Source organism: Lentzea aerocolonigenes (assembly GCF_000974445.1).
In the GTDB taxonomy this organism is placed as follows: domain Bacteria; phylum Actinomycetota; class Actinomycetes; order Mycobacteriales; family Pseudonocardiaceae; genus Lentzea; species Lentzea aerocolonigenes.
In genome coordinates, this window is the sequence record NZ_BBOJ01000001.1 from 732,068 (window position 1) to 822,197 (window position 90,130).

General features: G+C 64.9%; 91 protein-coding genes and 1 tRNA gene (1 of these 92 only partly in view). 60 read left to right on the plus strand and 32 right to left on the minus strand.

From position 1 onward, the window contains the following. From AOM45_RS50525 to AOM45_RS03635, 3 genes are all read left to right on the plus strand, one after another. Positions 1-198, plus strand: the final stretch of a protein-coding gene (locus tag AOM45_RS50525) for a hypothetical protein (RefSeq protein WP_156094006.1). 699 nt of this gene lie to the left of the window's left edge; only the last 198 of its 897 coding nucleotides appear in the window; its start codon lies off the left edge, out of view; the stop codon is at positions 196-198. A 413-nt stretch (positions 199-611) separates the two neighbouring features. Then, on the plus strand, positions 612-1,394 hold the full coding sequence (locus AOM45_RS03630) for a NucA/NucB deoxyribonuclease domain-containing protein (RefSeq protein WP_081902324.1): 783 nt from the start codon (positions 612-614) through the stop codon (positions 1,392-1,394). Continuing rightward, positions 1,382-1,978 carry a DUF6461 domain-containing protein gene (locus AOM45_RS03635; protein ID WP_030469410.1) on the plus strand — a complete coding sequence of 199 codons (597 nt, stop codon included), beginning with the start codon at positions 1,382-1,384 and terminating at the stop codon, positions 1,976-1,978. The genes AOM45_RS03630 and AOM45_RS03635 overlap by 13 nt, the downstream gene beginning before the upstream one ends. Before the next feature lie 361 nt (positions 1,979-2,339). Here the strand turns inward: AOM45_RS03635 and AOM45_RS03640 are convergent, their stop codons facing one another. Then, a complete protein-coding gene (locus AOM45_RS03640; protein ID WP_051783972.1) occupies positions 2,340-2,699 on the minus strand; it encodes a hypothetical protein in 360 nt (119 codons plus the stop codon). A gap of 342 nt (positions 2,700-3,041) precedes the next feature. On the opposite strand from AOM45_RS03640, the gene AOM45_RS03650 reads away from it, so the two are divergent. Together AOM45_RS03650 and AOM45_RS03655 are read left to right on the plus strand one after the other, a co-directional pair. After that, positions 3,042-3,395, plus strand: a complete 354-nt coding sequence (locus AOM45_RS03650; RefSeq protein ID WP_030469407.1) for a histone-like nucleoid-structuring protein Lsr2 — start codon at positions 3,042-3,044, stop codon at positions 3,393-3,395. A 20-nt stretch (positions 3,396-3,415) separates the two neighbouring features. Then, complete coding sequence (locus AOM45_RS03655) at positions 3,416-4,129, plus strand: DUF8453 domain-containing protein (RefSeq protein ID WP_156094004.1); 714 nt, start codon at positions 3,416-3,418, stop codon at positions 4,127-4,129. Here the strand turns inward: AOM45_RS03655 and AOM45_RS03660 are convergent. Then, on the minus strand, positions 4,126-4,395 hold the full coding sequence (locus tag AOM45_RS03660; protein WP_156094002.1) for a hypothetical protein: 270 nt from the start codon (positions 4,393-4,395) through the stop codon (positions 4,126-4,128). The two genes, AOM45_RS03655 and AOM45_RS03660, sit on opposite strands and share 4 nt — an antisense overlap. Before the next feature lie 280 nt (positions 4,396-4,675). Next, positions 4,676-5,617, minus strand: coding sequence for a hypothetical protein (locus AOM45_RS50530; protein WP_156094318.1), 942 nt, complete (start codon positions 5,615-5,617; stop codon positions 4,676-4,678). Between the two features lie 83 nt (positions 5,618-5,700). Here AOM45_RS50530 and AOM45_RS49130 point away from each other — a divergent pair, with 83 nt between their 5' ends. The 13 genes from AOM45_RS49130 to AOM45_RS03710 all read left to right on the plus strand — a co-directional run bounded on the left by AOM45_RS49130 (position 5,701) and on the right by AOM45_RS03710 (position 16,124). Next, positions 5,701-6,201, plus strand: a complete 501-nt coding sequence (locus AOM45_RS49130; RefSeq protein ID WP_081902667.1) for an EndoU domain-containing protein — start codon at positions 5,701-5,703, stop codon at positions 6,199-6,201. A gap of 150 nt (positions 6,202-6,351) precedes the next feature. Beyond that, positions 6,352-6,588 (plus strand): hypothetical protein, encoded by a 237-nt coding sequence (locus AOM45_RS52660; protein WP_236703076.1) that lies wholly within the window; start codon positions 6,352-6,354, stop codon positions 6,586-6,588. 85 nt (positions 6,589-6,673) lie between these two features. Then, the gene (locus tag AOM45_RS03665; protein ID WP_030472546.1) at positions 6,674-6,997 is read left to right on the plus strand and encodes a hypothetical protein; all 324 of its coding nucleotides are present in this window, start codon (positions 6,674-6,676) and stop codon (positions 6,995-6,997) included. Positions 6,998-7,372: 375 nt separating this feature from the next. Beyond that, the gene (locus tag AOM45_RS03670; protein ID WP_156094319.1) at positions 7,373-7,576 is read left to right on the plus strand and encodes a hypothetical protein; all 204 of its coding nucleotides are present in this window, start codon (positions 7,373-7,375) and stop codon (positions 7,574-7,576) included. A 29-nt stretch (positions 7,577-7,605) separates the two neighbouring features. Continuing rightward, positions 7,606-7,734 (plus strand): hypothetical protein, encoded by a 129-nt coding sequence (locus AOM45_RS53410; RefSeq protein ID WP_269083625.1) that lies wholly within the window; start codon positions 7,606-7,608, stop codon positions 7,732-7,734. 31 nt (positions 7,735-7,765) lie between these two features. Further along, positions 7,766-8,020 carry a hypothetical protein gene (locus tag AOM45_RS03675; RefSeq protein WP_030472548.1) on the plus strand — a complete coding sequence of 85 codons (255 nt, stop codon included), beginning with the start codon at positions 7,766-7,768 and terminating at the stop codon, positions 8,018-8,020. Between the two features lie 6 nt (positions 8,021-8,026). Beyond that, complete coding sequence (locus AOM45_RS03680) at positions 8,027-10,180, plus strand: type IV secretion system DNA-binding domain-containing protein (protein ID WP_030472549.1); 2,154 nt, start codon at positions 8,027-8,029, stop codon at positions 10,178-10,180. A 2-nt stretch (positions 10,181-10,182) separates the two neighbouring features. After that, positions 10,183-10,440: a hypothetical protein gene (locus tag AOM45_RS03685; RefSeq protein ID WP_156094321.1), complete on the plus strand. Its 258-nt coding sequence runs from the start codon at positions 10,183-10,185 to the stop codon at positions 10,438-10,440. An 11-nt stretch (positions 10,441-10,451) separates the two neighbouring features. Beyond that, entirely contained in the window at positions 10,452-11,174 is a 723-nt protein-coding gene (locus tag AOM45_RS03690; RefSeq protein WP_162185751.1) for a replication-relaxation family protein, read from the plus strand. A gap of 34 nt (positions 11,175-11,208) precedes the next feature. Then, positions 11,209-13,719, plus strand: coding sequence for a helicase-related protein (locus AOM45_RS49135; protein ID WP_081902668.1), 2,511 nt, complete (start codon positions 11,209-11,211; stop codon positions 13,717-13,719). 692 nt (positions 13,720-14,411) lie between these two features. Continuing rightward, positions 14,412-14,555: a hypothetical protein gene (locus AOM45_RS50540; protein ID WP_156094322.1), complete on the plus strand. Its 144-nt coding sequence runs from the start codon at positions 14,412-14,414 to the stop codon at positions 14,553-14,555. Between the two features lie 34 nt (positions 14,556-14,589). After that, entirely contained in the window at positions 14,590-15,414 is an 825-nt protein-coding gene (locus AOM45_RS03705; RefSeq protein ID WP_156094323.1) for a hypothetical protein, read from the plus strand. Between the two features lie 101 nt (positions 15,415-15,515). Beyond that, the gene (locus AOM45_RS03710) at positions 15,516-16,124 is read left to right on the plus strand and encodes a DUF4145 domain-containing protein (protein WP_162185752.1); all 609 of its coding nucleotides are present in this window, start codon (positions 15,516-15,518) and stop codon (positions 16,122-16,124) included. A gap of 34 nt (positions 16,125-16,158) precedes the next feature. Here AOM45_RS03710 and AOM45_RS03715 read toward each other — a convergent pair whose 3' ends face one another. Next, positions 16,159-16,404: a helix-turn-helix domain-containing protein gene (locus AOM45_RS03715; RefSeq protein ID WP_030472556.1), complete on the minus strand. Its 246-nt coding sequence runs from the start codon at positions 16,402-16,404 to the stop codon at positions 16,159-16,161. A 246-nt stretch (positions 16,405-16,650) separates the two neighbouring features. Here AOM45_RS03715 and AOM45_RS03720 point away from each other — a divergent pair, with 246 nt between their 5' ends. Further along, positions 16,651-17,778 (plus strand): hypothetical protein, encoded by a 1,128-nt coding sequence (locus AOM45_RS03720; protein WP_051784562.1) that lies wholly within the window; start codon positions 16,651-16,653, stop codon positions 17,776-17,778. Between the two features lie 224 nt (positions 17,779-18,002). On the opposite strand, the gene AOM45_RS49140 is transcribed toward AOM45_RS03720, so the two are convergent. Together AOM45_RS49140 and AOM45_RS03725 are read right to left on the minus strand one after the other, a co-directional pair. Next, a complete protein-coding gene (locus tag AOM45_RS49140; RefSeq protein WP_201779878.1) occupies positions 18,003-18,524 on the minus strand; it encodes an ImmA/IrrE family metallo-endopeptidase in 522 nt (173 codons plus the stop codon). A 21-nt stretch (positions 18,525-18,545) separates the two neighbouring features. After that, positions 18,546-18,878 (minus strand): helix-turn-helix domain-containing protein, encoded by a 333-nt coding sequence (locus AOM45_RS03725; RefSeq protein WP_035913292.1) that lies wholly within the window; start codon positions 18,876-18,878, stop codon positions 18,546-18,548. A gap of 342 nt (positions 18,879-19,220) precedes the next feature. Between AOM45_RS03725 and AOM45_RS03730 the strand changes: the two genes are divergently transcribed. Beyond that, complete coding sequence (locus AOM45_RS03730) at positions 19,221-19,502, plus strand: DUF3892 domain-containing protein (protein ID WP_030472559.1); 282 nt, start codon at positions 19,221-19,223, stop codon at positions 19,500-19,502. Between the two features lie 262 nt (positions 19,503-19,764). On the opposite strand, the gene AOM45_RS03735 is transcribed toward AOM45_RS03730, so the two are convergent. Then, the gene (locus AOM45_RS03735; RefSeq protein ID WP_030472560.1) at positions 19,765-20,601 is read right to left on the minus strand and encodes a DUF3846 domain-containing protein; all 837 of its coding nucleotides are present in this window, start codon (positions 20,599-20,601) and stop codon (positions 19,765-19,767) included. Positions 20,602-21,036: 435 nt separating this feature from the next. Here AOM45_RS03735 and AOM45_RS50545 point away from each other — a divergent pair, with 435 nt between their 5' ends. Beyond that, positions 21,037-22,233: a hypothetical protein gene (locus AOM45_RS50545; RefSeq protein ID WP_156094324.1), complete on the plus strand. Its 1,197-nt coding sequence runs from the start codon at positions 21,037-21,039 to the stop codon at positions 22,231-22,233. 64 nt (positions 22,234-22,297) lie between these two features. Here the strand turns inward: AOM45_RS50545 and AOM45_RS49145 are convergent, their stop codons facing one another. After that, positions 22,298-22,732 carry a very short patch repair endonuclease gene (locus tag AOM45_RS49145; protein WP_081902670.1) on the minus strand — a complete coding sequence of 145 codons (435 nt, stop codon included), beginning with the start codon at positions 22,730-22,732 and terminating at the stop codon, positions 22,298-22,300. A 181-nt stretch (positions 22,733-22,913) separates the two neighbouring features. Here AOM45_RS49145 and AOM45_RS03745 point away from each other — a divergent pair, with 181 nt between their 5' ends. The 3 genes from AOM45_RS03745 (at position 22,914) to AOM45_RS03755 (ending at position 27,110) form a co-directional block, all read left to right on the plus strand. Beyond that, on the plus strand, positions 22,914-24,113 hold the full coding sequence (locus AOM45_RS03745; RefSeq protein ID WP_051784564.1) for a DNA cytosine methyltransferase: 1,200 nt from the start codon (positions 22,914-22,916) through the stop codon (positions 24,111-24,113). A gap of 97 nt (positions 24,114-24,210) precedes the next feature. Continuing rightward, positions 24,211-26,268 (plus strand): AAA family ATPase, encoded by a 2,058-nt coding sequence (locus tag AOM45_RS49150; protein WP_081902671.1) that lies wholly within the window; start codon positions 24,211-24,213, stop codon positions 26,266-26,268. Positions 26,269-26,276: 8 nt separating this feature from the next. Further along, entirely contained in the window at positions 26,277-27,110 is an 834-nt protein-coding gene (locus AOM45_RS03755) for a hypothetical protein (RefSeq protein WP_156094326.1), read from the plus strand. Between the two features lie 485 nt (positions 27,111-27,595). Here AOM45_RS03755 and AOM45_RS50550 read toward each other — a convergent pair whose 3' ends face one another. Beyond that, on the minus strand, positions 27,596-27,760 hold the full coding sequence (locus AOM45_RS50550) for a hypothetical protein (RefSeq protein ID WP_156094327.1): 165 nt from the start codon (positions 27,758-27,760) through the stop codon (positions 27,596-27,598). A gap of 791 nt (positions 27,761-28,551) precedes the next feature. Here AOM45_RS50550 and AOM45_RS50555 point away from each other — a divergent pair. Both AOM45_RS50555 and AOM45_RS03760 read left to right on the plus strand, forming a co-directional pair. Beyond that, the gene (locus AOM45_RS50555) at positions 28,552-29,334 is read left to right on the plus strand and encodes a hypothetical protein (RefSeq protein WP_156094328.1); all 783 of its coding nucleotides are present in this window, start codon (positions 28,552-28,554) and stop codon (positions 29,332-29,334) included. Between the two features lie 103 nt (positions 29,335-29,437). Then, on the plus strand, positions 29,438-29,698 hold the full coding sequence (locus AOM45_RS03760; protein ID WP_030472565.1) for a hypothetical protein: 261 nt from the start codon (positions 29,438-29,440) through the stop codon (positions 29,696-29,698). On the opposite strand, the gene AOM45_RS49160 is transcribed toward AOM45_RS03760, so the two are convergent. The 5 genes from AOM45_RS49160 to AOM45_RS03775 form a co-directional block, all read right to left on the minus strand. Further along, entirely contained in the window at positions 29,686-31,095 is a 1,410-nt protein-coding gene (locus tag AOM45_RS49160; RefSeq protein ID WP_236703110.1) for a tyrosine-type recombinase/integrase, read from the minus strand. The two genes, AOM45_RS03760 and AOM45_RS49160, sit on opposite strands and share 13 nt — an antisense overlap. Next, entirely contained in the window at positions 31,095-31,358 is a 264-nt protein-coding gene (locus tag AOM45_RS53625) for a helix-turn-helix domain-containing protein (protein WP_308202597.1), read from the minus strand. The genes AOM45_RS49160 and AOM45_RS53625 overlap by 1 nt, the downstream gene beginning before the upstream one ends. A gap of 53 nt (positions 31,359-31,411) precedes the next feature. Next, a complete protein-coding gene (locus tag AOM45_RS03765; protein WP_051784565.1) occupies positions 31,412-32,257 on the minus strand; it encodes a replication-relaxation family protein in 846 nt (281 codons plus the stop codon). 118 nt (positions 32,258-32,375) lie between these two features. Further along, positions 32,376-34,589, minus strand: a complete 2,214-nt coding sequence (locus tag AOM45_RS03770; protein WP_156094329.1) for a type IV secretion system DNA-binding domain-containing protein — start codon at positions 34,587-34,589, stop codon at positions 32,376-32,378. A 183-nt stretch (positions 34,590-34,772) separates the two neighbouring features. Then, entirely contained in the window at positions 34,773-35,078 is a 306-nt protein-coding gene (locus AOM45_RS03775) for a hypothetical protein (RefSeq protein ID WP_156094330.1), read from the minus strand. Between the two features lie 382 nt (positions 35,079-35,460). Between AOM45_RS03775 and AOM45_RS50560 the strand changes: the two genes are divergently transcribed. Next, a complete protein-coding gene (locus AOM45_RS50560) occupies positions 35,461-36,636 on the plus strand; it encodes a hypothetical protein (protein WP_156094331.1) in 1,176 nt (391 codons plus the stop codon). A gap of 42 nt (positions 36,637-36,678) precedes the next feature. Here the strand turns inward: AOM45_RS50560 and AOM45_RS03780 are convergent, their stop codons facing one another. Together AOM45_RS03780 and AOM45_RS03785 are read right to left on the minus strand one after the other, a co-directional pair. Next, a complete protein-coding gene (locus AOM45_RS03780; RefSeq protein ID WP_156094332.1) occupies positions 36,679-36,984 on the minus strand; it encodes a hypothetical protein in 306 nt (101 codons plus the stop codon). Positions 36,985-37,249: 265 nt separating this feature from the next. After that, positions 37,250-38,845: a recombinase family protein gene (locus AOM45_RS03785; protein ID WP_030472570.1), complete on the minus strand. Its 1,596-nt coding sequence runs from the start codon at positions 38,843-38,845 to the stop codon at positions 37,250-37,252. A gap of 62 nt (positions 38,846-38,907) precedes the next feature. Between AOM45_RS03785 and AOM45_RS49170 the strand changes: the two genes are divergently transcribed. The 4 genes from AOM45_RS49170 to AOM45_RS03800 all read left to right on the plus strand — a co-directional run bounded on the left by AOM45_RS49170 (position 38,908) and on the right by AOM45_RS03800 (position 40,571). Continuing rightward, positions 38,908-39,021 carry a DUF4244 domain-containing protein gene (locus AOM45_RS49170; RefSeq protein ID WP_372497460.1) on the plus strand — a complete coding sequence of 38 codons (114 nt, stop codon included), beginning with the start codon at positions 38,908-38,910 and terminating at the stop codon, positions 39,019-39,021. A 10-nt stretch (positions 39,022-39,031) separates the two neighbouring features. Then, positions 39,032-39,331: a TadE family type IV pilus minor pilin gene (locus AOM45_RS03790; RefSeq protein ID WP_051784567.1), complete on the plus strand. Its 300-nt coding sequence runs from the start codon at positions 39,032-39,034 to the stop codon at positions 39,329-39,331. Beyond that, positions 39,328-39,753, plus strand: coding sequence for an Rv3654c family TadE-like protein (locus tag AOM45_RS48795; protein WP_063757170.1), 426 nt, complete (start codon positions 39,328-39,330; stop codon positions 39,751-39,753). Before AOM45_RS03790 ends, AOM45_RS48795 begins: the two co-directional genes overlap by 4 nt. 197 nt (positions 39,754-39,950) lie before the next feature. Further along, positions 39,951-40,571: a bifunctional DNA primase/polymerase gene (locus AOM45_RS03800; protein WP_030472573.1), complete on the plus strand. Its 621-nt coding sequence runs from the start codon at positions 39,951-39,953 to the stop codon at positions 40,569-40,571. Positions 40,572-41,164: 593 nt separating this feature from the next. Here AOM45_RS03800 and AOM45_RS03805 read toward each other — a convergent pair. Next, positions 41,165-41,935 carry an aminoglycoside adenylyltransferase domain-containing protein gene (locus AOM45_RS03805; RefSeq protein WP_030472574.1) on the minus strand — a complete coding sequence of 257 codons (771 nt, stop codon included), beginning with the start codon at positions 41,933-41,935 and terminating at the stop codon, positions 41,165-41,167. Positions 41,936-42,306: 371 nt separating this feature from the next. After that, positions 42,307-44,622 carry a DEAD/DEAH box helicase gene (locus AOM45_RS03810; RefSeq protein ID WP_035913314.1) on the minus strand — a complete coding sequence of 772 codons (2,316 nt, stop codon included), beginning with the start codon at positions 44,620-44,622 and terminating at the stop codon, positions 42,307-42,309. A 198-nt stretch (positions 44,623-44,820) separates the two neighbouring features. Between AOM45_RS03810 and AOM45_RS03815 the strand changes: the two genes are divergently transcribed. From AOM45_RS03815 to AOM45_RS03860, 9 genes are all read left to right on the plus strand, one after another. Continuing rightward, positions 44,821-47,133, plus strand: a complete 2,313-nt coding sequence (locus AOM45_RS03815; RefSeq protein WP_030472576.1) for a sodium-translocating pyrophosphatase — start codon at positions 44,821-44,823, stop codon at positions 47,131-47,133. Positions 47,134-47,197: 64 nt separating this feature from the next. Continuing rightward, a complete protein-coding gene (locus AOM45_RS03820; protein WP_030472577.1) occupies positions 47,198-47,770 on the plus strand; it encodes a hypothetical protein in 573 nt (190 codons plus the stop codon). Positions 47,771-47,799: 29 nt separating this feature from the next. After that, positions 47,800-48,369, plus strand: coding sequence for a hypothetical protein (locus AOM45_RS03825; protein ID WP_030472578.1), 570 nt, complete (start codon positions 47,800-47,802; stop codon positions 48,367-48,369). Between the two features lie 272 nt (positions 48,370-48,641). Then, a complete protein-coding gene (locus AOM45_RS03830) occupies positions 48,642-49,235 on the plus strand; it encodes a hypothetical protein (RefSeq protein WP_156094333.1) in 594 nt (197 codons plus the stop codon). A 187-nt stretch (positions 49,236-49,422) separates the two neighbouring features. Beyond that, positions 49,423-49,995: a hypothetical protein gene (locus AOM45_RS03835; RefSeq protein WP_112262590.1), complete on the plus strand. Its 573-nt coding sequence runs from the start codon at positions 49,423-49,425 to the stop codon at positions 49,993-49,995. Positions 49,996-50,124: 129 nt separating this feature from the next. Next, positions 50,125-52,884 carry a type I DNA topoisomerase gene (gene topA / locus AOM45_RS03845; protein ID WP_081902675.1) on the plus strand — a complete coding sequence of 920 codons (2,760 nt, stop codon included), beginning with the start codon at positions 50,125-50,127 and terminating at the stop codon, positions 52,882-52,884. A 17-nt stretch (positions 52,885-52,901) separates the two neighbouring features. Continuing rightward, positions 52,902-53,306 carry a hypothetical protein gene (locus tag AOM45_RS03850; protein ID WP_156094334.1) on the plus strand — a complete coding sequence of 135 codons (405 nt, stop codon included), beginning with the start codon at positions 52,902-52,904 and terminating at the stop codon, positions 53,304-53,306. A gap of 73 nt (positions 53,307-53,379) precedes the next feature. Next, on the plus strand, positions 53,380-55,413 hold the full coding sequence (locus AOM45_RS03855; protein ID WP_035913302.1) for a bifunctional MFS transporter/dTMP kinase: 2,034 nt from the start codon (positions 53,380-53,382) through the stop codon (positions 55,411-55,413). 23 nt (positions 55,414-55,436) lie between these two features. Further along, positions 55,437-56,633: a DNA polymerase III subunit delta' gene (locus AOM45_RS03860; RefSeq protein WP_030472584.1), complete on the plus strand. Its 1,197-nt coding sequence runs from the start codon at positions 55,437-55,439 to the stop codon at positions 56,631-56,633. Here AOM45_RS03860 and AOM45_RS03865 read toward each other — a convergent pair. From AOM45_RS03865 to kduI, 3 genes are read right to left on the minus strand one after another with little or no spacing between them, the layout of a single operon-like run. Further along, entirely contained in the window at positions 56,630-57,367 is a 738-nt protein-coding gene (locus AOM45_RS03865; protein ID WP_030472585.1) for an IclR family transcriptional regulator, read from the minus strand. The genes AOM45_RS03860 and AOM45_RS03865 overlap by 4 nt on opposite strands. After that, entirely contained in the window at positions 57,364-58,089 is a 726-nt protein-coding gene (locus AOM45_RS03870; protein WP_030472586.1) for an SDR family oxidoreductase, read from the minus strand. The genes AOM45_RS03865 and AOM45_RS03870 overlap by 4 nt, the downstream gene beginning before the upstream one ends. Next, the gene (gene kduI, locus AOM45_RS03875; protein WP_030472587.1) at positions 58,086-58,913 is read right to left on the minus strand and encodes a 5-dehydro-4-deoxy-D-glucuronate isomerase; all 828 of its coding nucleotides are present in this window, start codon (positions 58,911-58,913) and stop codon (positions 58,086-58,088) included. The genes AOM45_RS03870 and kduI overlap by 4 nt, the downstream gene beginning before the upstream one ends. Before the next feature lie 133 nt (positions 58,914-59,046). Here kduI and AOM45_RS03880 point away from each other — a divergent pair, with 133 nt between their 5' ends. Beyond that, positions 59,047-60,636 (plus strand): L-lactate permease, encoded by a 1,590-nt coding sequence (locus AOM45_RS03880; RefSeq protein WP_030472588.1) that lies wholly within the window; start codon positions 59,047-59,049, stop codon positions 60,634-60,636. Further along, positions 60,633-61,814 carry an AGE family epimerase/isomerase gene (locus tag AOM45_RS03885; protein WP_030472589.1) on the plus strand — a complete coding sequence of 394 codons (1,182 nt, stop codon included), beginning with the start codon at positions 60,633-60,635 and terminating at the stop codon, positions 61,812-61,814. Before AOM45_RS03880 ends, AOM45_RS03885 begins: the two co-directional genes overlap by 4 nt. Here the strand turns inward: AOM45_RS03885 and AOM45_RS03890 are convergent. After that, positions 61,768-63,129, minus strand: a complete 1,362-nt coding sequence (locus AOM45_RS03890) for a hypothetical protein (protein ID WP_030472590.1) — start codon at positions 63,127-63,129, stop codon at positions 61,768-61,770. The genes AOM45_RS03885 and AOM45_RS03890 overlap by 47 nt on opposite strands. A 108-nt stretch (positions 63,130-63,237) precedes the next feature. On the opposite strand from AOM45_RS03890, the gene AOM45_RS03895 reads away from it, so the two are divergent. After that, positions 63,238-63,311 (plus strand) — tRNA-Thr (locus AOM45_RS03895). A gap of 388 nt (positions 63,312-63,699) precedes the next feature. Here AOM45_RS03895 and AOM45_RS03900 read toward each other — a convergent pair. Both AOM45_RS03900 and AOM45_RS03905 read right to left on the minus strand, forming a co-directional pair. Then, complete coding sequence (locus tag AOM45_RS03900; RefSeq protein WP_030472591.1) at positions 63,700-64,569, minus strand: hypothetical protein; 870 nt, start codon at positions 64,567-64,569, stop codon at positions 63,700-63,702. Positions 64,570-64,703: 134 nt separating this feature from the next. Continuing rightward, positions 64,704-65,369, minus strand: coding sequence for an HNH endonuclease family protein (locus AOM45_RS03905; protein ID WP_051784568.1), 666 nt, complete (start codon positions 65,367-65,369; stop codon positions 64,704-64,706). A gap of 65 nt (positions 65,370-65,434) precedes the next feature. On the opposite strand from AOM45_RS03905, the gene AOM45_RS03910 reads away from it, so the two are divergent. Continuing rightward, positions 65,435-66,916 carry a DUF885 domain-containing protein gene (locus AOM45_RS03910; RefSeq protein ID WP_030472593.1) on the plus strand — a complete coding sequence of 494 codons (1,482 nt, stop codon included), beginning with the start codon at positions 65,435-65,437 and terminating at the stop codon, positions 66,914-66,916. On the opposite strand, the gene dctA is transcribed toward AOM45_RS03910, so the two are convergent. Further along, entirely contained in the window at positions 66,806-68,140 is a 1,335-nt protein-coding gene (dctA, locus tag AOM45_RS03915; RefSeq protein ID WP_236703078.1) for a C4-dicarboxylate transporter DctA, read from the minus strand. The genes AOM45_RS03910 and dctA overlap by 111 nt on opposite strands. A gap of 85 nt (positions 68,141-68,225) precedes the next feature. Between dctA and AOM45_RS03920 the strand changes: the two genes are divergently transcribed. Next, positions 68,226-69,047 carry an endo alpha-1,4 polygalactosaminidase gene (locus AOM45_RS03920; RefSeq protein WP_051784570.1) on the plus strand — a complete coding sequence of 274 codons (822 nt, stop codon included), beginning with the start codon at positions 68,226-68,228 and terminating at the stop codon, positions 69,045-69,047. Here AOM45_RS03920 and AOM45_RS03925 read toward each other — a convergent pair. Then, positions 69,037-69,762, minus strand: coding sequence for an SRPBCC family protein (locus AOM45_RS03925; RefSeq protein WP_030472596.1), 726 nt, complete (start codon positions 69,760-69,762; stop codon positions 69,037-69,039). The two genes, AOM45_RS03920 and AOM45_RS03925, sit on opposite strands and share 11 nt — an antisense overlap. After that, positions 69,759-70,355 carry an ArsR/SmtB family transcription factor gene (locus AOM45_RS03930; RefSeq protein WP_030472597.1) on the minus strand — a complete coding sequence of 199 codons (597 nt, stop codon included), beginning with the start codon at positions 70,353-70,355 and terminating at the stop codon, positions 69,759-69,761. Before AOM45_RS03930 ends, AOM45_RS03925 begins: the two co-directional genes overlap by 4 nt. A gap of 144 nt (positions 70,356-70,499) precedes the next feature. Here AOM45_RS03930 and AOM45_RS50565 point away from each other — a divergent pair, with 144 nt between their 5' ends. Further along, on the plus strand, positions 70,500-70,673 hold the full coding sequence (locus AOM45_RS50565; RefSeq protein ID WP_156094336.1) for a hypothetical protein: 174 nt from the start codon (positions 70,500-70,502) through the stop codon (positions 70,671-70,673). Here the strand turns inward: AOM45_RS50565 and AOM45_RS03935 are convergent. From AOM45_RS03935 to AOM45_RS03945, 3 genes are all read right to left on the minus strand, one after another. Beyond that, on the minus strand, positions 70,655-71,617 hold the full coding sequence (locus tag AOM45_RS03935) for a TIGR03617 family F420-dependent LLM class oxidoreductase (RefSeq protein WP_030472598.1): 963 nt from the start codon (positions 71,615-71,617) through the stop codon (positions 70,655-70,657). The two genes, AOM45_RS50565 and AOM45_RS03935, sit on opposite strands and share 19 nt — an antisense overlap. 18 nt (positions 71,618-71,635) lie before the next feature. After that, positions 71,636-72,343, minus strand: a complete 708-nt coding sequence (locus AOM45_RS03940; protein ID WP_081902676.1) for an excalibur calcium-binding domain-containing protein — start codon at positions 72,341-72,343, stop codon at positions 71,636-71,638. Positions 72,344-72,443: 100 nt separating this feature from the next. Beyond that, the gene (locus tag AOM45_RS03945) at positions 72,444-72,896 is read right to left on the minus strand and encodes a DUF4442 domain-containing protein (protein WP_030472600.1); all 453 of its coding nucleotides are present in this window, start codon (positions 72,894-72,896) and stop codon (positions 72,444-72,446) included. 174 nt (positions 72,897-73,070) lie between these two features. Here AOM45_RS03945 and AOM45_RS03950 point away from each other — a divergent pair, with 174 nt between their 5' ends. Together AOM45_RS03950 and AOM45_RS03955 are read left to right on the plus strand one after the other, a co-directional pair. After that, positions 73,071-73,583, plus strand: a complete 513-nt coding sequence (locus AOM45_RS03950; RefSeq protein WP_030472601.1) for a MarR family winged helix-turn-helix transcriptional regulator — start codon at positions 73,071-73,073, stop codon at positions 73,581-73,583. A gap of 2 nt (positions 73,584-73,585) precedes the next feature. Next, a complete protein-coding gene (locus tag AOM45_RS03955) occupies positions 73,586-75,226 on the plus strand; it encodes an MDR family MFS transporter (protein ID WP_030472602.1) in 1,641 nt (546 codons plus the stop codon). A 68-nt stretch (positions 75,227-75,294) separates the two neighbouring features. On the opposite strand, the gene AOM45_RS03960 is transcribed toward AOM45_RS03955, so the two are convergent. After that, the gene (locus AOM45_RS03960; RefSeq protein WP_030472603.1) at positions 75,295-75,801 is read right to left on the minus strand and encodes an inorganic diphosphatase; all 507 of its coding nucleotides are present in this window, start codon (positions 75,799-75,801) and stop codon (positions 75,295-75,297) included. 123 nt (positions 75,802-75,924) lie between these two features. Here AOM45_RS03960 and dacB point away from each other — a divergent pair, with 123 nt between their 5' ends. Genes dacB through hpt form a run of 4 tightly spaced genes read left to right on the plus strand, consistent with a single transcriptional unit; the run spans position 75,925 to position 80,609 of the window. Further along, a complete protein-coding gene (gene dacB / locus AOM45_RS03965) occupies positions 75,925-78,063 on the plus strand; it encodes a D-alanyl-D-alanine carboxypeptidase/D-alanyl-D-alanine endopeptidase (protein ID WP_156094337.1) in 2,139 nt (712 codons plus the stop codon). A gap of 28 nt (positions 78,064-78,091) precedes the next feature. Then, positions 78,092-79,135, plus strand: a complete 1,044-nt coding sequence (locus tag AOM45_RS03970) for a zinc-dependent metalloprotease (RefSeq protein ID WP_030472605.1) — start codon at positions 78,092-78,094, stop codon at positions 79,133-79,135. Then, on the plus strand, positions 79,132-80,043 hold the full coding sequence (gene tilS, locus AOM45_RS03975; protein ID WP_030472606.1) for a tRNA lysidine(34) synthetase TilS: 912 nt from the start codon (positions 79,132-79,134) through the stop codon (positions 80,041-80,043). The genes AOM45_RS03970 and tilS overlap by 4 nt, the downstream gene beginning before the upstream one ends. Positions 80,044-80,060: 17 nt before the next feature. Further along, entirely contained in the window at positions 80,061-80,609 is a 549-nt protein-coding gene (gene hpt, locus AOM45_RS03980; protein ID WP_030472607.1) for a hypoxanthine phosphoribosyltransferase, read from the plus strand. A 155-nt stretch (positions 80,610-80,764) separates the two neighbouring features. Here the strand turns inward: hpt and AOM45_RS03985 are convergent, their stop codons facing one another. Continuing rightward, on the minus strand, positions 80,765-82,465 hold the full coding sequence (locus tag AOM45_RS03985; RefSeq protein WP_030472608.1) for a substrate-binding domain-containing protein: 1,701 nt from the start codon (positions 82,463-82,465) through the stop codon (positions 80,765-80,767). A 327-nt stretch (positions 82,466-82,792) separates the two neighbouring features. On the opposite strand from AOM45_RS03985, the gene ftsH reads away from it, so the two are divergent. The 8 genes from ftsH to AOM45_RS50570 form a co-directional block, all read left to right on the plus strand. Beyond that, complete coding sequence (ftsH, locus tag AOM45_RS03990; RefSeq protein WP_035913308.1) at positions 82,793-84,979, plus strand: ATP-dependent zinc metalloprotease FtsH; 2,187 nt, start codon at positions 82,793-82,795, stop codon at positions 84,977-84,979. Then, positions 84,976-85,623, plus strand: coding sequence for a GTP cyclohydrolase I FolE (gene folE / locus AOM45_RS03995; protein WP_030472610.1), 648 nt, complete (start codon positions 84,976-84,978; stop codon positions 85,621-85,623). Before ftsH ends, folE begins: the two co-directional genes overlap by 4 nt. Next, positions 85,620-86,441, plus strand: a complete 822-nt coding sequence (gene folP, locus AOM45_RS04000; protein ID WP_030472611.1) for a dihydropteroate synthase — start codon at positions 85,620-85,622, stop codon at positions 86,439-86,441. The genes folE and folP overlap by 4 nt, the downstream gene beginning before the upstream one ends. Then, entirely contained in the window at positions 86,434-86,826 is a 393-nt protein-coding gene (folB, locus tag AOM45_RS04005; protein ID WP_030472612.1) for a dihydroneopterin aldolase, read from the plus strand. Before folP ends, folB begins: the two co-directional genes overlap by 8 nt. After that, on the plus strand, positions 86,823-87,317 hold the full coding sequence (gene folK, locus AOM45_RS04010; RefSeq protein ID WP_030472613.1) for a 2-amino-4-hydroxy-6-hydroxymethyldihydropteridine diphosphokinase: 495 nt from the start codon (positions 86,823-86,825) through the stop codon (positions 87,315-87,317). The genes folB and folK overlap by 4 nt, the downstream gene beginning before the upstream one ends. Beyond that, positions 87,314-87,766 (plus strand): DUF3180 domain-containing protein, encoded by a 453-nt coding sequence (locus AOM45_RS04015; RefSeq protein WP_030472614.1) that lies wholly within the window; start codon positions 87,314-87,316, stop codon positions 87,764-87,766. The genes folK and AOM45_RS04015 overlap by 4 nt, the downstream gene beginning before the upstream one ends. A 50-nt stretch (positions 87,767-87,816) precedes the next feature. Beyond that, a complete protein-coding gene (locus AOM45_RS04020) occupies positions 87,817-89,256 on the plus strand; it encodes a DUF6779 domain-containing protein (protein WP_156094338.1) in 1,440 nt (479 codons plus the stop codon). Between the two features lie 65 nt (positions 89,257-89,321). Next, positions 89,322-90,130: IS701 family transposase (locus AOM45_RS50570; RefSeq protein ID WP_169792629.1), on the plus strand; the 809-nt coding region annotated here is incomplete at its 3' end.

Sequence of the window (90,130 nt, forward strand, 5' to 3'; positions counted from 1 at the left end):
GAGCACACAGTTGTGCTTCCTCTAGGCTTTAGTGCCTACTACGACACAGTAGGCTTCGTTGAGCCCGATCCAAGATTTTCGGTGACCGTAGGAGAAGACGACGAAAGTCGTCGAACATTTACCTTCCGCGGTCAGATACTTGTGCCTAAGAAGGACTTCGGGATGCGCCTCGATGTGACGAAGCCCGCATCCCGATGACCCGGGATGCGGGCTTACTTGCTGTCGACTTCTAGTCGTCGCCTTCGGTGCTGCCACCCATTGTGGTGTTTCTCCTATTTAGGGTTGCCACTTCAAGAATACAACCATCGCACGCATGGGTAAATGGGTGTAATCCTGTGTGGCAACGGTATGTAGTTGGTCGTGCGCTAGAACGTCGAACCGACGGGCGCTGCTAGCTCCCTGATCGATCCGTCATGGCGCGCACCTTATGCCACGTGATGGCGATCGCACTGCGCGGCTCGCGGTCCATCGGATGAAGCCTGTATCGGCAGGGATGGGCCAGTGTTACTAGTTGTACATGCTGTAGCTCAAAGCTCACTGTAGGGGTAACCCGCTTGCGGCCAGCTAACCGCACTGCGTGGACTCTCAACCGCTCCACTGCTCTCGACAGGATGAAGCGCGGTATTTGCTCAGCTCAACCGTGTGATGTCCGGTTCCTGCCCGCAAACCGTCCTGTTCACAAGATCGCTGAGCCGAGACTCTGGCGTCTCGGGCTTGAAGCCAAGATCGGGCGCTTCAAGCCACGTGGACAGGTGCGTGAGGGGGCGCTGCAGGTGGCGACGAAGAGCGGCGTTGGGATTGTGCCGATCTTGCTGCTCGTGGTGGCGGCCGTGGTCTTCGGGCCGCAGCTCGTCGACGAGGCCAAAGACAAGTTCGCTGACCTCACCACCGATACCTCGGTGGCTTACCAGGTGGCGCCCGGCGCTAAGCCCAAGACCGACAAGTGCACCGCGGACCAGCTGTTGAAGCAGCGCCAGTGCGACGACTTGAAGGTCGTGCTCATCGACGCCGCCAAGATGCCCTTCATCACCCAGAACATCGCGCTGGCGTGGGCGGAGGGCAAGCCGTTCACTCTGCACAAGGGAGCGCCCGGTTCAGACGCAGGCCGGCGCGCCGCGGTGTGTGGCAACTTCAAAGCGCAGTTCGCGAAGGGCAGCTGCGATGAGTACGCCTTCGCCTCCAGCGTCGAGGGCGGCGTCGCCGCCAACGTGCGCATCATGGAAGTGCCGCTTCGTGAACAGAACTGTCAAGGTGGCACGCTTCGGCAGGAGTACCGCCGGGCTGGCATCGTGGAGGGCACCGCCTTCACCGTCATCATCACCAACCCGGAGAAGATCGCCACCGGGCCATACGCGGGTGTGGACATCGCGAAGGAGCAGTCGTGCGGGAGCTGATCGACCGCTACCAGTGGGTGCAGCAGCTCGATGTGGTGATGACCTTCGCCGTCATCCAGGGGCGCAGCGTGGACGAGGTGGTGCGCATCTACGGCGGGGACCCCGCGCAGAGCCAGCTCATGACCACCATCGAGGCCGAGGATGCTGGGCTCGACGATGGTGACGACTTCTACTTCCAGGTGTTCGAGCATCAGGACGCCGTGGTGGCGCTCGAGAGCAACGGCTGGAGCGGCACTGTCCCGGAGGTCGCTCGGCGCGCGTCTGCTGACGACGGCCACTTCTTCTCGGTGCACTGGAACGCCAACGGGATGTTTCGCATCACCGAGGCCCGCGGCGGCAAGGTGACGGCCTACTTCGAGCCCACATTCGGCGTCGAACCGGCCGCGCCCGAAGACGTCATGCCCGAGTGGGCCGAAGGGCTTGAACTCCAACCCGCCGAGCTCCGGGCGGCGTGCCTTGCGCTCGTGGAGCAGGAGACGGGCGTGGCCTTCGAGGAGGAGTGGCTGGTGAAGAAGCTGCCCACCTTCCGGATCCCTGACCCGGATGAGCTGCTCCGTGACGTTGAGGGCGCGCGAACGCCGTAAGCGCGTGCGCTTGGCTTTTAGCGTCTCGGTGGAACGTTCACCTGGTGCTATTCCCTTTCATCTGGCTCATAGCTACTTCAATTCGCGATTGGCTGCAACAATCCGCAAGCAGCGAGGATGTACTGCTTCGGAGGTAACTGTGTGGTCGAGCATCGGGTTGACCGGCCTGCTCGCAGTGCTGGGTCTCGCGGTGTGCCGCACGGTCATCGTGGCTATCGCGCTGAGGGGCACCACGCCCGCTGAACGGCCAGCGATCATCAGGGCGCTCAACAGTGGACTTCAAGGGGCTGTAGCTCGGCGCCGCGGGAAGTGAACGAGTACGTGAGCCGCGTGCCTTGAAGACGGAGTCAGCTCATGGGATCTACTGCGGCGGAAGCTCCCGCAGGTATGCCTCTACATCGAACCCGACAGCTTGCAGTCGTGTCCGTGCTGTCTCCAGCTCGTGCTCGGCGAAGAGTTCGTCGTAGCGCGGGTTCAACACGAGCGCCTCGATGCTGTGCTGCAGCATGTTCTCTCGACGCAAGCGCTCGAACCCGTCTGAGACGGTCGGTGTGCGAAGCAGTGCGTGAGCGGTAGCTTCACCACCGTCCATCGTGACCATGTGGATGAACGCCTTCGCTTGGTACCTGATGGTCCGCACGAGGTAGCGGTAGCCCTCAAGCGTTGCCTCGTGAAACTCTCGCGACAGCTGTGCACGATCAGGTGCGGCAGCGCTGGTCATCTCGGTTCCTCCTGGCAGTGTGGCTTGGGATGCGTTGGCGGAGTAAGAGCAACGAGCTGGCCACCGCCGTGCAGTTGGTGCCCGCCGCGGTCATCCACCAACTCGCCATCTGAACCGCTACCACCGCGTCGACCAGGGCGACGACGAAGAACACCGCCGCCAGCTGCGTCAGCCGGCGCCGGTCTAAGTCGCGGCCTTCACGGCAGTGCATGCTCGCTGCGTCGTTTTGGTGAACCCTCGTGTTACTGCAGGAGGCTCCGTGTCTGTACGGCAACTCGCAAAAGCGATCTTGCTAAGGTCACTGCCTTAAGACGAAGTACCGCAACCAAATGGAGTATGCCCGTGGCGCAGAAAGTGCTCGTTCAGCTCATTGATGACCTCGATGGCACCGCCGCTGAAGATGTTGAAGCCGTGAGCTTCGGCTTGGACGGCGTCACCTACGACATCGACCTCAAGCCGGACAACGCCGCGAGGCTGCGTGAGGCACTGGCGGACTTCGTGGCGAGCGGTCGTCGGATGGGTGGCCGTGCCAAGAGGGCCACGAGCACCAGCCGCACCATCGTGGCTGAGGCTCGTACCAAGGAGCAGACCAAGGCCATCCGTGAGTGGGCGAAGGCGCAGGGTCACGAGCTTTCCGACCGTGGCCGTATTCCTACCAGCATCATCGAGGAGTTCGAACAGGCGCACCGGGGATGATGCCTCCGCACGTGCGCCGCGTGCGCATCGCGGCCTTCTGGGTCATCGGGCTTGCCGAGTTTGTTCTGGTTCTCGGGCCGGTAGTCGGTCGCGCACTAGTGCGCGCCGTACCAGACGGCCCTGAGCCGATGGTTTGGTACAACCCGTTCACCTGGACGGCTGTGCACTGGAGTGCGGTGGCGCTATGGGCTGCCTTGTTGGCAGCAACGGTTGGTCTGGTTCTCGTATTGGCGCAGGTGCGAGAAGCGCGCAAGCTCCGGCTTGAGCAGGCACAGCCGTTTGTCATGGTCGATTTTGAACGACACTCATCGCTGCCCGACGTCATCATGCTAGTGGTGGAGAACTCGGGGGCGACTGCTGCTTTTGATGTGAAGCTGCGCTTCACGCCTGAACTGCAACTAAGTAGCTTGCAACGTGATGCCAAGCTGCTTGACTCCAGCTTGCTCCGCAATGGGATCCCGACCATGCCGCCGAGCAAGCGCATTGAGACCGTATTCGATCTATTGAGCATGCAGATCGAGGAAAGCTTGCCAACTTCCTATCGAGCCGTGGTTCAGTATCGAGATTCGATGGGGCACGCATACAGCGACATCTACACCCTCGACTTGGCCTGGGTGAGGGGACTTTCGTACATTCCCCGCAAAGACATCCACGACGTTGCTATGCGCCTACAGGAGATTAGGTCAGACCTTAAGGGCTTGAGGCAAGAGCTGCTGCGGCGGCGCGAAGACTAGGTATCGGCTTCAACAGTTATGCGTATCGGCACGTCCCCATAGCTTTGGAAGTGATAAACCAGCTCGTAGTGGTCGTCACGTTCCACTCGGGCGAGGTGCGCTGTGATGGCCTCTGGCCGGTGAGGCTCGAACAGCAGCCGAAACTTCGGCTCCCTCATCGTGCTCTCGTACATGCCGAGGTGGACTGAGCCGAGGTGGCTCGGCTTCACAGTGATCGGACCCCATTTATCTTTTTGGGTGGTTTGTTTTAAGAGTGTGCGTGGCATGGATTTCTCCTGATTACGGTTGATGCTTGATCCACTCACCAAACCGTGGCCACATCGCAAAACTGAGTTCTGTGGGATGACCACCTGCTTAGCGCCACCCCTCCCGACAGAGTTGCGCGGGGGGGGGGGGGGGGGGGGGGGGGGGGGTAACTCCTAAGTCCATTTAGGGCTACCTCCATGCCCAATCGGCGCCTAATGCGGCACCGTACCCAACTGTCATTATACAGCGTCCGTGCTGCGGCATGACTATTTTTTCTCTACCGTCCGCTCTGTGGCGGTATCATCTTCTCCACTCCCAGCTAAAGCCGACGACCGTCTCTTCGATAAAAGGGACAAATTGATGCAGTTCGTGTTTTTCTGTCAGTCGAGCCTCTACTTTCTGAACAATCCTTCCAGATGAGTACGAGTCCCAAACGCACCACCATGCACGGGCAGGCGGGCGCTCAAATATCACCCTCATGTCCACGTTGTCCATCCGCTTCCGCGCTGCCCGGCGAACATCTGTGCACACTTGGGATGCCTTGTTGTGGTGTGTCGAGTATTGAAGAGATGCTTGCTGGCCTTTCCGAAGTGCGCGGTCGAGTCTCAGTTCCACACCGACGAATCCTGGCGAGCTGGGGTGGAAGCCAACAAAAGTTCCACCGGCTACACCTTCCACTGTGTGAGTGGTGTCACGAGGGCTATAGGCGAATGTGTCGACATTGTCCTCCAAGGCCACGACAACGTGACTATTTTCAATCCGCTGAAGCATGAGTTCAGAGTCGATGTAGTAGCGTGAGAAAAGTGTCGTGGTCCGCAACACCTGTGGCTTAATCAAGGGTATAGGCGGACTTGCAAGTGTTTTCGATATTCCTTCCCCGCCAAAGTCGGTCACGCTTCCTCCTGAAAACAAGCTCCACACCTTGTGTGTGTCCGATTCCTGGAAATCAAATGCCTCAATCAGCCAGCCAAGAGTTCGATGGGTTAGCTTCTCGCCCAGTAGGGCCATTCGTACCGTGTCGCGAAGCTGCCGCGGTAGCTCCACATCGGTTTCACGTTTGACGCCTTGCTCCCACAAGTAGAGGGCGAGAACCTGGCTTACGCCGGCGTAGCTGATTCGATCTGGGCGCGTTCGCTGGGAATAGCGCATCCACTTACGCCGGTACTCAGGACGGGACATCAAAAGTTCACGCAACTCTTTTGCAGCAGCGGCTACTCCGTCTGGCGGCACGGTGTTGGCCATCTATGCTCCGGAACTATGTGGTGTAGATAATCTTCACCTACAGTATGCCCTAAACGAGGCTGCGCGGAGATGAGCGAGAAGGCATGAGCGACGATCTTGAGCCCTATGATCCAAAGATGATCTACGGTCATGAAGCAAGCGGCCGTGGGGCTATCAGGGGCAAGTATGGAGATTGGGAAGACGGCGTTGTTGAAAACGAGGATCTTGATATAACGGCGGAAACCAGACATGCAGCCAGCTACATCTCCCCATACCGAATGGATCACATAGCGGAGCTGCACTCCAGTCGTGCAGTCGTCAGGGGAAACACGAAGTCTCTGTTTCCCGCGGAGTGGACCGATGATAAAATATTTGAGGCTGTTCAAGCGGTTATCGGAGACGCTGCCTCACGCTGGACGCGTGGTGATGACGACTGGAGCGGCGAGCCGGGAAGTATGTTCAACCCCTGGCATCCGATGGACGATATCGAATTTGAAATCCCGGCTCGTTTTAGAGTGGACGGATACTTCGAGGACGTGAAGCTGCGTGTGGTGGTCGAGCCTCTCGGTGAAGGGGTCATCACCGCGTACACATTGCAATACTAAACCTAAACGGAATCATTTTGTCTGGAACGACCATCACGAGAATCACATCGGCCCGCAGAGCGTGCCGAGACGGCTGAGGCTACCCCGGCTGAGCTGTACCAAGCATATTTGCTTGAGCTTAAGAACTGGATGTGGCGCTTGGAGCCCTGTGTGCATCCACGCTGCCTAGAATCCACCCGCGAATGGCTCGAAGTCGGGGAGATTACTGAAGCTATTCGAACGTTCACGGGTTCGATCGAGTACACCGGCTGGTCCGACGAGGAGCTTGACCGCTACGCCGGTGAACTAGAAGATATCTGCAGAAGACTTCAGGCTGTTGCGCCGCTCGTCTACTATGGCGAGGCTGTGGCGATGCTGCGCCGTAACGCCCGCCGCCACCGCCAATAACGCTCATCGCCATAGCGTCGCCAAAGGCCTCCTACCGTGCGCTTGAACCAACCCAACAGGGTTGCTCTCGCACGGAGGTTGCACGATGGCCGGTGGGGAACTTCAGCGCCTCTCGGCGCAGGCCGACATGCTGCCGATCATGCGCACGCACGGGGGCCTGATGCCCTCGCGTGAGCTGCGGCAGCTTCAGACGACGCTCCGCCAGGAGATTGCCGACGGCGTCGTGAAGGACGCGCGCATCGAGATCGCTACCCACGTGACGATGAAGGCGATGGATAGCGTCGCGGACGTCGATGCTCACCGCCGCGCCCTCGCGGGTGATGACTCAACACTCAACGCACTCTTGGCTCAGGTTGAGATGAATCATGTCCAGTCCGTTGGCCGCATTCAGCGCGGCACCTTGTTCTAGGGCACCACGGACGTGGTGGGGAACCTGGTGTTCAGGGTGATCGCGTCCGTGCGAAGGGGCAAGTCGATCGAGGGCGTGCCCATGATCGAGCCTTCGCCCGCCGTGACGGAATGTGAACGCGCCGATGGCGAAGTCGCCCTCCGGGTGTTGGTGGATGTCAATCAGTACGGCCGGCGACTTGCTGGTGACGACCCGGTTCTTCGTCATCACCTGGGTGGCCTAACTCTGACGCTGGCTCAGCAGCTCGGCCGTCACGTCCGACGTGCCTCAAGGCACAAGTAGAGGGCGTCCTTCACCCCAAGGACGGTCGCCGATGAGGCGGCCGTTCTCGGCGTTTCAGCCTTCGACCTCATCGACGGAAGCGTGGAGGCGTACATGTTCTGGTTGGTGTTACTAGGCATCGTGCTGCTGGCCGTTGCCATCGGTTTGTACTTGCAGCACCCCGGTGTGCGGGCCACACGAGCCCTGCGCGCCTCGATGAAACAGGGCAACCAGATGCACGACGAGATCCACAGGGCCACTGAGAGCACGAAGGCCGAGATGGATCGGATCGCGCGTGAGTGGAAGGACCGCCAGTGATTCGGCGGCTTCGGGCGTGGTTGGTGACCGTGTTGCTCGTTGCGGTCACCATCCGCGTGCTCTGGTGGGCAGTTGAGCCGATGGTGCCGTACGCCATCACCGGCTTGGTGCTCGTCACGATCCTCGGCTTCATGTGGTACCGCGCGACCAAGTGGTGATCGACTTCTTGTCGATGTCCGTGATGACCCGTTGAGCATCGACATCTCGAACATCTGGGAGTACCCCGTGTTCCTGATCAAACTCTGGCTGAAAGTCCTGGCCACCCTCTGGGCCGCCACCTTTAAAGCCACCAAGGGCTACCAGCTGGGCGTGCCCGAGTGGGTGAGCCGCACCAGCGTGTACACGGCGCTCGCCCCGTACTTGCCGCTGGTTCGGCGGCTTCTTCTTGGTGGTCTCGTGGCGCTGTTCGTCGTGCTCTTCCTCGCGTCGAACTGGAGTAGGTGACCAAAGGTGGACGAGGGCAACTCGTACAAGAGCTACCAGCTGACCTTCCCGGTCGACTTGGATGCCGGGCGCGTCATGGCCTGGCTGCACACGGTGGTTGGCACGCTTCTTGCTGGCAGCGCCGGACTCTTTACTCTGCCGACCATCGTTCTCGAGGTCGTCGCCAGTGAACGAGGGCTTCAACACCAGCTGCGGGTACCCAGGGAGCGGGCCGACGACTTCGTGAGGCCGCTGCGCGCCTTGATGCCGGGCATCACCGTGACGCCCAGCGTCAGCTTGGTCGACCGCTCCTGGACGGAGGCCGTCGAACTCGGTACCCGCTCGCTCGGCACACGCTTGAACGCGCTGTCTTCGGAGCACCTGACGGCCGGGTTGCTGAGCAGCCTTCAAGGCCTGCGCCGCGGGGAAGTAGTTGTGCTCCAGTGGGTACTCGGGCCGGCAAGGGGTCAGAACCCGACGATCAAGGGCAGCGTCGGCGTCGCCGAGACGTTTGGCTTCCACGTCGGCTCCGGCGACCACAAGGTCAAGCAGAGCGTCAAGCCGGAGCCTCCGGATCTTCTTGGTGTTCTTCGGGTAGCTGCCGAGGCTGAATCAGGCTCACGGGCTCGGCAACTTCTCGGCCAGGTGCGCGCGGCCTTGGGCAGCGCGATCAACATGGGCACCCGCATCACGAAGAGGCCCAGTATCTCGAAGGACGCGCTCGGGCGGCGCCTGGTCGAGGGCAGTGGGCTGTTGCTGTTCCCGGCACGCATCTCGATCCCCGAGCTGGTAGGCCTTATCGGCTGGCCGATCGGTTCGCCTCATGTGGCGGGGCTCCAACAGGGACGCACACGCCAACTTGATGCGCCTGCTTCAGTTCCGCGTGAGGGGAGGGTGATCGGCACGTCCAACTTTCCGGGCGCCGAGCGGCCAGTTGCCTTGTCCTACAAGGACGCCACTAAACACCTTCACGTGCTCGGGCCTACCGGGGTCGGCAAGACCACCTTGCTCGCCAACATGGCCGCCCAGGACATGGCGCAGGGCTACGGCGTCATCGTGCTGGAGAGCAAAGGCGACTTGTTCAACGCCTGCATCGACAGAGTGCCGCGCTCACGCTTCAGCGACGTCATCGTCTGCGACTTCGGGGACACGAACTGGCCGGTCGGCATGAACGTCTTGTCCACCGGTCGAGGGGCTGATGAGTTGGCCGCGCTCATCATCGGCATGTACGGCGACAACGGCGTCTACACGCCGATGCTTCTTCACTTCGGCCTGCGCGCGCTCGCTGAGACGCCCGGCATGACCTTCATCGACTTGCCCGCACTGCTCACGCCGCAAGGGCCGGAAGAAGTCGCCTGGCGGGACAGTCTCGTAGCCAATCTCAAGAACCGTGACGTCCGCCAGTTCTGGCAGCGGTACTTGAGCGACAGCCGCAAGGACCAAGACCGCATGACCGCGCCGGTGCATAACCGCATCTGGCAGCTCGCCGTCCGGCCGGAGATCAGGAACATCATCGGGCAGAGCACAAGCAGCTTTACCTTCGAGGAAGTATTGCAGAACAACAAGATCCTGCTGATCAACCTCAACGGCGTGCGGGTAGGGGAGCAGACGGCCGGCCTCGTCGGCACGCTCCTCATGAACGCCCTCTGGTCGGCCGTGCGCACCGTCAAGAAGAAGCGGCCCTCCTTCTTGTACCTGGACGAGTTCCAAGACTTCATCAACCTGCCGGTGCCCGCGGCCGACATGTTGGCGAAGCTCCGCAGCTTTGAGCTCGGCCTTGTTCTTGCCCACCAGGACCTCGACCAGCTCGCCAAGGTGCGCGGGCTCGAACAAGCTGTCCTCGCCAACGCCCGCAGCAAGGTGGTGTTCCAGACCAGCGCGCGAGACGCCCGCACCATGCAGCGCGAGTTCGGTCGCCTGGTGACCGAGGACGACTTCATCAACCTCGGCGGCTTCGAGGCCATCGTGCGTATCGCCACAGATACCGGCGTGAGTTCGCCGTTCACCATCACCACCGCGCCGCCGTCGAGGACCACGAACATCGCGGAAGCCGTTAAGGCTGCCAGCCGAACCAAGTACGGCCGCCCCGTGGCGGAGGTGGAAGTCGAGATCGACGCGCGCCGTCACGCGACGACTGAGAACACCACGAAACCAAAGCTCGGAACGCAGAGGTGGGGCTGACCGTGCACACCACCACGCGGGACATCTTGGGTCGGGCCGCCTACATGCGGCGTACCTGCGAACTGCTGCTCGGGCAGCTCGGCGACCTCGATAGGAGCTTCAGCGGCACGGAGCCGTTGACGTCCTTCCAGGAAGCCGAGATCCAGAAGGCCAGCATGCAGCACGCCGAGCGTGCTTCTGAACATCTCGATCTCGCCAGCCAGTACATCGATGAGTGGAAGAAGGCGTTGAACGAGGCCTTCACACAGGAAGCCCGATGAGCATGGCTTCCATGACCCGAGAGCTGTCGGAACGGGATCGGCTCGTTGTCGAGTACGTCGGTCGCTTCCGTCAGCTCACCGCCGGGCAACTTCGTACGTTCGTCTTCGGGGAGCTGGCCTCGCAAACACCGTGTGATCGCACCCTGAAGCGCTTGGTGGATGGTAAGTACTTGATGCGGCTGCATCGGCTCGTTGGTGGCACACAGGGTGGTTCGGCGCAGTACGTGTACCAGCTCGGCCGCCAAGGTTGGCGGCTTCTGGGACGAGCCGGCGAGTACTGGGCGCCCCGAGCGGTGAACCTGCACGCCCTCGCGATCGCCGATTGCATGGTGAAGCTGAAGACCGCCGAGCGGCAAGAAGTCTTCAAGGTCGTCTCGTTCACCACCGAGCCGGCGTGCCACGTGGCGGTGGGCGGTCTTCTGCTGACGCCGGACGCGTTCGTCGAGCTCAAGCTCAGCGACAGTAGCGAGCGCTTGATCTCGTGGCTTGAGGTCGACCGCGGCACCGAACACCTCAGCACCATCCAAGAGAAGTGCGAGCGGTACTGGAAGGCGTCGATCTCCGGTCAGTGGGATGGCAACTTCCCGTTCGTGCTGTTCGTCGTGCCTGATGAGCAGCGGAAACACGCCATTGAAAGGATTTTTCGGGCCGGGCCCATAGGTGCGAGAGAGCTCTTCAGCGCATGTCCAATGGCACGGTTCCCGCCGGTTGCCACCTCAAGAACGCCTCATTGAAGTAACGCGGCAACCGGCATAGTCGATAAGTGAGATGAACTCAAGAGGCGAACGTGCATTGGTCGGCCAACCTGAGTCTGGAGGCATCGAATTGGCCAATCGAATCCCCTTCTACGAGGCACCGGCCAACCCGAGGATCCCTCTCGCGAAGAAAGTCTCTGTTCACCTAATAGAAGTAGTGAACTTCCTTCGGTTCGTCGTTGAGCGCGATGATCTGCAAGTCGCTAGCTACCTGGGCCAGATGACGCAAGACCCCTTCTTTCTCGTGGCAGCTACGGGACTTGGGAAGACCGTCGCTGTGCCTGTGCATGAACTCATTCGCCAAGCGCAGCACACAGGTAACCTTAGCGTTTCTGAGCCTCGTGTTTGGGTCGTGGAGCCGCGGATTCCGATTGCAACAAGTCAGGCATCCTTCATGAATGGCCTCTGGAAGGATTACCTGAGCGCGAAGAGGCGTAAGTTGCCACCACTCTTCGGTGTAATCACCTCTTCCTCGGGGAACGTAAACCGTGATGCGCCAATAAAGTTCGTCACGACTGGAATCTTCGGGCAACTTGCCAAGAACGGCGAGCTTCATCCAGACCGTGATCGCGTCCTGATCGATGAGGCACATGTCACGATTGAGCAGAACTCGGAAGTGGAGCTCGGCATAGCCCTCGCTCGGAAGGCTGGTGTCACCGTCGACTATATGTCCGCGACGGTGGATACCTCCAACCTTGAAGAGGCTCTTGGAGTAACCAACGTCATCAGGGCCGATAAAGCTCGGTATCCCATTTGGAAGCACAACCTCCTGCTGCCGCTGTCAGACGTTCTCGCTGATCTCTTAAGATCGACTCTGGTCAATCCTGATCCAGCGAGCTCGTACTATCCGCAGTGGGAATTTGCGCAGCACGCCGACGTGCAGAAGGCAGTGTTAGAGGCTGGCCGAGCTCACGGGATGCTGATTGTCGTCAACTCCTTCGCTGGCGATCAAAGTGATACGGAACGGTTAGCTGCACTGATTCGGCGGCACCATCCATCGCTGGCCGTACTGCAACTGGCGAGTGAGGTGATTCGAGATACCCGTCGAGAGCGCGCCTTCTACGCGCAACTGCAGGAGATCGAGCAGCGGAAGCGGAACTACGTGATCCTTGCAACCAGCGTCGTAGAGATGGGCGTGACCTTCTCCTCACTTGACTACGTCGTAACGATGGACTCTGGCTATGACCAGGAGACAGTCGGCGACGTCACGTTTCCGGTAATTGCCCCTCTCGGCGTCAACTCTCTGCTGCAGCGGATGGGTCGAGTTGGACGGCGTCGCCCCGGCATCGCATATATCAGCCGCGAAGTTGGCGCCGACTATGCCGACCTCGAGGACAACGAACTAAACCGCGGCGGTCTCAAGTATGAGCCGATCCGGTTCCCGCTGGTTAATTCCACCCTCATGCCGCTGGCCTACTATCTTTGCAAGGTTGGCTGCGTAGATATCCGCCGTGCCGTTGCGGATCTTGCACTCCCATCGCGATTGCACGAAAATGAAGATCGTATGGAGTATCTGCAAGAACAGTTTGACGAGCTTGAGCAACTTGGGCTCGCTACAAATGGCTCGCTCACGCCTATTGGTGAGCGCATGGAGCAGTGGATCGGTCAGGCGGATCTTGCATACGCTGTTCAGTTGCAGCGGCGCCTTGATGAAGATGCGTCGCTACCAGAAGTGCTGTTTTGGACGGTCGCAACAGCACTTAGTACAACCTCTTTGGTGACGCTCCGTGCTCGGTACGACTACTTCGTTGACTACGGCAACGTCCACTCCGAATTGCCGCATGCTGTGGAGTTGTTTCAAGGTTTCCCTCACGAGGACTTAGCTGCGTTTAACGCGATCTGTTGGCTAGGCGAGATCGCGCCTTGGCTCTTGTGGCCTACGAGCGGTGAATCACGTCCTGTGGAGGAAGAAGACATATTCGAGCTCACCAAGTTCTGCAACGTGAACGGTCTTGATGCGAGGAAGGTACGGCAAGCGGCAAAGGCAATCGCGAACACTTGGAAGCTGCTGGGGCGAATCGATAAGGGCGCTAACCAGCTCGGCAAACTGTTTGTAGGTGAAGCACCTCAAGAGCTGGCGCATCTCTCGTGGCGCGCCATCAGGGCACAGATTCCGCAAGCGCGCATTGTCGAGGAACTAGCTGATTTGCCCGGCCAATCAGCTATTGAACTGTCGTACAACGATGCGCTTGGGGCCTTCGACTGGCGAGACATCCGGCATGGCCATGAGGGACTGGTTTCACAAGACGACACGCCTATCCAGCTTGTGGATGGTGCCAGGTTGCAGGCTCGTGTCACTCCGAGCCGGGAGTCAAAGGGGGGCGATACCACCTGGCGGTTTGCGCACATTGGGATCCGACACGGACGGAATACACCAGTACAGCCGAAAGCGCCTCAAGCTCCGGTGTGGGCGGCGCATGAATCAACTCAAGATCCATTTCTGGAGGATTTTCATGCCAACGCCAGCACTTCAACTGATCGTTCTTGGTCAGCGCGCCTTAAGCGCTGGCTCTCCGGCAACTAGAAAGAATCTCAGTATCGAGTCGATCGGAGTGTGATCCACGAGTGGCGGAACATCCGTATGAGTGTCAGTGTCTTGGACACTCCGAAGGAAGCACGACTTTTCTCGGCGCACCACCTGAGTGGTACGAATCTAGGGGTATGAGCACGCCGCGGAACTGCCCGGACTGTCGCGAGTGGATCAAGTCGCAGAAAGACGAGAGGCTGAGTTGTCGGAACTGCCGCTCATCAATCTCGGTACCAGCGCGGTATAAGATCAGTTTCCACAAACGGGTGGGTGTATACCAGCCCGCTGAGAAATGCGCTGCATGTATCAAGAGTGAGCAGCGTGGAGAGAAGCCGCGGCGAGAGCTTATGGAACGGCCGCCCCAGCGAAGGCAAGTCAAGCGGGAAGGGAATCTTCTGGATCTACCCCGCACACGACCGACTGGGAGTTACCAACTGAGTGTCGATATCGCTGGTTATCAATCACTAATCCCGGATGGTAGCCAGACGCGGCAGCAGCATATTGAGCAGCACACGACCTGGTCGCCGTATTCTCTTGTCGGCGATGGGCCTCGTGATAAGTCTCCCACCGCACTCGCTCAGCAAGACCCGAGTTTCGGAGCCCTGCTCCGCTCAGCTGCGATTATCGCGCAGAGTCAGAATGAAAGCCATGTAGCGGAATACCGCGGGAAGAACGGCTACATTATTAAGGTGGCACTGACCGGCAGTTCCAACCTTGAGGTTACGATCATCAACCATGTTGCTGGACCGGCTGGCCATGAGCTGATTACCACCTACGACAGCTATTCGCTCTCAAAAGTGGTGAGTAACATCAAGTCTGGAAAATGGGTGTGACATCTCGTAGAATAATCACGAAGGAGTATGTGTAATGAAACGACGTGCCGATAGTCCGCTGGTCCAGTGGAAAGAAGCTAACAAACCGAACCGAGAGACCAATCGTCAGATCGCTCGTTGGCTTGACGCTGCTCTAGCGACTGAAGAAGCGCTCGTGGTGGAAGAAGCGATCGATGATTGGATGCTCAACCGGTCTGGGTCTCCGCCAGATTTCGTCGTATGTGTTGCATGGTATGGCCGATCACGCCTGCTTAGTCAAGGCTGGAAAAAACTGCCGGTGGATATCCCAGAGTATGACTTGGATAGGTGGCGTGTCGCTGGCTATGAGCCGACCATTGAGGAATTTTGGGATCGTCAAGCGGGTGCTGCCGGAGGATTCTTAGAGCTGGCCGGCCGCGACCCGGGGGTCATCTGCGCCATCATGCGCCAGCAGGTGGAAGTCAAAACGGCAAAGCTTGAGGAACTTGCCGACCTTCCTCTCAGTGAGTTTACGCCAACGGAGATGACTGACGATGACCTCCTGGAGGGAGTTGATTTATCGGAGCAGCGCTACTTCGATCGGCCGTTTGTGCTCCGCGAAGAACTTGAGTGCTTCGCATGGGCGCTTCAGAAGTACCGTCTCTTCTGCTTGTCGAACGAAAACCCGGCACTCGGTTTGCCCAACCACCAGTTGTTTGAAGAGATGAACCAGATCAATCTCAATGCCTTGACGTCACGGTTGGCTGCTGTGGACTCTAAACTGCGTCGCATTCTTGAGCATCTGGCGAGCTTCAACTATTTCGGTCTTGATAACGAGGTCGAGCCGGATCAGTTCTGGTGGCGTCACTGGCAAGGCAGGGAGCGGCGCAAGAGGAAATAGCCGCAGATTGAACCAAGTAACGTCTGCAGGTGTGCGGGCGACAGGGTCGGTACCAGTCGAACGTGGTGGGAGTAAGCATGGACTGCATGCACTGTGGGGCTGTGGACGCAACCGCGGAGATCGCGCGGAAGACGCTTGAATCAGGTAGGCAGGATTTCGGCGGTGGCTTCATAGGAGACTGGGAAAGGTCGCTTACCGTAGAGCAGTGCGGCAAGTGTGACGGATTCATGTTGCTCACCCATAGCTACGCTGACTGGATGGATCCTGAGGACGTCACCTACGAAATGCTCTATCCGCAGGCCAGAGATATGTCATCTGTGCCGGAGAGTGTCAAAAAGCAGTATGACAAGGCTCGCAGGGTTCGGTCGATCGACAGCGAGTTCTACGTGCTTGGCTTGCGGCGCACGCTCGAAGCGGTCTGCGCTGAGCAGGGTGTGCCGAAGGGGCTTCTCGTAAATCGGCTGAAGAAGCTCGCGGAGGATGCGAAACTTCCGGGCGCATTTACCGATATGGCGGACTACCTGCGCGAAGTCGGGAACGTAGGTGCACATCAGAGTGATGTTGAGGTAACACCAGCAGATGTGGACGCTGCACGAGACTTCACCGATGCCATCTTGGAGTACCTGTATGTGGCACCTGCCCGGTTGAACCTGGTGAAGACCAGCTTGAGCCAGCGGCAGGCTCAGGCCAAATCGCAGCAGACGTCCTGAGTCTCGTTTTGAGACTGCGGCTTGCAGGACGCTGCTACTTAGTCAGGGCATCTTCAAGCCTCGTGATCACTGCGGGAAGCGTCGACTCAAGCGCCTTCGCCACCAGGCGTAGCTCCACCACATCGAGCCGACGCTCGCCCGATTCATACTTGCTCACGAAGGATTGAGGCTCATCCAGTCGATCTGCCACCTCGACCTGCGTGAGCCCCGCTTCGTGTCGCAGCTCGCGTAGGAGCCTGCAGAGCTGCTGGTACTCCGCCGAGTAGATCGACTTGTCCACCGGATAAGCGCACTGCCGCACTTGCCAATATCCCAAAATCGGATACTGTCGATGCGATCGCGCGGATTCGGCCGCGCCAGGCATGGGCAGGAGGTGAACCACATGCGGATCGCCATGGGTGGTGGCGGTGGAGGTGGCGGCACTGGCAAGTAGCCGCTGAAGCGAAGCGGAGCCCTGGGTGTCTCTAGCACCCAGGGCTCCGCTTTCTATTCAACACCACGACAATATTTGATACAATCGTTCTAAATGGCAAGTTCGCTCGACCAGCTGTACGAAACCAAAGCCCGCCTTGCAGCGGTGCTCATCGCCGTGGCCGGCCTCCTGATGGTGTCGCTCTCTAAGTGGCCACCGCTGGTGAACTTCGTCGCCTCCTTCCCGCTGCCCGTGCCGCTCGCTGAAGTTGGCGGAGGACTCATCGGCGTCGGCGTGCTCGCCGTCTTCATCGACCAACGGCTGCGGAAGCTCGATGAGAAGCGCAACGCTGAGTCCTTCGACGAAGCCATCAAGCGGAATGCTCCCGCTCTGAGCGAGGCCTTCTACGAAAGTCTCGCCTTCAACGCCAAGACGTTGAAGGACATCGCCTCACCCGAACTTCTGGATCGCATCGCTTCGGGCACGCTCGGCCTCCGATTGGGCGACGAACACCTAGCGCATGACCTCTACACCGATCTGCGAGATCAGGCCATCGCGGCTGAGCGTTGGAAGAGCGCGAAGGTGGCAGTAAGCCTGAGCCCGTGGGAAGGCGGCCCGTCGACGGGCAAGGGTTCGATGCTCGTTGCCACTGTCAGGATGGAGTACAAGGTGGTACCCACCAATGCCGCCATGCGCTTCGCCTGTGTGTCGGACGATGTCGAGTACCGCGAGCAGCTCGACGATCCCAGCAATGCCTGGGTGTGGAAGCTCGACGCTTCGAGCGGTGTCGATCCAGCAAGCGCGGACGCCTTCGAGCTCCAAGCCTTCAACGTGGACGGCAAGCCCCGCAAGATCGAGCGCTCAAAGCGAGCTGGCCTCCAGTTCTATGGCGCCAACGTCAGTGCGGAAGCGCGGGCTGGTCAGGAGGTGACGGTCTCCTACACGTTCCGTGGGCTGGTACAGCGCAACGCTCACCTCTTGCAACTCGACTTCGCCCAGCCCACCAGGGGGCTCGATATCCGCCTCGACTACGCCCACGCCGGCATCAGGTGGATGAACACGGCCGACTACTTCGCGGGCAGCCAAGCTTCGCGCGTTGAGCAGGCGGAGACCTTCAAGGACGCCAAGGTCGTGAACATCAGCTTCGACGGCTGGGTGCTCCCGCGGGCAGGCGTGGTGTTCGTGTGGGTGCTAGACGAAGAATTCGGCGGTCAGTACAAACCGCCTGCGCTTGCAAAATAATCCGACTTACATAAAGTAGATAATGAAACCAATGGAACTACCTTTAGGGAGGTGGTACACATGGGTCTCAGTGGTGGCAGCGGTGGCACCTGATGCGCCTGAACCCCAAAGCCCTGGCGTCTTCGTACGCCAGGGCATCTTTCATCAGAGCTACTGCTGATGTGGCGGGGGAAGTAGGGGTAGCATCCGCATTGGGTTCTGAGTGGTGAACCCGATGCGGAGTCTCAGTTGATGATTCCCAAGTTGACTAGCCGCCAGCGCATCGCTTCGGTGCTGACGTCGAACACATCAGCCAGGCGTTTTATCACTTGTTCCACCGTGACGTAGCCAGAGGAAACCTCTCTTTGTACGGCGGCATTAACCAGGGAGCTTGGCATCAACAGTGCTGCCGCAAAGGCGTTGGCATCGATCTCTTCACGGTCGGTCGCCGTGCTCGATAGATCGTTGCGTTTGTTCACGCGAATGGCATGGTCGATGATCAGCGGTTTTCCCTGATGCATTAGCCAGTGGCCGAGTTCGTGAGCGATTGTAAACCGCTGCCGTCTAGGAGTGTTCTGGTCATTCAGGCCGATTAGCGTGCGTTGCCCATCTCGCAGAAGAAAGCCAGATTCCCCGCCGGAACTGGAGGTCCGGATTACCTGGATTCCCTGGGCCCGAGCGATGGCTTCAACATTTACTGGTGCTTGCGCTACCCCGTGTCGTGCCAGCAGGTTCCATGCCAGTTGTTCGATTGAGTGGTCGATCACGCCTTCAACACCTCCTCGGCTCTACTCGGGGTCTGCCTGTCTGATGACTGAGATAACGAACTCTTGCGTGCTGTCTGGTTGGCCCACAAGCTCTGCTGAGACCCGGCTTTCGATCATCTCGTCCGGCTGCTCAAGAAGCGTCTCTAGCGGGACCTTGAATTCGTCAGCAATCTGCATGATCCAGTGGATCATCACTCGTTGGCGGCCGGCTTCGATGTTCGCGATGGAAGACCGCGTCAGCTGCAAGCGCTTTCCAAGATCAGCTTGGGTGACGCCCGCCCTCATGCGTGCATTCCTGATGTTGCTGCCGATGGTCTCGTACAGCTGGTCGATGGCGTCATCCGTCCAGCGCATGGCGCGTCCTTCCAACTGGTAACACCGCGTCGGTCGCATAGTGACACGTTTGTCTCGCACGACACACCCGCCGGAAGCATGTTGAGTCCCACTTGCCCCCGTAGGAGCACGTGTGTAGTCTACCGCTGACCTCAGATGATCGCCTGAGGTTTGTCACAGTGACATGGAGGTGTGATGGCTACCAACTCGGGCCGAGGCTTTCGGCGCGGCGCAGTGCGTCGACGTAGCCAGCTCTTGAACACCCTCACGGGGCTGTGGACGAAGCGCGGCGCCAAGGGCCAGTTCGTCGACGGCAAGAAGAACGGAACGCCCTTCAAGGGTGTTCGGAAGGAGAGGTAGAAGGTGGCCATCAAGATCACCGCAATCCGCCTGTCTGGCGGCGAGGGGCACGAGCACATCGTTCACCTCTGGTGGGTCAATCCGGCTGACGGGAAGGAAGGCAGCAACACGCGCGCCCAGCTGGTCGACTGGATCGAGAAGGAGAACGGCAAGGCGTACGTGGAGGACAGCCGCGGCAACCGCGCAGACGTCGGTGTGGTGACGCCGAGCTCCGGGCCGAAGCACTTGCGTACTCACGCTGACGGCAAGTGGACCAACAACCTGCTGGCGCTGCCGCGCAAATAGCCTCGCGCAGCCGAACGAGAGTAGAGGGACCACGCCGCTTACACCGGCGTGGTCCCTACTTGTTTAAGCTAGCCCACAAGTTGCAGCACCGTCACATGAAAGTGGCTCACATAACCGACGCGCAGGGCGCTCAGTGAGTCGCCCCGTTCAGGCACATCGAGCCCTTGCCAACTTGAATCACCCCGCTTGGGCCAGATGGGTGTGTGCGCTTAGTGAAATCCCGTTGCGTCGCAGGTGGATGCGAACGCAACGGGAGTGTGGCTCAGTACTCCAACCGCAAGCACTGTTCCTTGGTGGCTGCGAGCAGCCGGGTGACGAACGCGTCGAACTCTCCGCGCTCGATGATCGGCATGAACGAGATGCTCTCGAACGCCACACCGTGCCGGATGGTCAGCCACTCGTCGGCTCCATCGACGCGGCAGATGAAGCACAAGTCCTTGTAGTAGAAGGATGTTCCGAGTGACCAGTTGCCGTGCTCGAACCGCTCGCGCAGCTCCTGCAGGCTGAAGCAGCCGGTGAAGCTGTCGGGCGTGAACTCGGGGTCCACCGCGTCGTGCAGTGGTGGTGTGGAGCGGCCGATCTTGAACCACGCATCCCGCAGCTCGGGCTCGAGTTCTGGAACGACCCGAACCTCCGTCACCGCCGGCCAGCGGATGGCCAGACCAACCACCAGGCGGTAGGCCTCGCTCCAGGTCTCAAACACCTGTGTGCCCGTGAACCACCCGAAGTAGTTCTGCATCTTGAGCTGTGTGAGGTAGCGCTTGGTGTGGAACAGGAGCTCCACCAGGTCGGCAGGTGCGTCCTGGTCGTCACCGTTGGCATCGGGTGGTCCCACGATGAGACCGGGGCCAACGATGGAGTCCTCCAAGCTGAAGTTGGAAGTGTGCGCCCACCAGAGTGTGGAGAGGCGCGGGTTGACCGGAAGGTCTTCCAGCTTGCCCTCGGCGTTGAAGTAGATCGCGCCGCGGGGGTTCTCCAGCTCGACGGCGTCCAAGTTCCCACCCACGATGCGGCGGTAGGCATCGAGGTCGGCCTTGTTCAGCTGCTCCAGCCGGATGGGTTTGTCGATGTTGGTAGGTACGACGATGGCGTGCACCATGACTGCTCACTTAGGAACCACATGACCTTTGCCTGGTGGGAGGGTTCATATCCACACCAGGCCGCCTCGCCGTACGCGTCGGGCTTTGCGGCCTCGTGTTGATCGGTGGTCCTGACTCCATTTAGGCACAGCGTCAGGTCGCTGCATATGGTGGAAAAGTTCGGTGCCTTAGGGCCGCCACGACGGTTAGCTAGGCGGGGAAGTCCGTCATAGGTGCTGATTCCACTTCGCCGAGACTGACGTTCACCCATTTGGCGGCCAACAAGAGGCGATCGCATGACGTTCCAGAGCCATGCGAACAGGCCGAGTGCTAACGCTCATGGCATGCGCATCGATCTCTAGTGCAGCCTACGGCTCTTCGGTTGAGGGCAGACCGCGTCGATCAAGGCGGCTCTTTGCTGGAACAGCAGTTCTTTGGTGTCTACAGGAGGTCTCATGGTCCGTCGTCCGTCGAAGAGCGGTCGCAGGCTGGGGATCAGGCAGCCTTCTGTACGGCGCCGCAAGAAGTCGGCCGAAAATCCACCGCGCCAAAGGCAGTGGCTTGCTGGCGTCGCTGTCCTTGTGAGCCTCGTTGCGTTGATTCCGGCGTTCTGGGACAACCTCGTACTCAGAAGCTCCGATTTGTCCATCGCCGGAATCAAAGCAACAACGAAGACCGACGTTCCCGTCACGGAACATGGTCCTATGGGCGACGCGCCTGGATCCTCGATTATCGCCTCGGCTGTGGCTATCACGCTTAAGAATGAGGGTGAACAGCCTGCGCTAATCAAGCGAGTCCGCCTGTCGGTGGATCAGGTGTGGGCTCCTCGGGGCTGTGATGGAGCAGGGTCCACTACCTACACGATCGCCTATGATTTCGTGCTGCCAGGTGATATCGAAAGCAGGCCACTGCCGTATGTCCTGGAGAAGGATTATCAGTTCCAGGTTGCTGGGCAAGAGATCGATGGGATGCTCATTCCCATCGGGCAGGAGCTCTTTGGTGAAGCGGGATGGCCATTGGTCGTAGCTGGCACTCTTGAGTTGATTCAGGATGATGGCAAGTCGCTGAAGACGGAACCCTTCGTCCTGATGGATGGCCACCGAAATGACGACATCGTCAGTCTCTCGAATAATACCCGCGGCGATGATTCGTACGAGGATCCGAGAAAGGTATGTGTCGAGAAGAATCTCGGAATGCTGAGATCGGCTCTTGAGCGGCCCGGACCCAAGTCGTCTTCGATCACTGACTTGCTCGAAAGAATCAAGCCAAGGCAGGTGATCCCGAGTCGGGATCCTGAGCCAGCCAAGCCTGGAGAGCGTGATGTGGACACCTGGGTTGCGCAGCTGGCGTCGCTCCCAGGCGCTACGCCGGAGGCCGAGGCAATCAGGCGCGCAAAGGAGATTGCGTCAAGCACCGGCTGGTCGCTCAGGGTGATTTGGAGCACATACTTCGAGTCGCTTCGCGAAGGCTATTGGGTGGTGTATTACCCAGGCAGCTTTAAGGACGGCCATGCAGCGCTTGACGCGTGTAAGCGGGCCGGAAGAACTGATCCTGAATCATGTGTCGGCCGATACCTCAGCCACCGCGAAGCCGACCGGGACTTGGTGTGCTATTTCTCGGATCCTCAAGATGCGCGACGATGCAAGCGGTAGCTCAGACTCTCAAGTTCCAGTGGATGGATGCCACCCCGACGCTCGTAGAGGAAGGCTGCGCGGACTAGCGTCCCACTGTTCCTCGTCGTTCGCGCACAACCTGAGCTATCGCCTTGGCAGCTTCCGCAGGGTCCTCGTGTTCCCACACGCGTACGCTCAGCCAGCCCACCTCCGCCAGGCGTTGATTCGTGTCTCGGTCGCGTGCCTGGTTAGTGCGTACCTTCTCCGCCCAGAAGCTCGCGTTCGTTGCAGCCACGGTGTGGTGCTCGGCGCACCCATGCCAGAAGCACCCGTCCAGGAACACAGCGACCTTCGCTGAGGTGAAGACCATGTCCGCAGTCCGCCGCAGCTGGGGAAGTGGTCGAGCTGAAACGCGGTAGCGAAGTCCTAGGGCGTGGACCGCCGAGCGAAGCGCGAGTTCGGGCTTGGTGTCGCGGGCCTTGTTGCCCTGCATGCTCGCCCGCGTGGCGGCTGAAGACGCCCATGAGGTGCTGGACACACTGCCAGCCTAGATGAGTCGGCGTAGCTTCGACGGTGCACACGTTGCGCTGTAAGGAAAGCCTGTCGAGCTGCCTCTATGAGGGTGGTTCGCACTCGATCGTGGACTGAGCTGTTGAGTCTCGAGATTTTTGCCGATCTCTTGTACTGTCAGCACGATCTTTGGTGAGAGGAGAACAACCGTGTCGGGCTCGTTCCGCGTGGCAGGCTTGTTCGCGGGCATCGGTGGTATCGAGCTCGGTTTCCACGAGGTCCTCGGGGACAAGTTGGACACGGTCCTGCTCTGCGAGAACTGGGAGCCCGCGCAGAAGGTGCTCAAGGCTCGCTTCCCAGACGTCGAGCTCCACCCTGATGTGCAGGAACTGCGCGATCTTCCGGACAATCTTGACGTCCTCGCAGCGGGCTTTCCATGCACTGACCTGTCGCAGGCTGGACGCACGGCAGGCATCCGCGGTGCTCAGTCGGGCCTGGTCGCGCACGTCTTCGAGATGCTTGCGGTCATCAAGAACCGCGGTCGCCGGCTGCCGTGGGTGCTCATTGAGAACGTCCCGAACATGCTCACGTTGGACCGAGGCGAGGCGATGGCCTACCTCGTGCAGGAGCTCGAAGCGTTGGGCTACCGCTGGGCGTATCGCGTCGTGGACTCGCGGTTCACGGGTGTGCCGCAGCGGCGTCGGCGAGTGATCATGGTGGCGTCCGCTACGGAGGACCCCCGAGCGGTCCTCTTCGCGGATGAAGCTGGCACGCTCGACGAGGACAAGCTCGCTTCTAACGCGTTCGGCTTCTACTGGACTGAGGGAAACTCTGGTGTCGGCTGGGCGCGCGATGCGATCCCGACCCTCAAAGGTGGCTCTGGCGTAGGGATTCCTTCTGCTCCCGCAGTGTGGCTGCCCGAGTGGTCGACCGAACCGACAATCGTCGTACCCACCATCGAGGATGCTGAGGTCCTGCAAGGCTTCAAGCGTGGTTGGACTGACCCAGCCATCGAGGAACGCCGCAATGGTCCACGTTGGAAGCTTGTAGGCAATGCGGTCACTGTGGGTGTGTCCAAATGGGTTGCTGAGCGCCTGTTGAAGCCGGGTTCTTACGACGGTCTCGATGACACGTTGTTCCAGCGCAAGGCCGGCTGGCCCACCGCTGCCTGGGGCGAGAACGGCAAGGTGCACCGCGTGTTCATCAGCGAGTTCCCGCGTCAGGAGAAGTACACGAGTCTTCTGAAGGTGCTGACTGTCGATGAGTGCCCGCCGCTCTCATACCGGGCTGCCAACGGGTTCTGGACACGCCTTCAGAAGACGAACCTCGGGCAGTACCCCGGCTTCCGGCGGGCGCTTGAGGACTATGTAGACGCTGCTAGTCCTGAGAAGCAGCGCATCACTGTCTGACAGGGTGTTCCGGAGTCGAGCGTGTAGACGCGCGCACATCGGGTAATGAAGTGCCGGTTTGCGCCCAAAGATCACTTGTTGGGGTTACCCTCGCTAGGTGACCGGATCGATCAGCGCGCAGCAGCTGGAGATGGTGAGCAACCTCCTAGCCGAGGTGCCTGATCACTCTAAGCGGAGCACCACCAAGTACCAGCAGCTTGAGTTGTATCTGGCCCGTCTGCTCCGCGTCCCGACAGACTCGATATATGCCGCCTACGTGTCTAAAGCTGGAAACACCACGGTGAGGTTTGATCAGTCGCCACGACCTCGCCAGGCGAAGATCCTCGTTGCCGTAGTCGATCCTCCTCATCCAGAGCATCCAATGCGAGCGGTGGAAGCGCTAGAACGGTACTGCGCAGAGAAGCGACCGGACGCCGAAGTACTCGTCTTCACCATGCAGAAGGAACGAGGCTGGTACCCGTACGCGGCGATCTTCGTCTCATCGGAGGTGGCTCCCGCTCTGCAGCCAATCATCGATGCGAGTGAGAGTATCCGGGTTCTCCCGCAAGCCCAGATGCTCGGAAGCATCAGCGCCAAGCGCTCAAGCGCTTCTCTGCGCTTCGTTGTTATGGATCGCCAGAAAGAAGTACGTGGGCTTCCTTATCCAATTGTCGTGTTGCAGCAAGAAGACTGGCCTGACGGAAAAGATCACTATCAGACCCTGTTCTCCGCCTACTTCTACAGCGACTCTCGAAACCGTGAGCTTCTGGGTGAGGTAAAAATCCTTGAAAAAGGCCAGGCGGGAGGACGCACGCAGATGCCGCAGGGGTTGTTCAAGCGGCTTAACGAAAACTACTGCTCTCTCGGGCAAAGTAGAACGTATTATGAAGCACTTCGCTCTTTACCTCAATCGATATACCAAAAGATCCTCCGCGGCCTTCGAGATATGGTGTACGACGAGGATGTACGCGAAGATTTCGGAAGGGATCCTGGTTTTAGCAAGTCGCTGATCCGAACCGGCAAAGCTGCTCTGGCCCTTGAGGAAGCCGGCGAGCTATTTAAGGATGATGTAGCAAGGCCACGCCGAGGACGGAAGTTCACTTTCGATACGCAGGTTGGAGGTGAACGGTTTGAGATCGACTTCGCGTTCGACCAGTCGCCGAGCTTGCCGGACAGGATTAACGCCGTTATCGGATATAACGGAACCGGGAAGACGCAGCTGCTCGCAAACATTGCGCTCGTAGCTACATCTGACTCTGAACAGCGCAGAGAAGCCAATCGCCAGTATGGGAAGATTCTCAACACGGGAAAGGTGCTCTTCAGCTCCGTTATAGCTATCTCGTACAGCGCCTTCGATACGTTCGCTCTCCCCGACCAGTTTTGGGAGTCGGAAGAGGAACGGCGAAGTGCAGCGAAGAGGTTGCGCGACAAGGGTGAGGTCAATGGGTATGCTTACTGCGGACTACGCAAGCGCGCGCCCGGACAGAAGAGTCGCTCGCCGCGCGGACTGAAAAGTATTGATGAGGTGAGCGATGAGTTCGCTCGTGCCCTCGACGTGACCTTTGCGTCTCCGGAGAAGCGGTCGATTCTGCGGGACGCCATGCGAACGATACGTAAAGAACCTTCTTTTGCACGGGTCGTCGGCGATCCCGAGCAGGCGGAAACCCGTGAGGCGCTACTCAGGCAGTTCAGCACATCAAGCACAGGCCACAAGATCGTCCTGAACATGTTGGTGCAGATTATCGCACACAGTGATCCAAGATCACTCATCCTAATTGATGAGCCGGAGTCTCATCTCCATCCGTCGCTGCTGGCGGCATTGATGCGAGCCTTGAATGTCATTTTGCGCAGCTCGCTGAACTCGTATGCGATCGTCGCTACGCACTCTCCTGTCGTGCTACAGGAGATTCCGCGGAACTATGTGAGGATCTTGCAGCGTTTTGGGCAGACAACCAGGGTGGTTAGGCCAAAGATTGAAACATTCGGTGAGAACGTTGGGCATCTGACGACAAACGTCTTCCATCTCGACAGCACCGAAACAGACTTCCATGCCACCCTCAGGGAGCTGGCCGCCACGAAGACCATCGAAGAGATCGAAGACTTGTTCGACGATGAGATGAGTGCGCAGGCTCAAGCGTATGTTCTCGGATTCATGCGATCGCTGGGGCGCCTGTGATCCGGAAAGTGCGCAAGCCGCACAGAGATGTTGTAGACGATTTCGACCGCGCCTGTGAGGTCCGTCGCCGGAACAGCGTGAAGGCGATGCTTCAAGAACTCCGTGAGGAGATCCTTGAAGCCTATGCGGCATACGATGCTGCCGAAGGTGTGCCGCCTAGCGTAGCTCCCATCGGTTTCGACAAACCTCAAGCAGAAGCCCTTCGTGGAAACTATCCGCATACGTACGAAGGCGGTGTTCTGGCTGAACTTCGTTCTAAAGCTTTTGCTGCGATCGAGGATGATCTATGCCCAATGTGCGGGGTCGGCTACGTCAGGGCTCTCGATCACTACCTTCCCAAGGAGAAGTACCCAGAGTTCAGCGTTCTCGCCTTGAACCTTGTGCCAACCTGCACGAGGTGCAATGAGAACAAGTTGAGCCTGGTGGGTGGTGCCGGCGGAAGGTTCTTCCACGCGTACTACGAAGAGGTGCCAGAAACACCAAGTATCTTACTGGCGGATATCGAGGTGGCCTACGGCAGCGCAATCGTTTCGTTCAAAGTGAATGATGAGTTGCCTGAGGTTATCTACAAAAATGCCGCGTATCACTTTGAAAGGCTGCGCCTAAGTGAGACGTATGTGGGACCCGCTGTGCAGGAGCTGGTCGAGCGAGTTCCGTTTTTTGAATCGTGGTATGAAGGGGGAGGGTCGGAAAAGGTGGCGCGTAAAGCGCACCGCCAGGCGGAGCACCTCCGCAACGAGTTCGGTCCGCAGTTCTGGAAGGCGGCCCTTTACGACGCCGTTGAGAAAAATCACGATTTCTGCGATGGCGGATTTAGCTTGCTTGCAAGTCGAAACTGCTGAGCCGGTATGGACCCGGCGCTTAGCTTGCTAGCGAACTGGTCGCCGTGGTTGCCCTTCGCGGACGCTGCCGCTGAAGCACCTCTGTCTCCGGGTGTCTACGTCGTCCGCTCTGGCAGTGATGGTCCGCTTGTATACGTGGGCATGGCGGGTGAGCGTCGAGGCAGAGGGCTCCGCGGACGCTTAGCCGTGTACGCGAGCGGCAAGGGCGCGGTGAGTGGGCTCGGTGAAGCCGCCTTCGACCAGGCGCTCATGACGCCCACGTGGGTGCGTGACCGCCTGGCGGCCCTGGAAGCTGGACACCCAAGTACTGCGAAAGGCTGGGCTCGCGCCGCACTCGAGGCGGCAGGTCTCTACGTGTGCTGGGCGTGTACCCCTGATCGAGCAGCTGCCGAAGCATTGGAGCGGACCGTCCTCAAGCGACTATCAGCAGTGCCGCTGTGGAACGTCCGGCGGCCGATCCAAGATAAAGCCTGTGGGGAGCGGCGCTAGCGGTCGGGTGCCTTGCTGCCGTCGTCATTGGCATCGGCTGGCTGTTGCGGAAGGGCATGGCGGCGCCGCCAGCCGTTCGCTTCCGCCAGCTCCACGAGGATGCCAAGTAGAACTCTTGAAACCTCGGGCGTGAGCGCTGGCAGTTCGTCGGGCAGGTTCACCTTGAGCGGCCGACGCTCCGTGCCGCCTACGTTCCGGTTTGGATGAGCGTGGTCACTAGAATCCGGCATTTTTGCAGTATGCGCCCGTGTCCGCGGATGTGCTGGTCTCAGCTATGACACCCGATTGGGCGTATTTCAGTCTTTCTCTATGGGGGGCAGGAAACGATCCCAAGTCGCATCCTGAGAGACGTCTGTTTTGTCTGTGCTTCGGCCGCAATGAGATATCGCAAGTCGCATCGAGGTGGCAGAGATTGCACGATGACAGTTCCTACTGCTCATTATGCGGCTCCACCTTCTCGTACTTGTGAAGATGCTTCTGCCAGTCGGTTCCATCGGTACGTTCGATTAGCATGTCGAGCAAGATCCTTGATACCTCTGGCGTGAGCACTGGTAGTTCGCTTGGCGGATTGAACTTCAATGGTCGTTGCTCTTTACGACGTCGGGGTGAGCGGAGATTATTGGTCGAGGTGTGTGAGCTGGTGTCCTCATTTGAATCCGGCATGTGTGCATTGTCTGGCTCAGACTGTGGGCCCGCGGGGTCAGGTGGGTAGGTTCACCTGAAGTTGCGGCTTGCTGCCTGTGTCTTGGTGTCTGCTACCCCGCAGTCGCTAACCGCGGCGAACTGGTCTTGTCGTGCTGAGTGTGGCCTCTCTGCCTTCGGGTGCCGGGTGCTTGCTGCAAAAGCCTGACCTACGGCATACACACTTGGCGGATGTTCTTCCTAGGCGGAGCGACTATAAAAGTGCCTGGTTGAGCCAACTGTCTTGATGGCCGATCCAACGGAGGCACCTGTGACCGAACCTGCTCCGACTGGCGTAAGCCTCGCCCTCCACTTTGGTAACGTTGTCACGCTCAGCGAGATGACACAAGTACTGCAGGACATCCACGATGGATATGAAGCGTGCCTTCAAGCGCTTGAACCGCCGAAGGACATGCCAGTCGGCGAACCAAGAGTCATAATTCGCACAGGCTCCCTCTTCGTGGAACTGACAGCGGCGATCGAATCTGGGGCGTGGGTGGCAGGCGCCGTTGTGTTGATGAAGGCAGTACTTACCAATTCGCAGGAAGTCATCAACGTCTTCAACCTCCCGGTAGAGATCGTCGACAAAGTGCAAGCCCGATGGCATGACTTCCGTAAGAACCGGAGGCTCCGGAGAATCGAGCGCGAGCAGCTTAGGATCGACGATGCTGCTCGTGAGGCAGTCGGCGACAAGCCTGCATCTATCGGAGACGCGCCAACGCGGCAACAGTCCACCGATAACACGAGAACTCCCTCACCTCCGCCACGTGGCGATCACGGCGCCATCCCTGAATTTAAAGCGACTCTCAACGGAGCTATCGGGTTCGTTGGAACGATGGAAGCGCAAATGGTGGGGAGACTTGAGCGGGTGGATGAACTCGATCAGGTGCGAGATCGCATCGTGGCGACCCTAGGAACTAGCCATGATGTGCTGCCTGAACTGCTACGACTGATCGAGGCAGCAAATGGACTCATAGCTAGTGCCTCACGCGAAGCCGCAGGCATCTTGGGGCATGTTATCGGACGTCTCGTGGAGGAGGGGCGCAACGTTTAATTCCTGCTTTCCAGTTGGTGCTCTTTGGAAAGAAAAGGAGGTTCGGGGAGTTCTTCCAGGTTCACCTTGATCATTTCTGTAGCTTGGCGCATACTGGGATTGTATGAATATTGAACTGGAAGACATAAAGCAACTGCTCCGCGCGGAGATCTCAGGGGCAATGCAGCACATAGATAGGCGCATCGACGACGTAGTAGAAGATCTCGCACAGGTGAAGAGCGGGATGGCAACTAAGGCTGACCTTGAAGAAGTTCAAGAAGCCATCGCAGATATTGTCACCACCGCCTTGGGGGCGGTCGACTCCACGAAGCAAGTCGACGACCACGAACGCCGCATCACCCGGCTTGAACATCACGCCGCTTGAATCGCCTGCTCGTAAGTGGATCTGACGGCTAAGTTGACGGCTACCAGTCCTAACTTCCAACGCCTCGTAGCTCGTTCAGCAACCCAATTTACTTCGGTCAGACGGAGTTGCAAGGGGGCTTCGATGGAGCTCTTAAGCAGGGTGTCCTGGGTTCGATTCCCAGATGGCCCTCCAGAGATGATCGATGTAATCCGCGCAACGAAGTCAGCGGCTGACGGCCAACTTTGACGGCTACGCGCGTCACCAACAAGACCACGCAACCTAGGTGCGTGGTCTTTTGGTTTTGCCAGCAGTGCCGCTCCGATGCGCGATATAGCCTCTTCCTTATCTTTCTGCCTTGCGTGGGTGTAGATGTTCATTGTCGTGATCACGCTGGCGTGCCCGAGGATCTTCTGAGCCACCTTCGGCTGGACCCCAAGCTCTGCTAGGAGCGTGCTCGTGGTGTGGCGTTGATCGTGGAAACGGATAACCCGAACCCCAGCCTTGTTGCAAAGGCGCCACCACGCTCGCACGAAGTTACGGGGTTCTATAGGTGTGCCGACCGCGGTGATGAACGCGAGGTCAGAACCTCGACTCACCGACTGCCGGTAAGCGTTGTATTCAAGGAGTGCCGCGCGAAGTTCGTCAAGCAACAGCAGATCCCGGCGCCCAGAGTTCGTCTTGACCGGGCCCACCACTAGCTCACGGCCTACTCGTTGCAGCTGCTGGCGTACCTGAATAGTGCCACTGGCAAAGTCGATATCACTCCAGCGCAGCCCCAGTACCTCGCCCCGTCTCATACTGTAGAGAAGTGGCATTAAGAACGCAGGATACAGAACATGCTGCCGTGCGGCGGCAAGGAACTGTCTGGCCTCCTCTAGTGACCACGGTTCAACCTCCTCCTTCTCCTCATCCTTAAGCTCGACGAGTCGGGCCACATTGCGCATGAGAAGGTCTTCGCGCATGGCTCTGGTGAGAGCGGCGCTCAGTGTGGTGCGGACGATTTGAGCTTTACGCACAGAGCTGCCCGCGGCTACCATCGCATTGAGGGATTTTTGAACGTTTGCAACGGTAAGCTTGGTGAGTGAAAAGTGGCCAAGCAGAGGCTTCAGGTAGAGTCTGACCGAAATCTCGTACGACTCGTACGTTTTGGGCCTCTTCGTCGGCTTGACGTGTGCCTCAAGCCAGTAATCCAGGTAGGCACCCAGCTTCCATGCCTTGTCGGGTGCCGGAATTCCTTGTTGCTGTTTCGCCTTCAGCTCAACTAGCTTCGCATGCGCTTCCCTGCGAGTTGATCCGTAAACGCGTACTCGCTTGCGAACGCCGCTTGCGCTGGCTATCCAAAGTGAAGCTTCCCAACGCTTGTCAGTCTTGCGCTGGTAGATTGACCCCTCACCGTTTGTGCCACGGCGAGCCATCACTCAAGGTCCTCGCTAAGTTTTCGTCGGATGTAGCGAGAGATGCTGGAGATGGGGATGCGGCGAATGCGCCCGATCTTGATTGTCTCAATCGCGCGTGAGCGGATGAGGTCATACAGCGTCCATCGGCTGATTCGGAGCACTTGGCAAGCTTCAAGCACGGTAAGTAGCTCCGGGCTCAACTTGTCTCGCAGATGCGGTTCCTCGCCAGGATGGTTGCAGTCTTCTTGCTTGGGTTGTTCTATCGACAATGCCATTATCATGTCCTTTCTATTTTATAGCTTTATGCACGTTTCGTGAACAGCTTGGGTGTCGCCTATGGAGGTGCACGGCCACTCAGGTAGTCGGCGGTGTCTTCGGCAGGTGGCGAGCTAAGAAGGGCGGGGCCGTCTTCGGCCAGCGCGACGGTGAAGAGTCCGGAGGCTTCAACGGCCAGCCGGCCGATCGTGTGCTCGATGCGCTCCTTGCGGTACTCGTCGGGCACGAGCCACACCACCAGCGGGAAGACGCCTCGACGCTGCTGTTCAATCCCGCTTTGCCAGTAGGAGATGAACCGGAGGCACTTGCGTTCGATCGTCGGCAGGCTCTCGGTGGCGAGGTCGACCTCAACAAAGGCGCTGCGCTCGAACTGCTTGAAGCCAAGGTTCACGTAGGCGTCGGGCTTCAAGATGGTCAGCTCGCCGCCACTACCGCTGAAGTGCCGCCAGCAACCGGGTTCTCCCTCGAACGCTTGCAGCTCAACAAGACCGTCGCGTTCAAGCTCACGCAGCCGCACGTAGAGCTCGGCCACCGCGAGCATGTGGTCTTGGAAGTAAGGCTTCGTCTCCCACACCCGTCGCCGACGGCCACCCGTTGGCCCGCCGACCTCAAGAACGGCTTGGCCAAGCGCAGAGAGCCCGTAGACGAAGCCCGATGAACCAGCTCGAACACCGCCGATGATGCGGGACAGCCGCACTACGAGGCCAAGTTCTTGGAGACGCTTCAAGAGGTACTGCGTCCGACGCAGACGAGAGCGCGGCGTGCCCTCGTGTAGATGAAGCCGTTGAACCTGTGCCGTCGTCAGTAGGCGGAGCAGGTGAAGCGAACGCAGCACAGCCAAGGGGAGGGTCTCAAGCTCGACGCGCAGGCGGGCCGCTCGCCCACGTGGAAGTCGCGCCGTCATAGCCAAGCTCCTGGCGGCAAGACACTCGGTGGCACTTCCCGGCGAAGTACAGAGATGAGAGAACGAACCAATGGCACGCGACGCGTCAGACGAGACGAATCAAGTTGTGAGCCAGGCATTACGCTGCTCTCCGCGTGATGCCGATGGGGCCTTCCGGGTCGGAAGTTGTTCCTTGCCAACGGGTAGCCAGCGCCTGATCGAGGTCATCACCGTCTACGCCGTAGCGTTCGAGACTGATTCGGCGGAGTTCGTCGGTGCTGGAGGTAGCAGGGCCGAGAGGGCGAGTGCGTACCGTGAAGGCTTCGCTCATCGCGTTGTCCACCGTCAGGCGGCAGCAGGCCTCAAAGCGGCCCAGGCGTTCCAAGAGCTTGGCGGAGACGCCAGAGCCGAGGGCGCCGGCCAGTGGGCGGATGTCGTCGGGGCTCGGGCGGAAAACCATCCGGGAGCGCGCGTTGGCGAAGAAGGCCGCTTTCAGGCTCGGGGTGAGTTGGCCGAGGTGCTGGTGGGCCGCTGTGATCGAAACCCCGAGGGCGCGAGCTTGGGCCAGCATGTCGCCTACATCAACGGGGAGCTTCAGGTAGTCCTGAACCTCGTCGATCACCACCATCACGGAGTGACGCTCATCGGGCGGCAACGAGGCTCGGCGCAGGATGGCCTGCCAGAGCTGCGTTAGTAGAAGCGCACCGATCAATGAAGCCGTGTCGGCGCCGATGAGGCCGGAGTTCAAGTTCACCAGGACGATGCGGCGGTGGGTGAACAGTTCTTCTAAGTGAAACCGCGGCGCGGCTTGACCGAGCAGGCGGCGAACGGCCGTGCGGCTGAGAAACGTCCGGGTCTTGTTGAGGACGGGGCCGATCACCTGGGCGCGCTCGGCGCTCGAAAGTCCGTCGTACCAAGCGAAGAACGGTGCCAGTACGAGGGGGTCGGTGACTTCGCTGAGGATGCGTCGTCTGAAGCCGGAGTTGGTGAGGAGCACAGGTAGATCGGCCAGCGTCCCTTGAGGACTGCGAGCCAGTGCGATGAGCGCGTGCAGAAGAACATCGCTACTTCGCGGGCCGATGCTGTTGCCGAAGACCTGGCGGAACAGCTGCAAGACCTCGTCGGCCTGGCGCTCGGCTTCCTCTACCGTGCCGGCGAGCGGGTTGATGCCAACAACCTGTTGGCCACCAGGTTGGAGGAGAACGACGTCTTCTCGGCGAGCTGGTGGCACGTGAGCGAGCACATCGTTCACCAGATCGCCGCGGGGCTCGATGAGCAGCACGCTTCTTCCAGCGTACATGTCGGCCTTGATGAACGAAGCAAGCTGGGTGGACTTCCCTGCACCGGTAGTCCCTGTGACGTGAAGGTGGTGCAGGGCGGAGGAAACCGGCAGTGAAACGAGCTGCCCATCGTCAGCGGGGTGAACACTCTGGCCCAGCACCCGAAGATCAGGCGACCTCACCGCGCGGGTTGGCGGGATGAGCAGCTGGTGTGGAGCTGGGTTGGTGGTGTGCCCAACATCCGTCACACCGTCGACGGGCCAGCCAAGGAGCGTGGCCAGCTCGGTGGCGTTCAGGATGCCGAACCACCGCTGGTAGGCGGGGAGGTTGATCAGTCCGCTGCCACCACGCCGAGAAGCGGCGGTGCTCTTCACCTCGGAGTAACTCGCACTCGCGAGGGCTTCAGCCTGCGCCAGCATGTGCAGGACTGTCCGTGTGCGTTCGAGGTGATGGGTCCTGGCACCAACCCGTCCTCGAACCGCGAACAGAGGTTCGGCTGTCTTCCTGCGCCAGTGCTGTTGTTCGCCGGGATGAGCTTGTGCGGGGTTCGCGAAGCCCAGTAGCTGCGACCAGCTTGCGTGCTTCGGCGGTGTGCGGCGCTGCTCGGCAGGGCCGATGACCCACTGAACTACGGCTGACTCACCGTCCTTTAAGAGCCTCAGTACTTCGAGCAGGCCGGCGGTGACGCTAGAAGCCATGTCACTTCGCAGCGGCTCGGACACCCCTGTGATGCGAAGGTCTTTGGTGAGCAAGGGCTGTGGGCGTTGCGGCTCGCTGAGCGGAGTGAGAATAAGTTCTGGGAGTTGCGCCCGTAGCTGCTCGGGCAAGTGCGTGAGACGGCAATCCAGGCCGATCAACCACGCTAGGGTGCCGCCGTGCGACCAAAGCTCGAACGTGACCACAGGGGTGCGTCCGGTAATGCCGACGCGTGGGCGCGTGGCGAGCGGGCGGATGAGTCGGGTGATGGCGGCGATGTCGAGGGCAACAGGGAAGAACAGCTTGAACCAGCGGAAGCTGGTGCTATGAGAGTTTGGTTCGTTACACGGGTTTGGGGTTGACGGCAGTGTCGCCATGACTCCTCCTTCATGATGTAATAAGGTTTCACCTCCGGTGGCAAGCTTGGATCGAGATTAGTTAATCCTGATTTCATAATCTTGCGAGTCCGGCAAGCTGCTGTTGAAGCTGCCCGCCTTGGGTCACCTATGTAGGCAACGCCAAGGCGGGGGTGTGGAAGCTCCATCGGGGTGGACGGCTTGTTACGAGCTAAGACGCGTTCCCGGCAGGCGGCCGCGAGTTCCTCTCGCTGCCTGCACGACGGCGTCCATGTCTGGCGCAACCTTGTTGAAGTCGGCCAGTCGCACGTAGACGTCCCTGGTTGAACCGTTTGGAAGCTGGAACTCCAGGATCACCAGATCGCCGATGTCTTTGAAAGAGTCCAGCTCTTCCATCAAGACGTCCAGCGCCTTGGGCTGATCGATCTTAGGGTGCTGGCGAACTACCACCTTCGCAAACTGGATCTCCTCGCCCTCCTTGCCGGAGATGTCAGAGATCTTCCTGCTCACAATTGCCATGATGTGCTCCACTGGGGTTGTAAATGTGTGCCGGAGCGTTCGCTCTGGCTACTCCTATTTAGTCATCTCCGCGGAGGCTTGCATATAGTAGAAAAATGTGGTGCTGGTTAGTTGTCGATGTAAGGGGCCGGTAGGCGGCGTGCGACAGGAAGAGCCCGCGGTTGATGCATCGGCAACAAATCTTTCAAGTCGTGTAGGGGAATGTGGGTACGCGTATGCTCGGCAATCAGGGCAGTGAAGGGAGCGCGTGGTGTCGGCTGGAAACCTTGGCGCGGGGAGTGGGCAGTCAGGCGGATCGTCTGGTACGTCTTCTTCGGGCGCAGCCAAGCCCTTGTATAAGCGGTTTTGGATTTGGCTCATCCCGGTACTCGCGGTGGCGCTCGGAGCGTCTCTGTCGGGTGTTGGTGAGAAGCTGGTCGACGGAATCGGTCGAATCTTCGCTGACAAATACCGCGTTCAAGTTGAATCGGATCGAGACGCGTTGGTCTCACTTAACAAAGACCTGGGGAACTTTGGTGGCGAGTACGCCTTTCAAAAGCCGATCCAGGATATTGGTGAACCGCCAGCAGGGCTTGACTCTTGTGATGGTCGCTACAAATGGGCGAAGGCCAAGGGTGGCATCGATGTTTCTGCAACGGTTGGACGCGTGAGCATCTTTGCGGCTTCTGGTCGAAACGTGCAAATCACCGGTGTGCAGCCAGTGCCGCAAGGTCAGCCTGGAAACCCGCTCGCGGGTTCAATTGCGGCGTGCCCAGGCCGCGGTGGAGGTCCGACGATGTTGCGGGTAAACCTTGATACCAAGGAGGCAGGCTTCTCAGATGGTTTGAGTGAGCAGATCAAGAGTTTTACTGCGATCCCTGTCGAGTCTGGCACCACCTACACGTTCGACTTCGTCGCATCCACCCAGAAGCAATATTGGCGGTACAAGCTTCGTTTGACCATGATCATCGACGGCAATGAAGAGACTGTTGACGTGGACAACGGCGGTAAGCCGTTCGAAACAACTGCTCCAAGCAACAGCAGGCAGTACCGATGGATCGAAAAGGATTGGAAGGATGTAACTCCGGGGCAGCCCGATCCGTCGCAGCTCAACATTCCGGTGGAGCAGAATCCGTGTGTCATCGTAAATACTGCCGATGTTGCAAAAGAGCTTGGCGCACCCGTGCAAGCTGCCGCTCCGCTCGGCGCAGAAGGTCCGAACGCGGTTGGCGGCACGCATCTCACCTACATCTGTAATCACAATGCTTCCAACGGGCTCAGTGTACAAGTAGGCCATAGTGTTGAGAGGAGTCCTCAAGAAGGGCGCCAACAGTTCGAATACCTAAAGAACTTCTATCTTCAAGGATCTCCCGGTGAGACCGCCCGTCAGGTGGTTGGTATCGGTGACGACGCGGTGTATCTGGAGAAGGCGAGGCGCCTACTCGTACTTCGCGATTCCCACATCCTCGACCTCTCGGTGCCGCCGAACCAAAGCACGGCCCCGCTCGATGCGCCGGCTAGCCTTGAACGCTTGGGGCAAATCGGGGTATCACGTCTGCCGAAGAAGTGAAATCCCCTCGTTGCGCGTGAACGCAACGAGGGGGTGGAAGCCTTACGGCTCGTGGTGCGGAACAGCTGGCTCGTCACCGCAGGAACACTGGCACCTGGCAGAAGTCGTGAAAACCGTCCGCGTCAGCAGCGCCAGCATGATGAAGAACCCAAGGACGATCAGAGCAGCGGCACTCAGGTACATCTCAAAATACAGGAGAAGTACACCGCCTGTGACAGAGGTGATCGACAGCCTGTAGCGGAAACCGACACCTTTGGAGGTCAGGGCCTGATACGGCAGACCATCCTCCGGGAGAAGCCTGCTCAAACGCATGACGTCCACCTTCATCAAAACTAGTTGGTTGCCCACCTCGATGAAGGTGAACGGCCTACGTTCAGCCGCTTATCTGAGTAATAACACAATAGGAACGATTCGGCAAGATCAAAGGGCTGTAGGAGGTATGCGGAAAGTGATATAATGAAAGAAGCTTAAATGGGTGTTATCATGGGGAAAGTTCAAAAGAAGACAAACTATCGTGCAGATTTGCGCAAGCGGGTCGAAGCATCCACAAAGAAAAGCGGCGTCCCGCTAAAAGTGCAGGACGCCGCCACGTTGAACAGGCTTCGCTTGCTGGTTAGTGAAGCCAGACGATCTCAACAAGCTCAGGGTTGAACCGCCAGCCGTTCTTGTCTGGCCACATCCTTCCGCCGGGGTGTCCAGGGTGGATGATGACCTTCTCGACGACGAGCCTGATCACGCTTGCACGCCACTCGATGCTCGCGGTGCTCCACAGCTCGCGCAGGCCGCCGTCCGTGGGAACCGCCAGGTTCTTCGCCGCGACGTTCAGCAGCTGCTTCTTCTCTGACTCGGCGGCACGCTGCTTGTCCTTGATGATCTGCAGCATGACGCGGTAGTCATCCTTCTCGTGCTCACCGGCTGCGTACTCCGCCGCGAGCTGCTCCCGCCGCTCCTTGAGCTCGGCGAGTTCTTGCATCACCGCGTCCATGCGTCCCTGGTTGTCCGCAGGAGCGAGAGCTCGGGCCACCTCCGGCGAGTCGAAGCGGTACAGCACCTGCTTAGTGACGAAGTGCTCGACGGCATCCGCAATGCGGAAGACGGTGCAGCAGCCGATCCTGCTGCCGTCCCGATCCCACTTCTTGCACGCGTAGCGCCGGATGTACCGGCCATCCTCTGTCTTGCCCTGGCCGAACATGTCGCCGCCGCAGCGTTGTCCTTGGCGCTCAGTATCAGGCCAAGTTCCGCCACACTCCATGATGCCGCTGAGCAGATAGGTGCGGCCCTTTAGGCGGCCGACATTGGACCAGTACTTGTTTCGCCCGTTGAAGATGGCGGCCATCGACTCGTACTCGGCCTTGGTGAAGATGTACGGCCACTTAGCGCGGTGGCGCTGGTTGTAGTGAACCCTCGTGCCACCCGTCTCCGGGTTGCGGAGGCAAGGGCACGTGGGTGGATGGCCGGTCGGATCAAACTGCACATAGCGTTCGTTCAGCAGCGTCCGTTTGAACGACCCGACTCGCCAGGCATGCCCCAGTGCAGTCTTGATGCCGCGCCGCTTCCAGTCCTGCAAGATCACGAACTGGCTCTCGCCAGCGAGGGTGCGACGCTTTCCCTCTTCAAGAACGACTATCTCATCGTCACGCACCTGGTACGCGTCGCAGATATCTTTGCCCGTCAAGGGGTTGTGGCTGACCACCTTGCCGTAGCCGTAACAGCGACGACCGCCGCCCACCTTGCCCTCGCAAGCGTCTTGCAGCTTCTTGCGGACAGTCAGCTCTTGGATGTCCTCGGCAACCCCTGCATCGAGTGCTGCCTGGATGCGGTCCATCTTGCGGTTGGCCGACACCTGAAGGTCGAGGGCTTGGCCGCGAACGTAGTAGTACTGAGCCTGGTTCTTGCGGGCGAGCCTGATCTGACGCTCGTTCTCGGATGGGTCCCGCGTCAGGCGGCTCTTTGTGTAGGCGAGGACGATCTTTACGGGGCCAGCTTGGACGCGGTCGAGCATCTCCTCGTAGTCAGGACGCTCTTCATCGCTGTTGGTACTGGCCGAGATGTCGTTGTCGCAGAAGAAGTGAACGATGCTGAGACCCAGCTGGTCGGCCAGCTTGGCGATGTCTTCGCGCTGCCGCTCGACACCCAGTTCCTTGCCCTCACGGTCATCACTGATCCGCAGATAACCGTACGCTTCCCTACCCTGCAATGAGTCGTGCATGATCGTGCTATTCCTTTACAAGATCAATTATAAAGGATGCACAGGAATTTGACGAGTACGCCATCGGGACGTTGGCCGCGGCCGCGTTCGCCGGGGTGCTGTACGTGCTGGCCACCAGCGACTTCGTCCACAACCTGTTGCAAGGGCTGATACAGCGTGCGCTGTCTGCGGTCTGACGACCGGGGAATGGCCACGGTCGAGGCGGCCATCGCGGTGTGCGCGCTGCTGGTGGTCATGGGGCTGGCGGCCGCCGGGCTGACGGCGGTCGTCGAGCAGATGCGGTGCACCGACGCGGCCCGGGAGGCGGCGCGGCTCACCGCCCGCGGTGAACGGCAGCGCGGGGAGGCGGCCGTCGGGCAGATCGCGCCCGGTGCCGGCGTCGTGATCCACGACCAGGTGGACGCGGTGAAGGTCGTCGTGCACAAGAGAGGTCCGCTCGGCTTGCCGCTCAGCGCGGAGGCGTTCGCCGTGCTGGAGCCGCGATGAACGGTGAAGCGGCAGGCAGCGAACGCGGATCGGCTGCGGTGAGCGGCGTCGTGGCGATGGTGCTGCTGATCATCGTCACGGTGGCCGGTGCGCAGGTCGGCGCGGCGGTCGTCGCGCGGCACCGGGTGACCGGTGCGGCCGATTTGGCGGCACTCGCGGCCGCCGCTCGTCTCACCGACGGCGACGAAAGTGCTTGTGAGCAGGCAAAACGAGTGGCGCGGGCCCACGAGGCCGAGCTGGTCGGCTGCGCGGTGAGCGGTTGGGAGGTGGTTGTGGAGCTGTCGGCGATTACGCCGTTCGGCCCGGTGAACGCACGTTCCAGGGCAGGTCCGGCTGAAGATCGAAGCGTTTGGAGCACGACGAGCGGTCGCCTCCGGGCGGTGAGCGGACTCACACCGGTGCCCGGGAATGCTGAACGGTGATCGAACCAAACGCCCGGAGTTCAGCGGCTCGTTCTCGCGAAGGGCGTTCGTCGTCTCGTAGCTACCAGTTGTCGAGCGGGGGTTACGGAGGCCGGTGCCGGTGTCGTTAGTTGTAGTGGCGGCACCGACGCGGTGTCCTACGAACACCGGCACCACGTCGATGTCGAAGCAGAACCTCAGGAAGAAGGCGACAGAAGATGGATTGGTCGGACAGCTGGCGCGGGGCCTTCCGCATCGAACTGCGTGCCGAGGCCGTCAGCCTCGCGTACCGCGGTTGGCCCGTACTGCCCGGCACCTACCCGGCCGGTTCTGAGCAGGGTGTCACCCAGTGGGCGGGCCGCAGCGGGCTCGAGCTCCACGGCCCGATCCCCGTGCACCGCGACTGGGTGGACCGCATCGGGACGCGTCCCGACCAGGTCGCCACGTGGTGGGCGGGTCGCTCCTACAGCCTTCTCGTCGCCACCGGTCACGTGGTGGACGCGATCGAGGTCGGCACCGACCTCGGCCGCCGCGCCGCCGTCGCACTGCGGTCGATCGGCGTTCCCGTGCCGATCGCCGCGACCCCGTCCGGCCGGTGGATGTTCCTCGTGAAGTCCGGTTCGAAGCTCAACGCCGAGCTGGCCGACAACAGGGACGTGCACCACTACGCCCAGGGCGAGTACATCCCGCTGCCGCCCACCCCAATGGCGCACGGTGTCGTGCACTGGCGGGTCAAGCCGTCGATCTGCGGCTGGAACCTGCCGGACGCGCACGTCGTGCAGGACGCACTCGTCGAGGCGCTGCACGCCCCGGCCGTTCGTCAGCTCGAAGCCGTTTAACCACAACTACACAGCCCGGCCGCGCTGGGTGTCGTCGTGGACTCTCCCCGACAACCCCGAAGACGATGCCCTGCGCGGCCGTTCCAACCCCAGCCCGATCCGATGATCGGCCCTCGTACCCCGCACTTCGGGGGCCGCGGAGGACCGGGCGAAAAAGCCGAACACGCACCCCGAAGGACAGCCTCCCGCACCAGCGACCGGGCCGAGGAACGTTAGTGGCAGAGCGCCAGCTCTGCCGCGGTCGGCGAAGCCGGCTCCTCCCCGGAGTTCGTCACACAGCAGTCGACACCGACGCCTCCCGCGTGTCCTGTTGAGACGAACAAACCAGATTCCGCCGATGTTCCAAGGGATCCGGTCGCGAAGCGGTAGCAGGCGGGAACACAGTGTTCGGCACGTGGAGAGCGCGCGCCGCGGGTACCCGTGAGCCCGCGGCGCGCGCCCAGCGTCCTCAGCCCGACGCGTCCTCAGCCCGACCCTGCTCGCGCTACGCGCTCGCCGAGTCGGACGCCGTGTCTTCTGGGGGACGACCCCCAGACCCCCGCGGGTTCGGGCGCGAAGCGCCCTCACGGACTCCGGGTCCGGCCAGGCGCGGGTCAGGCCAGGCGTTCGGCGTAGGCAGCGAAGGCGCGGGTTGCCTCCATGCTTCCCGGACGCGGGGCAGTGTCGGCGTCCCAGCCGAGGTCCCGGTCCCCCAAGACCTGCTCGATCAGCGGGTGCCACCGCTGATCGAGCATTTTCAGTCCCCAGAGCAGCGCGCCGCGCTTCGACTCCACCTCTCCCGTGTGGATGGTGTAGAGCATCCGGCAGTACGTCGCGACGATGTAGCGCTGAGTCCAGGCGACGTTCATCGGCGCCCAGCCCTTGATGCCCTCCCACACGAGCGGCAGCTCGGCACGCATCGCAGAACGCAGAGCGTCAGGCGGCACCTCGTCCACCAGCGAGGTGATCGGCGGACCGTCCAACACGATGCCCCGGTTGCGCAGGATCCAGCGGGCGTGCGGGTTGTTGCAGTGGGTGTCCCAGATCAGCGTGCGGTGGCCGTGGTCGTTGAACAGCCACGGAACCCCCATGCCCGCCACCGAGCGCAGTGAGCCGACGTCGGCGTACGAGCCTTCGATCTCGGTCGACCAGTGGCCCGGCCGGGTCGGGATCTCGTCGTGCAGGACGCGAAGCCCGGCTTCTCGGTCGCCGGACGGCAGTTCGGTGCAGGCGACGATGAAGTCGCAGTCGCTGTGGATGTCGCCGGCTCCCAGGGCGAACGAGCCCTGGACGTAGGTGCCGACGTAGGTGTGGCCGAGGATCTCGCGGACCGAGGAGACGAGGTCGGCGAGCAGTGTGTCCAGATCCGCAAAAGGTGTGAACAAAGCAGACTCCAATGAACCCGAGGCCGGTGAGGGACGGGCGCGGCGGGACCTTCGGCGCCCTGCGCTGTGGGGCGGCGGGGCAGTCGGGTCAGCCGTGAGAGGGCACGGCGGACATTCGACGCCCTGTGCCGTGGGGGTGGCGGGGCAGTTGGGCCAGCCGTGAGAGGGCACGGCGGACATTCGACGCCCTGCGTTGTGGGGCGGCAGAGCAGTCGTGCCAGCCGTGAGAGGGCACGGCGGACCGATCAACGCCGCCGCGTCATCGGCGCGGCGGAGCGTCCTGGCTCGGCCGCGCTAAGCGCGACGGGTTCGGGTGGCGTTGCAGCAGCATGCGTTCACACCGCCACCGTAGCCAGGCGGTGCCGGACCAGTCAGGCGATTTTGCCCAGCACCACGTCCAGCACCAGCACGGCACCGGCCTTGTCCAGCGGGTCGTTGCCGTTGCCGCACTTCGGTGACTGCACGCACGACGGGCAGCCCATCGGGCACGAGCACGCGCTGATCGCCGCCCGCGTTGCCGAGAGCCACGCTCGCAGCGCCTCGAAACCGCGGTCCGCGAAGCCCGCGCCGCCGGGGTGGCCGTCGTGCACGAACACCGTCGGCATCCCCGTGTCCGGGTGCGCGGCCGTCGACACGCCGCCGATGTCCCACCTGTCGCACGTCGCGAACAGGGGGAGCAGGCCGATCGCCGCGTGCTCGGCGGCGTGGAGGGCGCCGGGGATTCGTTTGGCCTCCACGCCGGCGTCGAACAGCAGCGACTCGTCGACCGTGTACCAGACCGCGCGGGTGTGCAGGGTCTGTTCTGGCAGGTCGAGCGGGATCTGGTCGAGCACCACGCCGGACGGCAGTCTGCGCAGGTAGCCGACGACCTGCGTGGTCACCTCCACCTCGCCCAGCGACACGGAGACGCCGCCGAAGTCGGTGCGTTCGACCTCGCGCACCACGGTGATGTCCACGCAGTCGCGCGGCTGCGTCGTCCACTCCGGGTCCTCGCGGTGCACCATCGCGAGGCCGCTCTCCAGATCGAGCTCGTCGACCACGTACGCCCGGCCCTGGTGCAGGTACACGGCACCCGGATGCACCTGCCACGAAGCGGAGCCCGGGTCGACGGTGCCGAGCATGCGGCCCGAGTCCGACTCGACGACCGCCACCTGCTCGCCGCCGGAGCCGCGGATGTCCACGCCGGCGTGCGGGCGGTCGTGCGACGCCCAGTACCACCCCGCCGGTCTGCGGCGCAGCAGCTTCTCCGCCACCAGGTCGGCGAGCACGGCCTCGGCCAGCGGGCCGCCGAAGTCGTCCAGGCACGCCGGGGTCAGCGGCATCTCGGCCGCCGCGCACGCCAGCTGCGGGCCCAGCACGTACGGGTTCAACGGGTCCAGCACCGTGGCCTCGACCGGCCGGTCCAGGACCGCGGCAGGGTTGTGCACCAGGTACGTGTCCAACGGGTCGTCGCGCGCCACGAACACCACCAGCGCGCTGTCGCCTGATCTGCCCGCACGGCCCGCCTGTTGCCAGAACGACGCCAGCGTGCCGGGGAAGCCTGCCACCACCACCGCGTCCAGCCCGGCGATGTCGACGCCGAGCTCCAGCGCGTTCGTCGTCGCCACGCCCAGCAGATCGCCCGTGGACAGGGCCTTCTCCAGCGCCCGCCGCTCCTCCGGCAGGAACCCGCCCCGGTACGCGGCCACCCGCGCGGGCAACTCACTGTCCACTTCGGACAGAATGCGCTGGGTGCCGATGGCGGTCAGCTCCGCACCACGCCGGGAGCGCACGAAGGCGAGCGACCGCGCCCCCTCGACCACGAGATCGGCGAGGATCCGCGAGGTCTCCGCACCCGCCGAACGCCGGACCGGAGCGCCGTTCTCGCCCTCCAGCGACGTCAGCGGTGGCTCCCACAACGCGACGGTCCGCGAGGCGCGCGGTGAGAAATCGTCCACCACGGCGGAAACCGGGACGCCCAGCAAACGTTCGGCGGAAGAAGAAGGATCAGCCACAGTGGCCGATGCCAGCACGAAGATCGGATCCGCACCGTATTTGCGGGCGACCCGTCGCAACCGTCGCATCAACAGCGCCACGTGCGAACCGAAAACGCCGCGGTAGGAATGGCACTCGTCGATCACCACGTACTTCAGCCTGCGGAAGAACCGCAGCCATTTCGGGTGCTGCGGCAGGATTCCGCGGTGCAGCATGTCCGGGTTCGTGAAGACCCAGTTCGCGTGCGCCTTGACCCAGTCGCGTTCGGCCATCGGGGTGTCGCCGTCGTAGGCCGCCGCGCGCACTCCCTTGATCCCCAGCTCGTCGAGCGCGCGGAGCTGGTCCGCCCCAAGGGCTTTGGTCGGTGACAGGTACAGCGCCGTTGCCTTCGTGTCCGCCAAAAGAGTGGAAAGCACCGGCAGCTGGTAGGCGAGCGACTTGCCGGACGCGGTGCCCGTCGCGAGCACCACGTGTGATCCAGACCACGCAAGCGAAGCCGCTTCCACTTGATGCCGCCACGGCTCGCGCACGCCGATCTCGGTGAACGCCTCGACCACCTGCGAGGCGGCCCAGGAGGGCCATTCGACGTGATCAGCCTGCCGCAACGGAAGATCGCGTGCGTGTGTGAGAGGTGACTCCCCGGCGGGTACTCCCGCCAGCACGCGGTCCAGCAACCGCCGTCCCTGATCCACCACGAGGCGAGCTTTGCACACGACACCGACAGTTCCGGCCGGCCCGTGCTCCACTTCCTGCGCGGATAACGGTGTGTGCACGGATCGGGACAGTTCGTTGCCTCGTTGCAACAACCCCCTAGACTCCCCGCTCATCGCATCCAATGAGGGATGCGTCACGTCGCGCGAGGGCGGCTGGTCTGCCTTGGCGCTGCACATGGCAACTCACCAGGAGGACGGATGTCCCGGCAATTCCTCGCGGAGAGCCTCGAGCTCTCCGGAGGTGATCGCGGCGTCGTAGCCGTGGTCGCCGTGGTCGCCCTGGCTGCTCTCGCCGTCGGGTACGTGCTGCTCAGGGAGGTGCTGGCCGCCGGCCAGGGCACCCCGAAGATGCAGGACATCGCCAAGGCGGTTCAGGAGGGCGCAGCGGCCTACCTCAACCGGCAGTTCCGCACGCTCGGCATTTTTGTCGTGATCGTGTTCGTGCTGCTGTTCGCGCTTCCGGCAGATGACCTTTCCGAACGAATCGGCAGGTCGTTGTTCTTCATCGTCGGTGCCGCGTTCTCGGCGACCATCGGCTACCTGGGCATGTGGTTGTCCACGCGCGCCAACGTGCGTGTCGCCGCCGCCGCGAACGAAGGTGAAGGCGGTCGCGAAAAGGCGATGCGCGTCGCGTTCCGCACCGGTGGCGTGGTCGGCATGACCACGGTCGGCCTCGGTCTCTTCGGTGCGGCGCTCGTCGTGCTCGTGTACGCGGGTCAGGCCCCGAAGGTCCTGGAGGGCTTCGGTTTCGGCGCCGCGCTGCTCGCGATGTTCATGCGTGTCGGTGGCGGCATCTTCACCAAGGCCGCCGACGTCGGCGCCGACCTGGTCGGCAAGGTCGAGCAGAACATCCCCGAGGACGACCCCCGCAACGCCGCCACGATCGCGGACAACGTCGGCGACAACGTCGGTGACTGCGCCGGCATGGCCGCGGACCTCTTCGAGTCCTACGCCGTGACCCTGGTCGCGTCGCTGATCCTCGGCACCGCCGCGTTCGGTGCGCAGGGCCTGCTGTTCCCGCTGATCGTCCCCGCGATCGGCGTGCTGACCGCCGTCATCGGCGTCTACACGACCTCCGCGAAGGCGGGCGAGAGCGGTCTGACCGCCATCAACCGCTCCTTCTACATCTCCGCGGTCATCTCCGCGGTGCTGTGCACCGTCGCGGCGTTCGCGTTCCTGCCGAGCTCCTTCGCGGACCTCAACGGCATCAGCGACTCGATCAAGGCCACCAGCGGCAACCCGGCGCTGATCGCGTCCGTCGCCGTGATCATCGGCATCGTGCTGGCTGGCGTCATCCTGTGGCTGACCGGCTACTACACCGGCACCGAGCACAAGCCGGTCAAGGAGGTCGGCCAGACCTCGCTGACCGGTGCCGCCACGGTGATCCTGTCCGGCATCTCGGTCGGTTTCGAGTCGGCCGTCTACACCGCGCTCGTCATCGGTGCGGCCGTGTACGGCGCGTTCCTGCTCTCCGGTTCGGTCGTCGTCGCGCTGTTCGCGATCGCGCTGGCCGGTTGTGGTCTGCTCACCACCGTCGGCGTCATCGTCGCGATGGACACCTTCGGCCCGGTCTCCGACAACGCACAGGGCATCGCCGAGATGTCCGGTGACGTGCACGGCGAGGGCGCACAGATCCTCACCGAGCTCGACGCGGTCGGCAACACCACCAAGGCCATCACCAAGGGCATCGCGATCGCGACGGCCGTGCTCGCCGCGACGGCGCTGTTCGGCTCCTACCAGGACGCGATCACGCAGGCACTGGTCAAGGTCGGCAACGTCGCGGGCGACCTGCCCGTGTCGTTCAGCAACCTGGTGTTCAGCCCGAACGTGCTCGTCGGCGTCGCGATCGGTGCGGCCGTCGTCTTCATGTTCTCGGGTCTCGCGGTCAACGCCGTGACGCGCGCCGCCGGTGCCATCGTGTTCGAGGTGCGCCGCCAGTTCCGCGACAACCCCGGCATCATGGACTACTCGGTGAAGCCGGAGTACGGCAAGGTCGTCGACATCTGCACCAAGGACTCGCTGCGCGAGCTCGCGACTCCGGGTCTGATGGCGGTGCTCGCCCCGATCGCCGTCGGCTTCGGCCTCGGCGTCGGCCCGCTGGCGGGTTACCTCGCCGGCGCGATCGCGACCGGCACGCTCATGGCGGTCTTCCTGGCCAACTCCGGTGGTGCCTGGGACAACGCGAAGAAGCTGGTCGAGGACGGCAACCACGGCGGCAAGGGCTCCGACGCCCACGCCGCGACGGTCATCGGCGACACCGTCGGCGACCCGTTCAAGGACACCGCCGGCCCCGCCATCAACCCGCTGATCAAGGTCATGAACCTGGTCTCGGTGCTGATCGCGCCCGCCATCGTCACCTTCTCCATCGGTGACAAGGCGTCCGACCCGATCCGCATCGCGATCGCCGTGGCCGCGGCACTGATCATCGTCGGTGCGATCGTCGTGTCCAAGCGTCGCGGTACCGCGATCGCGGACGCTCCCGCGGAGACCGTGAGCAACGGCGCCGCGTAGTTCCACGCCCGGTCGGGGTACGTTCGGGTATTCCCCCGACGTACCCCGACCGAGGAGTTAGGACATGAGGCGCAGCCTCGTCGCCACTGCCGCTGTTGCCGCCCTGGCGCTGACCGGGTGCACCAACGGCGGCAACTCCGGCACTTCATCGACGCCCACCAGTGGCGCGGCCAGCCCCGAGGCCGTCGCCTACATGGACAAGGTGTGCGGCGCCGCGTCCGAGTTCGCCAAGATCGAGAAGAGCGCCCCGAAGCTCGACTCCGGCGACTCCGCCAAGCTCAAGGCCGACATGGCCGCCTACATGGGCCAGCTCGCCGACGCCTTCACCAAGTCCGCGGACGGCCTCAAGAACGTCGGTCCGTCGCCCGTCGCGGGTGGTGAGGAGGCCGTCAACAAGATGGCCGAGGCGTTCACCTCGCTGGGCACGGTCTTCACCGACGCCAAGACCAAGATCGAGCAGGCCGACGCGAACAACGCCACCGGAGGCATCCAGGCCGCCGGGGAGGCCATCGCCAAGCTCTCGGAGCTGGCTGACCCGCTGCGGGACATCAAGGCCGTCCCCGAGCTGCAGAAGGCCACCCAGACGGCGCCGAAGTGCCAGGAGATGCAGCGGCTCAACGTCACGCCAACGAGCTGAGCGAGGCCGTCCGGAGTAGCTTCCGCCCCATGCGTCGCACAGTCATCGCGCTCATGACGAGCTGTCTGCTCGTGGTCACCGCGTGCAGCAGCGGAGGTTCTTCCACCTCGACGTCGCCCACGGCCAATGAGGCCGACGTCGTGGCCTGGATGGACAAGGTCTGCGGTGCCGTCGGCGGCACCGTCACGGCCATGTCGGACGAGCCCAACATCGACATGAGCGACCCGACGAAGCTCAAGACCGGTCTGTCGGAGTGGCTCGGCACCAAGGTCAGCGCCGTCGACAAGTCGATCGCGGACCTCAAAGGGCTGGAGAACGGCCCGCACCCGAAGTCCAAGGAGCTGGTCACCGCTGCCGAGCAGGGCATGGGTCAGATCAAGACCCTGCTCGCCGACACCAAGGCGAAGCTCGACTCGGCGACCGACTCCACCCAGGTCGTCTCCGCCTTCACCGACATGATCGCCAAGGCGGGCGAGCTGGAGAAGGCGGGCGCCGACGTGCAGAAGAAGATGGACGAGACGGGTCTCGCGGACGCCTCGAAGAAGGCTGCCAACTGCAAGGCGCTGGAGACCTCGACGTCGAGCGCACCGACCACCTGATCCACTGGAACGACCCGGAACCGGATCGCCCGGACGTGCACTTGGGCGATCCGGTCCGACAGGTCCGCAGAGGGCCTCGAGCACGTCGGCCTGGAGCGAGGACGCCGTCGATGAGATGGCGAAGGCCTTCACCCTCGGGTCACTTCGTCCAGCGATGCGGCCGGGGCCCCGAGCTGCAGAAGGCCACCGAGGCCGCGCAGAAAGCGTGAGAAGACGCGGCTCAACGCCGCGTCAACGAGCCGGATTAGACTGTTCGGAGTAACTTCCGGGCCATGTGTCGCACAGTGAACGCCCTTCTGGCGAGCCTGCTCACGCTCACAGCGTGCACCAGCGGAAGTCCTTCCACGACGCCGGCGACGCCCGTGTCGCCGGTGTCAGCCGCCCCCGTCGCGAACGACGCCGCCGTCGTGACGTGGATCGACAACGTCTGCGGTGCCATCAACAGCTCTGTCAAAGCCTTGGCGGACCAGCCCGCCATCGACGTGAACGACCCGTCGAGGATCAAGACGGGCCTCTCGGACTGGCTTGGCACCAAGGTCGCCGTGATCGACAAGTCGACCGCAGACCTCAAGGTGCTCGAGGACGGCCCGCACCCGAAGTCGAGGGAGCTGGTCACCAACGCGGAGGAAGGCATGGGCACGATCAAGACCGTGCTCACCGACACCAAGTCGAAGCTGGACGCCTCCACCGACGCGACGCAGATCATCGCCGCGTTCACCGAGATGATCAGCAAGGGTGCTGCGCTGGAGAAGACGAGCGCCGACGTGCGGAACAAGTTCGACGCGGCGGGTCTCGCCGCGCCTGCTCAGAAGGCCCCCAACTGCAAGGACATGGAGCTCTCACCGCACGCGCAGCCCACGCCCTGACGGCGGAGTGCGGCCGGACCGCTCGCCGGGACGTGCACCCCGTTCGGTGGTCCGGTTCGACTCCCGGCGAAGCGCCTTGCGTGAGCAGGCGATGCCCTCGTGCGCGGTCGAGCTCGTAGTAGCTCGACCGGCGTGGTCACAGGCGCACCACTGGTCACAGTCGAACGTCTGTTCTACCCTGTGGGCCGTGGTGGGGCAGCTGTCCTTCTTCTCGGCCGAGGCGCGCACGCCGGCCAAAGCGGACCTCGCCGGCTTCCTCTGCGGGCCGGGCCAGGCCGTCAGCTTCGCGCGCGGTACGGCCGCCCGCGTGTACGTCGAGCTGCGCGACGAGTGGCGGCACCGCCCGCTCAAGCAGGCCTGCGACGAGCGCGGCGTGACGTCCGAGCTGTGCGTCAACGAGGAGGGCACGCGGTTCGTCCGCACTCCGTTCCGCACCGATCTCACCCCTCTGGCCGCCCGCTGGCTGGACGGATCCGTCAAGAAGGTGCCGGACGACTTCGAGCTGAACGGCGCAGTGCTGCGGGTCTGGGCGCTGGCCGCGGGCAGCTGGATGGAGTCGGCGTACCTGCTCGGTTTGGACCCCAACGCACCGCAGACACACCTTCCGTTGCAAAATGCCCTGCTCGCATCCGGACTTCCGTGCACCCTGGTAGGGGCTCCGGCGTTGCGGGTAACCGGCCGACGACGGCTGGCACGGCTCGCTGAGCTGGTCGGAAGCCCTCCGCACGGGGTGGCGTGCAGCACCTGGCCGGCGGCCTGAGCGGGCCGTCCGGCAAGGTTGTGTCACTCTGTCTCGTCGTACAGGCGTCGCGGATGGTGTGCTTTTCGGCCGACGCTGGGCAACACTGGCGGGCCTGGGAACCGGGTTTGGAAGAGAGCGGGACGGCGAGTGGCTGGATCGACACGGACGAGAAAGAGCAGCGGAGGCGCGGGTAGCACCCGACGGTTGGTGATCGTCGAGTCGCCCACGAAGGCGCGCAAGATCGCGTCCTACCTCGGCAGCAACTTCGTCGTGGAGTCCTCCAGGGGACACATCCGGGACCTGCCGCGCGGTGCCGCCGACGTTCCCGCGAAGTTCAAGGGCCAGGCCTGGGCCAGGCTCGGCGTGGACGTCGACCACGACTTCGAACCGCTCTACGTGATCTCCGCCGACAAGAAGTCGCTGGTCACCGAGCTCAAGGAAGCGTTGAAGGACGTCGACGAGCTCTACCTCGCGACAGACGGTGACCGCGAGGGCGAGGCCATCGCGTGGCACCTGCTGGAGACGCTCAAGCCCAAGGTCCCGGTCCGCCGGATGGTGTTCCACGAGATCACCGAGTCCGCGATCCAGGCCGCCGCCGCCAACCCGCGCGACCTCGACCAGGACCTGGTCGACGCCCAGGAGACCCGCCGCATCCTCGACCGCCTCTACGGCTACGAGGTCAGCCCGGTGCTGTGGAAGAAGGTCATGCCGAAGCTCTCGGCAGGCCGCGTGCAGTCCGTGGCGACGCGTCTGGTCGTGGAGCGCGAACGCGAGCGGATGAAGTTCGTCTCGGCGAGCTACTGGGACATCTCCGCGCAGATGGACGCCGGTGCGGACGCCACGCCGCGTCAGTTCGGCGCGCGTCTCGTGGCCGTCGACGGCACGCGTCTCGCCACCGGCCGCGACTTCGGGTCGGACGGCAAGCTGACCGGCAAGGCCGACGTCGTCGTGCTGGACGAGGCGCAGGCACGCGCCATCGCGGCCGGTCTGGAGAACGCGCCGGTCAAGGTCTCCTCGGTCGAGGAGAAGCCGTACTCGCGCAAGCCGTACGCGCCGTTCATGACCTCGACGCTGCAGCAGGAGGCGGGCCGCAAGCTGCGGTTCTCCGCCGACCGCACGATGCGCACGGCGCAGAAGCTGTACGAGAACGGTTACATCACCTACATGCGTACCGACAGCACGACGCTGTCGGAGACCGCGATCAACGCCGCCCGCACGCAGGCGACGGACCTCTACGGCGCGCAGTACGTCGCGGACAAGCCCCGCCAGTACACGCGCAAGGTCAAGAACGCGCAGGAGGCGCACGAGGCGATCAGGCCGGCCGGAGAGGTCTTCCGCACGCCGGGTCAGGTGGCCGCCGAGCTCGACTCCGACGAGTTCAAGCTCTACGAGATGATCTGGCAGCGCACGATCGCGTCCCAGATGGCCGACGCGCGGGGCAACACGACCAGCGTCCGCATCCAGGGCCGTGCCGCGACTGGCCAGGAGGTCACGTTCGCCGCGTCGGGCCGCACGATCACGTTCGCCGGCTTCCTCAAGGCCTACGTCGAGAGCATCGACGCCGAGGCCGGTGGCGAGTCGGACGACGCCGAGTCGCGCCTGCCGCAGCTGGTCAAGGACCAGGACCTGACGATCGCGGAGCTGTCCGCGGACGGCCACACCACCTCGCCGCCCTCGCGCTTCACCGAGCCGTCGCTGATCAAGACGATGGAGGAGCTCGGCATCGGCCGTCCCTCCACGTACTCGTCGATCATCAGCACCATCCAGGACCGCGGCTACGTGTGGAAGAAGGGCGCCGCGCTGGTCCCGTCCTGGGTCGCGTTCGCCGTGGTCGGGCTGCTGGAGAACCACTTCGGCCGTCTGGTCGACTACGACTTCACCGCGGCGCTGGAGGACGAGCTGGACGGCATCGCCGCAGGTCGTCAGGGCCGCACGACGTGGCTGTCCGGGTTCTACTTCGGCGGCAGCATCGGCCCGGACGGCTCGATCGGCCGGTCCGGTGGCCTGAAGAAGCTCGTCGGCACGGGCGTCGAGGACATCGACCCGCGCGAGGTCAACTCGATCCCGCTGTTCAGCGACGACGAGGGCCGCACGGTCGTGGTGCGCGTCGGCCGCTTCGGCCCGTACCTGGAGCGCGAGGTCGACGGTGCCGCGCAGCGCGCGAACCTGCCGGACGACCTGCCGCCGGACGAGCTGACGAACGAGATCGCCGAGAAGCTCTTCTCGACGCCGCAGGAAGGCCGGTCGCTTGGCACCGACCCGGTCTCCGGCAACGAGATCGTGGCCAAGGAGGGCCGCTTCGGCCCGTACGTGACCGAGGTGCTGCCCGAGCTCGAGGAGGGCACGCCGAAGTCGAAGGCGCCGAAGCCGCGCACCGGCTCGCTGTTCAAGTCGATGTCGCTGGACACGGTCACGCTGGACGACGCGCTGAAGCTGCTCTCGCTGCCGCGCGTGGTCGGCAAGGACCCGGAGACAGGCGCCGAGATCACCGCGCAGAACGGCCGTTACGGCCCGTACCTGAAGAAGGGCACGGACTCGCGGTCGCTGGTCGACGAGGGGCAGATCTTCACGGTCACGCTCGAAGAGGCGTTGAAGATCTACTCCGAGCCGAAGAAGCGTGGCAGGGCGGCCGCTGCGCCGCCGTTGCGGGAGCTGGGCAACGACCCGGTGTCCGGCAAGCCGATGGTGATCAAGGAGGGCCGCTTCGGCCCGTACGTCACCGACGGTGAGGCGAACGCGTCGCTGCGCAAGTCGGACAGCGTCGAGACGATCACCGACGAGCGCGCGGCCGAGCTGCTGGCCGAGAAGCGCGCCAAGGGACCGGTCAAGAAGAAGGCTCCGGCCAAGAAGCCGGCCGCCAAGAAGCCCGCGGCGGCGAAGAAGGCTCCGGCCAAGTCGAAGAGCTGAGCTGGTAGGAGGTGGCGGTGCCGACGAACGAGTTCGGTCCGGACGGGACTCAGGCCCCGCCGCCTCCCAGGCCGTTCCCCGACCCGTTGGCGGGGCTGGTGACCGCCGACACCTGGATCGCTCCCCAATGGACGTCTTCCACGTCACGTGTGTCGGTGCCGACACCGCCGGAGCCGACCGAAGAGATGCGCCAGGCGATCTTCGCGCAGATGGAACGGGAGCGGCGCCGCCCGCGCGGCCGGGTCCAGCGACCTCCCCACCAGCAGCCCCAGCCGTTCGCGCCGACGTACCAAATCCCTGTGGCGCAACAACAACAGGCCGCCAGGCAGACCGGCGGAGTGGGTGCGTTCATCGGCTGTCTGGTGGTGCTCGCGTTCTTCGTGCTGGTCGTGATCAACATTCTTGCGTCGATCTTCAGCTAGTCGTGCTGAGAGTCCGGCGTGCTGACTCACCTCATCCGGTTACGCTGATCGCACGGAGTGGGCCGATTTTGGGGTGACGAAGATTCAGGACGCGGACACAGGAGTGACCGAGGCAGGCCAGTCGGGGCAGGCCCAGTCCAGCGTGTCCACGGTCCACCGGCTGCGCTCGGTGCTGGCCATCCGGCCGTTCCGCAGGCTGTGGCTCGTCACCTACCTGTGCAGCGTTGGTGACTGGTTGTCACTGCTCGCGCTGACCGGTCTGGTCTCCGAGATGATGAACAGCTACCAGTGGCAGTCGTTCGCATTGTCCCTGGTCGTGCTCACGCAGCTGCTGCCGGGCATCCTGTTCGCGCCCATCGGTGGCGTGCTCGCGGACAAGTTCGACCGCCGCAAGGTGATGGTGATCTGCGACGTCCTGCGCGGGTCGTTGTTCATCTCGATCGCCCTCATCGGTTCCCCGATCTGGCTGTTCGTGGCGAACTTCCTGGTCGGCTGCTGCGCGATGCTGTGGATCCCGGCCAAGGAGTCGGCGGTCCCGAACCTGCTGCGCCGCCCCGACCAGGTGGAGTCGGCGAACCAGCTCGGCCTGGTGATGACCTACGGCATCTCCACGATCAGCGGTTTCGGCCTGTACTCCCTGGTCTCGGGCATCCCCGGCTACCTCAACCTGCAGGGCGGGAACCTCGAGTTCCGCATCGCGACGATCGCCGTGATGATCAACGGCCTGCTGTACTTCACCTCGGCGGTCCTGGTCGCGACCAGGCTGCCCGAGCTGTCCGGCCGCATCGCGTCGGCTCCCAAGAAGGACGCGGACAAGCCCGGTTTCGTCGCGATGTTCCGCGACGGCCTGCGGTTCGCCGCCGCGACGCCGCTGGTCCGCGGCCTGGTGATCGGCATGATCGGCGCGTTCGCCGCGGCCGGTGTGGTGATCGCGACCGCGAAGCTCTACGCGCAGTCTCTGCTGGGCGGCGCCTCGACGTTCGGCCTGCTGTTCGTGGCCGTGTTCGTCGGCCTCGCGATCGGCATGGCGACCGCGCCCAGGCTGGCCCAGCGCCTCGCGTACAACCGGCTGTTCGGCGTCACGATCGTGGGCGCCGGCATCACGCTCGTGCTGGTCGCGCTCGCGCCGCACCTGTGGATCGCGCTGCTGACGGTGGCGCTGGTCGGCACGTGCGCCGGCGTGGCGTTCCTGACCGGCCTGACGATCGTCGGTTCGCAGGTCGAGGACGAGATGCGCGGCCGCACGGTGGCGTTGATCCAGTCGTTGCTCAAGATCGTGCTGTTCGGTGCGTCCGCCGGTGCTCCGCTGCTGGTCGCGTTGCTGCAGAAGCGGACGGTCAGCGTCTTCGGCCACCCGATGGAGGTCGACGCGACCCGCCCGGTGATGCTCGGCGGCGCCGCGATCGCGATCGTCCTGGGCCTGGTCGCGTACCGGCAGATGGACGACCGCCGCGAAGAGCCGGTGCTGTCGTCGCTGTTCGCGGCGATCCGCGGCCGCCGCAACACCAAGGGCCTGCTGATCGCGGTCGAGGGCGACACCCGCGAGGACACGTCCGTGCAGGCCCGCCGCCTGGCCGCCGCGTTGCGCGCCGAGGGCCTCGACGTGCTGCTGGCCGCCGATCCCGAGCACGACGAACGCCGGCTGCGCACGATGCTGTCCTCCGCCGAACTGGCTGGCGTGCGCGCGCAGGCACTCGTAGCCGCCGCCGTACGCGCCGATGTCGTCGAACGGCAGGTGCGTCCCGCACTGGACGAGGGTTCCGTCGTGGTGATGGAGCGCTACGTCGACTCACCGCTCGCACACTTCACGGCCACGAGCTCGCTGGAGCACCAGGAGCTCGAAGGCCTGGTCGACTGGGCCACCGGACGCCTGCGCCCCGATCTGACGATCCTGCTGGACCGCCCGGTCGCCGACGGCAAGGCGATCGGCCTGGAGCACCACTGGCGGGTCCAGCGGCTGCTGAGCGAGATGGCCGCCGCCGATCCGGACCGCTACGTCGTGGTCGAGGCCGACGGCGACGCGGACGCCGTGGCCGAGAGGGTCCGTTCGGCCGTGGTGCCGCTGCTCGCGACCCGCAAGCGAGCGGTCCCCGAAGCCGCCGTCTGACGGCCCGCTGGAAGACTGCACCCATGAGCGTGTGGGACGAGGTGGTCGGCCAGCCGGACGCGGTGGCAACCCTGTCCGCGGCCGCGGAAGCCGCGGCCACGATCGTCGCGGGCGGCACTCCGGCACCCGGCGTGATGACCCACGCCTGGCTGTTCACCGGCCCACCCGGATCCGGCCGTTCGTCGACGGCCCGCGCGTTCGCCGGCGCTCTGCAGTGCGTGGTGACGGACGACCGCCCCGGCTGCGGTGTGTGCACCGGCTGCCGGACCGCCCTGCACGGCACCCACGCCGACGTGCGCGTGGTGACGCCGGAGGGCCTCTCGATCTCGGTCGCCGAGATGCGCGCACTGGTCCAGATCTCCGCCCGCCGCCCCACGTCGGGCCGGTGGCAGGTCGTGATCATCGAGGACGCCGACCGCCTGACCGAGGGCGCCGCCAACGCCCTGCTGAAGGCCGTCGAGGAACCGCCGGAGCGCACGGTCTTCCTGCTGTGCGCCCCCTCCGACCACCCCGACGACGTGTCGGTGACCATCCGCTCGCGCTGCCGCCTGGTGTCCCTGGGCTCACCGCGCCCCGCCGCCATCGCCTCGGCCCTGGAGTCGGTGGACGGAGTTCCGCCCGAGATGGCGCAGTGGGCGGCGTCGGTGTGCGGCGGCCACGTGGGCCGCGCACGCCGGTTGGCCGTGGACGAACAGGCCCGCGGCCGCCGGGAGTCGGTGCTGCGCATCCCCCTGGCGCTGCGCAAGCCCGCCGACGTCTTCACCTGCGCCGACGAGCTGATCAAGGCCGCGGAGGAGGACGCCACCACGGCCAACGAGGCCCGCAACGAGGCAGAGCGCGAGGCCCTCGAAACGGCGATGGGCGCGGGCGGCACCGGCAAGGGCACCGCGGCCGCGACCCGTGGCGCCAAGGGTGCGTTGAAGGACCTGGAGAAGCGCCAGAAGTCCCGCGCCACCCGAACCCAGCGCGACTCGCTGGACATGGCCCTGGTCGACCTGGCCGGCTTCTACCGCGACGCCCTGGTGACCAAGACGGGCTCCGAGGCGGCGCTGATGCACCCGGACCGCGCCGGCGACTCGCGGACGGCGGCGGCGCAGTGGTCGCAGGAGTCGATCCTGCGGCGGCTGGAGGCGGTGCTGGCGTGTCGTGAGGCGATCGAGGTGAACGTGAAGCCGCGGATCGCGATCGAGGCGATGGTGACCACGCTGCACCGGGGTTAGAGCCAGCCGAGCGCCGCTGACACCTCGTCCGCTGCCCGCAGCACCCGCGGCCCCAACGCGATCAGCTCCGGCAACGAGTGCTCCATGGCGAGCGACGACGCCGAGAGCCCGCCGATCACCACCCCCGCGTGGTCACGCACGGCCGCGCCCACGCAGCGCACCCCGACCTCGTTCTCCTCGTCGTCCAACGCGAACCGCGACCGCCGCACCCGCGCCAGCTGCGCCTTGAGCCGCGGCCCGGACGTGATCGTCTTCGGTGTCCGTCCCTGCAGTCCGGTGCGCCCGAGGAACGCGTCCAGTTCGGCGGGAGTGAGCGAGGCCAGCACCGCCTTGCCGATGGCGGTCCCGTGGGCCGGCAAAGACATGCCCAGACGGGACGCCATCCGGTAGGGCTTGTTGGCCTCGATCTTGTCGACGTAGACCAGTTCGTCGCCGTACAGCACGGCCAGGTGCACGGTGCACCCCGTGGATTCCTGCAGCGAGCGCAGGAAGGGCCGTGCGCGCTCCACCGTGTCGACGGGCCGGAGAACCTTGCCCGCGAGGGCGAGCACTCGCGGGCCGGTCAGGTAGCCGTCCGCTGTCGGTGTGGCGAAGCCCCGGTCCACCATCGTCTGCAGGAGGCGGTGGACCGTGGACTTCGGCAGGCCCGTGACCCGCGCGATGTCCGTGATGCGCGTGTGGTCGGCGAGGGCCTCCAGCACGGCGAGCGTTTTTTCGACGGCGGTATCGGTCATCTCGCCAGCCAGCCTCCATCGACCACCAGTACGTGTCCGGTCACATAATCGGACGCCGTGGACGAAAGGAACACCGCCGGGCCCACGAGATCTTCCGGCGTGCCCCAGCGGCCCGCCGGGATGCGGGTGCGGATGGCCGGCTCGCGGTCGGGGTCGGCACGGAGAGGGGCCGTGTTGTTGGTTTCGATGTAACCGGGTGCGATGGCGTTGACCTGCACGTTCGCCGCGGCCCACTCGTTGGCGAGCAGCTTTGTCATGCCGACCAGCGCGTGCTTCGAGGCCGTGTAGGCCGAGACCAGGATTCCGCCCTGGAACGACAGCAGCGACGCGATGTTCACGACCTTGCCGCTGCCCCGCGCCACCATCTGACGGCCGCAGAGCTTGGAGATCTCGAACGCCGAGTCGAGGTTGACCGCCATGACCCGTTGCCAGTCCGCCAGCGAGACGTCGACGGCCGCGCCGCGGTGGATGGTGCCGGCGTTGTTGACCAGGACGTCCACCCGGTGCTCCGCCAGGACCGGTGCCAGCGCGGGTTCGATCGACGCCGGGTCCGCCAGGTCCACCGACACCGTCGCCACGGCCGGTGCCACGTCGGACAGGTCGCCGCGGCCCACCAGGATCAACGACGCTCCGGCCTCGTGCAGCCCGCGGGCGATGGCGCGGCCGATGCCGGTGCGGGCGCCGGTCACCACCGCCGTTTTGCCGTCGAGGGAGAAGTTCACCGCAGCTCCGTCACGGCGACCGGGTCCATGTCGTCGTAGGCCTGGTTCTCGCCGCCCATGGCCCAGACGAACGTGTACGAGTGCGTTCCGGCTCCACTGTGGACGGACCACGACGGCGAGATCACGGCTTCCTCGTTGCGCACCACGATGTTCCGGGTGTTCTGCGGTTCGCCGCAGAGGTGGATCACGCGGTGCTCCTCTGGCAGGTCGAAGTAGAGGTAGCACTCGGTGCGGCGGTCGTGGGTGTGCGGCGGCATGGTGTTCCAGACGCTGCCGGGAGCGAGCGAGGTGACGCCGAGGACCAACTGCGACGAGCGGATGCCGTCGGCGTGCACGAACTTGCGGATCTCGCGGACGTTCGCGGTGCTCTGGTCGCCCAGCTTCAGCACGTCGACCTCGTCGAAACGGGCCACGGCGGTGGGGAACGAGGCGTGCGAGGGCGTGGAGAAGAGGTAGAAGCGGGTGTCCTCGCCGGCGGCGTGGAACTCGACGTCGACGGCGCCCTGGCCGACGTACAGGCAGTCGCGCGTACCGAGTTCGTACTCGGTTCCGTCCACGGTAACCGTTCCGGAATTTCGGAGGGCGAGCACGGCGAGCTCACGCCGTTCGCAGAAATGCGCTGATCGCAGCGGGGGAGCGCTCTCGAGCTTGAGCGGCTGACCTGGTGACGGGGACGCTCCGCCGAGCACGATGCGGTCTTCGTGGGTGTAGACGGTCCGGATCTCGCCCGGTACGAACAGGTCGTCCACGAGGTAGTGCCGCCGCAACCCGTCCGTGTCGAGGTCCGGCAACTGAGCCGGATGGGTCGAGTGCCTGATTTGCATCTGAGGATGCCTTCCGATCGGGGCGGCGGAGTGACACGATGTGCGCCGACCAACATGGAACTACGTTCCGTGGAATGGAACAAGCCTGAGGCCTCCACGCCGCCGGAGTTCAGGCTCAGGAAAGGCGGCCTTGGTGTACCAGCAGAATCCGAATCCGACAGGCTCGTTGTTCCTGTCGGCTCTGCTCGCGTTGATACCGCTCGTTGCCGTGCTCGTGCTGCTCGGCGGCCTCAAGTGGAAGGCTCATTGGGCTGGTCTGACCGCGCTCGTGCTCGCGATCGGCGTCGCGATCTTCGGCTACTCGATGCCGCTCGGCCAGGCGCTCAACTCGGCGGCGTTCGGCGCGGCGACCAGCGTGCTCGTGGTCCTGTGGATCACGTTCAACGCCATCTGGATCTACAACCTCACCGTCCACAGCGGACACTTCGCCGTGCTGCGGCGGTCGTTCAGCTCGATCTCGGACGACCAGCGCGTGCAGGCGATCGTCATCGCGTTCTCGTTCGGCGCGCTGCTCGAAGCTCTGGCGGGCGGCGGCGGTCCCGTGGCGATCTGCTCGGTCATGTTGATCGCTCTCGGCGTCGACCCGATGAAGGCGGTGGCGCTGGCGTTGATCGCCGACACCGCGCCGGTCGCGTTCGGCGGCATGGGCAACCCGATCACGGTGCTGAACACCGTCACCGGACTGCCTGCCGACACGTTCGGTGCGATGACCGGTCGTCAGGTGCCGTTCCTGGCGATGCTCGTGCCGTTCGTGCTGATCTTCGTGGTGGACGGCAGGCGCGGCTTCAAGCAGGCGTGGCCCGCTGCCCTGGTGGCAGGCGGCTCGTTCGCTCTGACGCAGTACCTGGTCTCGAACTTCTGGTCCTACAAGCTCTGCGACATCATCGCGGCCGTCGTCTCGGTGCTCGCGGTGATCGCGCTGGCGCGGGTCTGGCAGCCGGAACGTTCGATCCCACCGGTCATCGCGGGTGGCTCGACGACGGACTCGCGGCGTGACGTGATCACGGCGTTCAGCCCGTACGCGATCATCGTGGTGATCTTCTCGATCGCGCAGATCGTGCCGGTGAAGAAGTTCCTCGACTCGCTGACCTACAAGTTCCTGTGGCCGGGCATGCACCTGACGAACGCGTCCGGCAAGCCGATCAAGGTCGAGTACGCGCTGAACTGGGCGTCCGCGACGGGTTCGCTGCTGTTCCTGTCCGGCCTGATCACGTTGGTGCTGCTCGGGATCAGCGCGCGGAAGGGCCTGGAGATCTACGGCCAGACGATCAGGCAGTTCAGCTGGGCGATCCTGGCGATCCTCGCGGTGTTCTCGCTGTCGTACGTCATGAACTACTCGGGCCAGATCACGACACTGGGCCTGTGGCTCGCGGGGACCGGCGCGTTCTTCGCGTTCCTGTCGCCGGTCGTCGGCTGGTTCGGCGTCGCGATCACCGGCACGGACGCGGGCTCCAACGCGTTGTTCGGCGGCCTCCAGGTCACCGCGGCGCAGCAGCTCGGCACGTCCCCGTTCCTGTTCGGCGCCTCGAACAGCTCAGGTGGCGTGATGGCGAAGATGATCTCGCCGCAGAACCTGGCGATCGGCACCGCCGCGGCGGGTCTCGTCGGCCGCGAAGGAGACCTGTTCCGCAAGGTCTTCGGCTGGAGCCTGTTGCTGCTGCTGGCGATGTGCGTGATCGCGTACCTGCAGTCCACGCCGGTGCTCGGATGGATGGTGCCATGACGTTCACTCGCAGAACCCTGCTCGGTGCGGCCGGGGCTGTCGCGGTTCTTCCGGGAGAGGCTTCGGCTTCGGGGCGGCTCTTCCGCGAGTCGCTGGACTACGCGCTCGGGAAGCTGAGGCAGGTGGCGCCGAACGTCACCTCGTTCCCGGAGGAGACGAAGTTCGAGAAGTGGACCTACGTCAACTCCGGCGGCTGGGTCGGCGGTTTCTGGCCCGGCATGCACTGGCTCGCGTTCCTGGACAGCGGCGACGAGCAGTTCAAGGCGTGGGCCGTGGAGTCGGCGCTGAGGCTGTCCCCGCGGCGCACCGACACGTCGATCCACGACCTCGGCTTCCTGTTCTACCCGTCGTGGGTGACCGCGTACCGGCTGACCGGGGACGCGTCCTGGCGTGACGGCGCGGTGCAGGCCGCGTCGTCGTTGATCCAGCGCTACAACGAGAAGGGCCGCTTCATCAGGGCGTGGGGAGCGCTCGGGACGCCCGCGAACGCCGGCCGCGCGATCATGGACACGATGATGAACCTCGACCTGCTGACGTTCGCGTCCGAGCAGACGGGGGAGTCGCGGTTCCTGGACGTCGCGGTGGCGCACGCCTTGACGACTCGTGCGAAGTTCATCCGGCCGGACGGCTCCACGCCGCACGTCTTCGACTTCAACCCCGACACCGGCGAGGACATCGGGCCCAACACGAACCAGGGCTACAGCCCGACGTCGTGCTGGTCGCGTGGTCAGGCTTGGGGCATCTACGGGTTCACGACGATGTACCGGCGTACTCGGCGTCGTGAGTTCCTCGAGGCTGCGCGAAAACTCGCCGACTTCGCCCTGGACGCCCTTACACCGGACCACGTTCCGGTGTGGGACTACCGCTCACCGTTGGCGCCCAACGACGTCAAGGACTCGTCGGCGGGCGCCATCATGGCGTGCGGTCTGCTGGACCTGGCCGTCGCGTCTGGCCGGTTGTCGTACCGGGTGGCCGCGCTGCGCATCCTGGATGCGTTGTGCCGCACGTGTTTGACCACCCGGTCCGAGCGGCACGAGGCGATCCTGGCGCGCGGCACCCGCAACCGCCGCACGGAGGTCGGCATCGAGGTCTCGTTGCCCTACGGCGACTACTACCTCATGGAAGCGTTGCTCAGGGTTCTGAAACCTCGGGAGATTTCGCGCGCGATCGGCCTCTGACCGGCAGCGCCGCGAAGATCACGACACCCGCGAGCAGCAGTCCCGTGCCGGTCCAGAACAGCGGAACCGACTGGTACGCGGCGTTGGTGTAGGCGAGCGGCGGTGCCTTCTTGGGAGGCGCCGCCGGCCCGCCCGGTTCCTGCGTCTGGGGAGGCTGCGCGGTTGCGCAGACCACGCCGCCCTGCGGTGCCGCGGCCCGCACGATCTGCTCGCCCAGCGAGATCTGCGCGAGCGCCGTCGGCAGGTTCGGGAGCTTCAGCTTGTCCGTCGGCAGGAGCTGGACGTCGAGCATCCGCGCCGTCGCCCCGAGCTGGAACCCGCTGAACCCGTTGCCGCTGAAGCTCGCCTTCTTCTCGTTGAGCCCGGCGACCTGCAGCCTGACGACGACCAGGTCCAGCAGCAGCGGCACGTCCAGTGCCGGGTGCGCGGCGTCCAGCGTGCCGAGCTCCTTGCCGTTCTGGCTGACCTTCAGCACCGGCGCGGTGTAGGTGATCTTCGACGTCTTCTCGTCCCCGGTGGCCGTCGCCGTGAGCGTGGGCGGGCTGGCGACGTCGATCTTGATCCCGCCCGCGAGCTCGACGCTCACCGCGCGCATGGTCGACGTCGACTCGACGGCCTTGTTCTTCGAGCCGGGCAGATCCACCAGCCGGACCTGCGAGTTCGCCTCGAACGTGTCAGGGATGCTGATCAGGCTCTTGGACGGCAACGGCACCTCGGCCGGCAACGCGCTCAGAACCTCGAGCCCCGCGAGGGAGGTCTTCGCCGTCGCGAGCGGACTGACGCACGGCCCGAGCTTCTCGTCCCACCGCGCGTGCACGCTGCCGTTGAGCAGCCGGAGCTTCCCGAGCGGCGTCTCGGGAATCGGCAGCCCGCCGTTGGCCGGCTGCGGGTTGTCCGGAATCGCCGTCTGCACGAGCGTGCCCGGCGACTGCGGCGACCGCCCGCCCACCGCGAACCCGAACGGACTGGCCTGCGTGACCACCCGCTCGGTGCTCAGGAACGCCTCGGTGTTGACCTGCGCACTGGCGAGCCCCAGCCCGAACTCGGTGACCGACTGCTTCGGCAGCTGCTCGCTCAGCCCGGGAAGGATCGTGTTGGTGGGCACCCCCTGCGGCCCGAGCCGGACCACGCTGAGCCCGGTCCCCGCATCCCCCACGGCGTGCGCGAGCGACTGAGGCCCGTTCGGCGCCGACGCGGGTGGCTGGTTCGGGTCACGCGGGCCCGGCACCGGTGTAGTCGGCGGCTGCGCGAGCGCGGGCGCTGCGACGAGCGCGAGCATCAACCCTGCCAGCGGCACGGACAACGTGCGGCGCATGAACCACTCCTCGGCGGTCAGGACGTGGTGACATCGGTCACGGTCCGTACAACGAAGGCGACCCCCGTGAGTGACGGGTCTTCGGACCCGCTATAGTTATCGCGTCTCGCCGCCTTAGCTCAGTCGGCCAGAGCGGCTCACTCGTAATGAGCAGGTCGTCGGTTCGATTCCGACAGGCGGCTCGGTGAGACGGAAGGGCCAGGTCACTCGCTGACCTGGCCCTTCCTCTGTTTAGCGTTCGCCAAGCCTGCGCGTGAACGGCGGACTAAGCTCGCGCGTATCCGGTGGAAGACGCAGTCACCAGGCGCTTCCGCGGGGTCACCTGAGGTGAGTTCGGACCGGGTGGATAACATCGCCGACCTTCGCGCGATCAGTCCACCGAGGGCCGGACGAGCCTCCACTGTCGTCTGGTGCGGTGGTGACCGGATTGCGCTTCACCTCGTGGCCAGAAGGAGGAACGCACACCATGTCGTACACGGGCGGCGAGAACGGCGACAAGTGAGTCGCTGACCTGGGCTTTGTGCCCCGTCAGGGGGCCTGCACGGTCAGGTGAGGCTTGTGCAGGCCGTTTTACCTCTGAAGTTCCAGCAGCATGCCGGCCCGGCGGTTCGCCGGCAGGTTGTTGATGGCCAGCTTGATCTCGACGCGGCCGGCGTCGGTCCGCCTGGTGATTTCGAAGTCGTCGCGGATCCGGTTGAGCGCGATCACGTCCCAGTGGACGTCGACTCCCGGTGGCAGGACGATTGTGTAGGTCGCCCGTTCGACCGGTTGCCGGAAGTAGAAGGTGAATGGATCCGGCTTCTTGGCGACCATCAGCGGAACGCACTTCTTCGGCCAGGTCCACTCCATTTTCAGGCGTATTTCGCTGTCCACTTCGGCAGGGGAGTGGAAATGGGACACCATGTCGAGCTTGCCGTCCGCGCTCCAATGTGACGTGACGAGGAAGCTCGGGCCCATCGTTCCGTCCACCAACAGGCTGCGCACTTTCGCGTTGACCAGCTTCTGGATCGACTTGGGCTGGTTCCACCCCGGACCGAACCGCAGCCGGAAGAACCTCGCCTCGGCGTTGCGGATCATGGCGTTCACCGTGATGAACTCCTGCGTGTCCCCGTTGGCCTCGATCACGGCCACCTGCTCCCAGACCTTGATGTCGAACTGGCTGGGCTGCAGTTCCATCAACATGTAGGAGTACTTGGACAGCAGTGCGCGGTACTCGCGCGACTCCGCGTCGAACTTCGCGACGCGGCCCGTCAGATACCCCAGCAGCAGGAGCGTCAGCACGATCGCGCCGATCACGAACGTCGTGCGAATGGCCACCGAGCCGAACAGCGTGGACAATACGGCGCCGAACGCGACCAGGCCGAGCAGTCCCTTGACGAAGCCGACCGCTCCTTCTTCCTGCAGGAATTTCTCCAGCCACTGCGCGAACGACTTCAGCAACCCCGTCCACCCCTCTTGCTCGGCCGCACGTGCCGGACTGATCAGGGTAGCTCTGGTGTGTCCGACCCGTCATCGAAGTTGGTACGAATGGGTGGAGCAGCTCAATTGTCAATCAATTGGCATTGTTTCCAGGGTTATGTCGCAGGGGGTGTGTCACAGGTGGCGAGTGCCTTCTCCAGCGCCGACCGTTCCGCCGGAGCCACGCTCAACCCGTAGGCCGCCTTCACCGTCACGTAGATCCGCCCGTACGAACACGCGTACGCCGCACTGGGCGGCATCCACTCGTCCGGCGTCTTGTCGCCCTTCGACTGGTTGACGCTGCCGGTCACCGCCACCAGGTTCCGCAGGTCGTTCGCCGCCGCCACCCGCTTCTCCTGCGGCCACCCGGCGGCTCCGCTGCGCCACATCTCGGCGAGCGGCACCACGTGGTCGATCTGGATCTTCGACACGCTGGTCACCCGCGAGCCGGTGTACGGGTCGTCGAGCGTGCCCGACTGCACGCCGCACCGGCCCGGCTTGCGCTGCACGTCCGCCAGGTCGCGGGCCAGCACCTGGCTGCGCTGGTCGCAGCCGTCGCCGTCGGTGTCGAACCACGGCTGCCCGAACACGCACGCGCCCTTGTCGCAGTCGCGCGAGTACCCGTCGAGGCGGCCCGGCGCGGCGAGGGGGAGCGCGGCGAGCGAGGTGCGCGCGGCCGGGGCGTCGAGGGTTCCCTCCGGCACGCGGTTCAGTTGCGGGCCGGGGGAAAGAGGTATCGCGGAACAGCCGGTCAGCAGGATGATCAGCAACAACCACCGCATGGAAAGGGCTTACCCGGCACAACCTGCCGTCATGGCCGCCCAACGGCGCAACTTCCGGGGGACAGATGTCGCAACTCGACGCGCTCGCCGACCGTCTGTGGGACCTGGTGCTGGAGCAGCACCCGTTGCTCGCGAACCTCATGGGACTGCGGGACGACGGTGCGCTGGCCGACCACAGCGAGGAGGCCCATTTGCGGTTCCTCGGGCGGTACCTGGCCGTCGTCGAGGACGCGGACGGCCTGGTGCCGGAGACCCTCGACGACCGCGTCACGCTGGGCCTCGTCCGGCACCTCGCCCGCGTGGAGTGCGAGAAGATCGAGTCGAGGGAGATCGAGTTCGGGATCAGCGGGTACCTCCAGTCCGCGGTGCCCGAGACGCTCCACTTCCTCTCCCACCTCAGAAACCACCACGCCGTACCGGGGTTCGTCGAAACGGTCACCGAACGGCACCGCGCGGGCATCGCCGCGGGACGAACGCCGGTCCGGCACCTCGTCGAGCAGGCGATCGAGCTGACCGAACGACACGCTGCGGAACAGCACGAGTTGCGCCCGGTCCTGGAGAACTACCGCGACTTCCTGCGGCGGGAAGCCCTGCCGCACGGCCGGGACGCCGAGCATGCGGGGCTCTGCTGGCTTCCTGACGGCGAAGCGTTGTACCGCAAGGCAGTTCGCAGGCACACGACGCTGGACGTCGATCCGGACGAGCTGCACGCCACCGGGCTCCGGCTCGTCGAGAACGTCCGGCGAGAGCTCGGTGGGAGGCTCAGCGACGGCAGCACGTACATCAGCGCCGCGGAGATGCTCGCGGCTGCCGAGGCCGCTGTGCGCAGGGCGGAAGCCGTTGCACCGCAGTGGTTCCGGACGATCCCGGACGAGCGGTGCGTGATCGCCGAGACCGCGCCGTCCGTGCCCGCGAGCACGCCGCCGCACTACCTGGCCGCCGCGCTCGACGGCAGCCGCCCCGGCACGTATTTCGTCAACACCAAGGATCCGCACGTCCAGCCGCGGAACATCGCGGAGGCGACGGCGTTTCACGAGGCGGTGCCCGGCCACCACTTCGAGAGCTCCCGGCTCATGCTGCTCCAGGACATCCCTCTGCTGCGCCGCAAGGCCCGCGTCACCGCCTTCACCGAGGGGTGGGCGCTCTACTGCGAACGCCTCGCCGACGAGATGGGTCTCTACAGCGACGAGGAGACCCGGCTCGGCATGCTCATGATGGAGGCCAAGCGCGCGTGCAGGCTCGTCGCCGACACGGGCCTGCACGCGAAGGGCTGGAGCAGGGAGGAAGCCGTCGACCACCTGCTCGGCAACACCTCGATGCCGCGCGAGCTCGCCGAGGCCGAGGTCGACCGCTACCTCGCCCAGCCGGGCCAGGCTCTGGCGTACGCGGTGGGCCGCCTCAGGTTCGACGAGCTGCGCGCGAAAGCGGAGCTGGCTCTAGGAACGGCGTTCGACGTCCGCGACTTCCACGAGGTCGTCCTCGGCCGCGGCAGGCTCACCCTCGGCCTGCTCGACGACGTGGTCACCGCCTGGCTGGCCGAGCGCTGACCGCATCTGGCCGACGTCGAGCATGCCCTCCCACCGCGACACCACGAACGTGGCCACGCAGTTGCCCAGCAGGTTCGTGAAGACGCGCATGGAGTCCATGATCCTGTCGGCGCCCAGCAGCAACGCCACCGCCGCGGCCGGGATCGAGCCGACGGCGGCGACGGTGGCGGACAGCGCGAGGAACGCCGAGCCCGGCACGCCCGCCATGCCCTTCGACGTCAGCACGAGCACCAGCACGATCGTGAGCTGGTCGCCGAGGTCGAGCGGGATGTTCAACGCCTGCGCCAGGAACACGGTCGCGAGCGACAGGTAGATCGACGCGCCGTCCAGGTTGAACGAGTACCCGGTCGGCAGCACCAGCCCGACGGACGTGGGCGCGCAGCCCGCACGTTGCAGCTTCGCCATCATCCGCGGCAGCACGGCCTCCGACGACGCCGTGCCGAGCGCCAGCAGGAACTCCTCCTTCGCATACCTGATGAACCGCAGGAGGTTGACCCGCGCGAACGTCCAGGCGATCACCCCGAGCAGCACGCAGAACAGCAACGCCGCGCCGTAGGAGGCGAGGATCAGCCACAGGTACGTGCGCAACGACCCCAGTCCGTACTGACCGACGAGGAACGCCATCGCGCCGAACGCGCCGAGCGGCGCCAGCTTCATCACGTACCCCAGCACCGTGAAGAACGCCAGGTTGACGCGTTCCAGCAGGTCCACGACGGGCGTCGCGCGCTCGCCGAGCTGGGCCAGTGCGCAGCCGAACAGCACGGCGAACAACAGCACTTGAAGCAACGCGTTGCGCGCCAACGCGTCCACCACACTGGAAGGGATGAGATCGAGCAGGAACTGGACGACGCCCGGGAGGTGACCACCCTGCGTCTTCGCCTCCACGGCGGAGGCGTCCAAGGTGGACGGATCGATGTTCATGCCGGCGCCCGGTCGCACGACGTTGCCGACCAGCAGCCCGAACGCGAGCGCCGCGGTCGAGACGACCTCGAAGTAGATCAGGGCCTTGACCCCGATCCTGCCGACCGCGCGCAGGTCGCCGACCTTGGCGATGCCCGTCGCCACCACGCAGAAGATCAGCGGCGCGATCACCATCTTGATCAGCTTGATGAAGCCGTCCCCGATCGGCTTGAGATCAGCGCCGAACGACCGGAAGTAGTGGCCCACGAGCACGCCGGCGACCACCGCGAGGAGGAGCTGCACGAACAGCGACCGAGTTTTCACCTGGCGGAAACTAGTTCTCATTCATGAGCAATGGAGTGCCCTCGTGTTACGTCCGCGTCATCTCATCGCTGGCACACTGCCGCGCATGAAGCCAGTCGCGGCGCTCGCCGCCCTGCTCCTGCTCGTCGCCTCCTGCAGCACGAGCGAACCCGAACCGCCCTCGGTCGAACTGCCGCCGAGCGGCGCGAAGTTCGACTACCAGATCGGCGGGGTCTACCAGCCGGACGCGCGCGTCAAGATCGTGGTGCGGGACCGCAGCAAGCTGCCCGTCGGCGACCGCTACAACATCTGCTACCTCAACGCCCTGCAGACCCAGCCGGATCCGATGGAGGGCAGCCTGAGCTGGTGGCAGCAGAACCACGGCGACCTGCTGGTGAAGAAGCCGGACGGCCAGCCGGTGATCGTCCCCCAGTGGGAGGAGGGCGTCCTCGACATCTCCACCCCCGAGAAGCGGGGGAGGATCCTGGACATCCAGAAGAAGTGGATCGAGGGCTGCAAGACCTCGCGCTTCCAGGCGATCGAGGCGGACAACCTCGACTCGCACACGTGGGCCGGCGGGGCGTTCGACATCAACGCCACCAAGGAGTTCATGAAGTCGTTCGTGCGCCACGCCCACGAGAAGGGACTCGCGGTCGCGCAGAAGAACGGCGGTGAGCTGGGCGACTCGGGCAAGAAGTACGTCGGCTTCGACTTCGCCATCACCGAGGACTGCCAGGCCCACGACGAGTGCAAGCCCTATGCCGACGCGTTCGGCGACAACGTCTTCCAGATCGAGTACACCGACGAGGCGTTCCAGAGCTCCTGCGCCGACCGCGGCGGACGGGTGTCGGTCATCCGCCGCGACCGGAACGTGGTGCCGTACGGGCACCCGGACTACGTCTACGAGGCCTGCCCGCTCAAGCCTTGATCGCGGTCTCCAGGAAAGCCTGCCACTTCTCGGCCTGGCCGGTCGCGTCGCCGAAGAGGTGGTGGCCGACGGCACGGGTGCCGTGGAACCGGTACAGGCCATCGGTTCCGCGCACGCTGAGGAACACCCCGGGCAGGTCGTAGGCGAAGTCGACGACCCCGGTGATGCCGAAGGGCTCCAGCGTGACCTCGTCGCCGACCTGGGGTTCGGCGGGCACGCCGAGCGCCGCGAGCAGTCGGTCCCACGCGTCGTCGGGCTGTTCCTGGGGCGCCTGGGCGAACACGTACGTGCCGCGACGGCCGGGGAAGTACTTGACGTACTGGCCCAGGGTGGCGAGGTACATGTCCCAGCCGTACGACGTCTGGTCGAGGTACTCGTCGCTCCAGCCGTCGCCGAGGATGCCGCTGTGCACGAACCGGAGCACGGTCGAGCCGCCGTCACGCGCCTCGATCAGGTACTCCATCGCGTGGATCGTGCCGTCGTCGGCCTTGTCGCTCTCGTAGGCGAACCGCTTGCCCGGCTCCCAGGCGGTGATCGTCGAAGCCTCCTGGAAGAAGCCCAGGTCGAGCGTCATGCGGCCGCCGAGCCGTCCGTCGACGGTGTGCGGGCCCATGAACCACGAGTCGATGCCGGGCCCCGTCGCGATGGCGTCCCACACCTGCTCCGGGGTGCCCTCGACCTCGACTTCCTTCTTGATCTCGAACTCGCGGGTCACGACTCTTCCTCCTTGGCACTGACGCTCGGGTGCAGGGCGACGACGACTCGGTGCGCACGCCCTCCTTCGGCCTGTTCGTCGTGGTACTTCGCGACGAGGTGCGTCACGCACGAGGCGAGCTCTTCGGCGAATGCCGCGCGGTCCGCCGCGGTGGCGAAACGCACCTCGCCGTCCAGCGCGAACGTCGCCAGCCGTTTCTTCGCCCTGGTCGCGCCCGTGATCAACGTGCCGACGTCGCGCACCAGCCTGGCCGAAACCGCCAGGAGCCACCGCGCGGACAACCGGTCGGGTGAACGCGCCGGGTCCGGCTGCACGGCCGCGAGCGCGGTCGGAGAGATCACGTAGGACGCCGCGGTCGCCTGCAGCAGGCGCTCGTTCACGTTGCCCTTGCGCCGTTCCTCGACGAGCTCCACGAGGCCGTGCTGCTCCAGCGTGCGCAGGTGGTAGTTCACCTTCTGCCTGGGCAGGCCCACCTTCGCGGCGAGCATCGTCGCCGATCCCGGCTCTGCCAGCTCCGCGAGCAACCGCGCCCGCACGGGGTCCAGCGACACCTCGGCCGCTGCCGGATCCTCGATCACCGCCACTTCGAACATGGCTCCACCGTCGCACCGAAAACAAAATTAGTCAAGAACTGACTTGCTGTCGGTGACTTTGCTCCACCTGGGTGGCTTTGGACCCGGTACCGTAAGTGCCGTCTCGATTGGTCGTTGCTTGTTCGCAACCCTTGAGGAGACAGAATGATCATGATGCTGGTCCTGACCCTGCTCGCCCTGCCGTTCGCTCTCACCGCCGCCAACGTGGGCAGACGCCGGTGGGTCAGAAAGAGGGGCGTCGCCAGAGTGCGCGCCGAGCTCGACGCTTTCCACGCCGAGCTCGCACGTCAGGGCCTCAGTCACTTCTCCGGCCGGTGAAGGACGTTCCCCGACGGTGAGATCCGGGTGACCACGTCGCCGTAGCGTTCCAGGAGCGAGGCCGTGGCGGTCTCCGGCGAGCCGACGACGGCGAAGGTGTTCAGCACCTCGTCCGTGATCAACCCGCTCATCTCGGTCCAGTGCTGCCGCCGCGACATCCGGTGCAGCTCCTCGTGCAGCGTTCCCCAGCCGTGCAGCTCCAGCACCGGCCGGTACGCGGGCGTCGACCCGTAGAACGCGATCTGCCGCTTGACGTCGGCGATCTCCTCGTCGTTCGTCGCGGCGAACACCGGGCCGCTGATCTCGAAGCCCTCCAACGTCTTGCCCGCCTTCGCCCGGCCGCGTTCGAGCGCCGGCAGCGTCACCTCGCGCAGGTACCGCTCCGTCGTGAAGTTGTGGCACAGGAAGCCGTCCGCGACCTCGCCCGCGACCTCGGTCATCAGCTCACCGACGCCCGCGAGGTAGATCGGCGCGTTGCCGTGCGGGTTCGGGCCGGGGTCGAAGAACGGCGTCATCAGCGTGTGCTTGTAGAACTCGCCGCGGAACGCCAGCCGCTCACCGGTCTCCCACGCGTGCCAGATCGCCCGGATCGCCAGCACGAACTCGCGCATCCTCGCGGCGGGCTTGCTCCACGGCATCGAGAACCGCTTGGTGATGTGCGCTTCGACCTGCGAGCCCAGCCCGAGGTTGAAGCGCCCCTTCGAGAGCAGCCGCAGGTCGTTCGCCGTGGTCGCGACGGTCATCGGGTTGCGCGCGAACGCCACCGCGATCGCCGTGCCCAGCTCGATCCGCTCGGTCGCCGCGGCGGCACCGGCCAGCGCCAGGAACGGGTCGTGCTTGGTCTCCGCGAGCCAGAACCCGTCGTAGCCGCGGTCCTCTGCCCGTTTGGCGATGGCCCCGGCGTCGCCCGGGGTGTAGTCGACGGCACTCCTGTCCAGCTTCATGCCGCTGAGGCTATGAGGTCACCGGCGCGGCGGCTCGCAGGCGATGCCGTTGCGGTTCGCGTCCAGCTCGACCCGGTAGCCCGGCTGACCCCAGTAGATCGGCGCCGCCCCGGCCCGCCACGCGTCGTCGCACGTCGCGAAGAAGACGGGCTTCGGCGTCGGCTTCGTCGTGGTGGTCGGCTTGGGCGGGGTCGTGGTGGGCGGTGGTGGAGGCGGAGGCGGCGGAGTGGGGGTCTCGGTGGCGTCCTTGCCGCCGCACGGTGCTCCCCACAGCCCGATCGGGACGCGTTGCGCGGCCCCCTCGGCTTCCTTCTGCGCGGGCGACGGAGCGCCCGCGGTGCGCCCAGCGCCGTTGCCCAGCGCGAGCAACGCGTAGTCCGTGCCGTCCGCGAGGCTCAGCGCGCCGGTGGCCCGGTCGTAGCGCACCTGCTGGTTCAGCAGCATGCTCCGCGCGAAGCCCGCGGCGGCCTCCGCCCAGCACGGTCCCGGCTGGGCGAGGCCGCTGACCTCGGCCTTCGACCCGTCGGACAGCATCACGGCGCGTCCGTCGACGACCGACACCACGCTGATGCCCAGCATGGCCGGTGGCACCGACGGCGACGTCGTGACCTGCGTCTCCCCGGCTCGTTTCTCCACCGCAACGGGAGTCGACTGCTGTGCCTGCGCCGTGCACCCCGCGCTCAACAAGGCCAGCAGGACGCCGCCCACAGTTCTCCACCCCGACATGACACCGAATGGTCCTACTTGGGCGGGGTGTGGCCAAGGTTACGTATTTGGTTCAGATCGGTTCACGGGTATTCCGAACTGAAATACGGAGACGCCCAGTTCAGCGCGCGGGCTTCAACGTCCACACGACGGTCATCTCGCCGGTGGTCACTCCCTCGGCGTTGGTGATCGTGATCGTCACCGGGAACTCGGGCCGCGCACCGGACTCCAGCTCGGCCAGAACCTCGTCCGCGGAACGGCCCAGAACGGCCTCAGCACGCAGAACGCCGAGCGCGACCTTCTTGTACGCGATGTCGGCACGGGCGACCAGCGGTGTGGCCTTGCCCAGGTGAGCGGCGAACGCGGCCATCACCACCGCGCCCGACGCGGTCTCGGCGAGACCGAACATCATCGCGGCGTGCGGCCCGCCGACGTGGTTGCGCAGCGTCTCGTCGTCGGGCAGTGACGCGACGACACGGCTGGCGGAGACCTCCTCGAACTCGATGCCGGTGGTCTTCACCCACGGCACGGCCTGCTTCATGGCGTCGGCGACGAAAGACACGTCTTGGCTCATGAGACGGATGCTACCGGCGGGTAACCAGTGAAGCTACCCGTCGGTAACCACTACTCCCTGCAGTCCCGTCACTCCTCTGTGGAGTGAGACTCGAAACCCACTTGCATTCCGGTCGACCGAGATGGATGCTTGTAGCGAGCAACTAGTTGGGTGATACAAGCAACGGGGTGTGGGATGGTCGAACCGGGCAGCTGCCACGTCGATCCCGAGCAGGGGCTCGCCGATCGCGTGAGCATGGCGATGATGCGCCTGAACAAGATGCACGCCCAGGTCACACACCAGATGTCGAAGCAGGGCATGGACAAGTCGGCCTTCATCCTCCTGTTGACGATCGCTGGTCTCGGCGAATGCCGGTCCAGCGCTCTCGCGGAGGCGGTGTTCTCCGACCCGTCCACGGTCAGCAGGCAGGTGGCCGCGCTGGTGAAGGACGGGCTCGTCGAGCGCCGTGCCGACCCGGCGGACGGCCGGGCCAGCGTGCTGGCGGTCACCCAGTCGGGACGCGAGTTGCTCCTTGAACGACGCCGGATGCGCATCGAAGCGTTCGAGCGGGTGTTCGCGGACTGGTCTGACGAGGAACTCAAGGTGTTCGCGGACCAGTTCGAACGCTTTGTCCAGGACTACGAGTGCACCATTCCGGCGCTTCTGACCGAACGCGGACTGGGGATCCGCGCAGGAGGGGAAAAGTAGAGATGTCACAAACAACCGAGGCGACACCCCCGTCAGGGGTCTCGTTGACGCACCGCCAGATCATGACGGTGCTGTCCGGCCTTCTGCTGGGCATGTTCCTCGCGGCGCTGGACCAGATGATCGTCGCCAGCGCCATGAAGACCATCGCGGACCAGCTGCACGGCCAGACGCTGCAGGCGTGGGCGACCACCGCCTACCTGATCACCGCGACCATCACGACCCCGTTGTACGGCAAGCTGTCGGACATCTACGGGCGCAAGCCGATGTACCTCGCGGCGATCTCGCTGTTCCTGCTCGGCTCGCTGCTCTCGGGCATCGCGACGTCGATGTACGAGCTGGCCGCGTTCCGCGCGGTGCAGGGCCTGGGCGCCGGCGGTCTGATGTCGCTCGCGTTCGCGATCATGGCCGACATCATCTCGCCGCGTGAGCGCAACAAGTACTCGGCGTACTTCATGGCCGTGTTCGGTTCGGCGAGCGTGCTCGGACCGGTCATCGGTGGTGTGTTCGCGGGTCTGGACTCGTTCATCGGCATCACCGGCTGGCGCTGGGTGTTCCTCGTGAACGTCCCGATCGCGCTGCTCGCGCTGTTCGTCGTCGGCCGCGTGCTGAACATCCCGCACAACCGGGTCGACCACCGCATCGACTTCGGTGGCGCGGCCGCGCTGACCGTCGGCCTGGTGCCGCTGCTGATCGTGGCGGAGCAGGGCCGCGAGTGGGGCTGGGCGTCCGGCACCTCGATCGCGATGTACGTGATCGGTGTCCTCGGCCTGCTCGCGTTCGTGTGGGTCGAGAACCGCATGGGCGACGAGGCGCTGCTGCCGATGCGGATGTTCCGCAACCACACGTTCGCGCTGGGCAACACGATCAACTTCGTGCTCGGCATCGGCATGTTCGGCGGCATGGTCTCCATCCCGCTGTACCTGCAGATCGTCAAGGGCGTCTCGCCGACCGTGTCGGGTCTGATGCTGCTGCCGATGACGTTCGGCATCATGTCGGCCACGGCGACCGCGGGCCGCATCACGTCGAAGACCGGCCGCTACAAGGTCTTCCCGATCATCGGTGCCGGGCTGATGGCGACCGCGCTGTTCCTGTTCAGCACCATCGGCACGGACACGCCGAACTGGCTGGTCATGGTCTACATGTTCGTCATGGGTGCCGGTCTGGGCCAGTGCATGCAGACGCTGCTGCTGGCGATCCAGAACGACGCCGAGCCGCGCGACATGGGTGTGGCGACCGCTTCGGCGACGTTCTTCCGCCAGATCGGTGGCACCGTCGGTACCGCGGTGTTCCTGTCGATCCTGTTCACCACGGTCGGCGACAAGATCGCGGAAGGCCTCAAGGCCGCCATGCAGACCGAGGCGTTCAAGGTCGCGCTGAGTCACAACCCGGAGTTCGCCAAGTCGCTGCAGGCGGGTGGCGGGTCCGGTGTGGACATCAACAACACCGAGTTCCTCAACCACCTCGACCCGGTGCTGGCCCGTCCGTTCCTGGACGGCTTCTCCGGCGCGATCGACCTGGTCTTCATGACCGGCGGCATCGTGATGGTGGCGGCGTTCGTCCTCGTGTGGTTCCTGCGCGAGAAGCCGCTGTCGACCAAGTCGGGCCTCGAGCGCGTCGCGGACGCGGAGTCGATCGCGGTCTGACTCGTTGCACGACGAAGGGCTCCTTCATCCACCTCACGTGGATGAAGGAGCCCTTCGTCGTCGTCCGTTCAGTGCAGCGTTTCGCCGCGCGCCTCGGCGTCCTTCAGGCGCTGGTAGGAACGCTTGATCTCGGCCTCGGCCTCGGTGCGGCCGACCCAGGTCGCGCCCTCGACGCTCTTGCCGGGCTCGAGGTCCTTGTAGACCTCGAAGAAGTGCTGGATCTCCAGGCGGTCGAACTCCGCCAGGTGGTGGATGTCGCGCAGGTGCTCGTGCCGCGGGTCGAAGGCCGGGACGCACAGAACCTTGTCGTCGCCGCCCTTCTCGTCGGTCATGCGGAACATGCCGATGGCACGGGCCGCGATCAGGCAGCCGGGGAACGTCGGCTCCTGGACGAGGACGAGGGCGTCCAGCGGGTCGCCGTCCTCACCCAGGGTGTTCTCGATGAACCCGTAGTCAGCCGGGTACTGCGTCGACGTGAACAACGTGCGGTCGAGGCGGATGCGGCCACTCTTGTGGTCCACCTCGTACTTGTTGCGCACGCCCTTGGGGATCTCGATCAGGACGTCGAACTCCACTGGTCCTCGCTCATGTAGCCCATTCGTGACGCCACTAGTGTGGACCACGACGCCCTGTCAACCCTCATCGGAGCGGCGGCTGGAGGGTGTGAGATTGCCCGTACCGAGCTGACGGAGGTCGCTTTGCCGGACGAGCCCATGTGGCCGACCGAGGACGACGACACCGAGCTCGACTCGGCGCCTTCCGAGCCAACGGTGCAGGTCAGCCGCCCGTCCGTCGACCAGCCGACGATGCGGTTCCCTCTCGCCTCCGTGCTGGCGGCACCGTCCACTCAGGAGCCGTTGCGCTCGTCGCCGGTCGGTGGCGGCTCGAGCGGGGCGGGCAGCGGTTCCGGCGGCCAGAGTGTGCCTTTGAACGGTTCCGGCGGGTCAGCGGGCGGATCTTCGGGTGGGAAGTCTCACGGCACGATTGGTCCAGGTGGCGGCCAACCTCAGCCGGCCTCGGAGCGCACGACCGCGGATCTCGGCAAGACGGAGCCACCGCGGGCGGCGCCGGTGCGGATCGAGCCGCGGGGTGAGCAGACCCGCGTGGTGCCGAAGCCCGACCACAAGACGACCGAGCTGGCGGTTCCGCCCGCCAAGACGGCGCGCGTCGACCAGCTGCCGATGTCCGAGCCGTCGTGGTTCGACCAGCCGGTCAGACCGGACCAGCAGCCGCAGCGCACCGAACCGCAGCGCGCCGAACCCCAGCGTGCTGAACCACAGCGGCCCGAGACGACCATGCGCGTCGACCAGCTCCAGCGTCAGGAACCCCCGCGCCAAGAGCCTCCGCGCACCGAAACGGCCCGCTTCGACCAGCCGCAACGCCCCGAACCGCCCAAGCCCAAGGACCCGGTCCGCGAGACCCTCCCGGTCTCCGGCTACGACGAGGAACCCGAAGACCGCCTCACCGACGAGCCGAAGAAGAGCCGCAAGTCCCTCGTCGTCGTGATCGGCCTCCTGGTCGTCGCGGCGCTGGCCGGCGCCACCGTCTACGCGGTCAAGGAGTTCGGCGGCGCCAAGGCGATCGAAACCAGGCCTCCCGCCGCACCCGCCGTCGTCCAACCGCTCGTCAAACCGGCCGGCGCGGGCTCCCCGGCGCCGTCGGCGGCGGGCGTGAAGAGCGTTCTCACCGGACCGGCCGGCAACAGCGCGCTCGGCACGCTGACCGGCAGCGTGGTCGACCCCGCCAACGGCGCCGCGCTGTGGCAGCAGGGCGACACCATTCCCGCGACGCCCGCGTCGAGCCTCAAGATCCTCACGGCGGCCGCGGCCCTGCTGAGCCTCGAGAAGACCGACCAGCTGTCCACCAAGGTCGTCCAGGGCGCTGAGCCCGGCACCGTGGTGATCGTCGGCGGCGGTGACCCGACGATCTCCGGCACGCCCGGCAGCTCCGTCTACCCCGGCGCGGCCTCCCTCGACGACCTGGTCAACCAGGTCAAGCAGAAGGGCGCGGTCACCAAGGTCCTCTTCGACCTCGGCCGGTACACGGGCGAGGCGCTCGGGCCGCAGTGGGAGTCGGCGGACATCGGCGGCGGCTCGGTCGCGCCGATCGTGCCGTTCATGCTCGACGGCGGTCGGGTCAACCCGAAGGACGTCAACGGCGCCCGCACCGGCAGCCCGGGTCAGGCGGCGGCGGACGCGTTCGCACAGCGCATCGGGGCTCCCGGCGCGACCGCCGGCACGGCTCCGCAGGGCGCGCAGGTGCTCGGCGAGATCAAGTCGGCGCCGATCGAGCAGCTCGTCGACAACATGATGCAGATCTCGGACAACGTCCTCACCGAGGCGATCGCCCGCGAGATCGCGATCAAGAGCGGCAACGAGCCGTCGTTCGCGGGCGGGGTCAAGGCCGTGCGGGACGTCCTGACCAAGAACGGGTTCGACCTCACCGGCGCGAACTTCGTGGACGGCAGCGGGCTGTCGGCGAGCAACAGGATCCCCGCCAAGCTGCTCACCGACGTGCTCTCCCAGGCGGCCAAGCCCTCGCTGGACGACCCGCGGACCGCGAAGCTGCGGCCGTTGCTGACGGCGCTGCCGGTGGCAGGCGGCAGCGGCACCCTCGCCGGTCGTTACGGCGGGAACGCCGCGCAGGGCAGGGGCTGGGTGCGGGCCAAGACCGGCACGCTCACCGGGGTCAACGCGCTCGCCGGCACGGTCGTCGACGTGGACGGGCGGGTGCTGGTCTTCGCGTTCATGTCGGCCAGCAACCGCAACGCCGAGACCGAGGTGCGGCCCGCGCTGGACGTGATGGCCGCTGCGTTGCGGGGCTGTGGCTGTTCGTAGTGGGGCGTGCGCAGGTAACTTCGGCAGGGTGAACGGCGCGACGGAGGCAGAGCTCGGCCCGGTGGACTGGGAGCTGGCGGTGGCGACCGCGGTGCGGCTCGTGCGACCAGGCCCGGTGATCGGGAAGGACGAGGCCGACCACGTCGTCGGCAGACTTCGCGAGCTCGCGCCGCAGGCGGAGGTGCACGTCCGCGAGCTGACCGGCCTCGGGCAGGGGCTGCCGCTGCTGCCCGGCGAGGTCGTCGACCGGCCCGCGTGGGTCAGAGCCGCCGCCCAGGGGCTCGCCGCGCTGACGGCGCCCGCCATGCCGCGTCAGTCCGGTGCGATGGCGGGCATCCTCGCGGGCACCGCCGGTGTGCAGGCCGGTGTGGTCATGGCGTTCCTGTCCTCGCGGGTGCTCGGCCAGTTCGACCCGTTCGGCCCGGACGACCAGCTCGCCGGGCGGTTGCTGCTCGTCGCGCCGAACATCGTTGGCGCGCAACAGGCCCTCGACGTGCCCGCGGACGACTTCCGGATGTGGGTGTGCCTGCACGAGTGCACGCACCGCCTGCAGTTCACCGGCGTGCCGTGGCTGCGGAAGTACTTCTCCGACCAGGTCACCGCCCTGCTGTCCGCAATGGACGAAGACAGGGCGCCGCTGTCAGAGGTGATCCGCGACTTCCGGCACAAGCTGCGCGAGGGCGACGGTCCGATCGGGCTGATCGAGCTCATCCAGTCGCCGCAGCAGAAAGCCGTGCTGGACCGGCTGATCGCACTGTCCACTTTGCTCGAAGGCCACGCCGACCACGTGATGGACGCGGTCGGTCCGTCCGTCGTGCCGTCCGTCGGGACGATCCGCAGCCGCTTCACCGCGCGGCGCAAGGGCGGCGGCCTGCTCGACCGGATCCTGCGCACGGTGCTCGGCGTCGAGGCGAAGGTGCGCCAGTACGCGGAGGGCGCGGAGTTCACCGAGTACGTCGTGGAGCGCGTGGGCATGGACGGCTTCAACGCGATCTGGACGTCCGCCGAGACCCTGCCGACCCGCGCGGAGATCGCCGAACCGATGACCTGGCTGCGCCGCGTGGCACCGTGAACGGCCCGGTCGCCGAGGTCAGGACGGCGGTCCGCAGGTTCCTCGACGACGTCCGCCCGGACGCGGTGACCGTCGCGGTGTCGGGCGGCGCCGACTCGCTCGCACTGGCGGCCTGCGTGGCACGGCTGGTGCCCGGCGCGTCCGCCGTGGTCGTCGACCACCAGCTCCAGCCCGGTTCCGCCGAGGTGGCGACCCGCGCGGCCCGGCAGTGCGCCGAGTTCGGTCTCGTGGCGCGGGTGGAGACCGTCACGGTCGACGGCGCCGGTGGGCCGGAGGCGGCGGCCCGCAAGGCCCGCTACGCGGCTCTGAGACCGGCGGAGGGCGTCGTGCTGCTCGGCCACACGCTCGACGACCAGGCCGAGACCGTGCTGCTCGGCCTGGGCCGCGGGTCCGGTCCGCGATCGATCGCGGGCATGCGCGCGTACGACCCGCCGTGGGGCCGTCCGCTGCTCGGCGTCTCACGGGCGGTCACCCGTGCTGCGTGTGTGGAGCAGGGCATCGAGGCGTGGGAGGACCCGCACAACGATGACCCGTCGTTCACGCGCGTGCGTCTGCGCAACGAAGTCCTGCCGTTGTTGGAGAACGTCTTGCAGGGTGGCGTCGCGTCGTCGTTGGCGCGCACGGCCGCACAGTTGCGTGAGGACTGTGACGCACTCGACTCTCTCGCGGAAGCGTTCGCCGGAGACTGCTGCGCAGTCGACGACATCGACGAGTTGCCCGTCGCACTGCGACGCAGAGTGCTCAGATCGTGGCTCATCGGCGAAGGTGTGCCGGAACTGTCCGATTCGCATCTGCGTCGTGTTGACGCACTTGTGAGTGAATGGCGCGGTCAGGGCGGTGTTTGGCTACCTGGTGGCTTTGTCGTGCGGCGCGCGCATGGCAGGCTCGTTGTGGAACCACAGTCTTAAGCAGAGGGGACCTGTCCGTGTACGACGGCGACATCGCATCCGTGCTCATCACCGAGCAGGAGATCAGCGACAAGGTCACCGAGCTCGCCAAGCAGGTCGCGGATGATCACCCAGAAGGTGACTCCGACCTCGTGCTGATCACCGTGCTCAAGGGCGCTGTGATGTTCATGGCCGACCTCGCCCGTGCGCTGCCCGTTCCGGTGCAGCTCGAGTTCATGGCCGTTTCGTCCTACGGCTCCTCCACGTCGTCTTCCGGCGTGGTGCGGATCCTGAAGGACCTGGACCGCGACATCGCCGACCGCAACGTGGTGATCGTCGAGGACATCATCGACTCCGGCCTGACGCTGTCGTGGCTGCTCAAGAACCTGCAGTCGCGCCGGCCGCGCTCGCTCGAGGTGTGCACGCTGCTGCGCAAGCCCGACGCGGTGAAGGTCGAGGTGCCGGTGAAGTACGTCGGCTTCGACATCCCCAACGAGTTCGTCGTCGGCTACGGCCTCGACTACGCCGAGCGGTACCGGGACCTGCCGTACATCGGCACGCTGGACCCGAAGGTCTACTCCAGCTGACGTTCCGCCGAACGCGGAAGCGGGGGCGCTGCATTCACTTGCGGCGCCCCCGCTTCGTTCACGTTCCTGGCGCCGCAACGCCACCGCTGTCCACCGACGACAACGCCGGGCCTCCCGAAGGGAAGCCCGGCGTCCCCGCTTAGTTCACGAGCCGGTCAGCAGTTCGGACGGCACCGCCGTTGCGACACCGCGTCCAGCAGCACGCCGCGGATGTCCTCCGGGTTCTTCGCCTGGTACGCCTTGCCGCCGGTGGCAGCCGAGATGGAGCGCAGAGCGTCCATGTCGACCTCGTCACCGAGTCCGACCATGATGATCGGCACCGGCTTGGCGGGGTCGGCCTCCCGCTTCAGGGTCTCGATCAACGCGTTCGTGTCGATCGACGAACCGGTGTCGTCGTTGCGGCCGTCGGTCATCAGCACGACCGAGTTGACCTTCGACGCGTCGTACCCGGCCAGCACGTGCCGGAACGCGGCCAGGGTCGTGTCGTTCAGCGCCGTGCCGCCACCGACCAGGCCCGGCAGTTGCGACGCGCCGGCCTCCAGTCGCTTGCGGCGGGTCACGCCTGCGATGGGCTCGCCGAGCGGGCCGATCGGGACGAGCTCGATCCAGTCGTTCGGCGGCTTCTTGTTCGTCGAGAACGCCCACAGGCCGATCTGCGTGGTGTCCGGCAGCATCGACAGCGCGGTCATGGACGCCTCGGTGGCGGCCTCGACCCGGGTCTTGCCGTTGCCGCTCTTCTCGATCATCGAGCCGGAGACGTCGATGACGGTCAGCATGCGCATGTCCAGGCTGATGGCGCCCCACGTGCGCAGCAGCTCGGACACCTGGTCCGCGGACGGGGTCTCGATCAGCTTCACGTCGCCGGCCTGCACGCCCTCGACGTCGGTCGACCACTTGGCCGGCGCGGCGCCCTGGACGGTGCGGAAACCCGCCTCGCCGAAGCGCTTGGACGTCTCGGCCGAGCGCAGGACCTTCTCGAACTCCGCGGCGGCCTCGCCGATGCCCTCCGGTTCGTTCGGGCGGGAGACCCTGACCAGCGGGTAGTCGAAGGAGAGCGTGCCCTCCTTGGGCGGGGCGCCCAGGACGGCGTTGTCCTTGGCGGCGCGGTTGTTCGCCACGACGGACTGCTCGGTGGCGGCGAAGAGTGGTGCCTTCGCGGCGTCCGTGCTGACCTTGCCGAAGGAGTCGCGCACCGACGGCACGGCGCTGCGGCCCACACGCAGCAGGGTGCCGACCAGCTCCGGCTTGGGCGTTCCGTCGGCGTTGCCGAGCAGCGTCCTGATCACGAACAGCGCGGCGAGACCTTCCGAGGTCATCGTCGGGTCGCTCATCGAGATCTGGACCTTGGGGTCGACGACCTTGGACCAGGAGACGGGCGAGACCGGGAAGCCGATCTTGGACATCGCCGACTCCGAGCCCGCCATCACGAGCGGGCTGGACGCCAGCGACGGTTTGATGTCCAGCTTCGGGGCCTCCGGACCGGTCTCGGCGGCCTGGCGCTGGGCCTCGGCCGCCCACATCGACGAGTCGGGGATCCACAGCGAATGGGGGTTGATCTGCGCGGTGGGGAGCTCGTTCGCCACGTCGGCCGCGTTGCGCGACTCGACCTGGACCTGAACGCACCGGCCGTTCACGACCGGTTGTGACCGCTGGTAGTCCTGTGCCGCCGCGTTCACCACGTCCAACGCGGCAGGGGTGACGGCGACCTTCAACGGAAGTGCACCTGAGCAGTCGGCGCCGCTGGTGACACGCAGTGCCACGACCGTGACGCCCGCCGCCGCGACCACTCCGAGCAGGGCTGCCACGGGGACGGCCACCCGCCGGAACAATCCGGGGGACGTGTGACGTGCTGACATACAGTTACTTACCTTCGGTCACGTGTTCACTCTTTCGAGTGGCGGGGGAACACTCGGGGGATGAATGAGGATGACATGTGACCCCCAAACGTAATGAGATGGCGTGACCTGCGTCACTCGTCTGGACGGCCGTATTTGTTCCGGATGAACCAAACTGCGTGAACGTGCGTGGCAGGGGTCACCCGCGGGAACCCGGAACCGCCCCCGGCCGTTGGTTGCTCAGTACCCGACCAGCGGGCGGTAGGCTGGTCGGACGCGGTATGTGGGTCTTCCACTGCCCGACGCGCAAGTCAGGGAGGGTCGAGGCCGCCCGCCGGCCGTAAGTGCATGGACCGCAAGCGCCTGCTTCGCAACCCGCTGCTGTGGATCGCTGCGGTGTTGCTGCTCTACTTCGTCTTCACCGTGCTCTTCGACGACTCACGGGGTTACCACCAGGTCAAGACCTCTCAGGCACTCCAGCAAGTGCGGGAGGGCAACGTCAAGGAAGCCACGATCGAGGACAAGGAGCAGCGTCTCCGACTCACCCTCGTCGACGGCAAGAACTTCGAGGGCAGCAACCGCCTGATCACGCAGTTCCCGGCCAGCTCGACGGACGAGATCTTCAACGTCCTCGACCAGGCCTCCAACAAGCCGGTCGTCGAGACCAAGGTCAGCCAGGAGTCCATCCTGATGCAGATCTTGATCTACCTCGTGCCGCTCGGCCTGTTGCTGCTGCTGCTCATGTGGATGATGAACAACGCCCAGGGCGGCGGAAACCGCGTCCTGAACTTCGGCAAGTCCAAGGCCAAGCAGCTGTCCAAGGACATGCCCAAGACGACGTTCGCCGACGTCGCGGGTGCCGAGGAGGCCGTCGAGGAGCTCGAGGAGATCAAGGACTTCCTCCAGAACCCCGGCCGCTACCAGGCGCTCGGCGCCAAGATCCCCAAGGGCGTGCTGCTGTACGGCCCGCCGGGAACCGGTAAGACGCTGCTCGCCCGAGCCGTCGCCGGTGAGGCGGGCGTGCCGTTCTACTCGATCTCCGGCTCGGACTTCGTCGAGATGTTCGTCGGTGTCGGTGCCTCCCGCGTGCGTGACCTGTTCGAGCAGGCCAAGCAGAACGCGCCGTGCATCATCTTCGTCGACGAGATCGACGCGGTGGGCCGCCACCGCGGTGCCGGTCTCGGCGGCGGTCACGACGAGCGCGAGCAGACGCTGAACCAGCTGCTCGTCGAGATGGACGGCTTCGACTCGCGCGGCGGGATCATCCTGATCGCGGCGACGAACCGTCCCGACATCCTCGACCCCGCCCTGCTGCGTCCCGGCCGCTTCGACCGCCAGATCCCGGTCTCCGCGCCGGACCTGAAGGGCCGCAAGCAGATCCTGCGGGTGCACTCGAAGGGCAAGCCGCTCGCCGCGGACGCCGACCTCGACGGCCTCGCGAAGCGCACCGTCGGGTTCTCCGGCGCCGACCTCGCGAACGTCATCAACGAGGCCGCACTGCTCACCGCCCGCCAGAACGGCCACGTCATCACGGCCGGTGCGCTGGAGGAGTCGGTGGACCGCGTGATCGGCGGTCCGGCCCGCAAGAGCCGGATCATCTCCGAGAAGGAGAAGAAGATCACCGCGTACCACGAGGCAGGGCACGCCCTGGCCGCGTGGGCGATGCCGGACATCGACCCGGTCTACAAGGTCACGATCCTCGCCCGCGGCCGCACCGGCGGCCACACCCTCTCGGTGCCGGAAGAGGACAAGGACCTGATGACCAGGTCCGAGATGATCGCGCGACTGGTGTTCGCACTGGGTGGCCGTTCCGCAGAGGAGCTCGTCTTCCACGAGCCCACGACCGGTGCGTCCAACGACATCGAGCAGGCGACCAAGATCGCCCGCGCGATGGTCACCGAGTACGGCATGAGCGCGCGGCTGGGTGCCGTGAAGTACGGCCAGGAGCAGGGCGAGCCGTTCCTCGGCCGCTCGGCCGGTCGTCAGGCGGACTACTCGCTCGAGGTCGCGCACGAGATCGACGAGGAGGTGCGCAAGCTCATCGAGGCGGCGCACACCGAGGCGTACGAGGTGCTGGTCACCTACCGCGACGTCCTCGACGACCTCACGCTCGAGCTCATCGAGAAGGAGACCCTGCACCAGAAGGAACTGGAGCGGATCTTCGCCCGCGTCGAGAAGCGGCCGCGCATCACCCAGTTCAACGACTTCGGTGACCGCACGCCGTCCGACATCCCGCCGGTCAAGACCCCCGGCGAGCTCGCCAAGGAACGCGGCGAGCCGTGGCCGCCCGTCGTCGAGGACACCCTGGACGACGAGCCGGACCAGCCGGCGCCCGCAGCCGCGGAGCCGACCGAGGAGCTGCCGTCGCCGAACGGGTCGAACGGTGTGCACCAGCCGGGTCAGCCGGTGAACCAGGCGGGTCCGCCGAACTACGGCGCCCCGCCCGGATGGACCCCGGCGACGGTGCCCGGCGGCAAGCCGCACAACGTCTGGGAGCCGAAGAAGCAGCAGCCAGACCAGGACGAGCGGCAGTGACCGAGCAACACCAGCTCGACGGAGACGCCGGCCTCACCCGCAACGGGGAGGCCGGCGTCTCCGCGCGGCGGGCCTTCGACCAGGCCCGCGCCGAGGCAGCGGTGCGCGAGTTGTTGATCGCGTGCGGTGAGGATCCGGAGCGCGAAGGCCTGCGCGAGACACCCGCACGGGTGGCGCGGGCCTACCGGGAGTTGTTCGCCGGTCTCTACACCGACGCGGACAGCGTGCTCGCGAAGACGTTCGACGAGAGCCACGAGGAGCTCGTCCTCGTCACGGACATCCCGATGTTCAGCTTCTGCGAGCACCACCTGCTGCCGTTCCACGGCGTCGCGCACGTCGGGTACATCCCGAACGAGCACGGCCGCGTGACGGGCCTGTCGAAGCTCGCTCGGCTGGTCGACCTGTACTCGAAGCGGCCGCAGGTGCAGGAGCGCCTGACGTCCCAGGTCGCGGACGCGCTGGTGCGCAGGCTGGAACCGCGCGGCGTGATCGTGGTCGTCGAGGCCGAGCACCTGTGCATGGGCATGCGCGGCGTGCGCAAGCCCGGTTCCCGCACGACGACCTCCGCGGTGCGCGGGCTGCTGCGCACGTCGGCGTCCTCGCGGGCGGAGGCGATCGAGCTGATCAAGGGCCGGACCCGGTGACAGGTCTGCCGAAGCCCGGCCGCTGCGTCGTGATGGGCGTGCTGAACGTGACGCCCGACTCGTTCTCCGACGGCGGTCGCTACCTCGACCGCCGGGAGGCCGTGCAGCACGGCGTCGAGATGCACGAGCGCGGCGCCGACCTGATCGACGTGGGCGGCGAGTCGACGAGGCCCGGCGCCCAGCGCGTCGAGCCCGCCGAGGAGATCTCGCGCGTGGTGCCCGTGATCCGCGCACTGGTCTCCGAGGGCGTGCCGGTCAGCGTCGACACGATGCGCGCGGCCGTCGCGGCGGCGGCGTTGGAGGCCGGCGCGTCGATCGTGAACGACGTGTCCGGTGGTCTGGCGGATCCCGAGATGGCTTCGGTGGTGGCCGCTGCCGGCGTGCCGTACGTGCTGATGCACTGGCGTGGGCACAGCACGGAGATGGACTCTCTCGCGCAGTACGACGACGTCGTGATGGACGTGCGCTCCGAACTGCTGGAGCGCGTCGAGGCAGCGGTGGCCGCTGGTGTCGCGGAGTCGTCGATCGTGCTCGACCCCGGACTGGGCTTCGCGAAGCTCGGCGACCACAACTGGGAGCTGTTGCAGCGCCTGGACGAGCTGGTCGAGCTGGGCTTCCCGGTGCTGGTCGGAGCGTCGCGCAAACGCTTCCTCGGCACGTTGCTCGGCAACCGTCCACCGGACGGCAGGGAGGACGCGACCGCGGCGGTGTCTGCTTTGGCGGCGTTCAACGGAGCGTGGGGTGTGCGGGTGCACGACGTCGACCGGACCTTGGACGCGGTCGCCGTCGCCGGGGCGTGGAGGCGGGGACATGGCTGACCGGATCGCGTTGACGGGCCTGAGGGTTCGCGGCAACCACGGGGTTTTCGAGCACGAGAAGCGCGACGGGCAGGAGTTCGTCGTCGACATCACGCTGTGGCTGGACCTGAGCTCGGCTTCGAAGACGGACGACCTGACGCAGACGGTGCACTACGGCGAGCTCGCCGAGATGGCCGCCGGGATCATCGGCGGCGAACCGTGCGACCTGATCGAGACCGTCGCCGGCCGGATCGCCGACACGGCCATGCGGGACACGCGGCTGCACGCGGTCGAGGTGACGGTGCACAAGCCGTCCGCGCCGATCCCGCTGACCTTCGACGACGTGTCGGTGACGATCCGCCGTTCGCGCAGGCTCGCCGCACCGCTGCCCAAGGAAGCCCGGTGACCCGCGCCGTTCTGTCGATCGGCTCGAACCTCGGCGACCGCCTGGCTTTTCTGCAGTCCGTGGTGGACGGGTTGAAGCCCTTCGTCGTCGCCGTGTCGCCGGTCTACGAAACGGCGGCGTGGGGCGTCGAGGACCAGCCCGACTTCCTCAACGCCGTGGTGATCGTCTCGGCTGACGACGTCGACGAGTGGGGCTGGCTGCGGCGCGGTCAGGCGTTGGAGAACGCCGCCGGACGCGTGCGGGAGAAGCGCTGGGGACCGCGCACGCTCGACGTGGACGTGGTTTCGGTGGACGGGGTGACGTCGGACCACCCGGAGCTGCTTCTGCCGCATCCTGGGGCGTTTGAGCGCGCGACGGTTCTCGTCCCGTGGCTCGACGTGGAGCCGGACGCGGTGCTCGCGGGTCACGGACCCGTTGCGGCGCTGGAGTTCTCGACCGAGGGCGTGCAGCGGCGTGACGATCTCGTGCTTTCGGGTTGGATGGACTCGTGAGGTTCACCCGTCCCCGCGACCTGGCGGCCGTTGCGATCATCGCCGGCCTGCTCGCACATCTGCTGCTGCGCCTGTCCTACGACTCGTTGCCGCCCATGCCCGCGCTGGCCGGGTCGACGTTGTTCGTCATGGCGGTCGTGGAGGTCGTGCTCGCGTTCTCGTTGCGCTCCAGGATCCAGCGCCGTCCTGGCGCGCGTCCGGTGCAGCCGCTGACCGCCGCCCGTTCCGTCGCGCTGGCGAAGGCGTCGTCGGTTCTGGGCGCGTTGATGTTCGGCGCCTGGACCGGGTTGCTGATCTACGTGATCCCCGTCCGCGACTCGTTCCCCGCCGCGTCGAACGACCTGGTGGCGGCAGTCGTCGGGATGATTTCGGCCGTGGCGCTCACGGCTGCGGCGCTGTGGCTCGAGCACTGCTGCAAGACGCCCACCGAGGGTTCCGGGAACGAATAGATACCCGGCCGTAGGTCTCAGTCACATAACTACGCGGTACCGTAGGGCCCATGACCGGGCGAGGCGCGTCGATCGAGGGCGAGCAGGAAGATCACGGTCGTGGCTCCGGGCGATTGCTGTTGGTAGCGGCATTAGCTCTTGCTCTGGTTGCCGCGGCGGTGCTCGTGCTGAGTGACAGCGCCCGAATGCTGCGCCTGGCCGTGGTGGCCGCGCTGTGGGCGGCACTCGTGGGAGCCTTCCTGGCGGCCAAGTACCGCAAGCAGGTCACCGAGCGCGACGACGAAGTGGCCGACCTCCAGTCCGTGTACGAACTGGAGTTGGAGCGCGAGGTCGCCGCGCGCCGCGAGTACGAGCTCGAGGTCGAGGCCGAGACCCGCAAGCGCATCGAGGAGGAGTCGCGCGCGGACATCGAGGCCCTGCGCGCCGACCTGCACGCGTTGCGCGACAACCTCCAGGCGTTGCTGGGCGGCGACGTCCTGGTCGAACGCGTGGCGTTGCGCGCGGAGTCGACCCGCCTGCGCGCTCTGGCCTCGGACGCCGCCCGCCTGACCGCGGGCCCCGAGAAGCGCATCATCAACGCGAAGCCCGTCGTGACCACCACGTCGTCGGTGGAGAAACCGTCCGAGCGCACCGAGCTGATCGAACGCGTCGCGCACGAGGCCAAGGTGCAGCCGCCGCGCCGCGAGCCCGCGAGGCCGGAGCCCGCGCGCCCGGAGCCGACCAGGACCTCGCCCCGCCCGCAGCCCGCCGTGGTGCGCCGCGAGCCCGTGAAGGCCGCGAAGCCGGAACCGGCCCGCCAGCAGCCCAGGCCGGCCGCCGCAGGGGTGGCGGCGCGTCTGGGTGCCACGACGGGCTCGCAGCCCGTTCCGCCGGTCCAGGCCCAGGTGCAGCGGACCGAGCGCGTGCCGAGGCCGCAGCAGCCGCCGACCCGCACCGAAGCGGTGGCGCGCCCCGAGCAGCCCCCGAAGGCGCCCGCGGCCGTCGCGAAGGCCGTGGAGACCCGCAAGCCCGAACCGCGGTCCCGCGTGGCCGAGCGCACCGAGATGATCGACCCGAAGGTGTTGCAGGCCTCCACCGGCCGCCGGCGTTCCGACGACCGCCCGGCCCCGGCCCAGGACAGCGGCTCGTGGGAGACGCTGAAGCCGGAAAGCCCGTCCGGTGGCCGCAGGCGTGCCGACGACCAGCCCTCGCGCCGCACCGCCTCCGAGGACTCCCTGGTGTCGCTGTCGCCCCCGAGCCGTCGCCCGGCCGAACAATCGTCGACGAGGCTGCCCGCGGTCTCCCCAGGCCGACGAACTGATGAGCCGTCGGTGTCAGGCCGCCGAGTGGCCGAGGACTCGTCCACGCGCCTGCCCGCGGTCTCGACGGGCCGCCGCGCCGCCCCGGAAGACCCGTCGGGCGCCCACGCGGACGGCAAGTCGGTCAGCGAACTGCTGGCGTCCCTGGGCGGAGGCGACGCCCCCCGCCGCCGTCGCCGCCGCGACGACTAGTAGTGCTTTGTTAGGTCTCGGCGTGTCGTAGGGGCGCGGGACAGGCTGGGCGATTCACTGTCCCGGTGACCCCTGATGAGCTTGCTCATGTGCGGCAACGCCTGGAGGCCTTCGCGGCGGAGGTGTTCGAGCCCTTGGCCCGGTCCGATCAACGGGCCAAGGGTGAGACGTATCTGCGTGGGTTGCTGCTGGACGGGCAGCGCAAGTCGATGCAGCCGATGGCGGAACGTCTGGGAGTGGATCACCAAGGGCTGCAGCAGTTCGTGACCACCTCGACCTGGGACACCGACGCGGTGCGAGTGCGACTGGCCCGGCGTGCGGTGGAGGCGATCGGTCCGGTGGCCTGGGCGGTCGACGACAGCGGCTTCCCCAAAGACGGCACGAGTTCACCGGGTGTGGCCCGGCAGTACTCCGGGACCCTGGGCAAGGTCGCCAACTGCCAGATCGGGGTCAGTGTGCACGCGGTCACCGACACCGCCTCCTGTCCGCTGGGCTGGCGGTTGTTCCTGCCGGAGTCCTGGGACACCTCCAAGGCCGGTCCGGCTGCGGTCAAGGCGGCTAAAGCCAAGCGACGCAAGACACTGAAGAACGCGCCACGAGCCGCCGCGGCCGGCGAGCGGGCCGAGATCGAGGTCGACGTGGAGGCGGTCACCGAGACCGCCAGGACGCGGCGCGACCGGTGCGGGATACCCGACGAGGAAGGACATCGTCCGAAGTGGACGCTGGCTGTCGAGATGCTCGACGAACTCGCCGAACAGGGGTTGCGGCCGCCCGTGCTGGTCGCGGACGCCGGTTACGGTGACAACGGCCAGTTCCGCGCCGCGCTCGACGAGCGGGACATCGCCTACAGCGTGCAGCTCAAAGGCGAGGCCCT

What these genes read in the sequence shown, in the direction of transcription:
- AOM45_RS03800 (WP_030472573.1), top strand. Translation starts at nt 39,951, where the DNA reads ATGGATTGGTCGGACAGCTGGCGCGGGGCCTTCCGCATCGAACTGCGT.
- AOM45_RS49160 (WP_236703110.1), bottom strand. Translation starts at nt 31,095, where the DNA reads ATGGCTCGCCGTGGCACAAACGGTGAGGGGTCAATCTACCAGCGCAAG.
- AOM45_RS03690 (WP_162185751.1), top strand. Translation starts at nt 10,452, where the DNA reads ATGACCCGAGAGCTGTCGGAACGGGATCGGCTCGTTGTCGAGTACGTC.
- AOM45_RS03640 (WP_051783972.1), bottom strand. Translation starts at nt 2,699, where the DNA reads ATGACCAGCGCTGCCGCACCTGATCGTGCACAGCTGTCGCGAGAGTTT.
- AOM45_RS03930 (WP_030472597.1), bottom strand. Translation starts at nt 70,355, where the DNA reads ATGTTCGAAGTGGCGGTGATCGAGGATCCGGCAGCGGCCGAGGTGTCG.
- ftsH (WP_035913308.1), top strand. Translation starts at nt 82,793, where the DNA reads ATGGACCGCAAGCGCCTGCTTCGCAACCCGCTGCTGTGGATCGCTGCG.
- AOM45_RS03860 (WP_030472584.1), top strand. Translation starts at nt 55,437, where the DNA reads ATGAGCGTGTGGGACGAGGTGGTCGGCCAGCCGGACGCGGTGGCAACC.
- folB (WP_030472612.1), top strand. Translation starts at nt 86,434, where the DNA reads ATGGCTGACCGGATCGCGTTGACGGGCCTGAGGGTTCGCGGCAACCAC.
- AOM45_RS50545 (WP_156094324.1), top strand. Translation starts at nt 21,037, where the DNA reads ATGGTCCGTCGTCCGTCGAAGAGCGGTCGCAGGCTGGGGATCAGGCAG.
- AOM45_RS03765 (WP_051784565.1), bottom strand. Translation starts at nt 32,257, where the DNA reads ATGACGGCGCGACTTCCACGTGGGCGAGCGGCCCGCCTGCGCGTCGAG.
- AOM45_RS03705 (WP_156094323.1), top strand. Translation starts at nt 14,590, where the DNA reads ATGAAACGACGTGCCGATAGTCCGCTGGTCCAGTGGAAAGAAGCTAAC.
- AOM45_RS49135 (WP_081902668.1), top strand. Translation starts at nt 11,209, where the DNA reads ATGAACTCAAGAGGCGAACGTGCATTGGTCGGCCAACCTGAGTCTGGA.
- AOM45_RS03815 (WP_030472576.1), top strand. Translation starts at nt 44,821, where the DNA reads ATGTCCCGGCAATTCCTCGCGGAGAGCCTCGAGCTCTCCGGAGGTGAT.
- AOM45_RS03735 (WP_030472560.1), bottom strand. Translation starts at nt 20,601, where the DNA reads ATGGTGCACGCCATCGTCGTACCTACCAACATCGACAAACCCATCCGG.
- AOM45_RS03720 (WP_051784562.1), top strand. Translation starts at nt 16,651, where the DNA reads ATGGCAAGTTCGCTCGACCAGCTGTACGAAACCAAAGCCCGCCTTGCA.
- AOM45_RS03770 (WP_156094329.1), bottom strand. Translation starts at nt 34,589, where the DNA reads ATGGCGACACTGCCGTCAACCCCAAACCCGTGTAACGAACCAAACTCT.
- AOM45_RS03865 (WP_030472585.1), bottom strand. Translation starts at nt 57,367, where the DNA reads ATGACCGATACCGCCGTCGAAAAAACGCTCGCCGTGCTGGAGGCCCTC.
- AOM45_RS03725 (WP_035913292.1), bottom strand. Translation starts at nt 18,878, where the DNA reads ATGCGCTGGACGGATGACGCCATCGACCAGCTGTACGAGACCATCGGC.
- AOM45_RS53625 (WP_308202597.1), bottom strand. Translation starts at nt 31,358, where the DNA reads ATGATAATGGCATTGTCGATAGAACAACCCAAGCAAGAAGACTGCAAC.
- AOM45_RS03830 (WP_156094333.1), top strand. Translation starts at nt 48,642, where the DNA reads ATGTGTCGCACAGTGAACGCCCTTCTGGCGAGCCTGCTCACGCTCACA.
- AOM45_RS03665 (WP_030472546.1), top strand. Translation starts at nt 6,674, where the DNA reads ATGGCCGGTGGGGAACTTCAGCGCCTCTCGGCGCAGGCCGACATGCTG.
- AOM45_RS03670 (WP_156094319.1), top strand. Translation starts at nt 7,373, where the DNA reads ATGTTCTGGTTGGTGTTACTAGGCATCGTGCTGCTGGCCGTTGCCATC.
- AOM45_RS04020 (WP_156094338.1), top strand. Translation starts at nt 87,817, where the DNA reads ATGACCGGGCGAGGCGCGTCGATCGAGGGCGAGCAGGAAGATCACGGT.
- AOM45_RS03935 (WP_030472598.1), bottom strand. Translation starts at nt 71,617, where the DNA reads ATGAAGCTGGACAGGAGTGCCGTCGACTACACCCCGGGCGACGCCGGG.
- AOM45_RS03660 (WP_156094002.1), bottom strand. Translation starts at nt 4,395, where the DNA reads ATGCCACGCACACTCTTAAAACAAACCACCCAAAAAGATAAATGGGGT.
- AOM45_RS03825 (WP_030472578.1), top strand. Translation starts at nt 47,800, where the DNA reads ATGCGTCGCACAGTCATCGCGCTCATGACGAGCTGTCTGCTCGTGGTC.
- AOM45_RS49130 (WP_081902667.1), top strand. Translation starts at nt 5,701, where the DNA reads ATGAGCGACGATCTTGAGCCCTATGATCCAAAGATGATCTACGGTCAT.
- AOM45_RS03910 (WP_030472593.1), top strand. Translation starts at nt 65,435, where the DNA reads ATGTCGCAACTCGACGCGCTCGCCGACCGTCTGTGGGACCTGGTGCTG.
- AOM45_RS03885 (WP_030472589.1), top strand. Translation starts at nt 60,633, where the DNA reads ATGACGTTCACTCGCAGAACCCTGCTCGGTGCGGCCGGGGCTGTCGCG.
- AOM45_RS03940 (WP_081902676.1), bottom strand. Translation starts at nt 72,343, where the DNA reads ATGTCGGGGTGGAGAACTGTGGGCGGCGTCCTGCTGGCCTTGTTGAGC.
- AOM45_RS03945 (WP_030472600.1), bottom strand. Translation starts at nt 72,896, where the DNA reads ATGAGCCAAGACGTGTCTTTCGTCGCCGACGCCATGAAGCAGGCCGTG.
- kduI (WP_030472587.1), bottom strand. Translation starts at nt 58,913, where the DNA reads ATGCAAATCAGGCACTCGACCCATCCGGCTCAGTTGCCGGACCTCGAC.
- AOM45_RS50530 (WP_156094318.1), bottom strand. Translation starts at nt 5,617, where the DNA reads ATGGCCAACACCGTGCCGCCAGACGGAGTAGCCGCTGCTGCAAAAGAG.
- AOM45_RS03950 (WP_030472601.1), top strand. Translation starts at nt 73,071, where the DNA reads ATGGTCGAACCGGGCAGCTGCCACGTCGATCCCGAGCAGGGGCTCGCC.
- AOM45_RS03920 (WP_051784570.1), top strand. Translation starts at nt 68,226, where the DNA reads ATGAAGCCAGTCGCGGCGCTCGCCGCCCTGCTCCTGCTCGTCGCCTCC.
- AOM45_RS03760 (WP_030472565.1), top strand. Translation starts at nt 29,438, where the DNA reads ATGAATATTGAACTGGAAGACATAAAGCAACTGCTCCGCGCGGAGATC.
- AOM45_RS48795 (WP_063757170.1), top strand. Translation starts at nt 39,328, where the DNA reads ATGAACGGTGAAGCGGCAGGCAGCGAACGCGGATCGGCTGCGGTGAGC.
- AOM45_RS03785 (WP_030472570.1), bottom strand. Translation starts at nt 38,845, where the DNA reads ATGCACGACTCATTGCAGGGTAGGGAAGCGTACGGTTATCTGCGGATC.
- AOM45_RS03820 (WP_030472577.1), top strand. Translation starts at nt 47,198, where the DNA reads ATGAGGCGCAGCCTCGTCGCCACTGCCGCTGTTGCCGCCCTGGCGCTG.
- AOM45_RS03630 (WP_081902324.1), top strand. Translation starts at nt 612, where the DNA reads ATGAAGCGCGGTATTTGCTCAGCTCAACCGTGTGATGTCCGGTTCCTG.
- AOM45_RS03890 (WP_030472590.1), bottom strand. Translation starts at nt 63,129, where the DNA reads ATGCGCCGCACGTTGTCCGTGCCGCTGGCAGGGTTGATGCTCGCGCTC.
- AOM45_RS03905 (WP_051784568.1), bottom strand. Translation starts at nt 65,369, where the DNA reads ATGCGGTGGTTGTTGCTGATCATCCTGCTGACCGGCTGTTCCGCGATA.
- AOM45_RS03985 (WP_030472608.1), bottom strand. Translation starts at nt 82,465, where the DNA reads ATGTCAGCACGTCACACGTCCCCCGGATTGTTCCGGCGGGTGGCCGTC.
- AOM45_RS50565 (WP_156094336.1), top strand. Translation starts at nt 70,500, where the DNA reads ATGATCATGATGCTGGTCCTGACCCTGCTCGCCCTGCCGTTCGCTCTC.
- AOM45_RS03955 (WP_030472602.1), top strand. Translation starts at nt 73,586, where the DNA reads ATGTCACAAACAACCGAGGCGACACCCCCGTCAGGGGTCTCGTTGACG.
- AOM45_RS03790 (WP_051784567.1), top strand. Translation starts at nt 39,032, where the DNA reads ATGGCCACGGTCGAGGCGGCCATCGCGGTGTGCGCGCTGCTGGTGGTC.